We start from the raw sequence: 82,768 nt of genomic DNA on the forward strand, positions 1-82,768 counted from the left end.
TTCCGCCGTCGTCACCGCCACTGATTATGATGGCGACACGGCCACCAAGTCGATCGACATCGGCAAGCAGATCCAGTTCCGCGACGATGCGCCGGTTCTGAAGTCCGTCGGCAGCGTCAGCCTCAGCGAGGACGATCTCGCCAACGGCTCGTCGCCCGACAACGCCCATCTCTCCGTCAAGGGCGACCTCGACATCTCGCTCGGCGCGGATGGCGGCAAGGTCGTCCTGGCGGCCGATGGCGCCAAGTGGGACGATGCGAGCAAGACCCTGACGGCCGATGACAGCTCCTGGAAGGTCACGCTCGGCAACGACGGCAAGTACACCTTCACGCTGATGAGCAACACGGCTCATACGGGCGCCAGCGCCGAAAATCTGAAGATCGCCGTGACCTACACCGCGACCGACGGGGACGGCGACGCCATCACCGGCAAATTCGACGTCACCATCAAGGACGACGTTCCGACCATCAACGGCACGGCCCAGAACGTGAACCTCCTGTCCAACGGTGATTTCACCGGCGGCACCTGGGCGAATACCGCAAGCTGGGGCGCATGGGCGACGGAATCGACCGGCTGGAAGATCGAGGGCACCGCTCCCGGCCAGACCGGCGTACAGCTGGAAAAGATCGTCGGACCCTATTTCGGTCTCGCTTCGTCCAACGGCCATCCGATGGTCGACCTCGGCGCCTCGCCGGGCAACATCGCGATCTCGCAGAACGTTGCCGGCCTGACGGCTGGCGACAAGTACACGATCAGCTTCGAAGTCGGCTCCTATGATCCGAACTCGTCGTCGCTCGAGGTTCGCTGGAACAACGAGGTCTACACCATCCCGGTGACCGGGGCGATGAAGACCGTCACCCTCGATGTGATCGCGGGCAGCGGCAACAACACGCTGACCTTCAAGGAAGTCGGCTTTGCCGACGACAACACCGGCACCTATCTCGCCAATATCAGCCTGACGCACGGCGCGGCCGTTCCCGTCTTCACCGGTACGGCCGTCGAAGACAGCGGCGTGGTAACGTTCAACCTGTCGGAAGGTAAGGACTTCTCCTTCGGCGCCGACACGAAGGGCAGCGTCAGCTTCGACGCGTCGCACGTCACGATCTCGACCCCCTCGGGCACGACGATCACCCTCGACCCGTCCGCCTATAAATACAACAGTGCGACCGGCGTCTTCACGATCACCCCCGGCTACAAGTTCGATGGTCTGAGCGAGGGCGAAGTCGCGACGATCACCGTCCCGTTCAGCGTCACCGATGGTGATGGCGACAGCAAGTCCGCCGTCTACCAGCTGACCGTCACCGGCAAGAACGACGCGCCGGTCGCGGTTGCGGACGCCGTCAGCGTCAACGAGGACGGAGCGGCCGCTGCCTCGACGCGCGCCACCGGCGTTCTCGGCAACGACACCGATGTCGATAGTGGCGATACCGCCAAGCTCGTCGTCAGCGCTGCCGGCGTTGGCGCGAATGGTCTTCTCACGTCGCTTTCCGGCGACGTCGGCCTGTCCCTCCAGGGCAAGTACGGCACGCTGACCATCAACAAGGACGGCACTTACAGCTACTCGCCTGACAATGGCGAGGCGCAAAAACTGGGTGAGGGCGCGCAGGCCAGCGACGTGTTCACCTACACGGCGAAGGACACCAATGGAGCGACATCGAACGCAACGCTGACCTTCAACATCATCGGCCAGAACGATGCGCCGACTGTCAGCGGCGCCGTGACCGCCAACGCGACCGAAGACGGCGCACCGGTGGCGCTGAGTGCCCTGGCGAATGCGGGTGATGTGGATAGCGGCAGCATATTGTCCGTCATACTTCCGGTCGGCGGTCTGCCTGCCGGCGTCACCTACGACAGCACGACGCAGAAGTTCATCCTTGATCCGAGGAATGAAGCGTATCAATCGCTTGCCGCCGGTGAAACCAAGGTGGTGACGGTCAACTACGACGTCTCCGACGGGACGGCCAAGACGGCTGCCTCCGCCGCATGGACGATCACCGGCACGAATGATGTCGCCGTGATTACGGCGGCCTCCGGGGCCGATCTCTCGGTGACCGAAGAGAGCGACAAGTTCGCCGGCGGCAAGCTCGATATCGTCGATGTCGATAACGGCCAGCAAGCGTTCGCGGCGCAGACCGACAGCGCCGGCACCTACGGCAAGTTCTCCATCGGCACCGACGGTACCTGGAGCTACGTCGCCGACAACAGCAAGCTGCAATCGCTTGCCGCCAACGAACACAAGACGGAGGACTTCACTGTTTGGTCCAAGGACGGATCAGCCTCCCACGTCGTGACGATCACGGTTACCGGCACCAATGATCCGGCTGTCATCGGCCCGCTCGGAACCTCCTCGGTGACTGAGGACCAGAATGTCACAACGGGCGGTAACCTTACGGCCACCGGCCAGATCGCCATCAGCGATGCCGATGCGGGACAGGGCGCGTTCAAGACCACGGTGACCGACGTCGGCCAGAATCTTGGCACCCTGACGCTCGGCTCCGATGGCACCTATACCTACTCGGTTTCCAACGCCGCCGTTCAGTACCTGAACAGCGGACAGTCGAAGCTCGAAACCTTCGCGATCCAGTCCGTTGACGGTACGACGCAGCAGGTGACCTTCACGATCAACGGCGCCGACGACAACGTCGCACCGGTGCTCACTTTGTCGAACGACGCCTATGTTCTCGACCAGTTCAATCAGCAGGGCTACAACGGCAACGACGGCACGGCCAGCTGGAAGACCGGCTGGACGGAAACCGGCGAGCCGACGAACCCCAAAGGCGGCGACATCCAGGTCGTTCCAAGTGGCAATGGCAACGCCATGATTCTCACCGACGACGATTGGGGAGTGGACAACGGCGATGCCGCGCAGCGTAGTGTCGATCTCACCGGGGCGACCCAGGCGACGCTGACCTTCGACTATAAGCGCGATGGCCTCGAATATGGCGATAACATCAAGGTCCAGGTTCTTGTCGGCAACAATTGGGTTGATGTGGCCACGGTCGGCAACTCCACCTCCTACCACGGCAGCGTGACGGACTCTGTTTTCCAGAACATGACCGTCGACCTGACCAAATATATCTCGGCCAACACCACGGTCCGCTTCCTCGCGGACGACACGCTGGATCAGCGAGACGCGGTCTACATCGACAACGTCAAGGTCTCCTATTCGACCACGCCCACCTTCACCGAAGGTGGTGCGGAGACCGCGATCACGATGAACGCCTCCATCGCCGATAGCGATGCGAACATGCAGGCTGCCAAGGTCGTCCTGACCAATTGGAAGGCGGGCGACGTCCTGTCGGTCAACGGCAAGAACGGTTCGACCGGCATGATCGGCACCATCGCCTTCAGCATTACCAACGACACCATTGCCTTTACCGGCAATGCATCCCGCGCCGCTTATGAAGCCGCCATCGCAGCCATCCGCTTCGCCAACACGTCGGAAGATCCCGACGTTTCGAACCGCACGTTCGAGATCACGGTCAACGACGGTCTGGCAAACTCCAACACGGTGGTCGCGACAGTTGCCGTCGTGGCCGTCAACGACGCTCCCGTGGCCGGTGCCGACAGCATCATCACCAATGCCGGAACGGGTGGCACCTTCGTCGTTCCAGAATGGGCGCTGCTGGCCAACGACCGGGACGTCGACAGCTCCACGCTTGATGTCACGGCGACCACATCCAACAGCAGCATGACGACGAGTTTGCTTCCAAACCCGGGCTCGGTGACCGTAACGGACGGCGTTCCAAGCGGCGGAAACTTCAACTACACCGTTTCGGACGGAAGCACGACGGGGACCGGCTCCGTGTCGGTCACGCAGCGCACGACAGGAAGCCTCGATGGCACTGGCAACGCCGATATCCTGATCGCGAAATCCTTGCCGTCGACGCCGCAGATCACCACGCTGACCTTCGCCGCTAGCTATGACGCCGGTGACAAGGTATCGGTCACCGTCAACGGAACGACCTACAGCTACACGGTTGCCGCTGGTGGCCAGACGGCGGAGCAGGTCTATGACGCGCTGAAGACGGTCAGTGTCGGTGGCGTAACCTTGGCGAGCAGCCTTGCGGCCGAAGGTGTCACCTGGGCGAAAAACCTGGATGGCGGCAATGCCGTCACGCTCACCAGCGCTCCCGGTGTGAACAACGCCTTCGATATCGCCACGGCCATCGACAACGGTTCCGACGTCGGCAAGCCCTGGACATATCGGGTCGACTTCAGCAGCCCGAAAAACTTTGACAGCAACGATGTCGTCAAGATCACGATCAACGGCACCGAGTATTCGAGCAGTGGCACCAATGATGACTGGTGGAGCTCATCGCGTTTCGATAGTGCGCAAGAGAAGCTGGCCAAGGTCCTCACCGCCGCCGGCTTCAAGGTAAGCCTGGACACTGGCACGGATGCCTTTGACATCACGACGACGGACAGCGCCGAAGTCAGTGGTCGCATCGTCATCAATGGACACGCCGGTTCGGTCGTCTCCAGCACGGTGGTGACACCCGGAACCTTGCCGACCGACCAACCCGCGCCAACGGTTGCGACAACACAGCACGCCTCGGACAATGCCGTGATCATGAACGGCCTCGGCGGCAACGACATCCTGATCGGTTCTAGCGCCGGCGATACGCTTGTCGGTGGTGCGGGCAACGACATCCTCTTCGGCGGTGCCGGAAACGACATCTACAAGTGGGGATCGGAGCTGTTGACCTCGGGCAACGCCGATACGATCAGGGACTACGCGACCAACGAGCGGATCGATGTTTCAAGCCTGCTCGGCAACGTTCAGTCGCTGGCGGGCTACGTCAAGGTCGTCGTCGTCGGCAACGATCTGAGCGTGCGGATCGATCAGAATGGCGGCGGAGACAGCTATGTCGAAGCCTACAAGCTGCTGGGTGCCGCGGCCGGCGGCGTTGCCTCCGTCAACGTCTACTTCGGTGGCGCGGACCACGCGATCGCCCAGGCGGCCTGGACCCAGAACGCCATCGACCCGATCATCCTCGACCTCGATCGCAACGGCGTCGCGCTGACCACCCTCGACAATGGTGTCTCCTTCGACATCAATGCCGATGGCATTCAGGACAAGATCGCCTGGACGGCGGGCACCGATGGTATCCTGGCCTATGATGTCGATGGAAACGGCAAGATCGACAATGGCACCGAGATCTTCTCGCCGAAGTTCGCCGGTGGCAGCTATGCCGATGGCCTGCAGGCGCTGGCGACGCTCGACAGCAACCAGGATGGCAAGATCGATGCCAATGACGAGGCCTTCGCGAAGCTCTCCATCTGGCAGGACCTGAACCACAATGGCATCAGCGATGCCGGCGAGCTTTCGAGCCTCGCCGATCATCAGATCGCCAGCCTGTCGCTCGATGCCCAGGCATTGGACGGCGCGATCAACGGTCAGTCGGTCCTGGCGGAAGGCAGCTACACGCTGACGGACGGTTCCACCGGTCAGTTCCTCGAAGTCGCCTTCGACACGACGCTCGGCGGCAGCAGCACCACCGGCAACGATAGCCATGCCTATTCGCTGGTCGGCGGTGACGGCAACGACACGCTGTCGGGCGCCGGCGGCATGGTGACCATGACGGGTGGCGCGGGCGCCGATACCTTCGTGCTCGATGCCGGCGCGCTGTCGGATGTCAAGATGGCCGACGTCATCACCGACTATAAGGCCGGCGAGGGCGATACGCTCGACGTGTCGAAGCTGCTCGACAGCCTGCTCGGCCACCAGGCGACGGAAGCCGAGGCGCTCGCCAGCGTCCGGACGATGACGTCGGGCGCCGACACCGTGGTCAGCGTCAACGCCAATGGCGGCTGGCAGGATGTGGCGGTGCTCCAGAACACGCAGGAAGCCGTCAAGATCCTGTTCGACGACAAGCAGGACAGCACCACCGCGCCGCATGTCGGCTAAGTGATCAAGGACAGGCGGACCGCTCCGCCGATGACAGGGAAAAAGGCGCGCGAGCGCCTTTTTCGCGTTGTGAGGGACAACGTCGGGCGGACGAGGGGAGCAGGCGCCCGCCACGCGATCCATGGCCGGGAAGCCCCCGCGAGGGTGGCGGCGCGCTGCGCGCGGACGGTCGGCGGACGGCCGATCCAGCCGCGTGGACTGTTTGTCGTCCTGGGGACGGATGTGAGGCGATGCGGGCTGGCGTTCGCACCTTGCCGCGCGGGAGGCGGCGGTATCCAGGGCATTGCGGATCCATCACCTGGCTCTCGAGCGACCGCTCCACCGCCTCCGCCTAAGGTGTCGGGGTGAGCGAACCGCGACGCTCCAGTCCCGCGATCATCAAAACGAAAAGAGGCGCCCGGGGCGCCTCCAAATCCATGTCGTGACTGTCGCTTTGTCCGTGTGGCGCTCAGGCCGCCGGCAGTCTTGAGATCGGCACGTCTTCCGCTTCGCCGCCGCCGCGGTCCATGGCCATTTCATCGGCGAGCTGGCGGATATGGTTGAAGTCGGTCGGGCCGTCGAAGACCGCGCCGCCGAGGCGGATGTCCAGCGAGAGCGGCGCGTCGCCGGCCGTGAAGGCCGCCTGTTCGCAGCGGCGGCGGATACGCATGCCGACATCCTGGGCGTTCTCGATCGTGGCGCCCGGCAGGAACACGCCGAGTTCGTTCGTCGCCAGCCGTGCGACGAGATCGCCCGAGCGCACCGAGGACTGGGTGATCGCGGCCAGCGACTGCATCACCGTGTCGGCCCATTGCGGCCCGTAGCGGCGGCTGATGGCGTCGAGCGTGTCGATGACCACGGCGATCATCACACCGCCCGCGTCGGTGGAGATCCGCTTGCGGCGGTCGATATAGTGTTCGACGGCTGCCGCGAAGGCGGTTCCGTTGAGCGTCTTGGTAACGCTGTCGTGCCGTTGAGAATAGTTGACGGCCTCCTGCAGTTTCTTCAGCTCGTTGTTCTTGAGCTGCAGCATCATCAGCAGCGGAAATGCAACAAAGAGCGAAATTGCGGCGGCTCCGACGAACCCTACCAAAAATGGTCGCTCCGGCATCAGAAGGTTTAAGATAAGTAAAAAACCGACCGAGCAGGCCGCGAAGCAGATCGACACGATCGCGGCGATGCGAAGAGCGGAAAGGTTTGTTGCGGATTGGTAACGCTGGCGGAATTTCATCGCGGGGCAGGTCCCTGTGGAAGTAACGGCAGATAAACACGGACGGGAAAAGTTGGCGTTAAAAAACCCTGTAAAATTCTAGCTTTAGCTAGTGATACTTGGGAATTAACCGTCTCCGCAGGAAAGACCTGTGCCGCAATTGGAATGTGGAAAAATTGGTGTTACTTGTTTGCCGAATGAAAGCGTTCGGTATACGGGTTCACTCGGTGAATTTTAGATGTTGAGGGGCATCCGTCTTGTTTAAAACCAAAAGCATTGTTGCAGCATTGTCCGCCACTGTTGCTCTGAATTTCTCGTTGTTCGTCGACGCCAATGCGATGTCCTTGCAGCAGGCCATCGAAACGACGATGAAAACCAATCCACAGATACTTCAGGCCGCGAGAAACAAAGAAGCGATCGAATTCGAGCTTCGTCAGGCGCGCGGGCTATACTTGCCGTCGGTGGATCTCGAGGCCGGTGTCGGCCGCCGCCGCTTGTCGAATTCCTCGACCGGCACGCTGACGTCGGATAGCGACTACCTGTCTCCCGGCGATGTCGGCGTGACGATCACGCAGACGCTGTTTGATGGCGGCGCGCGCAAGTCGCAGGTCGATCAGCAGGCATCGCGCGTCGATGGCGCCTCCTTTCGGGTCCTCGAACGCTCGGAAGCGCTCGCCCTCGAAGTAACCCAGAGCTATCTGGAATATATGCTGCAGGTTCAGATCGTTGCCGCCGCGAAGGAAAACGTCTCCTTCCACACGGCGATGGTCGGCGACATCAATGAAAGCATCAAGGGCGGGGCGCTCACCGATGCCGATCGTCTTCAGGGCAGCGAACGCCTGCAGGCCGCCAAGGCCCGCCAGCGCGAGGCGCTCGAAGAGCTGGAAGCGACCAAGATCCGCTTCATGAAGGCCGTCGGCCAGCCGATCGTCAATCCGCAGACCCCGCCTTCGGTCGCCAAGTATATCCCGAAGACGCTCGATGACGCGCTCTTCGTCGCCAACAAGAACAGCCCGCGCATCTTCTCCGCCAATGCGGATATCGATGCGGCCGACGCCGGTGTGCGTGGCGCCCGCGCCAACTACCTGCCGAAGGTCAATCTCGAAGGCACGGCCCGCGTCGGCGATGACATCGACGCCAATCTCGGCAACACCAACGATTACCAGGTGCGCGTCGTCGCCCGCTGGAACCTGTATCGCGGCGGCATCGATGTGGCCCGCGAGCAGGAGCAGATCCGCCGTGCCGGCGAGCAGCGCTATGTGCTGTCGCAGGTCCAGCGCGAGGTCAAGGAATCGGTGAGCTCCGCCTGGAACGAGCGCGCCAGCCGCGGCGAACTGTCGGGCATCCTTGCCAAGCAGTCGTCGATCAACAACCAGCTGGTCAGCTCCTACCGCGAGCAGTTCAAGGTCGGTCAGCGCTCGCTGCTCGACGTGCTCGATGCGCAGAACACCCGCTTCAACACCAAGGTCCTGGCCGACACGGCGCGCGTTGCTTCGCTGTTTGCGGAGTACAAGATCCTCGCCGCCTCCGGCAATCTGCTTCAGACCATGAAGCTGCGGCCGGTCGAGCAGGCCAAGCCTTATGCGCGGGAAGAGTTCGCTATCCCCGCGACCGCGCAGAATCCCGGATATGTCGAAGTCGACTCTCGTCAGAAGGCTGGCATGCCGATGGATCTGCTGGCGCCGATCAGGCAGCAGTAACCAGGTGACCATGGAACATGCGGAACGTTGCATCTGAGACGAACGGCAGCATGCCGCTTCAAACATTCAAGGCCGCGTTCAAGTCCGTGGCAGCGTTCTATGGTCGACCAAGCTCCGATACGGTGCTCTTCTCCGGCCTTCCGGATGAGATCACCGAATCGCTCGAGGGCGATGACGTCGAGCAGATGGCCGAGCGCATCGGCCTTCAGGTGATCAAGCATTCGGAGCGTGATTGCCGGCTGGGCAATTTCGATTGCCCTGCCATCGTCGCGTTCGATGGCGGCGTGCTCCCTCTGCTGGAGATGGCCGAGGACGGCTCTTACATCACCGACATCGTTCCCGTCGCGGGCGCGACCGCGCGCCTGACGCGCGAGCAGCTCGTTGCGCTGAAGCCGCGCATGGCCTTCGCCTTCACGCTCTATTATCAGAACGCCTCCGAGGAGGCGCTGGTCGGCAGCGCTGTCGAGATCGAGAAGCGCCACTGGCTGGCGACGACGCTGGCGCCTTACTGGCGCACCTATGTCCGCGTCATGGTGGCCGCGCTGTTCATCAATCTGATCGCGCTCGGCTCGCCGCTCTTCACCATGAACGTCTATGACCGCGTGCTGCCCAACAAGGCGATCCCGACGCTGTGGGTTCTCGCCGCCGGCATCACGCTCGCCTATCTCTTCGATTTTTTGCTGAAAACCGCGCGCTCCTCGCTGATCGATTACGCCGGCCGCAAGGCCGATCTGCGCCTGTCGCAGATGCTCTTCGACAAGGTGCTGAATTCGACGCTGGCCTCGCGCCCGATGTCGACGGGCGAATATGCCAACCGCGTCACGCAGTATGAATTCGTGCGCGAGTTCTTCACCTCGAACACCATCGGCGTCATCATCGACAGCCTGTTCCTGTTCATCTTCCTTGCCGTCATCTACCTGATCGCCGGCTGGCTGGTGGTCATCCCCGCCGTCGCCTTCGTGCTCTCGGTCGCCATCGGTCTTTACGCCCAGGCCGCGATCGGCAAGCGCATGACGACCGCCGCCAACGAGGCGGCGCGCCGCCAGTCGCTGCTGGTCGAAACGATTTCGACCATCGAGACATTGAAGAGCCTTCGCGCCGAAGCCACCATGCTGCGCCGCTGGCAGGAACTCAGCAAGTATTCGAGCCGCACCAGCGAAGAGATCAAGCAGGTCTCCACCAACGCCATCAACATGACGATGTTCGTGCAGCAGATGGTGAGCGTGCTCATCGTCATCGCCGGCACCTACGAGTTCTCCGAGGGCCGTATCGCCATGGGCGCGATCGTCGCCACCGTGATGCTGGCCAGCCGCGCCGGCGCGCCGCTCGGCCAGATCGCCATGACGCTGGCGCGCTTCCGCCAGGCCACCATGTCGCTGCGCATCCTCGACAAGATCATGGAGCAGCCCGACGATCGCCCCTCGACGGTCGGCTTCGTCAATCGCGAGATCACCCGCGGCGCCTTCAGCTTCCAGGATGTCTCGTTCCAGTATCCGGGTTCCGACTATCCCGTCATCAACAAGCTGTCCTTCAACGTCACGCCCGGCGAGCGCATCGGCATCATCGGCCGCATCGGCTCCGGCAAGACCACGCTCGGGCGCCTGCTCGATGGTCTCTTTACGCCCTCGGGCGGCCGTGTCCTGATCGATGGCGTCGATATCCGCCAGTATCACATGGCCGAAGTGCGCGCCAACGTCGCCGTCGCCGGCCAGTCCTCCGACCTGTTCTCGGGAACGGTGAAGGAAAACCTGCTGCTCGGCCGCGCCGACGCCACCGACGAGGAGTTGCTCGAGGTCGCCCGCATGACCGGGGTCGACGAGTTCGTCGGCAATCATCCGCGCGGCTTCGACATGCCGGTCGGCGAGCGCGGCAGCAATCTGTCGAGCGGCCAGAAGCAGGCGCTCACCATCGCCCGTCTGCTGCTCACCCGCCCCAAGGTCGTGTTCCTCGACGAGCCCTCCGGCGCCATGGACCTCGCGACCGAGCGCAATCTGATCCTGCGCCTGTCCAAGGCCTTCGACCGCAAGACGACGCTGCTCATCGCCACGCACCGCTACAGCATGCTGGAACTGGTCGACCGCCTGATCGTCATCGACAAGGGCCGCATCATCGCCGATGGTCCGAAGCAGGCCGTCATTGAAGCCATGCAGCGCAAGCCGGGCACGCCGGCCACCGGACAGGCCCCGGTGGTGCCGGTCGTCGGCGCCCCTGTCGTCGTCGCCCCGGGCCCCGTGCCGGTCACGCCCGTCGCCATGTCCGTAGCACCCGTCACCTCGGTCGCGCCGGCCCCCGCGGGCTCCTCGGCAATGCCGGTGGCGCAGGTCGTCACTGATCCGGCGCCCGTCGCCAATGTGACCCCGCTCAATCACACGGTGAAGGCGTCATGAGCAACCAGTACGACAACCCGCCCTTTCTCGCCCGCGCCATATTGGGCCTCGTGGCTCTGGTCATCGCCAGCTTCGTCGCCTGGGCCGCGATCGCCAAGATCAACGAGGTCGCCCGCGGCGAGGGCAAGGTCATTCCCGTCTCGAAGACGCAGATCATCCAGTCGTCCGAACCCGGCGTCGTCCAGCAGATCGCCGTCGTTCTCGGCCAGGTCGTGCGCAAGGGCCAGCTGATCGTCCAGCTCGACAACACCACCACCACCTCGACACTCGGCGAATCGGTTGCCAAGGCCCGCGCCCTGGGCGCCAAGGTCGCCCGCCTGAAGCTAGAGGAAGAGGGCAAGTATGACGTGCCCTACGCTTGTCCCGAGGATATCCTGGCCGTCGCCAAGGACGTCTGCGCCAACGAAGCCCAGCTCTTCGCCGCCGGTCGCGCCAGCTATGAGAACAAGCTCGGCGTGCTCAAGGAGCGCGTGCGCCAGCGTGAAAACGAGCTCAGCGAGGCGCGCGCCAATATCGACCGTCTGACGCAGAACATCGATGGCGCCCAGCGCCAGTACGATCTCATCAGCCCGCTCGCCAGGAAGAAGCTTATCGCCGAGACCGAGGTGCTGAAGACGGAGCGCGAGCTCACCGATCAGAAGGGCCAGCTCAGGGTCTATCAGGAAAGCATCGATCGTCTTCAGGCGGCCGTGCAGGAAGCCAGCCTGCAGCTCGGCGACCTCGCGCTCGGGCTGCGCCAGCAGGCGCTGACGGACAAGGCCCAGGCGCTGGCCGAGCTGTCGGTCGTCGACGAGACCGTGCGCGGCGCGTCCGATCGCGTCAAGCGCACCGATATCCGCTCCCCTGTCGATGGCATCGTCAACACGCTCGAGGTCAACACCATCGGCGCCTATGTCGATCCCGGCCGCGTCATCGCCGGCATCGTTCCGACCGCCGATACGCTGCTCGTCGAAGCCAAGATCTCGCCGCGCGACGTCGCCTTCATCCGCCGCGGCCAGCCGGCCATCGTCAAGATCACCGCTTACGACTTTTCGGTCTATGGCGGGCTCGAGGGCGTGGTCGAAAACATCTCGGCCGACAGTCTGGTGGAGAAGGAAAAGGGCGAGACCTACTATCTCGTCCAGGTCAAGACCGACAAGTCGGAGCTGACGCGCAACGGCAAGACCTTTCCGATCATTCCGGGCATGGTCTCCTCGGTGGAGATCATGACAGGCAGCAAGACGGTCCTCAGCTATCTGATGAAGCCGATCAACAAGGCGCGCACCGAAGCGCTGACGGAGCGCTGACCATGCTGATCGTCAAGCCCGGCGCCAACGACGCATCCGATCTGGAGCCGACCGACGAGCAGCTGCCCGCCATCGACGCCGAGGAGATCGAGCCGCGTTTCCGGGCGGTGGCGGGTCGTGGCGGCGAGCGTCGCGGCATCCGGCTGGAGCGCATCTATTGGGACGGCCTTGGCCGCATGTCCGCCTCGGGCAAGATGTCGACCGCCGACCTCGTGCATTACACCGCCTCGCAGATGCCGGAATCCGGCAATCTCGCCTCGCTGCTGCGCGTGCTCAGCCTCAAATGGGCGCTATGCCGGCTGGATACGGTCGAGGACATCTCGTCGCTCGCCAATGTCAACGCCATCATCCAGGCCTCGCCGTCGCCGGCGATCCTGTTGACGCATGAGAAGAAGGTGCAGCTCTTCAACGACGCCTTCCTGTCGATGCTGCGCCAGCGCCTGCCGCTCGGCGATCTCGCCCAGCTGACCAAGAGCCTGCGTTTCTCGATCGATACCCAGATCGAGGAAGCCATCGCCACCTTGTCGCGCAACAAGGGCAAGACACTTGCGACAGGCTTCACCATCACCGTCGGCACCCAGAGCATGAAGGGCCAGATCAACCTGGCGCTGGCGCCGACGCACGAGAAGTCGATGCTGATCGGCTATATCTCCCGCTACTGACAAGGGCCCGGCTCGTGCCGGCCGCCGCCTCAGTCCTCGAGCCGGCCCGACGCGTCGCGGTCGCGCTCGTATCGGTGTTTCAACGGAAATTCGGGAAGCCAGGCCTCGCGGCGTATGATCCACAGCTCATAGGTCGGCTGCAACCGGTTGGGCTCGTCGAGCGAGCCGAGATTGATCTCGACCTCGTCGCCGCTCAGCCCGAAAACCGGCGAGCCGCAGCGCGGGCAAAAGCACCGGCCGTTGTAATCACCCGTCTCCCCCTCGACCCGCAGCGCATCCTTGGGGAAGATCGCCGAAGCATGAAACAGCGCCCCATGATGCTTGCGACAATCCAGGCAATGACAGATGCCGACCCGATAAGGCGCGCCGGATGCCGCGAAGCGAACGCGGCCGCATAGGCATCCTCCGGTAATTTCGGTCATCGTGCATCTCCTCCGTCATGAAACGTCGCAGCCAAAACGACGGCGCCGCGCGAAGGTTTCGGGGAGGGCGGCCAGCACCAGCAAAAACCTCGGGGTTATCTTCCTAACCTTCATCCGATCGAGTTTAGGCTGGATCGCAACTCCTGAGAACTCTCAACCCGTCTTGGCTGATTGCGACAAGGCCAAAGAAAAAGCCACCGGCAATGCAGGGCCGGCGGCTTCGCTTCGGTATCGAAGCGGGATGCGAGGGTGGTTGATCCGGCCCTCGCCATTGCCTTCCTGTCAGAAGGCAACACCTTCGCCCGGAGCAATCTTCTCGAGCGGCATGGCCGATGCCATCTGGCTGTTGCCGGCGCGCGAGCCATGCAGATATCCCTTGCCGTTGGCAATGGAATAGAGCGGCTTGTAGTCGGGCAGGCGGGTGTCGGTGAGGACCGTGTCACGCATGTTGTCGAGAACATAGCGGTTGCCACCGGCCGAAACCGAGAGAATGGCGTGGTAGAACTTGCGCCTCTGGTCGTACAGAACGACGATCGCCATGTCCTTCGGATCGACGCCCTCGGCATAGAGCGCCGCCATCTTCAGGATCGCGAAGTCCTCGCAGTCGCCTTCCTGGCGCTTCAGCGTTTCCGAAGGGGTCGCCCAGTAATCCGCTTCGCCGGAGTTTTCGGTGTCGCTAACATAGCGGATCGTGCGGTTGATCGTGGCGTTGACCGTGTTCATCTTGTCGCGCAGCGATGCTTGCGACGTCTTGGCGAGCGCCGCCTTGATCGTGGTGACGGTGTCGGTGCACTTGCCGGCGCCGCAGGAAATAGCCGTGCCGCTGGTCATTTCGTCTATGGATGGCGCCAGTTTCTTCAACGCGGCCAGTCGCTTGAAGGGGATGGCGACGGAGCCGAACACGCCGTTGTTGTCGGGACGCGCGGCGATCGAAGGACGGGTCGTTGGCGTGATGGATGCGGTGGTTTCCGGGCTCCACGCGGGCGCCGCGACCGGTGCCGGGGCCTTCAGCGCGGCAAGATCGATCGAGCCGACGGCCTGCGCGATGCCGCGTCCGGCCAGCGTGAGCAGCCGCGCCACGCCGCCGGCGCTGACAGCGTTCACGGCCTGCCCGGCTATGCTTGCGGAAGTAAAGGTGGAGTAAGAAGCGCTGAATGCCTGCGTATTATAAAGAGCAGATGCGGATGCTCCACTGTAAGAAAAAGAAGAAAATGCCGAAAGAAGTACAATGAAAGCGATTTTGTTTGTTTTTGTTCTTTGGGTCACGGGCTTAGTTTCTCCACTTGTTGAGAGAAAACTACACGCCAGCCATAAATATCGGGTTTGGAAGCGTGGATAAGTTTGAACAAAGTTATCCACTCAAAAAAGCTGAAAATTTTAGCTTTTCCGTCAACCAAGTTTGGGGGAAGGGTTTGCTTTCGCGAAGTGCCTATGCAGATATGAGGCCGCGAAATGGCCGCTGCAGACGGCCTGTGGAGTTTGGGGGAAGCAGTGATCGTGAAGGACAGGGATGAGGCGCGTGGCGCGCATGGTTTACGTGGCGCCTTTCGCGGGGCCCGCAACGGCGCGCGCGCCGCGCGGTCGCTTCTGCTTCTCTCCGTCGTTCTTTCCTGCACGGCGCTGACCGCCTGCCAGTCCGGCGTCGACGGCATTGCCAAGAACGTCAAGACCAACGACATCAAGCCGCCCTCCAGCGAGGTGGAGGAAAGCTTTGGCGAAAACGGCGCCGAGATCACGCTGCTGATGCAGAAGGGGTCGAGCGGGCTGTTCGAAGGGCCGTCGCGCGATATCAGGGATGCCGCCGCCCTTGGCATCGGCGAGCTCGGCGCCAACCAGGCCTTCGTCAAGGTCGTCGATGTGACGAGCCCGGCCGCGGCATCCGCCGCCGTCGCCGCCGCAAAATCCAGAAGCTCGGCGCTTCTCGTCAGCTACCTGCCGCCGGCGACCACCGCCGCCGTGGCCGCCATGCCGTCGGATCAGCGCCCGCCGCTCCTCAATCTCGGCGCGGCCGTGCCCGCCACGTCCGGCAACGTCTACAATCTCGCTTCCGGCGAGATCGACAGCGCGCTGGAAGGCGTGCGCGCCGCCTTTGCCAGCGGCCGCAAGAAGGTCTTCGTCTTCGCCCAGCGCGATCTGCCGCCGGCAAGCGATCAAAGGCTGGCCGACGCCATCCGCGCCTCGGGCGGTACCTTCGTCGGCATCGCCCGCTATGATCTCACCGATGCCGCCGCGGCCGCAGCCGTGCAGACGGCCAAGCCGCAGCTGCAGACCGCCGACACCGTGCTCATCCTCGGCCGCACCGCCATCACCACCACCATCGAGGGGGCGATCAAGGCGGGCGGTCAGACCGGCCTCAATTTCGTCGGCACCAGCGCCTGGCCGCCGCAGACCTATCGCGAGCCGACCGCCAACGGCACGCTGATCGCCATGGTGGAACCGGAAGCGGCGACGCTGATCGCGGACCGCTACCAGCGCCATTACAAGCGCCCGCTCTCCACCGACGCCGCCTATGGCTACGACGCCATCGCGATCGCATCCGGCATCATCCGCAGCAAGGGCGCCACGGGCCTCAATGCCGAGACGCTGACCAGCAAGGTCGGCTTCCGCGGCGTCACCGGACTGTTTCGCCTGTCGCCATCCGGCCAGGTCGAGCGGCGCCTGAGCCTCTATGCCATCGGCGGCGGCAAGATCAACGTGCTCGCCACCGCGCCCGCCTCGTTCTGACGCCGCCCTCGTTCCGATGCCTGCCCCGCGTCCGGTTCAGTCCGCCGACGCGGCGGCGGCGAAGAACGCTTCCGGGCTTTCCACTTCCACCAGTCGCTTGCCGTCGATCAGCCAGAAGCGGTTGCCGACATTGCGGATGAAGTCGCGGTCGTGCGAGACCAGCAGGCAGCTTGCCTGCCGCGCCATCAGCTCGCTCTCCAGCGCTTCCTGGCCCTCGATGTCGAGATGGTTGGTCGGTTCGTCCAGCAGGTAGAAGTTCGGGTTGGTCAGCCGCAGCGCCAGCATCCCCAATCGTGCCTTCTGCCCGCCCGAGAGCCGGCCGATCGGCTTGCCCTGCATCTCGATCGTCATGCCGGCGCCGGCAAGCAGCGCCCGCGCCCTCGCGTCGCCGACATCGAAGCGCCTCAGCATCATCCGCATCGGCGTCTCCTCGTCGATCAGCTCGTTCAGCGCCTGGTCGCCATAGCCGAGCACCAGCGACGGTGTCGCCTTGATGCCCTCGACCGCCCCGTCTGCCTCCATGATCGCGCGGCGCAGCATCGTCACCATCCGGCTCTTGCCCATGCCGTTGGCGCCGAGGAGGACGATGCGGTCCCCCTGGCAGATGAACTGCCTGCCGGTCCTGAAGAGTGGCGTGCCGTCGGGCGTCGTCACGATCGCATCGTCGAGCGTCACCAGCACCTTGGCGTGGGTGTCGCGATTGGCGAGCCGGATCGCGCCGGAGGAGCGTTCCAGGTGCGCGGGCTTGGCCGCATCCTCCAGCTTCTCCGCCCGCTGCTTCAGCTGCTTGGTCTTGACGACGAGCAGGTCGCTGCCGGAGTTGATGCCGATATTGTTGAGCTTGGCGGCCTGTTGGCGCAGCTTCTCCGCCGTCTTCATGTCGCGCTGGTAGCGCCGCGCGTCGGCCGCGTCGCTGTCGTCGAGCGCTGCCCGCGCCTCGGAGTACGGCAGCGAATAGAGCGCCGATTGCTCGGGTCTCAAAAACAGCGTCCGGTTCGTCGTGGCATCGAGAAAGGCGCGGTCATGGCTGGAGATGATGACGGGCATGTCGCGCGGCAGCGCGTCGAGCCACGCTTCCAGCCGGGCGATCTTCCAGAGGTCGAGATGGTTGGTCGGCTCGTCGAGCAGAAGCACGTCCGGCTCGGTGACCGAGACCCGCGCCAGCATCGCCAGCCGCTGCCAGCCGCCGCTGAGCTGGCCGACCGGCCGCTCGCGCATCTCTTCCGGCATGTCGAGACCGGCCAGCACCATATCGACCCGCCAGCTCTCGTTGAGCTGCAGGTCCTCCGGCAGCGCCTTCAGCACCGCCTCGTGCAGCGGCAGCGAAAGCAGGGCAGGCGGCACGTCCTGCTCGACATGGCCGATGGTGAGCCCGCGCGAGCGGGTTATGTCGCCCTCGCTCGGCTCGATTGTGCCTGCAAGGCAGCGCAGCAGTGTGGACTTGCCGCGCCCGTTCGCGGCGACAAGCCCGATGCGGTCGCCCGCGCCGATGGCAAGCGTGAGGTTGGAAAACAGCGGCTTGCCGAGAGTGATGCCGAGATTGCGGATATGGATTGTCGTCATGATCTTGCTCTGGTCTTGCGAGCAGGCACAGGCGCGTCGCGGGCATCAGCCTTCATCGCGCGCGTATGCTCAAGCTCGGGGATCTAGAAACATGCAGGCGAGCAAAATGCTCACACTTGCAGTGCCACGAGGGGCGGACCAGGAAGAGGTGTCGAGAAACGGTCTCTGGTCAGCCCTGCAAACGCATTTGCAGGGCGTTGACGGGGCCACGCTGGCGATTGAATCGGAAATGTATCGTCACGCGCAACCCTCCTTTCTCAAGTATCACAGCGATAGCATCGCGGCGGCGAAAACTCAACCGTGATGCTCGTGCACCGTGATCAGGAAGATCGCGTCGGCCTCGATCGCCTTCAGGATCGCGCCGCCGTCGCTGCGGTAGATTTGTAGCTCGCAGAGCATCCCGTTGGCCGAAAACAGGATGATATCGACAAGCGGCCCATAGGGATCGGCGACCTCCTTGTCGTCGAAATAGCCCGACGCGACGGGGTGCGCCGGCAGTTCGGTGGCCGCTTCAAGCCTGTCGCGCGGGCGAAGTCGCAGCGAGCCGAATGCGTCGATCTCGGCGGCGCGGTAATGGTCGCAGTCCCAGGCTGGCGGCAACTCGCCGCGCGCGGCGTGTCGCGCCAGTCGCTGGATGATCTGCTTTTCCGCGGTGTTCAACTCTCTCCAAATCAACGTCACGCGGTCGCTTCCGAAAAGAGTTGAGGGGTTACGGTCACCGTTTCAGGCTGCCGAGGATGCCGCGCACCAGCGCCCGCCCGACCTGGGTCGCCACGGTGCGTGCCACGCTCTTCATCGCCGCCTCCACCACCGTCTCGCGCTGGTAGCCGCCGGAGCGGGGGCGCGCTTGCGCCTGCTTCTCGTCCTTGTCGTCGTCGCCGAAGCCGGGCAGCGTCCAGCGGCCGGATGCGCTTCCTTCCGTCGGCTGTGTCGGCTGCGCCTGCTTGGCGGCATCGGAATCCGACGCCTTCTGCGCCCGCGCCGCCAGGATCTCGAAGGCGGATTCGCGGTCGATATCCTCGTCGTAGAGGCCGAGCACCGGGCTCTTGTCCATCACCTGCTGGCGCTCCTGATCCGTCAGCGGCCCGACACGGCCGGATGGCGGCCGGATCAGCGTACGCTCGACGATCGATGGCGCGCCCTTGGCCTCCAGCGTCGAAACCAGCGCCTCGCCGGTCCCGAGCGTGGTGATCACGGTGGCGCAGTCGAAGGCGGGGTTGGGACGGAACGTATCGGCCGCCGTCTTCACCGCTTTCTGCTCGCGCGGCGAATAGGCGCGCAGGGCGTGCTGCACCCGGTTGCCGAGCTGCGCCAGCACCGTTTCCGGCACGTCGAGCGGGTTCTGGGTGACGAAATAGACACCGACGCCCTTGGAGCGGATCAGGCGCACCACCTGCTCGACACGCTCGGTCAGCACCTTCGGCGCGTCGTTGAAGAGCAGATGCGCCTCGTCGAAGAAGAACACCAGCTTCGGCTTTTCCGGATCGCCCACTTCGGGCAGCTCCTCGAAGAGTTCCGACAGCAGCCAGAGCAGGAAGGTGGCGTAGAGACGCGGGTTCATCATCAGCTTGTCGGCGGCCAGCACCGATATCTGGCCGTAGCCGCGATCGTTGGTGCGCATGATGTCGGTGATCTTCAGCGCCGGCTCGCCGAAGAACTGCTCGGCGCCCTGCTGCTCGAGCACCAGCAGCGCGCGCTGGATCGAGCCGACCGAGGCCTTGGAGATCAGCCCGTACTGGCTGGAAAGCTCGGTGGCGTTCTCGCCCATGTAGTTGAGAAGGGCGGAGAAATCCTTGAGGTCGAGCAGCGGCAGGCCGCCCTTGTCGGCGATCTTGAAGGCGATGTTGATCACGCCTTCCTGCGGCTCCGACGCATCCATCAGCCGCGCCAACAGCAGCGGCCCCATCTCGGCGATGGTGGTGCGCACCCGGTGGCCCTTTTCGCCGAACAGATCCCAGAAGATGACGGGGAACTGGTCCGCTTCGTAATCGGCGAAGCCGATCTGCTCGGCGCGCTTGGTCATCCAGTCCTGCGGCTGGCCCTTCATGGCAATGCCGGAGAGGTCGCCCTTGATATCGGCGCAGAAGACCGGAACGCCGGCTCTCGCGAAGCCTTCGGCCAGCACCTGCAGCGTCACCGTCTTGCCGGTGCCGGTGGCGCCGGTCACCAGCCCGTGGCGGTTGCCGTATTTGAGCTCCAGATATTCGGGGGTGTTGATGCTGTCATCAGGGTTGCGGCTGGTACCGATGTAGATCTTGCCATCCTCGAGCATGCGAAATGTCTCCCTGCCGGCGACCAAAGCCGATTGCGTCGAAATGCGGTGCGTATAATCCGCATGTTCATTGTAATATGCTTTGACTGTTATAAGCAGGGACCGCAATGCCGACAACTGTCTGCATTAAAAGGAAAACTGGATAAGCGATCATCGCGTCGCGGACGCCTTGAGTTGCCACACAAAGTCGATTAACGTTGACGTTAACGTCAATAAAACCAGGAGGATGACGATGAATGAAATCGTGGATCAGATCGCCGCGCGGGTCGGCATTCCGTCGGAAGTGGCCGAAAAGTCGCTCGGCATGATGCTTGGCTTTCTCCAGCGCGAAGCGGCCGACGGCCCGGTCGCCAAGATGATCGAAGCCATTCCCGGCGCATCCGATCTGGTGGCCCAGTATAACGGCGCCGGAGAAAGCGGCGGCGGCGGCCTTCTCGGCAGCCTCATGGGCGCGCTCGGCGGCGGCGGCATCATGGCGCTCGGCCAGCAGCTGATGTCGGAAGGTCTCGGCATGGGCGAGATCACCGCGCTCGCCAAGGAAACCATCGCGATCGCCGAACAATATGCCGGCAAGGAAGTCGTCGACGAGGTCGTGGCCTCGGTGCCGGGTCTCAGCCAGTTCGTTTGATCGGCTTGGCTTGACGAGTAACGACAACGGGCGGAATTTCCGCCCGTTTTGCGTTAGACCAAGGGCGCTGCGATGGCGGATGAGGCGGCCCCAAGCGCCGACATTCGTGGCCCGGTGACATCACGCCCGAACCCGAACCCACAACTCCTACTGCGTCGCCCCGATCAGCTGCATCCACACGCCCGCCTGATCGCGCGCCGTCTGTCGGTCGGCCTCGTCGAGCGCGTTGCCGCCGCAGAACGTTTCCACCGACGCACGGTCGGCATCGGCGGTCGTTGCGTGTTTGGAACCCACGATCACATGCCGCCACGCGCAGCCGAGAACCCGGTCTTCGACGATCGCCTTGTCGCATCCGGTGCTGAAACACTGCGCCACCGCCTTCTGGCTGTCATAGGCGCCGCCCACCGCGCTCGCATAGGTCGCCACCCAGGCGGCCCGGGTGTTGCGGCAGGCAGCGGGCGTGGCGCTGAGGCTGCACGATGTCGTGGCGAGATAATCCCTGGCTGGCGGGAAGTTGGCGAATGCGGCCAGATTGACGCATCCGCAAGCCAGAAGTGCCGCGGCAAACCACTGCAATATCGCCTCCTTCGTTGCGCGACAACACGGCCGGAGAGATGCATCGCACGATGAATCACCTCGGGCCAAATCAGCTGTGAATGTATGTGTTATCGCCGCTCGCCGAAAGTGGGTTTCGGCCCGGAAAATCGATCCTGGCGCAATCGGGCCGGATGGGGGTCAGTGCTTGCTTTTCGTCTCGCGTGCAAGCTTCAGGATGACGTCGTCAGCCGCGTCGGCGAGAGCCATGGCGATTTCGGCGGCTTTCCACCCTCTCTTTTCCCCGTCACGGATCAGTTCGAAGAGCATTGGCTCGAATTCGGACCGGCAGGTCTCCATTCGCTGGTCTGAATTGGATCGATTCTTGGAAGACTGAATATCCGTCATCATCAATACCCCAGATTAGAGGGTAGATTTAGCAAGGCCGCTGAAGAGCGCAAGTAAATATGTTAATCGCTCATTAACAATTCGCTTTTTTTGCCTGAAATGAGCAAAAAAACAACTAGGAAGGCGAGAAGGGCCCGTCGGGGTGTGACGGGCCCCCGCCTTCTTTGTCGCACTGGAAAAGCAACGCCGTAAGCAGTAAAAGCTTGGATGCGGGCAAGTAACCGGTCAACTTCTACCTTTTTTGTACTTGGCACCGCCTTTCAGCGGCGAAGCGAGCGTTTACCCGTAAGTTATTATGGGTTTATTTCCGCAGTGCGATGAAGGCGCTCCATGAACAAGGATATACTAACATAAGAGTGTATTTTTATTGCCGTGCGCTTTTTTGGTTGTGGAGAATGACGCCCAGCTCGTGCCATTGCCGGCCATCCCGCGCGATCAGCTCGTCGGCGCAGGTCGGTCCCATGCTTCCGGGCAGGTAGGGTTCCGGCTGCTCGTCGCTCTTGCCCCACAGATCGAGGAAGGGCTGCACGGCGGCCCAGCCAGCCTCGATGCCGTCGGCGCGCTGGAACAGCGTCTGGTCGCCGATGAAGAGATCGTAGAGCAGGGACTCGTAGCCGGTCATCTTACCGATATCGAATTTGTCGGCATAGCGGAAGTCGAGCGACACGGGCACGGTATCGACGGAAAGCCCCGGCGACTTGATCGACAGCTCGACGCTTAAGCCTTCATCCGGCTGCACCTGGATGACCAGCCGGTTCGGCGGCAGGCTGCGCTTGATGTCGGTCTCGCGAAACTGCGCGAAGGGCACCTGCCGGAAGGTGACGACGATCTCCGTGTCGCGCGCCTTCATCGCCTTGCCGGTTCGGAGATAAAAGGGCACGCCCGCCCAGCGCCATGTATCGACATAGAGCTTCAGCGCCACGAACGTCTCCGTCCTTGTGTCGGGCGACACGTCCTTGGTCTCGCGGAAGGCGGTGACCGGATTGCCGTTGAGCGGCCCGCCCGTATAGACGCCGCGCACCCCATGCTCGGCTGCCTCGTCGGGCGTGTAGATCCTGAGCGCGCTGAGCGCCTTGCTCTTCTCGCTGCGGATTGCCTCGGCCCCGAACCCGTTCGGCGCCTCCATGGCGATCATCGCCAGCAGCTGGAACAGATGGTTCGGCACCATGTCGCGCAGCGCGCCCGTCGCGTCGTAGAACTTTCCCCGGCTGCCGACATCGACGGTCTCGGCGGCGGTGATCTGTACGTGGTCGATATAATTGTTGTTCCACAGCGCCTCGATCATCATGTTGGCGAAGCGCGTGGTCAGGATGTTCTGCACCGTCTCCTTGCCGAGAAAATGATCGAGCCGGTAGACTTGGCTTTCCGCGACCTTGGAGAGGATGCGCTCATTGAGCGCCTTGGCCGAGGCAAGATCCGTCCCGAACGGCTTTTCGATGGCGATCCGGCGAAACGCGCCGCCGGTCTCCTTCGTCAGCCCGTGTTCGGAAAGCTTCTCCACGATCGTCCCGAAGAATTGCGGCGGCACGGCGAGATAGAAGGCGGCGTTTCCACTCGGCGCCTTCTCGAGCCGCGCCTTGATGTCGAGATAGATCTCGTCCCTGGTGAAATCGCCCGACGTATAGGCGATCCGCTGGCGAAGGCTTTTCCAGCCGTCGCTTTCGGCATGCGCCCCGCCATCGTCGAGCGTCTTCAGGAAATCGTCGAGCCGCGTCACCAGCATCTGATCGTCGCCCGGCTCGATGCCGACGCCAAGAATGCGGAGATCCTCGCCGGTGAGCCCGCTCTGCGTCAGGTTGATGATCGCGGGAACAAGCAGCCGCCGCGTCAGGTCTCCGGTGGCACCGAAGATGACAAGCGTGACTGGCGGGCTGGGAGCTGCGTCCATGATGATCTCCTTGATGTGGGAGGGGGAAGATAGAGCGGGTGGATGGGGTGCCAAGCGGCGGGGCTACGCTGGCGGATCGACGGGCGGCCATTGTCGCGCCGTGTGGAGAAGTGTGAGTATCCAGATTGTTCCGTCGTCGATTTCGTAGACGAGACGATAGTGCGGGTGCGGAATTACTTCGCGGGTGCCCGCCACGGTTCCCTGACGCCCAAGATAGGGAACGCTTGAAAGCCTGCGCGCCGCCTTGCTGAAAAGATTATCGATGCGGAACGCGGCGGATGGGTTATCGGCGGCAATGAATTGGACAATGGATAGACGATCGAGCTCGGCTTGCGGGCTCCAGGCAACCTTCACAGGCCACCATTCTCGATTTTCTTGCGGAGGGCTGCGAATGTCGCCTCGACGGCTTCGTTCGACCGTCCTTTTCCTGCGGCGATCGATTGCCGGGCAACTGCCACCTTGGATTCCAGAAAGCTGGCATATTCCGGCGAGACATGCTGTTGCTCTACGTAATCGCGTACCAGATCAGAGACGATTTCGCCCGCAGCCCGGTTCTCTGCCTTGGCGGCAGCGAGAAATTCGGCATGCAGCTCAGGATCGAGCGTGATTTCGACGACAGCATTCTTGGCCATGGCCAACCTCCATCTCTGCGCCAAAGATATAGCTGAGACGGCGCCCCCACAAGATGAAAGACGCCATCTCCCAACTCTACCCCTTCACCGCCACCACGAATATCCGCGGAAACCGCAGCAACACCCGCCCGTCGGACATCTCAGGATAGGCCTTCTCCACCCGCGCCAGATAATCCGCCAGAAACGCCTCGCGGTGCGCCTCGCCGGCATGGTCGAGATAGGGGCGAAGGCCGGTGCCCTTGACCCATTCGACAATCGCCGCCGCGTCCGCCATCGGGTGGTTGTAGGCGGTGTGCCAGATATCGACGCGCCTGGCCTTGCCGATCAGCCGGGAGTAATAGCTGGAGGGTGCGGGCAGGGGGGCGCGGCGCACGCTCCTGGCCTCGAAGGCGGCCTTCCAGGGGCCGGCATGGGCGGTCTCTTCCATCAGGAGATGCGTCGGCTCCGTGAGGTTGTCGGGCATCTGCACGGCAAGCGCGCCACCGGGCGTCAGCCCATCCATCAACCGTTCGAAGATATCGAGATGATTGGGCAGCCACTGGAAGACGGCGTTGGCGAAGAGAAGATCGACCGGCTGCTTCGGCTGCCAGGTCGAAAGATCGGCCTCGACGAAATCGGTGCCGGGCAGCCGCTTGCGCGCCGCCTGCAGCATGTCGCGGTCGCTGTCGAGGCCGCTGACGCCGGCGGCGCCGTAGCGATCGATGATCAGCTCCGTCGAGTTCCCCGGGCCGCAGCCGAGATCGACGGCGCGTTCGATGCGCTCCATCGGCACCTGCGCCAGAAGATCACGCGCCGGGCGTGTCCGCTCGTCCTCGAATTTCACATACTGGCTTGCCGACCATGCCATGTTGGTTCTCGCTCCTGTTTCAATCCGCGTCTTCGATACGCTTGATCCTGATCTTGTCGATGTTGCGGCCATCGAGCGATACCACCTCGAATGTCAGTTCCTCGAAGCGGATCGTCTCGCCCGTTTGCGGCAGATGCCCGAGCCGCCACAGGATGAAGCCCGCCAGTGTCGAGAAGCGGTCGGTCTCGTCGACCAGATCGACGTCGACAAGCTTGGAGGCATGGCGGATGTCGATCCAGCCGTCGACCGTCAGCGAGCCGTCCTCGCCGCGCTCGATCGAAAGCTTCTCCTCGTCCTCGTCGGGGAACTCGCCGGCGATGGCCTCGAGCAGGTCGGTGGGCGTCACCATGCCCTCGAGAGCGCCGTACTCGTCGAGCACGATGGCGACCGCTTCGCTGGAATGGCGCAGCTGTTCCATCAGCTTCAGCGCGCTGATGCTCTCATGCACCACGAAGGGCTCGCGGATCGAGCGCTCGACATTGATCGAGCCGTCGACGATCAGGTCGCGCAGGAGGTCGCGGGCGCTGGCGACGCCGATGAAATTGTCGAGGCTCCCCCGCGCCACCGGAAAGCGAGAATGGCCGACGTCGACGATGCGTCGCTGCAACTCGTCCTGCGGCGCGTCGAGGTCGAGCCAGTCGATATCGATGCGCGGCGTCATGATCGACTTGGCGGAGCGATCGGCCAGTGTCAGCACGCCGTGGATCATGTCCTTCTCCTCGTTGGAGAACACTTCCTCCTCCGCTGCCTGTTCGGCGATATGGTCGGCGGTCGGGCCGAGCGTCACCTGCGGCCGCTTGCCGCCCAAAAGGCCGAGCACGGCGTCGGCGGTGCGCTCGCGGATGTTGGTGGGCGTGATCAGCCGCTCGCGATTGTGCCGCGCCAGCTGGTTCAGCGATTCGATGATGACCGAGAAGCCGATCGCGGCGTAGAGATAGCCCTTGGGCAGATACACGCCGAAGCCTTCGATGATCAGCGAGAAGCCGATCATCATCAGGAAGCCGAGGCACAGGATCACGACCGTCGGGTGCTTGTTGACGAAGCTCGTCAGCGGCTTCGACAAGAGCAGCATGACGCCGATGGCGATGATGACGGCGATCATCATGACCGGCAGGTGCTGCACCATGCCGACGGCGGTGATCACGCTGTCGAGCGAGAAGATCGCGTCGAGCACGACGATCTGCACGATCACCTGCCAGAAGACCGCATGCACCACCTTCTTCTCGGAGGTCTCGACATGGCCCTCGAGCCGCTCGTGCAGCTCCATCGTGCCCTTGAAGAGCAGGAACAATCCGCCGATGAGCAGGATGATGTCACGGCCGGAGAAACTGAACTCCATAACCGAGAAGAGCGGCGTCGTCAGCGTCACGATCCAGGCGATCGAGGCGAGCAGCGCCAGGCGGATGATGAGGGCGAGCGCCAGGCCGATCAGGCGGGCGCGATCACGCTGGTGCGGCGGCAGCTTGTCGGCGAGAATGGCGATGAAGACGAGGTTGTCGATGCCGAGTACGATCTCGAGCACGATAAGGGTTGCGAGACCCACCCAGGCGGAGGGGTCGGACATCCAGTCGAAAAACATCAATGCTGTAACGCGGCCACGTCGACGGGACCGCTCCTTCTGCGATGAAAATAGGAAAGGCGGACGGCGGCGGCGACAGACCGTCGGCGATCGATTTCCGCGATGGACAAGAAAAGAGCCGCCCTGAACGCGGCTATGTCAGGCTTGGCGCCGACGCTGTAAACGGTGCACCGTCTACAACCATCCCCATCGTCGTTCGCGGATATGTCGCGGGAAGACGGGGCGGAACTGGTACTGGAAGGGTCGCTGTCGGGCATTCTTCAGTTTTGAAGGGTAACGCGCCGAAGTGCAAGAGGGCGATGCCGGAAATCCGTCGCATGGCTGCGATACCGACCGGCATGGGCGGCCCGCAAGAAGTGGCCGCCCGGAAGTCCGGACGGCTCTGAGCGGCGATCAGGCCGCCAGGATGCGCGTGCTGTCGCTGTTGGCGACAACAGTCAGCAAATCGCGGGTGCGTGCTTCCGCGGCTTCGAAGAAGTCCGACATGTCGCTGTCGATGGTCGCCGAAAACCGGGCGACGTCAGGGCCGCGATTGGAGTAGCCGTGCGCCTGGTCGGCGTCGATGCGGACGATATCGCCGGCCGTGGCTTCGAACTCTTCCAGTCCCTGGTCCGTCATCCGACGGATGATCAGACAGCCTTCGATGATGCGCAGGATCTCGGGGCTGGCGTGGCGATGCAGCGGCGTGCGGCCGCCGGCGGGTACGGTTACGTCGAAGACGTTCAGCCATGTTCCCTCGAGCCGCGTATGCCGCTCGAGCTGGCCTTCCGGCACGAAGCCGGCCTGTGCGCCATCGGGCGCATGGGTGTTCACAAATGAGGTGGACATGATGTCTCGCTTTTCTTTTTCTTAGCGGCGAGCGCGATAGACCTTTAGCCGGAGAATGGCAACCCGCTAAAATGCAAGGCTCCGATGCACGGATCGGAACCCACGCAATCACCGGCTTTTCGGCGGCGTGATCACCGCATCGTGTTTGGCCGTTATTTGTTGGCCAGGATGCGCTTGGCGACTTCGTCGAGCGCCGGCGCGTTATCCTTGATGATCGACGCGGCGATTGCTTGGAGCTGCTTTATGTTGTCTTTCCCGGCGTCGTCCAGAGCATCGTTCTGTGCGTTCGTCAGTTGTTGATCGAGCCGGAAATAGCTGAGCGTCGCCGCGTTTTCTCTGGTGACGACGGTGGAGAAGTTGAGCTTCGTTCCGGGCGGGTTGAGCAGTTTGTTGGCCTGGTAGGATGCTGTGCTTGCCTGTCCCTGCATGAGGATCGAGATCAGGGGGGTGTGGTTCGACACCTGCATCCAGCCGACGATACCCCATTCCTTGGCCTCCTGATAGGGAACGCTTCGGTTCTGCTGGCCGGTGCCGAGCGACAGGAAGACGAGCTCATCGTCCTGCCACGCCTGCTTGCGCGCCTCGACATAAGCGGCAAGAATGGGATCGTTGGCGAAGACACCGCCATCAATGAGGGCGACGTGCTGCTGCTGGCGATCTGTCTCACCGATCCGTTCGATCAGCGCCGGCGGAAAATAGGTGGGCGCGGCCGAGGTCGCGCGAGCCGCTTCCCAGAAGCGGAACTTGCTGTTTTCGGCGTCGGCATTCGACATGAAGAGAGCGGCCCGGCTCTCGATGTCGTAGGCCGTGATCACCACTTTCGACAGACCCTGGTCGAGCGTGGCTTTGCCGAGCTTCTCTTGCAGCTTGTTTTCGAGCACGTCGGGCTTATAGCGCGGATCGTTTATCCCGAACGGATTGAACACCGCGGCCCCGGTTGGCTTCTTGAAGATCTCGGCGCCGTCGTCGACGTAAAGCTTGAGAAGATCGGCCGGCGTGCACGCCGCCTTCTTCTTGTCATCCGGATGCGGGCAGGTCAGCCCCGCCGCGATGATGCCGCCGGTCGATGTGCCGACGATCATGTCGAATGCCTTGTGAAGCGGCAGGCCGTCCAGCCGCGCGGCGAGGTTCACCAGGATGGCCGCCGGGATGATCCCGCGAATGCCGCCGCCGTCGATCGAAAGAATAAAACGCTTTGCCATGCTCCCCTCCATGCCGGTTCATCCGGTTGAGGGGAGTATGGTGTTTAAACCAAGGATTGCAACAAACTGAAAAGCACGCGTTGGTTGATGCCGGTTGTGCGCGCCTAGAAGCTGGTGATCACGCTGATCCCTGTTGTCTCCGCCCTGTCGAGCGTCATCAGCGCCGGGATCGCCTCGGCAAGCCCGATCCTGCGCGAAATCAGTTTCTGCGGCGCGATCTTGCCGGCGGCCAGCATCGACAGCATCGCGTCGTAGCGCCAGGCCTGCATGCCGTGGCTGCCGTAGATCTCCAGCTCATGGCCGATCACCTGCGCCATCGGGATCGCGGGTGTCGAATGCTCGCCCAGCATCAGCCCCACCTGCACATGGCGCCCCCGGCGGCGCAGGTTCCTGATCGAATTGAAGCAGGTGACGGGATGGCCGAGCGCGTCGATCGAGACATGCGCGCCACCCTTGGTGATCTCGCGGACCGCCTCGGGCACATCGGCAACCGTTGTCGCGTTGATCGTCGCCACCGCTCCGCATTCCCGGGCAAACGCCAGCTTGTCGTCGGACACGTCGATGCCGATCGCATTCGCTCCCAGCGCGGTGGCGATCATGATCGCCGAAAGCCCGACGCCGCCGCAGCCATGCACGGCGATCCATTCGCCGGGTCCCGTGCGGGCCTGGTCGGCCACGGCGCGAAACGAGGTCGCGAAGCGGCAGCCGAGGCTGGCGGCCGTCGCGTCGTCGACGCTGTCGGGCAGGTGCACGAGATTGGTGTCGGCATAATCGATCGCGACATATTCGGCGAAAGAGCCCCAATGGGTGAAGCCCGGCTGGAACTGGTCCGGGCAGACCTGTTGGTTGCCGGAATGGCACTCGCCGCAGCGGCCGCAGCCGGAAACGAAGGGCACCGTCACCCGGTCGCCCACCTTGTAGCGCAGCACGCCCTTGCCTGTCGCCACCACCTTGCCGGCAAGCTCGTGGCCCGGCACGTGCGGCAGCTTGATGTCGGGATCATGCCCCATCCAGCCATGCCAGTCGCTGCGGCAAAGCCCGGTTGCGCCGACGGCGATCACCACGCCGTCTTCGGTGGGCGTCGGATCGGGCAGGGTGGCGATCTCGGGAGCCTTTTCGAAGGCGTCGTAGAACATGGCTTTCATCGGTCTCGCTCCTGCTGGTCGCGCCCCGGTCCCGGGCGTCGTCTTTGCCATATAATGGCACGCGGTCGCGATCGCCTCCAACCGTTCCACCCATGATTTTCGCTGATGTATCGATCGCTTGCACTGCATCGGTCGCGCATGAATATTGCCGTTGGGCCCGCGGCCACATGTCGTTTCTTGCTTAGCCCTTTGCGTGGCATATTTCGGCTTGACCCGGCCCGCGCGCGGGCTTTTCTCTCCCTGCATCGTCTTCAAGGAGAAACGCATGGCCGTCGATACATCGCCCCGTTCGAGCACCTGGACCTATGTCGAGGGAGAGTGGCTGACCGGCAACCCGCCGCTGATCGGGCCGACCTCGCATGCCATGTGGCTGGCCTCCACAGTCTTCGACGGCGCCCGCTGGTTCGATGGCATCGCGCCGGATCTCGACCTGCATTGCCAGCGCATCAACCGCTCTGCCGTCAACATGGGCCTGAAGCCGACGAAGACATCGGAAGAGATCGAGGCGCTCGCCTGGGAAGGCATCGGCAAGTTCGACGGCAAGACGCCGATCTACATCAAGCCGATGTACTGGGGCGAGCATGGTTCGCCCTTCAGCGTCGTCGCCGTCGATGGCGACAGCACGCGCTTCGCGCTCTGCCTGTTCGAAGCCCCGCTCGGCAACGGCAAGACGAACTCACTCACCGTTTCGCCCTTCCGCCGCCCGTCGCCGGAGACCGCGATGACGGACGCCAAGGCCGGTTCGCTTTATCCCAACAGCGGCCGCGCCATCGCCGAAGCGAAAGGCCGAGGCTTCGACAACGCCCTGATGCGCGACATGAACGGCAACGTCGCCGAAACGGCATCCTCCAACGTGTTTCTCGTCAAGGACGGCATCGTCAAGACGCCTGTCGCCAACCGCACCTTCCTCGCCGGCATCACCCGCGCCCGCGTCATCGGCCTTCTGCGCCAGGCCGGATTCGAGGTTCGCGAGGAGACGCTCTCGGTCGACGATTTCATGGCGGCCGACGAGATCTTCACCTCCGGCAACTATTCCAAGGTCGTCGGTGTCAACCGCCTCGACGGCCGCGAACTGCAGGAAGGCCCGGTGACCCGCAAGGCGCTGGAACTCTACATGAACTGGGCCTTCGGTCGCAGCACGGGCGACAGCTGAGTTTGGATCGAGGCGGAGAATGCGGAGCGCCGCGGCGTCACCGATTCTCCTCTCGCCCAGGAGAGAGGGTACCCGTGGTTCCCCGCGTTCAACGCTCCGCCGCGTCCGCCCTCGGCCGCACCATCCACGAATAAGCCGCCCCGGCGATGAGCAGCACGCAGGTGCCCAGAAACACCGCCCGCATGCCGACATGCCCGCCGATGAAGCCGCCGAGGATCGGGCCGGCGACCTGGCCGACATATTGCGACGACACCGACCATCCGAGAATGCTGCCGGCCGCGCTGTCGGGAACGCTGTGGCGGATGACGGCGGAGATGCAGGGAAGCAGCCCGCCGAGCGCCACGCCCATCAGGAAGCGGAGCACGATCAGCTGCCACGACGAGGTGACGAAGGCCTGCGGGATCAGGAGCAGGCCGGCGATGCCGAGCGCGCCAGCTATCACGGGCCAGTGGCCGATCCTGTCCGCCAGCTTGCCCAGCCGCGAGGCCGAAAGGATGCTGCCGAGGGCAGCCGCCGACATGACGATGCCGGCGACGATGGTCACCCGCGCCGGGTCCTCGACCAGCTGCGCGACATAGACGGTGATGATCGGCTCGATCGACATGTTGGCGAGCATCAGCAGCATGCCGGTGAAGAGCATGGCGATGACGGGTCCCTTGTCTGGTATCGAAGCCCAGCCGCCGCTGTCTTTGGCGGCCTGCTTGCGGGCAGGGGACTTCTCCTCCTTGATGAGGAAGAGGGTGGCGAGAAAGGCGAGGAAGATCATCGCGCCGGCCGCGAGAAACGTGCCGCGAATGCCGATCAGCGCCGGCAGCACGCCGCCGATCAGCGGCCCGACCAGATTGCCCGCCATGATCCCGGATGCGAGCGTGCCCAGCGCCCAGGCCGAGCGGTCCTTCGGCGTCTGCGTCGCCACCAGCACCATCGAGCCGGACGAATAGCCGCCCGCCAGTCCGACGAAGAGCCTCAGCGCCACCAGCTGCCAGACGTTTCCGGCCATGCCCATCAGCGAGATCGCCACCGTCATCCCGAGGCTGGCGCGCACGAGCATCAGCTTGCGCCCGTAGATATCGCCGAGCCGCCCCCAGAGCGGCGCCACGAAGGCAGCGGCGAAGAAGGTGGCGCCATAGGCGATCCCCGACCACTGCACGATCGCCGCGGGGTCGCTGACGCCGAGTTCCTCGACATAGAGCGGCAGGAAGGGGAGAAGTAGCGTCATCGCCACGATCGTCGTGAACGAGCCGACAAGCGAAACGGCCAGATTGCGCTTCCAGTAGATCGAACCTGGCGCGGCCGCGCCGGCATCCTCGGTCTTGTCGCTCATGTCATGGCCTCTTCATCATCGAACCTCCCCATAGGAACGAAAGGCGGCGCTGAAGTCGATCAAGACCGCTCAGGCCCGGGCAAAAGCCGGGGCGGGGAGGTGAGGAGGGACAGGAGGGCGTTCCGTTTCCGGTGGCGAAACATTGATATAGTCCCGCCGTCGATGGGCCATCAAGGACGGATAGGGGGCCATTCGGTTCGCTCGACGTCGGATTCCGCCTCGCGGAGCTGGCCTTTTGCCGGACGGGCGGCAGTTTCCACAAGAGGAGGCTAAACACCATGACCGATGAAAACGACGCCCGGCGGGCCGGAACGGTCCGCGCCCTCTACGCCGCCTATATCGACGGCCGCAAGGATATCGTCGCCGCCATGCTGACGGAGGATTTCACCTTCTCCAGCCCGCGCGACGACCATATCGACCGCGACGCCTATTTCGACAGGTGCTGGCCGACACCGCCGCCCTTCGAACGCATGGAGATCGAGTATCTTGGCCTTGCCGATGACGAGGCGGTGGTGCGCTATCGCGCGATCAGGCATGATGGCGGAGCGTTCCGCAACATCGAGACGCTCCGCTTCAGGGGCGACAGGCTTGCCGCCGTCGAGGTCTATTTCGGCCGCGAGGCCTGAGGCTTCAGGCGCCCGACTAGGCCGCCACGCGCCGCGCCTGTCCGCGCGACACCAGGAAGGCCTGCGCCAGGCTGCCCGCCGCGAACAGCACCACCCAGATCAGGAGCGCCGTTTGCACCGGCGGCGAATCCGGGCCGTTGCCGATCGGGTTGGAGGGTGGCAGCCGCGACAGGGTTTCGTTGATCCCGGGCACCCAGAGCAGGAAATAGGTGAAGGAGAAGCCGAGGTTCCTGAGATACGGGATCAGCCGTCCGAGAAAGCCGAGCTTCGGCAGCACGAGACAGATCGCGGAAACGACGAGCACGATGATGGCAAGCGCATGGCCGGGGTTGAAGCCGCCGGTGGACGAGAGCCCGAAGGCGCTGATGGCGGAAAGCGCCAGCGTCGCCAGATAGACCTTGCCGACCGATGTTTCCGGGCGGATGGAGCGATACTTGGCAAAGCTGTAGAGCCCGGCGATGGCCGGGACGATGCTGATGGCGGTGTGGATCTCGCCGAGAAGCGAAAGCGGATTGGCCATGTCTGTTTCCTTTTGTGAACCGACTAGTCGGTCGGTTTTTGGGGCAAAAAATGCGCATGCACGTCTGATGAAAAAGGCGGTCTAACCGGTCAGCCTCAGGAGTGCGGGTCGGGTGATGCTTGTGTAGAGTTCCGCGTCGCCGCCGGCGACCCGTGCGGCCAGCATGGCGCCGTGCACGGTGGCGACGAGAATGCGGGCGTCGAGCTGGGCGTCCTCGGCGCTCGCCAACTCGCCTTTCCTCAGCCCCTCGTCGATGAAGCCGGCGAGCCTCGCGGTCAACTCGTCGAAATGCGCCTTCACCTGCGCGGCGACCTCCGGTGGCAGGCTCGGCAGCTCGGCGGCCAGAAGGGCCGCGATGCAGAAGGGTGCGCTATTGTCTCGGATACATTGTTCCCAGAAGCCGACATAGCCGGCAAGCCGCCGGTCGGCGCACGGCTCATGCGCCGCCATCGCCCCCATCCCGTCCTCCGTCGCTTGCCGGTAACGGGCGATCACCGCGACAACGAGGTCGGCCTTGCCGGGAAAGTGATGATGGATCGTCGCCTTGCCGACGCCGACCACCGCGGAGATATCCGCATAGCTGAAGGCGTTGTAGCCGCGGCTGACGATCAGCGACTGCGCGCTGTCGAGAATGCGTGTGTATGTATCCGATGCCATGAGCGGATATCTACCGACTAGTTGGTCGGTCGTCAACGGGGTGCACGGAAACGTGAGCGTCGCGACGGGCGGGGTGTCGCGGACCGTGGCGGTTCTCACCTGTCGTTTGACCATGGCGCCTGGGCACGGCTCCCACGGCTGCGATTCCGACGTCGGCTCCATACCAATAAGGTCCATCGACGAAAAATCGGCGGCTCGCCCGCCAAATAGCGGCGGCCGGCCGAAGCCGTGAACATCGGCTTTGTCCGAAAGCGGCCCGGCACCTCATGCACCGGGCCGCCGCGATCATGTCATTCCGCGGGTGGAATGCGCACGATCTCGCCATTGTCCGAACCACCGCCCGTCCTTGCCTGCAGCAGCGACGCTTCGGAAATGTCGATCAGCGGCGAATAGGTGGCGGCCGGCATCCGCATCTCGTCCGCTCTGTCGTCTCTCGTCTCGAGGGTGAACGCGCCGCCGCGTTCGCCGCGCGCGGCTTCCAGCTGGCCGTTCATGATGGCGCGTTCGGCGCGCAGCTGCCGGATTTCCGACTTGGCGATCTCCAGGCTGGTGCGCAGCTGGCTGATTTCGTGACGGTCTGAATCCAGCCGCGTATCCATGTCGCGGCGCAGTGCATCGGCATCCCGGTCGCGGCGGATCCGCAGGCTGTCGCTCTCCCGGAGCTTCATCGTCAGCTCGTTGTTCTCGGTGGCGAGTTCGCGCCGCGCCGTCTCGCTCTCGGTGCCCGTGGCGCGGGCCCGCTGCAGCTCCTCGTCCAGCCGCTCGGCCCGCGAAAGGGCGGTCACCAGCTCCGATTTGACGCGCTTGGTCTCGTTGCGCGCCGCCTGCAGCTCCTCGTCGGTCATCCGGTTGCGGCCATTCGCCGTTACCAGCAGCTTTTCCATCAGCTCGGCCTTGGACCCGATGGCGTCATGGCGCGTGGTCAGATGCGCGATCTCCAGCGCCGAGGAGGATTGCAGCGTCTCGAACTCGACCTCGAGCCGCTTGTGGCGTTCCTCGATCAGCAGCAGCTCCTGCTTCATTCCCGCCGACGCGGTCTGCAGGTTGCGCACCAGCGCCTCCTGTTCCGTCAGGCCGCGCTTCAGGTGGCCGCGCTCCTCGGTCAGCCGCGCCATCTCGCGGCTGTGGATGCCGTTGTCGCGCCGCGAGGTCTCGATCAGAAGCTCATGCGCGGTCGTCTCGCTGTCGAGGCGCGCCTTGGTCGCCGCCAGCTCGCGGCCGCGCTGATCCACATCCTGCTGCGCCCGCTTCAGCAGGGTCGATGCCTCGTCGAACTGGATCGTCCTGTCGGTCAGTTCGCGTTCGGCATCGAGCAGCCGTGTCTCGACGATGGTGAATTCCTCGAGCGCGATCTCGTGCAGCCCCTGCAGCGTGGTCAGTTCCTCGCGCAGCGCCGCACTTTCGGTGCGCAGTTGTCCGTTGTCGGTACGAAACGTCTTGTTCTCGCTGGCGAGCCGTACGTTTTCCTGGTCGGCCTTCTCGCGGGCGCTGCTTTCATAGTCGAGCAGCGAGGCGATGCGCGCGCATTCGGCGCGAAGCGAGCCGGTCTCGTTCAGCGATTGGCTATGCGTGCCGATCAGCGTCGCCACGCGGTCCTGCAGCGCCGTCAGGCTGGACAGCAGGTCGTCGGAACTGCGCTGGTTTTCCTCGATCGCCGAGCCGAAGGCCGACAGATCCTGTATGTCGGGCATCGCATAGCCGGGCCGCTCCACCGTGCCCGGTCTGCTGTCGGCGATCGACGCCTGTTGCTGCCCCGAAGCCGGCACCACCCTGCCGTCTTCCCCGCGACGAAAAAAGTTCATGACCATATCTCGTGTCCCCAAACACCACACCACGGGCGCATCCGAAATATGCCTCTCGACTAATCAAGCGATCTCTATCGAAGATTGCGAATAACTCATAAAAAAGATGCCCTGGGTTGCATCGTGAAAGGGCTATATGTTTTTGTCAAAAGACGGATGATGACAATCAACAGTCTTCTTGCGGCCGGCAATTGTTTGCCCGGGATCATGTGGGATTTGCGCAACAGGCGGCAGGGTATCATTCGTCGGACCGATACCGTCCGCCCGGTCATTGCTCAGACCGGCAACGGCGATCAATCCTCGTAAAGCTTCGATTTCTTCGCCCAGTCGCGCCATGGGTACAGCTCGAAATGCGGCATGTCCCAGCCGTCTCGGATGTCGCCGTTCATGTCCCAGTCGCCACCCCAGCGCAGCTTCAGCGGCTTGCCGTCCAGCCCTTTCAGCTTGAGCTTCTTGGGCATCGCCAGGATCACCTCGGAAAGCCGGATGAAGGCGTCCTTGTTGTTCCAGTCATAAGGGGCGGGAAACAAGTCGAAGGCGATCGCCGGAACGTAATTGTGGGCTGAATCGCCGAAATGCACCTTCGAGAAGCCGCCGTTGAAGGCTCGCTCCTGCGCATCGCGCCCGCGGGTTGAATCGAGCACCTTGAAATCGATCTCGAGGATCGCCGCCTGGGCGATGGCTTGCAGATGCGGATGGCATTTCGAAAGGGCGGCAAGCGATGCGCTGCTGAAATGAAACATGACATCCTCCCATGCCGCGCCAAGATCGGCCGGCCCGGGAAGGCTATCGAAAGAATGGTTGTGCGTACACAAATCACCTGCAACCAATGATTGCAATCGGCGGGGCCGCGCGGGCTGAATACGACGGCGTGCGCCCTCACTCGTCCGGCAATATCCCCATCCGCTCGGTCTCGAGCTCCGTGCCGAGTTCGACCGCCTTGGTCTTCTTGTCGTAGATGCAGAAATAGCTGACGAAGCCGTTGGCGCCTTTCGGCTTGCCCGTCACCAGCGCCATGCCGAAATTCTCGCTGCCGAAGGGATCGACCACGGCATGCGGCAGTTCGACCTGCGCGCGCGCCGCCATCTCGCATTTTCCCTGCACCTCGGCTGCGAAATCCTTCCAGGCATCGCCCGAGGAGGCAGAGGCGGTGCCGGCCGCGACGGTGATGGCCGCGCCGCCGATCAGGTGGAGCACGGGGTTCCCTGTCATGCCCAGCCTTATGCCAAGCCTCATGCCAAGCCCTCGCATGCTTTTCAGTCCTCGCGGCGAAGCGCTAGAGGCGCTGTCTCGAAGCAGTGTCACAAGCACCGTCATCATGATCGATTTGCCCCTTGCGTGCCAAGCCCTTAGCGCGGGCAAATTTTCCGCCGTACCTGTGTTTTTTGACATTTCGCAGGTTGCCTCACCAAGCTTGCGCTCCTATGTTCCCGCACACCTGCCGATTACGCAAACTATTGCCAAAAGGAGACGACCATGGCTTTTGAATTGCCTGAACTTCCCTACGACTACGAAGCGCTGCAGCCCTTCATGTCGAAGGAAACCCTGGAGTTCCACCACGACAAGCACCACAAGGCTTATGTCGACAACGGCAACAAGCTCGCGGCGGAAGCCGGTCTCGCCGACCTCTCGCTCGAAGAAGTCGTCAAGAAGTCCTTCGGCACCAATGCCGGTCTCTTCAACAACGCTGCCCAGCACTACAACCACGTCCATTTCTGGAAGTGGATGAAGAAGGGCGGCGGTGGCAACAAGCTGCCTTCCAAGCTCGAAGCGGCCATCAACTCCGATCTCGGCGGCTATGACAAGTTCAAGGCCGATTTCGTCGCCGCCGGCACCACCCAGTTCGGCTCCGGCTGGGCCTGGGTTTCCGTCAAGAACGGCAAGCTCGAAATCTCCAAGACCCCGAACGGCGAAAACCCGCTCGTCCACGGCGCCACCCCGATCCTCGGCGTCGACGTCTGGGAACACTCCTATTACATCGACTACCGCAACGCCCGTCCGAAGTACCTCGAAGCCTTCGTCGACAGCCTGATCAACTGGGACTACGTCCTGGAACGCTACGAAGCCGCAACCAAGTAAGCGGTTTTCTAGAGAGTGACGAGAACACCCGGTGGAGACGCCGGGTGTTTTTGTTTGTGTCACATCCCTGTCACCCACCCCACCTAATCCGACGCCCATGACCCATCCTCTCCCCCTGTTCCGCTTCGGTATCGTCGCCGATCCGCAATACGCCGCCCGCGAGCCGCATGCCGGCATGGATCGCTATTATGAAAACAGCCCCGCCAAGCTCAAAGCCGCGATCGAGGTCTTCAACGCCGAGGATCTGAGCTTCGTCATCACGCTTGGCGACATCATCGACCGCGATTTCGCAAGCTTCGACGCCATATTGCCCGTCTATGAAGCTCTGAAGCACGACAATCTCTTCCTGCTCGGCAACCACGATTTCGCCGTCGCGCCCGAGCACCTGGAAGACGTCGCGGCTCGCCTCGGCATGCCGGCGCCCTATTACAGCCTCGCCAAGCATGGCTGGCGCTTCATCGTGCTCGATGGCAACGAAGTCAGCACCTTCGCGCCGCCGGTCGGCCATCCCAATCGCGAGATCGCCGCCGAAAAGCTCGCCGAACTCCGGGCCGCCGGCGCCATCAATGCCGAAGCCTGGAACGCCATGATCAGCGACCGCCAGTTCGACTGGCTGAGAGCCGAGATCGCCGACGCCGCTGAACGCGGCGAGCGCGTCATCGTCATGAACCATTATCCGGTTTACCCGCCCAACCAGCACGATTGCTGGGACCGCGAGCGCATCATCGCGCTGCTTGCCGAAAGCCCCAACGTCATGGCCTACTTCAACGGCCACAACCATGTCGGCAATTACGGTGTGGTCGAAGGCTGCCACTTCGTCAATTTCAAGGGCATGGTCGACACCGAGAGCGAAAACACCTTCGCCATCGTCGACCTCTACGGCGACCGTATCGAAATCCGCGGCTTCGGCCGCGAGGAGAGCAGGGTGCTGGCGCTCCGGTCCTGATCTGAGCGCCAAACAATCCTCGCCGTCCCTGAAAAGCGAGGAAAAGTGCAAATTCCTGAAATGATTGCAGTCTCACCCACTTGTTACTTTTTAGCCGAGATTAATTTGCCATCATGCCGGGGTAAGAACGAGGCGCCGGGCTTCGAAAATCTCGGTATTGAAGAGGAGTAGCGATATGAGAATAAAATCAATCGTCGCGGCCGTGCTGGTCGCCGGCATGGGGGTCACGACCGTGTATGCGGCCGACGGTACGCATGACGCACGCGTTGCCATGATGAAGAAGATCGGCGGCGCCACGGGTGCGCTGGCGGGCGTGGCCAAGGGTGAGAAGCCCTACGACGCCGAAGCCGTGAAGGCGGCGCTCGCCACCATTTCCGAAACCGCCAAGGCGTTTCCGGATCAGTTCAAGGCCGGCACGGAAAACGCGTCCGCCGATTCTGAAGCAAGCCCGAAGATCTGGGAGAACATGGACGACTTCAAGGCTCGCGCCGCAAAGCTCGGCTCCGATGCCGACATGCTGCTCGCCCAGCTGCCTGCCGATGCCGCCGGCGTCGGCGCCGGCCTGAAGACGCTCGGCGCAAGTTGCAGCGGCTGTCACCAGAACTATCGGGTCAAGAAGGAATAGTCCCGCTCCTCGTTTGAACAGGCGATCCGCCGTGGCCTTGCCGACGCGGCGGATCGCTTTATGTCCAGAGAGCCGGAAAGGCGATGGGAGAGCGGTGCATGGTTCGTCGGTTCGTCAGGTTTGTCCTCTGTCTTGTCGGCGTCGCCGTGCTGGGTGGCGCCGTCTTCTACCTGGTGACCGCGCCCAACTCGATGCCCGAAAGCAGTTGGGCCAACCTCGGCGCGCCCGATGCCAAGAACGGCGAGATGGTCTTCTGGGCCGGCGGCTGTGTCAGCTGTCACGCCGCGCCGGGTTCCGAAGGCGATGCCAGGCTGACGCTGTCTGGCGGGCTGGCGCTGAAGAGCCCCTTCGGCACCTTCTACCCCCCCAACATTTCGCCGGACGAGCAGGCGGGCATCGGCAACTGGACGCTGGCTGAGTTCGGCAATGCCATGAAGCGCGGCGTGGCGCCCAATGGCGCGCATCTCTATCCGTCATTCCCCTATGCCTCCTACAGCCGCATGAGCGACAAGGACGTCAACGACCTCTACGCCTACATGAAGACCCTGCCGAAGAGCGGCAACGTCGCGCCGCCGCATGATCTGCCCTTTCCGTTCAACGTCCGGCTGGCGCTCGGCGGCTGGAAGTTCCTCTATTTCAACGACAGCCCGCGCGTCGTGCTTGCCAATGCCGACGAGAAGGTCAAGCGCGGCCAGTATCTGGTCGAGGGTCCCGGCCATTGCGGCGAATGTCACACCCCGCGCGATGCGCTGGGCGGCCTGAAGCCGGACATGTGGCTGGCAGGCGCGCCCAATCCGGAGGGCAAGGGCACCATTCCCAACATCACGCCGGGCTCGAAATCCATCGGCGGATGGAGCGAGGGGGATATCGCCAATTACCTGGAAACCGGCTTCACGCCCGATTTCGATTCGGTCGGCGGATCGATGACCGAGGTCCAGCAGAACCTCGCGCATCTACCCAAGGCTGATCTGGAGGCGATTGCCGCCTACCTGAAGGCGGTACCATCGCGCTAGGAAGGTCCCAGGGGTAGAAATACCCCAAAATCGCCGCATTGCAGCATTTATTAGCATATTCGACTGAATGCCCCGCAGCGGCCACGCCGCCGCCGAATGACGATCCTCAAACGTCTTGCGAAAGGCCAGCTGAAATGCACAGCCCATCAGTATCTCCCGCCCATGATGTCGCCAACGCCTCCGCCGACGATCTCGAAGCGGTCGCGCGCAAGGGCGGCAAGCTCAAGCGCATGGCGGTCCGCATCCCCACCTACATGGCCGATATCCGCGAGAACCCGGCCTGGCTGCCGATGTTCCTGCTCGCCCGCACCATTCCCGGCCGTCGCGCCCACTGGCTGACGGCAAGAAAGAGCAACGGCGCGATCGACAACCTGCCGACGATCTTTACAGGCGTGGACGCCGAAACCGCCGTCGATGCGTTGAAGCGCGACGGCATCTTCCCGGACCTGCAGCTGCCGCCGGATATCACCGAAGAGATATCCGCCTTCGGGCACCAGACCCCATGTTTCGGCAATTTCGACCGGAAGATAGAATTCGCGGCATCGGACCACCGCGCCACCGAGGACAGGCTCGGTCGCCCGATCCTTTCCGGTCACCATTTCGAACGGGCGCTGGAGTGCCCGGCGGTGCGCACCGTCCAGCGCGATCCGCTCCTGTCGGAGATCGCCCGCCGCTATCTCGGCGCCCAGGCGCGGCTGATCACGACCCGCACATGGTGGAGCTTCCCGACCAAGGCCAGCGAAGCCGACCGCAGCCTTGCCTCGCTCGACAAGTATCACTTCGATCTCGACGACTGGCGGATGCTGAAGTTCTTCTTCTATCTCGTGGATGTCGACAAGGGCACCGGCCCGCACGTCTTCGTCCGTGGCAGCCACAACAAGCGCCGCTTGAAGCATCAGTTGACATTGCTGGTCGGCCACCCGGCCGACGAGATCATCGATTACTACGGCAAGGACAGCCCGGTGACACTGACAGGCAAGGCCGGCTCGGGCTTCGTGGAAGACCCTTCGGCTTCCACATGGGAACCGTCGCCACCGAAAAGCCGCGCCTGATGATGGAGATCGGCTTCGGCGTCTCCAAACCCTCCCGCCGCCGCTTCCACGGAGAACCGGTGCTGCGCTAGGGAGCGCAGTCGCCGAGCGGTTAGGGGGGCGCAATAAAGCGGTGACTGCCGCCTAAGCCAGCGCCTGCAGGTAGCGCATGCCGGTGACCGGGCGCGGAATGAAGTCCATGTGTTCGTAGAAGCGGTGCGCCTGGATATTGCCCGTCGCGGCGCTGACCGAGAGGTAGCCGCAGCCGGCATTGCGGGCGGTGTCGCGGGCGCGGTTGACGAGATGCTGGCCGACGCCGTGGCCGCGATGGCCGTCGCGCACGAAGAGATGGTGCAGGTCCATGCCGCGCGCGCCTTCCTGGGCGCGGTAGAGCGGCACCAGAATGGCGTAGCCGATCAGCCCCTCGTCGGTCTCGGCGACCAGCGCCGTGATCCAGGGCAGGGGGCCGAACAGGTCGCGCTCGAGCTGCTCCGGCGTCGAGCCGGCGGCGTCGCCGTGGTGCCTGGCCAGCAGCGCGATCATGTCGTTGAGTTCGGGCAGGTCGCGCGGCTTGGCCGTGCGGATATTGATCACGGGCGGGCGGATCAATGAGATTTCGCTGTCTTCGATGTCGGTCATGTCTTGCGTCCCGGTCTGGCGTTTCGTGGTAATCTGCCGTCAGGACGCTTGAGATACAACAAAGCCGCCTGACGGCGGCTTGTTGACAATAAGATCTGTCCAGCCGCCCTTTACAGGTACAGCCAAAAATAAGAGCGGTTGATGTGCGCGTTCTTGATCATGGCGCAATACATCTTCCCAAAATCTCGTCTTGTCAAGCCGTGCGCGTTGCTATTCGTTTCGATCGCGGCGCACGGCGGTCATGCCTCGTTTTTCGTGCGCGCCGCGCTCTCCATTCTGGACCTTGTGTCGCCTGTCGCGCTAGAGCTGATCCCGGCCGAAGACGCATGCGGGCCACATTCCCGCTTTAGCTCTGTCTTCACCGATTCTGGCAGAGGTCCTTTCATGCATCGTTTTTCGATCCGCCGCCGAGCGCTTCTCGGCTCCGCATTGCTCGCCCCGGCGCTGTTCCTGCCGGCTGTCGCCCGCGCCGAGGAGGGCGAGGACGAGATCGACCGCCGCATCGGCGCGCTGGAAAAGCAGATCGGCGGGCGCATCGGCGTTTCCGTCATCGATACCGAGACCAACGTCTCCTTCGGCTATCGCGAGACCGAGACCTTCGCGATGTTCAGCACCTTCAAGGTGCTCGCGGCCGCCATGGTGCTGTCGCGCGTCGACAAGGGCGAGGAAAATCTCGAACGCCGCGTCGTCTACGACAAGGAGCAGCTCATCACCTACTCGCCCGAGACCGAGAAGCATGTCGGCGGCGAGGGCATGAGCGTCGGTGATCTCTGCAAGGCGGCGATCACGCTCAGCGACAACACCGCCGCCAATCTCCTGCTCGAAAGCCTCGGCGGCCCGAAGGAACTGACCAACTGGCTGCGCACGCTGGGCGACGGTTCGACCAGGCTCGACCGCATCGAGCCCGATCTCAACGACGTCGCCAAGGGCGATCCGCGCGACACGACCACGCCAGATGCCATGCTCGACACGCTCGGCAACGTCGCGCTCGGCTCGGTGCTCTCGGAGCCCTCGCAGAAAACCCTGATCGAATGGATGGTCGCCAACACCACGGGCAACGAACGCCTGCGCACCGGCCTGCCCGAGGACTGGAAGATCGGCGACAAGACCGGCACCGGCAAGAACGGCTCGGCCGCCGACATCGCCATCTGCTGGCCCCCACGCCGCGGCCCCATCCTGATCGTCGTCTACATCACCGACGCAACGGTCCCGACCGCCGAGATCAATCCCGTCTTCGGCGAGGTGGGTCGGATCGTGGCGGAGATGGTGTGAGGCGGCGGGCGGCTTGCTGAAGGGATATCCCGAGATTATATTGGAATATATGGAGGGATATCCATGCCGCTTTACATCAAGAACGACGACATCGACAAGCTTGCGGAAAAGCTTGCTGCGTCCCGTAAGCAAAGCAAGACCGAAGTGGTAAGGCAAGCTCTCCTGCGCGAGATCGAACGCGAGGAGGCCGGGGTGTCGCTCGTGGAGCGCGGACTGGCCTATGGCCGGGCACTGAGGGCACGTGCCGGTGCGGATCGAGGTCCGCCTGCCGACAAGGCATTCATCGACAGCCTATACGAGGAGTAGCCGATGTTCGTGGACGCATCGGCGCTCACGGCAATTCTCGTCGAGGAAGGTGACGCCCATGACTTGCTTGTGCGACTGAACAGGCACCCGCATCGCGTGACCTCGCCGATGGCGATATGGGAAACGGTCATCGCCGTTGCGCGCGAACTTAAACTGCCTGTCCATGCTGCTCACGAGGCTGTCGAAGGCTTCGTTACCCTCGCGGCGATCACGGTCGTATCGATACCTGCCGAAACTCGCTTTCTGGCAATTCAGGCATTTGAGCGTTACGGAAAATCGCGCCATCCCGCAGCACTGAATTTTGGCGACTGCTTTGCCTATGCTTGTGCGAAAGGGAACGGGATGCCCTTGCTCTACAAGGGAAATGACTTTGCGTTGACGGACGTGGAATCCGCCTGACTTCCGGAAATGGTAAGATATTTCATAAGGATAGGGCAAGAACATGAATCTTGCTCGCATCGCGTTGAATCGATCTCTCAACCTCAAGCACCACCGCTGACCACCAATCGAAGCGGCCCCATCCTCTCCCTCATTCTCGCCCTTGTGGCGGGAATCCGGCAGGCGCGCGTCCGCGCGGCGAGGGGGACTCTTCGGCTCGATGCTGGGAGCAGGTCATTCACGGCGCAGACGCGCCGTGGCTGGATTCCTGTCACAGGGACAGGAATGAGGGCAGAGTCTGTGACCCGCCGCGCCTTCACACCGCGGCAATATCCTCGGCCGCACTCTTGTCCTTGCTGTCATCGCCGGTCAGCTGGCGTCTGACCTCTTCGGCGACCTGCTTCTCGAACGCCATGCGGTCGTCCGTCGACATCGCCGCCACGTCGCCTTCGGTCAGGCCCATGCTGTCGAGCATCTGCTGGCGGATGCGTTCGGCGAGCGACATGTCGGCGAGGTCGCGGAATTCCTTGATGACGGCGTCGCGGCGGGCTTTGCCCGGCTCTTCCATGCCCGACATCGTTTGGCTCTCGTCGGTTGCCTGCAGCGCCCACATGGTGTTCGATATGGATGGCGGCGTCGTGCTCGGCGCAAGCGATGCGCCGCCCTGGCGGACGACGTCGTCGATCACCAGTGGCTGTTGCTTGTTGCGCTGGCCCGATTGCTGGAACAGGCCGCCGATGCCATAGGCGCTGGAAATGCTGTCGCCGATCTTCATGAAAATTCCTCCTGAGACAATGCACGGGAGAATTGCAGCGAAAGCCTGCGCCAGCCTTTCGCTGTCATAATCGTCGCAGTGCGCGAGCGACCCTCCGATGCCGTCGCGCCGGAACGCAAGATTGCCCGCAGGCTGGCATCTTCATGGTCCTTCTAACCGCTTCACGGCAGCGTGTATCCGATCACGTAATCACCCGGCTTGGTGCCGATCGACCCATGCCCGCCGGCCACCATCACCACATACTGCTTGTTGTCCGACGTCGTGTAGGTCATCGGCGTCGACTGACCGCCGGCCGGCAGGCGGGCCTGCCACAGCTCCTTGCCGTCGGTCACGTCATAGGCGCGCAGGTAGTTGTCGACGGCGGCCCCGAGGAAGGCGACGCCGCCCCTGGTGATAACAGGTCCGCCGATGCCGGGAACGCCGACCTTGAAGGGCAGCGGCAACGGGGTCATGTCGCGAACCGTGCCGTTCTTCAGCTTGTAGGCCGTCTTGCCGGTGACGAGGTCGACGCCGGCGACATAGCCCCAGGGCGGCGCCTGGCAGGGAATGCCGAGCGGGCCGAGGAACGGGCCCATGAACACGCCGTAGGGCGCGCCGTCATTGCGGTTCAGGCCCTGTTCGCTGCCCTTCTCGTCCTGTCCCTTCGGCGGGATGTCGGCGGCGGGAACCAGGCGCGAGGTGAAGGCGAGATAGGTCGGCATGCCGAACATGATCTGCCGTTCCGGATCGACCGCGACCGAGCCCCAGTTGAAGGTGCCGAAATTGCCGGGATAGATGATCGAGCCCTCGAGCGATGGCGGCGTATAGCGCCCCTCGTATTTGTAGCGGTGGAACTGGATGCGGCATGCGAGCTGATCGAACAGCGACACGCCCCACATGTTCTTTTCTTGAAGCGGCGGCGGCGAGAAGGTGAGGTCGGAGATCGGCTGCGTCGGCGCGGCACGGTCCTCGGGGATCGTGCCCTGCGGCGCCGGGATTTCCTTGAACGGAATGATCGCCTCGCCGGTGCGCCGGTCGAGCACGTAAATGTCGCCCTGCTTGGTGGGGGCCACCAGCGCCGGAACGACCGTGCCATCGGCCTTCTTCATGTCGAATAAAACGGGCTGCGCGGGAACGTCCATGTCCCACAGGTCGTGGTGCACGAACTGCTGGACCCATTTCAGCTGGCCGGTCTTCATGTCGAGCGCCACCACCGACGACGAGAATTTCTCGACGTTTGCGCTTCTTCCCATCCCCAGCTGGTCGGGCACCTGGTTGCCGAGCGGCACGTAGATCAGCCCGAGGCCCTCGTCGGCTGACAGAACCGACCAGCTGTTCGGTGAATTCGTCGTGTAGGTCTGGCCCTCGGGCAGTGGCGTCGTCACATCGGGGTTGCCCGAATCCCAGTTCCACACCAGTTCGCCGGTGCGGATGTCGAAGGCGCGAATGACGCCGGATTGTTCCTTGGTGGAGTAGTTGTCGTTGACCGCGCCGCCGATGATCAGCTTGCCGTCGATCGCCACCGGCGGCGAGGTCGAGTAGTAGTATCCCGACGGATTGTACTTCATGCCCTTTTCGAGGCGCAGCGTGCCCTGGTCGGCGAAATCCGTGCAGACCTTGCCGTCGAGCGCGTCGAGCGCGATCAGCCGGGCATCCGAGGTCGGCAGGTAGACGCGGTCGACGCATGGCGCGCCGCCGGTCGCCGCCGTATCGTGATAGTAGGTGACGCCGCGGCATGTCTGGTGCTGCCGGTCTGGGTTCATGCCGGAATTGGCGTCGAACTTCCACTTCTCCTTGCCGGTCTTGGCGTCGAGCGCGATCGCCCAGTTATGCGGCGTGCACAGATAGAGCGTGTCGCCGACCTTGAGCGGCGTGACCTGGTAGGTCGTCTCGCCGACGTCATCCGGTCGCTTCACGTCGCCGGTTTGGTAGCGCCAGACCTCCTTCAGCGCCTTGACGTTGCTGGCATTGACCTGATCCAGCGGCGAATAGCGCTGGCCGAAGGGTGTGCGGCCATACTGGTGCCACTCGCCGTCGGTCACCGTGCCACCGAATGTCGGGGTGCCGGTCATGGCTGTCGGCAGGCTGCCGTTCTGGTCATGCGGGTTCGTCGTCATCGAATAGCCGGCGACCGCGATCGCGGCGAGAACAGGAATGGCGAGCGGCCATGGGCTGGCCGGGTAGGGCGTGCCGGTCGTGCCGGAAAAGCCGAGCGGCCGGCGGATCCACGGCGTCAGCAGCCACAGGCCGAGAAGGATGATCAGGCCGCCGCGCGGCCCGAGCTGCCACCAGTCGAAGCCGACCTCGTAGATCGCCCAGGCGAGCGCGGCGATCACAAGCACCGCATAGACCCAGAGCGCCGCCGCCTTGCGCTTCAAAAGCAGCGCCGCCGTCAGCAGGAACATGATACCGGCGAAGAGATAGAAAAAGTTGCCGCCGAGCAGCACGAGCCAGAGCCCGCCGCCGCCGAGTGCCAGTCCGATCAGAACGAAAAGGAGGGATGTCAAGACGATCGCCATGAGGCCGGTCTCCAACTGAAATGCACCGAGCTCCCGGGGGGGATGGGGAGCGATCAGGAATGCACGCAAACGGCGACAAAATCGTCTTGGCCGAAAGCGTCATCAGCGGAAATAGAGCGAGCTGCTTGCCTTTCAACCGCCACAATCTTGGCGCGCCGGCAAGGGTCTAAAATAGATGGCGGAATACGGATTTACGGGCGATCACTGAAGGCAGACCGCGCCGGACGCCACATAAAAGCCATGAAATCCCGGCGCCTTGATCGCGACAAGACGTCAGGCAAACGCTAGCGTCTCGGTAGTGGAAACCGAGCGATCACGTTCCGCAAAATGTCTGCAGAACCTGCTCCTCGGGCTTCGGCGGCTCCATATAGGCGGCGAATTGCGCGCGCTCCTCATAGGGTTTGGCGAGCACGTCGAGCAGCGCTTCGAACAGCGAGAAATCCGCATCCTCGACAGCGGCAACGATCGCCTGCTCGATGCGGTGATTGCGCGGGATGACGGCGGGGTTGACGCCAAGCATGGCGACGCCGCGTTCGGTGCCGGTGGTCGTCTCGCGCGCAAGTCGCTCCCGCCAGCGCGCAAGCCATTCCGCCGCCGCCGTGCCGTCGCTGAACGTCTTGAGGAACGCGTGTTCGGCGCCGTCGTCGACGGCCAGATGCGACAGGCGCCGGAAGGTCAGCGTGAAATCGGCCTGGCCGGCCTGCATGGTCGAAAGCAGCGACTGGATCAGCGAGAGATCGTCGTCTTCCACATCAGCAAGACCGATCTTTTCGCGCATCCCCCGCATCCAGTGCAGCTGGAAGCGTTCGCCATAATCCTTGATGACCACATTGGCGGTCTCCACCGCCTTCTCCTGATCGGCGTTGATCAGCGGCAGCAGCGTTTCACCGAGCCGCGCCAGGTTCCATTGGCCGATGCCGGGCTGGCTCGCATAGGCGTAGCGGCCGTTCTGGTCGATCGAGGAGAACACCGTGCCGGGATCGTAGGCGTCCATGAAGGCGCAGGGGCCGAAGTCGATGGTTTCGCCCGAAACGGTCATGTTGTCGGTGTTCATCACGCCATGGATGAAGCCGACATGCAGCCACCTGGCGATCAGCGCCGCCTGCCGTTCGGCGATAGCCTCGAACAGCGCGATATAGGGATTGGCGCCGTCCTTCAGCTCCGGATAATGCCGGTCGATGACATAATCGGCGAGTGCCCGCACGCCTTCGGTATCGCCGCGCGCCGCGAAGAACTGGAAGGTGCCGACCCGGATATGGCTCGCCGCCACGCGGGTGAAGACGGCGCCCGGCAGGATCTGTTCGCGATAGACGGGCTGGCCCGTGGAGACGGCGGCCAGCGCCCGCGTCGCCGGCACGCCGAGCGCATGCATGGCTTCGCTGACGATATACTCGCGCAGCACCGGCCCGAGCGCCGCGCGCCCGTCGCCCCGCCGCGAAAACGGTGTGGCCCCGGCACCCTTCAGCTGGATGTCGCGGCGCTTTCCGTGTTTGTCGATCACCTCGCCAAGCAGGATCGCCCGCCCGTCGCCCAGTTGCGGCACGAAGCTGCCGAACTGATGCCCGGCATAGGCCATGGCCAGCGGATCGGCGCCCTCAGGCACGAGATTGCCGGAAAAGATCGCGGCGCCATCGCGCTTCAGAGCCTCGACGTCGAGCCCGAGGTCGTCGGCCAGCGGTTCGTTGAGCTTGATCAGCCACGGTTCGGCGGCCGAGGACGGCGCCTGCCGCGCGAAGAAGTTCCGCGGCAACCGCGCATAGCTGTTGTCGAAGGGAAAGGGGCGGGACGTGGGTGCATCCGAAAGAATGGTCATAGGCATTAGGTAGGGCTCGGCCACTCCCGGCGCAAGCGCCCAAGTGCCTTGCGCGCGCCAGGCGTTATCGATTGCGACCGCCGCCACCGCCACCGCCACCACCACCACCACTACCGCCGCCACCACCGCCACCGCCGCCGCCCTTGCCGCCACCGCCTCCGCCCTTGCCGCCGCCGCCCTTGCCGCCGCCACCGCCACCCTTGCTACCGTCACGGGAAGACGCTTGCGCGCTGGTGCCGGTGTCGTCGGGGAATTCGACCGGCGACGCGGACTTGACGATCGTGTTGGCGCGATAGGGAACGATGTTCGCCGCCTGCAGCTCGCCCTCGGCCTTTTCGCAGTCGTAGCGCGTGCTGCCGCCGTTGCGGATCAGGACCTGGCTGCCCTTGCTTCGCACGAACACCATGTCGTGGCCGACAAGCCGCGAACTCCTCTTGCCCAGCCTCTCGCTTTTCATCTGATAGAAGGTGCCGTTGACGCTGAGCACCGATGTCTCCCAGGAGATGTCGACCGATGGGCTGCCACCGCATTTCTGGTAGGCTTGCGCGCTGCCCGAGATAAGAACGGCGGTTGCCGTGATGAGATATAGACGCATGTGCCCCCGCTCTCGTTTTCGCCGGCGGCCCTGGCGCGTCGGCGCTCCTCGATGCGAGCTTGAGCGCCTTGGCGGCGAAGGCAATTCGGACATAGGAGGTAGGCCGCGCCCCGATTGCTGCGGGCTGGCCGGGGTGGTAGGATAAAATCGTACCTCCAGACGCCAGGACGCGGGAGACGAACATGGAAAAGCTCAGCATCACCTTGCCGGCTGAAATGGTCGATGTGATCAATGCCGAGATCGACGCCGGCGCCTTCGCCTCGACCAGCGAAGTCATCCGCGCCGCCATGCGCGCCTGGATGCGCCAGGAGGAAGAGCACAAGGAACGCATCGCCGCCATCAGGGCGCGGGTGCGGGAATCGCTCGATGATCCCAGGCCGAGCCTGAGCAGCCAGGAGATGCGGGCCGCGATCGACGCACTCTACGAAAAGCACCGGTGAGCGATGAGCGGCTACCGGGTGGAATATCTGCCAGCGGCGTTCACCGGTATCGCGGAAATATTCAGCTATGTATTGGGCAGCAGTCAGAGCCCGCTGACGGCCGAGCGTTATATTGACCGTCTCTATGAGCGCTGCGAACATATAGCCGACGCGCCTTTCGGCGGGGTTTCGCGCGCCGACCTGGGGCTCGACCTCAGGATGGCCGTTTTCGAGCGCAGCATCGTCATACTCTATCGTGTCGAGGCCGACACCATCCTCATCACCAACATCTTCTCCGGCGGTCGCGACTACGAAACGCTGATGCGCGACCATCGCTGATACACCCATACGCTGAGGTCACATCAGCCTTGCCATTTAAGCATAACCCCGCCACATTTGCGGGCGTATATAAAAACTTCATTCACCCTTGGCGCCAAGCCATTTCATGCCGCGGCGATTGCCTCTGCGCTTGAGCCGCGTATTCGCGAGCGATCCCGGACGATGTCGGATCAGATCTACCAGGCGGCCGCCCTTGGCCGCCCCCAGCCCAATTTCCGCGTCGTCGCGATGATCATCGCCAGCGCCATGTTCATGGAACAGCTGGACGCCACGGTTCTGGCCACCGCACTTCCCACCATGGCGCGCGATTTCGGCGTCTCCGCGCCGTCGATGAGCATCGCGCTCACCTCCTATCTGCTCAGCCTCGCCATCTTCATTCCGGCGAGCGGCCTGATTGCCGATCGCTTCGGCTCGCGCACCGTCTTCCGCTCGGCCATCGCCGTTTTCGTCGTCGGCTCGATCTGCTGCGCGCTGTCGCCCAATCTCTGGTCTCTCGTTCTTTCCCGCCTGCTGCAGGGGCTCGGCGGCGCCATGATGATGCCGGTCGGCCGGCTCGTGCTTCTGCGCAGCGTCGCCCGCAAGGACATGGTCAACGCCATGTCGTGGCTATTGGTGCCGGCGCTGATCGGCCCGATCCTCGGCCCTCCTGTTGGCGGCATGATCGTCACCTATCTCGACTGGCGCTGGATCTTCTACATCAACGTGCCGATCGGCATCCTCGGTTTCGTCCTGGTCTCGATCTTCATCGAGAACTTCAAGGGCGAAACGAAGAAGCGCTTCGATACGGTCGGCTTCATCCTGTCGGGCATCGCGCTCGGCTCGCTGCTCTTCGGCTTCGAGAGCTCCAGCCGTCCGGGCGAGGGGATGTTCGCGCTGTTCCTCATCGCGATCGGCCTGCTCTTCGGCATCGCCTATCTCAGGCACGCGCGAAAGCACCCCGCGCCGATCATGGATTTCTCGCTGATGAAGGTGCCGAGCTTCGGCACCTCTGTTATCGCCGGTTCGCTGACCCGCATCACGCAGGGCGCGCAACCCTTCCTTCTGCCGCTCTATTTCCAGCTCGGCTTCGGCCTCTCCGCCGCCAAGGCCGGCCAGCTGGTGACGGCAGCCGCCATCGGCTCCATGGCGATGAAGGCCTTCGCGCCGAGGATCCTGCGCCGCTTCGGATTCCGCAACGCGCTCATTTTCAACGGCTTTACCGCTACCTTCGGCTATGCGCTCTGCGCCTTCTTCCGGCCGGACTGGCCGCTCGGCCTGATCTTCGCCGTGCTCGTCATGTGCGGTTTCTTCATGTCGTTCCAGTTCACCGCCTACAATACCGTCGCCTATGACGCGATCGAGCGCGACCGGATGAGCGCGGCCACCAGCTTCTACACCACCTTCCAGCAGCTGATGCTGTCGCTCGGCATCTGCGTCGGCGCCTTCGTGCTGCATGTGTCGATGACGGTAACCGGCAGCGGCGACACGCCGCAACTGCGCGACTTCTCGGCCGCTTTCCTGTTCGTCACCGCGGTCTCGCTCACCGCCACCTTCTGGAACCTGCGCTTCTCCCGCACCGCCGGCGCCGACATCAGCGGCCACGGCGGCAACAAGGCGGCCCACGCCGAGCACTGAGGGCGGTCAGCCGTCTGCCGGACATCTCCCCCACAAGGGGGGAGATCGTCTCGCGGTTAAGGTCTGCGCCAAACAATCAAGGTTGGAGCGAGCGGCTGCCACCAGCCAATCTCCCCACTTGTGGGGGAGATGCCCGGCAGGGCAGAGGGGGGTACCCCACGGCACTCCGCAAGCGGATTACATCTTCCCCGCCACCTTCACCGCAAACGCATACTCGAACGCAACCTCTTCCAGCCGCTGGAAGCGCCCGGACGCGCCGCCATGGCCGGCGTCCATGTTGGTCTTCAGCAACACCGGCGCGCCGCCGGTCGATTTGTCGCGCAGCTTCGCCACCCATTTGGTCGGCTCCCAATAGGTCACGCGCGGGTCCGTCAGGCCGCTCAGCGCCAGGATCGGCGGGTAGGGCTTGGCTTCCACATTGTCGTAGGGCGAGTAAGCTGCGATCTGGTCGTATTCCTCGCGGCTGTCGATCGGGTTGCCCCATTCCGGCCATTCCGGCGGGGTCAGCGGCAGCGTGTCGTCGAGCATGGTGTTCAACACGTCGACGAAGGGAACGGCGGCGATGACGCCGGCGAATTTTTCCGGCGCCATGTTCGAGATCGCCCCCATCAGCATGCCGCCGGCCGAGCCGCCCTCGGCGATGATGTTTGCGTAGGAAGTGAACTTCTGTTGATTCAGATAGTCGGCCGCCGCGATGAAGTCCTTGAAGGTGTTGGTCTTCTTTTCCATCTTGCCGTCTTCGTACCACGCAAAGCCCCGGTCCTTGCCGCCGCGGATATGGGCGATGGCATAGACGAAGCCGCGGTCGACGAGCGACAGGCAGTTGGTGTTGAAGCTCGCCGGAATGGTCACGCCATAGGCGCCGTAGCCGTAGAGCAGGCAGGGGGCGGAGCCGTCGAGCCGCGTATCCTTGCGATAGAGCAGCGTCACCGGCACCTCGACGCCGTCCCAACCAGGCGCGAACACGCGGCGGGTGACATAGTCGTCGATATTGTGGCCCGAGGGCACTTCCTGCGTCTTCAACAGCGTGCGCTCGCGCGTCACCATGTTGTAGTCGTAGAGCTGCGATGGCGTCGTCATCGAGGAATAGGAGAAGCGGATCACGTCGCTGTCGTATTCGGCGGCACCCTGCAGGCCGAGCGAATAGGCCTCTTCAGCAAAGCCGATCGCGTGCTCCTCGCCGGTCGCCCGGTCGCGGATCATGATCTGCGGCAGGCCGTCCTTGCGCTCCAGCCACAGCAGGTGGCGGGCATAGGCCATGTGGCTGATGATGAGCGTGCCCGGCTTGTGCGGCACCACCTCTCGCCAGTTTTCCTTGCCGGGATTGTCAACCGGCGCTTCCACGATCTTGAAATCCTTGGCTTCGCCGTCGTTGGTGAGGATGTAGAACACATCGCCGCCCTCGGTCAGCGTGTACTCGATGCCCTCTTCGCGGGCCGCCACCAGCTTCGGCTTGGCGGTGAGGTCGCCGGTCGGGATCAAGAGATATTCCGAGGTCTCGTGGTCGTGAATGTCGATGAAGATGAAGTCGTCGAGCAGCGAACCGCCGACGCCCATGAAGAAGCCGGCATCCTCTTCCTCGTAGACCAGCCGATCTTCCGATTGCGGCGTGCCGATGATGTGGTGGAACACCTTGGAGGGGCGGTGGTTCTCGTCCAGCGCCGAATAGAAGAAGCTCTTGCCATCGGGCGCCCAGGCGCCGCCGCCGCCGGTGTTCTCGATCAGATCGGGCAGGTCCTCGCCGGTCTTCAGGTCGCGAACCTTCAGCGTGTAGAACTCCGAGCCCTTGTCGTCATAGCCCCAGATGCCGCGATCGTGGTCGGTGGAATGGTCGATGCCGGCCAGCCGGAAATAGGCCTTGCCTTCCGCTTCCTTGTCGCCGTCGAGCAGCACGGTGCGCTGGCTCTCATCCTTGATGTCGGCGTCGCGCGGAATGCGGAAATAGCGCGGCTGTTCGCCGCCGGTCACGAAGAAGGTGCCGTAGGCGAAAGGCCCGTCCTTCATCGGGATCGAGCTGTCGTCCTCCTTGATACGCCCGCGCATCTCGGCAAACAGCGTCTTCTGCAGTGGCTTGGTGTCCTCCATCGCCGCGTTCATATAGGCGTTTTCCGCCTCCAGATGCTTGCGGATCTCGGGATCGAGGATCGAGGGATCCTTGAACATCGCCTGCCAGTTGTCGGCGCGCAGCCAGGCGTAATCGTCCGTGCGGGTGATGCCGTGACGCGTGTCTGAACGCGGCTTCTTCGGTGCGACGGGCGGGTTCGGCAGATCTTTGAAGACGGACAAGGAAAGCTCCGGGGTCGGATTTCAGGTTGTGAAGAGATAGAGACGCCGGCGCCGCCGATCAAGCGCCAAAAGCCGCCCACGAGAGCACCATGCGAAGGGGCCGCGCGATCCCGGGCGGTCGCTGGCGAACCGCATCCGTGCAAAACCCGGGGAATGCCCGTTTTGCCTTGATGTGACCACAATATTTAAGAAAGTCCCCACTCATCCTGCGGAATTCCGCCATCGCCGGCTGGCCCGAAAACGGCCTTGGCCGCTCCCGCCGCGCGGCGTTCCGCAATGAGCTTGCAAAGGACTTCTCCCGTAATGCCGAAACGTATCGCCCTCGTTCTGACCGCTCTCAGCCTTGCCGCATCCGCCTTCGCGCCCACCGCCTTCGCCGTCGATCCGGCGATCAAGAAGCAGCTCGAAAAGCTCGACCCCGCGACCCGCCTGGAACAGAGCTGCGACACCGAGCTGATGAGCCGAATCAACAAGGACGATACCGGCTACAAGCCCGACAAGGTGATCGCCTACACCTTCAAGGACCCGATTCCAGGCGACGACCGGCTGGAAGCCCCCGGCGCCGTGTTCCGCAGCAAGGGCGACTGGTATCACCTGTCCTACAACTGCATCACCGGCCCGCAGCACATCAATGTGCGCGAACTGAGCTACACGATCGGCGACAAGGTTCCGCGCGACACCTGGACCAAGTATTACCTCTACGATTGAGCCCGTGGCCCCGGCGGCAATGCTCTGGCGCGTCGCCTCTCTTTGCATTATGCAGCGCTCGAATTTTCAACGGCATCGCACTGTTATGAATCGCCTTATCCTCGCTCCCGTGCTTCTTCTTTCCATCCTGGGCGCGTCGCCGTTCGCCGCGCCGGCAACCGCCGCACCCACGTCTCCGGCCGCCCCATTGCCGGAAGTCGCTGCCGTGCCGTATCCGGGCGGGCCCGCCGTTCCGAAGGCGGATGCGCCGAAGCTCGTCGAGCCGCAGCTGCGCGTCGCCCGCTCCGGTATCAAGGGCCGTGCCCGCGTCGCGCTCACCTTCGACGCCTGCATGGGCAAGGCGGACGAGCGCATTCTCTCGGTGCTGGTCTCGCAACGCATTCCGGCGACGATCTTCGTCACCGCCCGCTGGCTGAAGCGCAATCCTCAGGCGTTGCAGGTCATGCTCGCCAATCCCGATCTGTTCGAACTGGAAAATCACGGCCAGAACCATATTCCGGCCGTCGACAAGCCGGTGTCGATCTACGGCATCGCCTCGGCGGGCTCTCCCGAGGCCGTGCGCCTCGAGGTCCAGGGCGGCGTCGACGCCATGCTCGCCTCCGGCATTCCGGCGCCGCGCTGGTTTCGCGGCTCGACAGCCAAGTACGACCGTTCCGCGATCGCCGAGATCCGCGCCATGGGCTACCGCATCGCCGGCTATTCGGTAAACGGCGACGGCGGCTCGCTGCTGCCCGCCGCCGCCGCCGAGAAGCGCATCGCCGCAGCCAGGGACGGCGACGTCGTCATCTCCCACATCAACCAGCCCACCCGCTCCGCCGGCGAGGGCGTCGCCAGGGCCATCCTCGACCTGAAGGCCAGGGGCACGCAGTTCGTGCGGCTGCAGGATGTCGAGGATAGCGGGGATGACGATACGACGGAGTAGGGGGGCTCTCTACTGGCGTTCGCTTTGGCGCGGGAGCACGGATCGCTAGATAAGAACCTGTGTTACCCCTCTGTTCTCCCGGACATCTCCCCCGCCAGGGCGGAGATCGACTCGTGGCTTGCTCTCAGCCAGCCAATGAAAGTGGAGCGAGCGGTCGCCCCCACCCAATCTCCCCCCCTTGTGGGGGAGATGCCCGGCAGGACGGAGGGGGGTATCCCACGGCACAATCTGGCGAGCGGATATCAAACGCCTGGATCAGCGAGCCAGCACCCCACGGCTACACCCAACCACCCAACCCACCTACCGCACCACCATCTCCACATCCACCGCATCCCGACGCCCGCCGATACCCGGCCCATCGCGATCCATCGCGAAATCGTCGAACCACTCGCGATAGGTCCCCGACATCATCGCGCCGATCACCTGCGTCGCGAGATAGGAAAACGTGATCCCGTTGCCGCCGTAGCCATAGGCGCCGTAGACATGCGGCAGCGATGGCACCGGGCCGATCAGCGGCAGGCCGTCCGCGGTCTCGCCGAAGGTGCCGCACCAGGCGGTGGCGACGCGGGTGTCGGCGCGCGGCCAGATCAGCTTCATCTTTTCGCGGATGGTCATGATCTTTTCCGGCGCCTTGGCGTCGCGCCTGGCCGGATCGACCGTGTCGTCGTCCTCGCCGCCAACGACGATGCGGCCGTCATCGGTCGTGCGCATGTAGAGATAGGGGTGGCTGTCCTCCCAGATCAGCGCCTGGTCGCGCCACAGCGTTCCCGGCTCCTGCGGCACGGTCGCCATCGCCCAGCTGGAGGTGGTGCGGTGCAGTTTCGGCATCGCGATGTCGGGCAGGCTGTAGCCGGTCGCCAGCACCGCCGTCTTCGCCTCGATCACGAAGCCGCCGTCCGTCTCCGCCGTCACGCGGCCGCCCTCGCTGTGCACTCTCGTCACGGAGGCGTCGATGAGCCGCGCGCCGTCCCTGCTCGCCAGCCGCAGCAGCGCCCATGTCAGAAGCAGCGGATCGGCCTCCGCCGAGCCGCGCGACAGGATGCCGGCGTCGCGGTCGATCTCGAATTCGGTGAAGAGATCGCAATGTTCGAGATAACGGCTCGGCAGTCCGACGCGCTGCCTGAGTTCCGCCTCGGCGGCGAGATCGCGCGCGCCCTCGTGATTGCGGGTGAGATAGAGCGAGCGGCGCGGCCTGAAGGCGCAGTCGATGCGATGCGCGGCGATCAGCTTGGCGAGGCCGGACACGGCGGCGGCACTACGGCGGTAGATGCCGGCGGCGCGCTCGAAGCCGTGGAACTGCTCGAGTTCCGTCAGCGTCCTGTCGATCTCCCATTGCAGCATCGCGGTGCTGGCGGCCGTGCTTCCGAGCCCCGGGTGCTCGCGGTCGACGATGACGACCGACAGGCCGCGCTCGGCCAGATGCTGGCCCATCAGCGCGCCGGTGACGCCGCCGCCGATGACGAGCGCGTCGACCTGCAAATGATCGGTCAGCGGCGCGAACATGGGTCGCCCCGCGCCATTGCCCCAGGGCGAAAGGCCGCTGGTCAATCGATCCTGGCTCAGGCTTTTCAGCTCGATCTCGGACATGGCGGCCTCACTTCGGCAGTTGCGGCAGCTGCTTTTCTTCGATGAACAGCTCGTCGATGATGGTCATGGCGATCAGCGACAGCGGCAGCGCCAGCATGGCGCCGACGGCGCCCCACATCCAGGTCCAGAACAGGATGGCGAGGAACACCACGAAGGCGTTGATCTCCAGCCGCCGTCCCATCACCGCCGGGAAGATCAGGTTTTCCATGACGAGGTGGACGGTGAAGAAGGCCGCCGCCGGGATGAGCCCGATCAGAAGCCCGTCATGCGTGAGAATGCCCGCCACCGCGATCGCGAAGGTCATCAAGGCGATGCCGAGATAGGGGATGAAGCTCGAGAGAAACGCGAAGAACCCCCACAGAACCGGCGCCGACAGCCCGCCGGCATAGGCGATGATGGTCATGACGACGCCGAGGCAGGCATAGATCACCGAGGCGGTGGCGAAGTAGAAGCCAAGCACCTGCTCGACGCCGCTGATGACGCGGATGGCGGTGAGCCGCTGCGAGCGCTCGCGAAACACCATGATGATCGACTTGCGCAGGCTGACGCGGCCGACGAGGAAGAGCAGCAATGCCGCGAAGAAGATCAGCGCCTGTATCAGGGCGGGGGTGAGGTTGGCGGTGACGAGGCGCAGGATGTTGCCGGTATTCTCAAGCAGCTTGTCGGCCGACATCGGGCCGCTCTGGAAGGTTTCCGGCGTGATATGCAGCCACTTGATGCGCTCGAGATAGGGCATCAGCCGGGCAATCGTCCTCTCGGCGAAGGCCGGCCCCTCGTTGGCGAGCGTCATCAGCGGTCCGGCCAGCGAATTGGCGACCAGGAAGATGACGAGCGTCACGGATGACGACAGGATCACGGCGTTGGTGATGCGGGGAACGCCGAGCTTCGTCAGCTTCTCCGCCAGCATGCCGAGGATCATGCCGATCACGACGGCAAGCGTCAGCGGGATAAGGATGAGCGACATCATGTAGACGGCCGAAAGACCGAGGATGACGAAGATGCCGATGATCGCCCAGGCCATGGTGATGTCCAGGCCATCCTTCTCCACGCGCCGCACCGGCGCTTGCGCCGCGGCTTCTTCCGCCGCCGTCATGTTTTGCGCCCACGAGCTGACGCGACGCTCTCCGATGGCGATCTTGCTCGCCTGTTTGCGAATGCCGTTGGCAATGCCCATGAATGGTCGTTCCCCCGGAAGCCCTTTTGCTTCGCAGCTAGAACGCGGCGAAACTCGTTCCGGTTCCTTCCGTTTCAAAGTGGGAATGCCGAATTCTCGCCGCATCTCCGGCGCATTGTTCAGCACGCAACGGCGGGGAGGCAGGGCCGCTGCGTTTCGTGCCCGATCGGAGCACCGTCGCGGCCCTGCCAGATCCCGTTGGATGACGTTTTCCGATGGTCGCCAGAAAGCAGAACGCCCACCGCAAGGTGGGCGCCGGAAGGGACGTTGGCGGAGAGAAAATCACGCCGACAGCGTCAGCCCGATACCCCAGGGATCGCGCAGGAACACGCCGCCATCGCGCTTCTCGCTCATGATCTCGAGCTCGTCGAGCTTGGCGACGGCATTGTCGAGCGCTTGCCGGTCGTTGAAGCGCAGCGCGTAATCCGAAAGCCCGGTCATCGCCTCGGTGCGCGCACCCGCGCCGCGGCTGTTCCATATGTTGGCGGCGACGTGGTGGTGATAGCCACCGGTGGCGAAGAAGCTGGCGCCCGGATAGCGCGCCATGATCGTCAGGCCGAGAACGTCGCGATAGAATTGATCGGCCTCGGGAATGTTGCCGACCTGCAGGTGGATGTGGCCGATCGCCGTGCCCTCGGCCATGCCGGTCCAGCTATCCTGTGGCGCGCTCTCGTAGAGCGCCTGCAGGTCGAGCCGGTGGGTCGCCATCTCCACCTGGCCGTCCTGGTGGAATTTCCATTGCATCGGCGAGCGGTCCGAATAGATCTCGATGCCGTTGCCCTCTGGGTCGGAGAGATAGATCGCCTCGCTGACCAGATGGTCGGACGCGCCGTCGAGAGCGACATTGTTGTGCGCGGCATGGCGCAGCCAGCGCGCCAGCTCGGTGCGTGACGGCATCAGGAAGGCGGTGTGGAACAGGCCGGCGGCATTGCGCGGCGCGGTGCGCACATCCTTGCCCGTCGTAAGCGTCAAAAGCGGCGTTTCGCCGACGCCGAGCACTTCGCCGCTCGCCGTCTTCTCGATGACATCAAGCCCGAGCATCGACTGGTAGAAGGCCGAAACGGTCGCCAGGTCGGTCACGACGAGATGCGAGTGATCGACATAGGCAGGGCGCGTCAGCGCGTAGGAAGTCTGTTCGGTGGTCATCTGTGGGTCTCCTGCCCGGGTAATGGAGGGCGTACCGGCGCCGGCGGCGTATTGCTGCCTCGGGCGGCGAATTGCTGCCCATGGCAATGCCAGGGAATGTCCGCCGGTTCATGCGCGTGATCTGTCCTCTGGCCACTGTACCTGTGGTCTATATGGCGCATCGCGATTGTTCACAGAAGCCCCGTTTTTGACGATGAAGCGTTCAATATCCATTGACGACCTCCGCGCGCGGACTTGATCGCGATCAAGGCCCGGGCTTGATCCCGATCGAGGCGCCGACTTGATCCCGATCAAAGCGTGAGCTTGATCCTGATCAAAGCGCCATATGTTTTTCGGGAGGATATTGTCACCGTTGTATGCAGTCATAGAGGAGTTGCATCATGTACAGGAAGATCGTCGTCGCCGTCGAAATCGGCGCGCTCGCCAACGGGGAAGCGACCTTCCGCAAGGCCGCCTCGCTGCTCGATAGCAATGGCGAGATTATCCTGCTCAATGTCGTCGAGGACGTGCCGACCTATCTCGGCGTCGATATTCCCGTCGATCTTGTCGAAAACGCCGCCAGGGACGCCGAGGACAAGCTGCAGAGGCTGATCGTCGCCACCGGCATTCCCGCCCGTATCGAGATCAGCCATGGCCGGCCGGCCAGCGGCATCATCGCTTCGGCCGAGGCCAACAAGGCGGACCTCATCATCCTGTCCTCGCACATGCCCGATTTCAGCAACTACTTCATCGGCGCCACCGCTGACCGCGTCGTGCGCCACGCCAAATGCTCGGTGCTGGTCGATCGCCGCAAGGGGTAACGCCGCTTTGCAAAAGGGAGGGGAGGATAGGGGAGGTCGCCGCGACCTCCCGTATCGACCCGGCTTCACGAAGATTTATCCGCCCCACACAGCGCTTGTGTTGCGCGCAACGCGTTTCGATGCCACGATCCCGGTCTAACAAGGGGCGTTTTCCTGATGGGCGAGTTCAACGGCATCCGCTGGGCTTATGACAAATACGAGCTGATCGCCGATGGCATCGTCCACGGGGTAGGGCTTGCGCTCGCGCTGGTGGGCGCCACCGTGCTGATCTTCTACGCCACCGTCTGGTCCTCGCAAGGCGAGCTCGCCGCCGCGTGGATATACAGCATAGGCCTCGTGCTGACCCTCGGCATTTCGTTTTCCTACAATGCCTGGCCGGTCTCGCGCACCAAGTGGTTCCTGCGCCGCCTCGACCATTCCTCGATCTTCATCCTGATCGCCGCCACCTATACGCCCTTTCTCGAGCGCGGTGCCGACAATCCGCTGCTTATGGGCATGCTTGTCGGCATCTGGGCCGTGGCCTTCATGGGCGTGTTCTTGAAATGCGTCTTTCCCGGCCGCTACGACCGGCTGGCGATCCTGCTTTATCTCGCCATGGGCTGGAGCGGCGTCATGGTCGCCGGGCCGGTGGCCGAGCGCATCCCCTATGCCTCGATGCTCCTGATCGTCATCGGCGGCATCATCTATTCGCTCGGGGTAATCTTCCACGTCTGGGAAAAGCTGCGCTTCCAGAACGCCATCTGGCACGGCTTCGTCGTCGTCGCCGCCGCCGTCCACTATACCGCGGTGCTCACCTCTCTCAGCATGAGCCCGGTCTAAGATCGAAAGGTTTCTACCCGGTCTTCGTCAGCACCACCACATAGCGGCAGGTCTCGTCGCTGTCATTGCGGAATTCGCAATCCACCGCCGGCCCGAGCAACAGGCAGTCGCCGCTTTCAAGCGCGTGAACCGTCTCGCCCTCGACGAAAGTCAGCGCCCCCCTGACAACCCAGATGCATTGCCGAAGAAACACGAAGGAGGCGGCCGGGTAGGCGACGCGCGCACCCGATGGCAGCTCGACCGCGACGATATCGAAAGGGCTGCCATCGGGCGAAACGTGGCGCCGCGTATAGCCGGTCTCGGGATCGGTCCACAGCGGCTGGTCGTCATGCCGGCTCAGCCGCTGGCTGCCCGCCTCGGCGCGCGCGATCAGCGATGACACCGTCAGCCCGAAGGCGCCGCAGAGCTTGCCCAAAAGCGAGGCCGTCGGGCTGCTTTCGCCGCGCTCGACCTTGTGGATCATCGCCCGCGACACGCCCGAGTGGTCTGAAAGGTCGCTCAGCGACCATCCCCGCAATTCCCGCTCGGCGCGGACGCGATCACCTAGACAGCGGTCGAAATTGTCTGATATAGTGGACATAGTGAATTTATAGTGGATGAATAATCATGACGCAAGTCACCCTCATACGCGACGCCACCGAGGTCGATCTCCCCGCGATCCGCGATATCTACAACCACGCGGTGGAGCATACGACGGCGATCTGGAACGAGATGGTGGTCGATCTCGACAACCGCCGCGAATGGTTCGCGATGCGCCGCGCCCGCGGCTTCCCGGTTCTGGTCGCCGAGCGGGAAGGGAAGATCGCGGGCTACGCCTCCTATGGCGACTGGCGCGCCTTCGAGGGCTTCCGCCACACGGTCGAGCATTCGGTCTACGTCGAAAAGGACCACCAGGGCGCCGGCATCGGCAAGCAATTGATGACGGCGCTGATCAGGCGCGCCGGCCAAAACGGCATCCACGTCATGATCGCCGGCATCGAGGCCGGCAACCAGGCCTCCATCGCCCTCCACCAAAAACTCGGCTTCCGCAACGGCGGCACCTTCCACGAAGTCGGCATCAAGTTCGGCCGCTGGCTGGACCTGACCTTCATGGAACTGCGGGTCCCCGGCTGAGCCACACCACAAACGCAAAACGCCCGCCACGGTCTCCCGCGGCGGGCGTCATCAATCCGAATCGCCGCTCACTTCTCCGGCGTGAACACCATCGAATGGCCGTTGATGCAGTAGCGCAGGCCTGTCGGCGGCGGGCCGTCGGGGAAGACGTGGCCGAGATGGGCGTCGCAATTGCCGCAGCGGATTTCGGTGCGCACCATGCCATGGCTGCTGTCGCGATATTCCGTCACCGCCTCTGGCGAGACCGGCTCGAAATAGCTCGGCCAGCCGCAGCCGGCGTCGAACTTGGTGTCGGAGCGAAACAGCGGCGCGTCGCAGCAAACGCAGCTGTAGAGCCCCGTTTCGAACGAGTCCCAGTAGGGACCGGTAAAGGCACGCTCGGTGCCCTGCTGGCGGGTGATGCGGTACTGCTCGGGGGTCAGCTGTTCCTTCCACTCGGCATCCGTCTTGTGAACCTTGGCGATCGTCGTATCGGCCATGGAATGCTCCTTTCGCGCCCTTGTGGTCACGCCCTTCTTGTCACGTCCCTGGTTTGGGGAGTGTTTTTGATCTCCTCGGGAATGTGGTGCTGTTCGGCCGAACGATCAAGGGCGGGGCAGGGGCTGTGCACAGCTGGAAGGCCCGGTCGACCGCGCCGGACGCCGCCGCGACCGGCCTTTCGAACAGCCAAAATGCAACCGGAATTCCTACCCCGACGCCAAAATCACATGCGCCTGGATCTTGGCGGCGATCTCGCCGTTCCCGTGCCTGCTTGTCAGCGCCGCCTCCGCCGCCTTGGTCGCTGCCTCGAGCTTGTTGGGGTCCCGCGCCTCGATTTCGCCGCGCAAGGGCGTTCCCTGGCAATAGGCGACGGCCACCTCGCGGGCCGATGGCGCGCGGCTGATCTCGGCGCGCGTGTCGATGTCGATCTCCTTGAAGCCGGCGCGCGCGAGGTCGTCGCGGATCTGGTCGCGGTCGTGATAGCCGTGCGGCGTGCGTTCGGCGAAACGCGGCGGGTCGTCGGGAAACACGCTGGCCAGCGCCTTTGTCACGTCGTCGGCGAACACGTTTTCCTCGATCCGGTCCCAGACGCTGAACAGAAGCCTGCCGTTCGGCCTGAGCACCCGCCGTGCCTCGCGATAGGCCGCCGGTCGATCCGGAAAGAACATCGCCCCGAACTGGCAGCAGGCGAGATCGAAGGTGGCATCCTGGAAGGGCAGCGCCATGGCGTCCGCCTGCCGCCAGACGACGCGGTCCTCCGCCGGCTGCCGCGAGCGGGCGTAGTCGAGCATGGCCTGGTTGAGATCGGTCGCGATATGGGTCGCGCCGGGCGGGAGCAACGGCGCCAGCGCCCGGGTGACGGCGCCGGTGCCGGCGGCGATCTCGAGCACCGCCCTGGGCTTGAAGGCGGCGGCTCGCCGCGCGAGGTCGGCGGCATAGGACGCGAAAATCAGCGGTACCATGTGGCGGTCGTAATTTTCCGGCACGGAGCCGGCGAAGATCCTGTCCGCTTCCAGCATCGCCTCATCCTCCCTTGATGGTGATCGGCATTTGCTATTGCGAGCAGATTATCACGAAACGCCGTTTCCTGCTTGTCGCAAGCGCGGTTGTCGTGACCGTCATCGCATCGCCCGTTCGGATGAGCGCCGGCTCATCATAAGAGACAGCTAATGTCGCCACGCATCCCGGTTATAGTGGATGCGAAGCAAGCATCGGGGGATGCTGAAATGACTGAATCCATTGTTGTCAGCGCCTATTGCGCGATCTCGACCGTGTTCATGCTGATGACCGCGCTCGAAGGCTGGGCCATCAGGGGCGGCTGGACGCTGGCGCGCGGCGCCGGCCTTGCCGCCTGTTCGCTCTGGCCGCTGATGCTGACCGCGTTTTTCCTGCACGCGGTGCTGGCGCCGAGGCTGATGCCGCGTCTCGGCCGCACCCGCTGATCAATCCTCCTTGCGCCGCCATCCGTCCCCGCGCGCGATGCGTCCAAACCCTCATTTGGTCGAACAAAGCTTGAGATGGCGGCGCTCTTCTTCTAAACCTGAGGCATCCGATTTGTTTCGGATTCGCGGATTTCGAGGGGTAGGGGAGGCTGGATGGCCGATGGCACGGCATTGACGGTTGCGGCACTGTGCCTGCCATTTCTCGGCGCCGTCCTCGCCCCGTTTCTCGTCCGTGCATTCGGCCATAATGCCGCCTGGCTGCTGGCGCTTGTGCCGCTTCTGTCCTTTGCCCGCTTCGCAGGCCTGCTGCCCGAGATCGCGGCGGGCACGGTCGTGCGCGGCGGCTATGCCTGGGTGCCGAGCCTCGGTCTCGAATTCGCCTGGATGCTCGACGGCCTGTCCACCACCTTCGCCCTGCTGATCACGGGCATCGGCACGCTGGTCGTGCTCTATGCCGGCGGTTATCTGAAGGGGCACCCCGATCTCGGCCGCTTCTTCTCCTTCATCTTCCTGTTCATGGGCGCGATGCTCGGCCTCGTCGTCTCCGACGATTTCCTGATGCTCTTCGTCTTCTGGGAGCTGACGTCGATCACCTCCTTCCTGCTGATCGGCTTCGATCATCGCCGCGAGGCCTCGCGCCGCGCCGCCCTGCAGGCGCTCGTCATCACCGGTGGCGGCGGATTGCTGTTGCTGGCCGGCCTGTTGATGATCTGGAGCACGACAGGCGCCTCCGATCTGTCGGTGCTGCTGCAATCGGGCGATCTGCTGCGCGCCAACCCCTATTACATGCCGATCCTGCTCCTCGTTCTCGGCGGCGCCTTCACCAAGTCGGCGCAATATCCGTTCCATGCCTGGCTGCCCAATGCCATGGAAGCGCCGACGCCGGTTTCGGCCTATCTGCATTCGGCCACCATGGTCAAAGCCGGCGTCTATCTGCTGATGCGCCTCAACCCCGCCATGGGCGGCACGGCGCCCTGGATGGTCATCCTGCCGCTCTTCGGCGGCGTCACGCTTGTGATCGGCGCGCTGCTCGCCATCCGCCAGACCGACCTGAAGCTGAAGCTCGCCTACACCACGGTCTCCTCGCTCGGCCTGCTGGTGCTGCTCACCGGCCTCGGCGCCGATTACGCCATCGAGGCGGCGGTGCTCTATCTGGTCGCCCACGCGCTGTTCAAGGGGGCGCTGTTCATGGTCTCGGGGATCATCGATCACGAGACCGGCACCCGCGACGTCACCCGCCTCGCGGGGTTGAGAAAGGCGATGCCGCTCACCTTCGTGATCGCGCTCGCCGCCGCCCTCTCGATGGGCGGCCTGCCGCCATTCATGGGCTTCCTCGCCAAGGAGGAGATCTACGCCGCCCTTGCCCATGGGGATCCGCGCTCGATCCTCTTCGCGGTCGTGGTGATCGCGGCCAACGCGCTGATGTTCGCCATTGCCTTCGCCGTCGCTCTCAAGCCATTCCTCGGCGCCCCGGTCGAAACGCCCAGGCATCCGCATGAAGCCCCGCCGCTTCTCTGGCTCGGTCCCGCCGTGCTGGCCCTGCTCGGCCTTCTCGCCGCCCTGTTCTCGGCGACGACGCATGAGTTCATCTCCTCGCCCATGGCCTCGTCCGTCAGGGGAGTGGCCACCACCATCAAGATCTCGCTGGTGCCGGATATCGGGCTTCCGCTTCTCCTGTCGCTCTTCACCATCGCGCTTGGCATCGCCGTCTACTGGCGGCTCGAGCGCGCCCGCGCGCTGATGGCGGCGCTGTTGCAGAAATTGGGGCCGGGGCCGGATCAGGGCTTCGACAACGCCATATCGGGCCTCGTCTCATTCTCCGTGCGCATCACCCGCATCCTGCAGCCCGGCCGGCTGGAGATCTACGTCACCTGCACCTTCCTCGCGGTCGCCGCCATCCTCGTTCTGCCGCTCTGGCTGTTCGGCGAGGGGCCGTCGCTTCCCGCCTGGCCGGCGGGCGTGCAGATCCATGAATGGGGCGTCTTCCTGCTTGCCGTGATCGGGCTCGTCGCTGTCGTCATCGCCCGTGACCGGCTGACGGCGATCGTCTCGCTCGGCATTCAGGGCTTTGCCGTCGCCCTCATCTTCCTGCTCTTCGGCGCGCCCGATCTCGCCTTCACCCAGTTCATGGTCGAGACGCTCTCGGTGGTCATCCTGGCGCTGGTGATGACCAGGCTGCGCCTGTCGCGCACCGATCCGCGTCCTCTTCGCCAGATGCTGTTCGACGGCGCGGTGGCGCTTGCCTGCGGTGCCGGCCTGACGCTGCTGTTGATGAAGGCCACCGAAGCGCCGTTCAGCACCACGCTCAGCGATTTCTTCAACACCTATTCGAAAACCATCGCCCATGGCGCCAATGTCGTGAACGTCATCATCGTCGACTTCCGCGGCACCGACACGCTCGGCGAGATCGCCGTGGTCGCCATGACCGGGCTCGCCATCCTGGCGCTGATCCGTATCCGGGCGGGGGCGGAGCGCAAGCTTGCCGAAAACGATCCCGATGCGCCCGATGACCTCGGAGTGGAACGCCCATGAACACGTTGATATCACGCACCATCGCCCCTGTGCTCACCGCGCTGATGCTGCTCTTCTCCGTCTTCGTGCTGCTGCGCGGCCATAACGAACCCGGCGGCGGCTTCATCGGCGGCCTGATCGCGGCATCCGCGCTGGCGATCTTCGGCATCATCAGGGGCACCGGCGCCGTCCGCCGCGCCATCGTCTTCCACCCGCTGTCGATAGCGGGCGCCGGCCTATTGATGGCCTCGGTGGCCGGCCTAATCTCCATCGTCTTCGCCGTGCCCTTCATGACCGGCCTGTGGGTCTATCCCGAGATAGCGGGCGTCACGGTGCCGCTGTCGACAGTCCTGCTGTTCGACATCGGCGTCTATCTCGTCGTGGTCGGCGCGGTCACGTCGATCGCGCTGTCGCTGGAAGAGCGGGAGGTCGAATGATGGAGCCGCTCTTCGCCGTCCTGGTCGGCCTGTTCTTCACCGCCGCCGTCTATCTGATGCTGTCGAAATTCTCGATCCGCATCATGCTGGGCATCGCGGTTTTGGGCAACGCCGTCAACCTGCTGCTCTTCACATCAGGCCGCTTGACCCGCGAGGTGCCGCCGATCATCCCCGATGGCCTCGACGCGCTGCCTTCGGGGGCGGCCAATCCGCTGCCGCAGGCGCTGATCCTGACGGCGATCGTCATCTCGTTTTCGCTGCTGGCTTTCCTGCTGGTGCTGACCTACCGCGCCTATCAGGACATCGGCACCGACAACACCGACGAGATGCGGGTGGCCGAGCCCGATGATCCGCAAGCGCCGCCGATGGGGTATTGATGATGAGGGGTGTTGTGCGGATAAAAGGCCCTCTCTGCCCTGCCGGGCATCTCCCCCACAAGGGGGGAGAGGACTCGTGGATGGCTCATCGCACCACCTTTAGCATTCTTGCCCTTGGTTCGCGTCGCTGGGCGAGCGGCCGCACCCAGCGGTTCTCCCCCCTTGTGGGGGAGATGCCCGGCAGGGCAGAGAGGGTCTTCTTAGCGCCCACCGAGGCCACCCCCTAAATGGCCACCCCCACGCAAACCATCCCCGATTTCTCCGCGGCCCTCGTCACGTCCCCCGTGCCGATCGCCGACTGGCTCGTCATCGCCCCGGTGGCGCTCTGCATCACGCTCGGCGCCATCCTCCTGATGGCGCGCGGCTCCGTGCGCCTGCAGGCCTCACTCGCCATTCCCGGTCTCGCGCTGCTCGTCGCCCTCGACGCGGCGCTGCTCGCCAAGGTCATGACCGGCGGCCCGCTCACCATGGTGATGGGCCGCTGGCTGCCGCCGTTCGGCATCGCCTTCACCGTCGATACGCTCTCCGCCGTCATGGCGCTGGCGGCGGCGATTGCGGCATTGGCCGCCGGCATCCACGCGCTGTCGGATATCGATGATGGTGGTCGGCGCTATGGCTTCTTCCCGTTTCTCATGATGCTGATGGCCGGCGTCACCGGCGCGTTTCTCACGGGCGACGTCTTCAACCTCTATGTCTGGTTCGAGGTGCTGCTGATCTCGTCCTTCGGCCTGCTGATATTGGGCTCCGAGCGCGGGCAGATCGACGGCGCGATGAAATACGCCGTCCTCAATCTTTTGGGCACCACGCTGTTCCTGATCGCGGTCGGCATTCTCTATGCCATTTTCGGCACGCTCAACATGGCCGATATCGCCACCAAGGCCGGCGAGCGCAGCCAGACCGCGCCGCTGACGACGCTGGCGGCGCTCTTCCTGCTCGCCTTCGCCATGAAGGCGGCCGCCTTTCCGGTCAATTTCTGGCTGCCTGCCTCCTATCACACCCCGCGCATCGTCGTGTCCGCGCTGTTTGCCGGGCTGCTCACCAAGGTTGGCATATACGCGCTGATCCGTGTGCTGGTGATGCTGTTCCCGCTCGAGCGCGAGGAGCTCAGCCTGCTGATCGCCATCACAGGCGCGGCCACCGCCATCTTGGGCGCGCTCGGCGCGCTGGCGCAGGACGATATGAGAAAGCTGCTCGGCTATGTCGTCATATCCGGGATCGGCAACATGCTGATCGGCATCGCGGTGGGAACACCGGGCGCGCTGTCCGGCACGGTCTTCTATGCGTTGAACTCCATGCTGCTGATGACGGCACTCTATCTCGCGGCCGGCCAGATGGCCTTTCTCGGCGGCGGTTTTTCGCTGACGAGGCTGGGCGGCCTCTATCGCCGCAATGGCTTCTTCGCGGCGATCTCGCTCATCCTGTTCTTCGCCGCCTGCGGCCTGCCGCCATTCTCAGGCTTCTGGCCGAAGCTCGTCCTGGTCAAATCCTCGCTCGATGTCGGCGCCTGGTGGCTGGCCGCCGCCGTGCTGATCAGCGGTTTGCTCACCACCATCTGCTTCGGCCGCGTCTTCCTCTTCGCCTATTGGCGCCCCGCCACCGAAAGCGCCGAGACCCATGTCGCCGTTGGCTGGCGGGCGATGCTGCCGCTTCTGCTTCTGACGGTATTTATCGTCGGCTTCGGCCTGCTGCCGGAGCGGCTGCTGGCGCTGACGCAATCGGTCGCCGCCGAGCTCGCCGATCCCTATCCCTACATCCAGTCCGTCTTCCCCGGAGGCGTCGCGCCATGATCGCCCTGCTTCTCAATCTCCTGGCTGCGATCACCTGGGCGGCGCTGAGCGGCAGCGCCTCGGCCCACAATCTCGTCCTCGGTTTCGTGCTCGGCGCGCTGGCCCTTTTCCTCGTGCGCGAGCCTTTCGGCAGCAAGGCCTATCTATGGCGCGTGCTCGCGATCACCGCGCTGGCGCTCCTGTTTCTCAAGGATCTCGCACTGTCGGCCATCAAGGTGGCGACAACGGTGCTCAGCCCTAAGATGAACCTGAAACCGGGCATTTTCGCCTTTCCGCTCACCGTTGATCGCGATTTCGAAATCACGCTGCTCGCCAACATGATCACCCTGACGCCGGGAACGCTGTCGGTCGATGTCTCCGACGACAGGAAGACGCTCTACGTGCATGCGCTCGATTGTGCCGATCCGGAGGCGATAAGCCGCGATATCGCCAATGGCTTCGAGCGCAAGATCATGGAGGCCTTCCGATGACGCCCGGCGCGATCGTCTCCACCGCCGCATCCGTGGCCCTCGTCATCCTTGCCGTCACCTTCCTCGTCGCCTCCTGGCGGGTGATCGTAGGGCCGACCCTGCCGGATCGCATCCTGGCGCTCGACACGCTGTCCGGCACGGCGATCGGCTTTCTCGCCGTCGTCGCGGTCAAGACCGGCTTCGCGCTTTACATCGACATCGCCATTTCGCTCGGCCTCGTCGGTTTCCTCGCCACCGTCGCCTTCGCCCGCTTCGTTCTCTCGCGCGGGCCGCTGTCGGGTGCGCGGGCCGCCGTGGCGACGCAAACCGATGAAACCGGCCGGCCGGCCTCGAAAAAGCCCGATGCGAAGTCGAAGAGCGATGCCAAGCCGAAACACGGCGTCAAGCTGAAGGCCGATGGCAAGCTCAAACCCGCTCCCAAAAGCGGTGGCCGCAAGACGAAGAAGGACAGGACATGATGGATTACGTCGCCGCCATCGTCGTCGCGTTACTATTGCTGTCAGGCGCGCTTTTCGCGCTGGTGGCGGCGATCGGTATTGTCAGGCTGCCCGATCTATACACGCGCATGCACGCGGCGTCGAAGGCCGGAACGGTGGGCTCGGGGCTGTTATTATTTGCGGCCGGCATCGAATCGGGGGAAATCGCGGTATTTGCACGTGCGCTTGCTGGATTCGTGTTTTTTATACTGACGGCGCCGCTCGCCGCCCATCTGCTGGCCAGGGCGGCACACAAGACAGGTTATCGTCTGTTGCCGCCTTCGGTGCGGGACGATCTTCTTGAAAGGTAAGAGTGCCGCATATTCAAGATTTTAAGCAGATTTTTGCAGTTTTAAGCAGATGTGAGGATGATTAATGTTTCCCTTTCGCTCCACTAATTCTTGGGATAGAGGCGCTTTTTGACAGATATATATGAAATATTAATTGGCGTTTTCGCAAAACGGTGATAATTGATGCTCAAGTAGAGTTCTGATATTGAATTAGAATCACATTGCATATTTCCTCGGTCGCTTTGAATTTCAATGTTTAATTGAGGGTCGTGTGCGGGTGTGTGCGTACTAATGCAAGATCAGGCAGTATAAGAACGGGTTTCGGCCTCAGGAATCTAGGGGTGGATTTCAGTTTTTCGAAACATGTAGCCGCAGACTGAGTTTTTTGCTGTTCGCTCTACGATAGCGGTCCCGGGCCAAGGCGGTTCTAGACCTTTTGAGCATGCAAACAGGAGAAACGAAATATGACGGATACTGCAGCCGGTAGCGGGCCAGAATTGCTGGTCGAGCTTACCGCGGATATCGTCGCAGCGTATGTCAGCAACCACGTCGTTCCGGTTGGCGACCTCGCCAATCTTATTTCGGACGTGCATTCGGCGTTGAGCAACACGTCGACGCCGACACCGGCCATGGCTGTCGTTGAAAAGCAGAAGCCTGCCGTCTCTGTGCGCAAGTCCGTCCAGGATGAGCAGATCACTTGCCTTGAGTGCGGCGGTAACTTCAAGTCGCTCAAGCGCCATCTGATGACTCATCATAGCCTCTCGCCCGAGGAATATCGCGAAAAGTGGGATCTGCCGGTCGACTACCCGATGGTAGCGCCAGCCTATGCCGAGGCGCGCTCGCGCCTTGCCAAGGAAATGGGTCTCGGTCAGCGCCGCAAGCGCGGTCGCGGCTGATACTGTTTTAGCATTGCCTGATCACGATCAGCCGGGCGAAAGCCCGGCTTTTTCGTATCCGGGCATATCTCCCGAAAGTGGGCACCGGTTTCGGGAGATATGCGGAAAACAGAGACCAGGATCGCCGAGCGAGGAAAATAATCCCACAAAATTTCAACTGCCGTTAAAATTCGTGAGCGGAATCAGCCGAATTCGATGACGTCGCGCTTTCGTTTATCCCCGTTCCTGTATAGCGTGTATGAATTAATTCCTATTCATAGGAGTATTCATATGCCGATTGGACATTTTTCCCCGCCCGGCGCAGCGAATGCGCCGCCATCCCCGTTTCATGGGGACGAGCAGACCGGTCTTTCCCGGAATTTTTCCCCGCCATCGGCCGCCGAAGCCGTGCGCCGCGTCTGCCGCATCTGCTGCGAGGTCACCACCGAAATGGTGATGATCGCCGGCCATCCCGTGCAGATGCGCCGGGACCGCCGCCGCACGCTCTGCCACATCAGGCAGATCGCCATGTATGTCTGCCATGTCGCGCTGCAGATCCCGCTCCACGAGATCGGCCTCGGCTTCGGCCGCGATCGCACCACGGTCGGCCATGCCTGCCATGTGGTCGAGGATCGCCGCGACGATCCCGCCTATGACGAATTCGTCGCCGCCGTCGAGCGCACCGTCAATTCCATTTTCCGGTCCGGCGAAGGATACGGCCATGAGTAAATCCCCAAAGCCGAAAACGAAGCCGACGCCCTCGCAAAAGCCGATGATGAGACTGCTGAAGCTCTTGATCCGCGGCGAAGCGCGCCGGCATCAGGGCGAGGGGAGCGATACCGACATTCTCTTCGCCGACGGAAGCACCGCCGGCTTTCCTTCAACCCTCATCGCCGAAGCACGCGCCTCCGGCCTCGTCGAGGAACAGGGCGAATTGCTGCGCGCATCCAATCAGGCGCGCGCCTATCTGCGCCGCGCCGCCGCCGAGACGGACGAGGCCTTTCTCACGCAGCACGCGGAGATCGAGACAAGCGCCCGCGAGGTCGATGGCGTCGTCAGGCGGCTGCGGGTCGACAGGGACGAATCGCCGCTCGCGAGCCTCGAACGGCTGAAGGACCGCGACGGCGCCGCCTTCATGCCCGAGGCCGCGATCAAGGCCGGCGAAAGGCTGCACGCCGATTTCACCCGCGCCCAGCTGCAGCCGGGCGTCACCGCCTCCTGGGAGCCGCGCCTGTCGAGCCGCGCCAGCGGCGGACGCGGCGGCATGGCCGATCTCACCGACAGCGCCGTCGCCGCCCGCCTTGCCGTCAACCGCGCGCTGGAGGCGCTGGGGCCGGAGCTCTCGGGCGTGGCGCTGGACGTCTGCTGCTTCATGAAGGGGCTGGAGACCGTCGAGCGCGAACGGCAATGGCCGGTGCGCTCGGCCAAGCTGATGCTGCGCACCGCGCTGCTGGCGCTGTCGCGCCACTACAACCCGCAACCGCCCGCCAGCCGCCCGCGCACGCAGCACTGGGGCGCGCCCGATTACCGGCCGGAGCTCTGGTCCTGATTGTCAAAGCTGAAAGGCAAGCTCGCCCTTACGCCGCCGCCCGCAGCCGTGCTTCCTCGCGGATGCGGTTGACCATCGAGCGCAGCCCGTTGGAGCGCTGCGCCGACAGGTTTTCGACCAGTCCCATCCTGCCGAACACCTCGAAGGCGTCGAGTGCCGCGATCTCCGAAGCGGTCTTGCCGGAATAGGTGGCGAGCACGATGGCCACCAGCCCGCGCACGATATGCGCGTCGGAATCGCCCTCGAAGGTCATCACGGGATTGTCGCCGTCGTCGGATGCATGCGTCACCAGCCACACCTGGCTGGCGCAGCCCATGACCTTGTTCGACGAGGTCTTCTTGTCGTCCGAAAGATCAGGCAGCGCCTTGCCGAGTTCGATCACGTAGCGATAGCGATCTTCCCAGTCGTCCAGGAAGGTGAAATCGTCGATGATCTGATCGAGGGACGTCATGCGAATGGCCTTTCGTTGTCTCCCGCTCATATAGGCGATGGGCCGCTGGATTTGAACCATTAAAAAGAAACGCCGCGAAGGATGGGCATCCTCGCGGCGCAGCAAAATGCTGAAGAATAAACAGGGCAGGCACGTCAGGCACAGGGCGGGGCCATCTGGCCGTCGCCGGTGCAAGCTTGGGATGCGGCGTTGGCCGCGAATTCGTCAGATGGCCGGGCGCGGCGTCGGCAGCGGAATGGCGCCGGTCGTCACGCGGTCGGTCGCCACCTGGGCGGTCGGGCCGTCCTCGCCGTCGTCGACGGGCGGGCGGTAGGGCATCGGCTGGTTCAGCGCCACGGTCGGGTTGTCGCGCAGCTGCTGGCCGGCCACCGCGCTCTGGGCGGCCGATGGCGCCAGGCCGACGGAAGGCGTTGCGGCCGTTGCGTCGGTCTTGCCGCCGCCGAATTTGTCGTCGAGCAGTTCGAAGGCGACGAGGGCGCCGGTGCGGGCGCGCTGGCCGAGTGCCGCCATCGTTTCGGCGCCCTTGGCGCAGACCTCGGGCTTTTCGCCGCACAGGCCGCTCAGATAGTCATAGGCGCCCGTCGCCGCGACGAAGGCGTCGGAGATCTGCAATGTCGATCCGGCTCCGCTGTTCGCCGGGCGCTCGCCGTTGAAGAACGACAGGGCGACGAAGAGAAGCCCGAGCCATACAGATGATTTGATCAGAAACCACATAGTCTTTGCCCATCCTGTTTTCCCGCTCGGTCTTGGCGCCGAATCAGGTCCGTTTTCCGGTGTGCTTTCACCCTAGCTAAAACTTGCGAATGCCGGTTTTCGAAACTCGGTGGCATTTGCGTCGAATTTAGTTCAAATTTTAATCGAAACCGCGTCCGGCGCATTTCCGTCGAATTGTAGCCATTGCCGTTAAGCATGCCACAGTCTGCCTCCTGTAATTGCAGGCTTTCAGAGCAAGGCCTTTGCCACAAGCGTTAACAACTTGCCGAAATATGAGCGAAATCCGTCGCTTACTCGCTGTTAACCGTAAAAAACAAAGGGCCCTTACGATGGTCCAAAATGGGACTTTTCGCGCTTTGCGGCTGTGGAGCGGCCGTTTCCCTTATTCTTTCCTTAAGCGCCCGGGGCCTATTCTTAGGGCTTAGTGAAGAGCCTTTTCAGGGCGGGTATTGCGTGCTTGTATTGAGTGACATCGTGGATCGGGCGACAGCCCTCGTGGACCGGGCGGCGGATCGCTGGCTCTCCCGGACGGGGGGAAGTGCCGCGGTACGCCAGCGCGAGCTGACGATCCTGCGCCGGCTTGCGCTCCTGTCCTCGGCGGCCCTTGTCGTCGCCCCCGCTGCTCTCTCCGTCGTCACCAGCCCGGCCGTCGCCCTTCCGGCCGGCGTCGCGGCCGTCGTCGGCGGCTTTCTGTTTTCGGCCGTCGGCAGCATCGCGCTGTCGCGCCAGAGCATCGTCACCTCGGGTGTCGCCACCCAGTCCGCCGAGGAATTCTTCATGGAAGCCTCGGCCGGCCTCATCCTGTTTCTCGATCCGCAAGGCTCCGTCGTCAATGTCGGAGGTCGCGACAGGCGTGACTATCTCGCCTGGATGCGCGCGCCTGACGGTCGCGGCTTCATGGAGCAGATCCACGTCTCCGATCGCATCCTCTTTCTCCAGGCGCTCGACCGGCTGCGCCAGGGCGAGGAACAGGCGGCCGTCGATCTCAGGCTCGAGCGCCCGTCGGTCTCGGTCGACAACCGCCAGTTCTCTTATCTCAGAACCGACATGACAGCGCGGCGCGACAGCGATGGCGCGCTGATCGGCGTCGTCACCCAGCTGCGCGATGTCTCCACCGAGCATCAGCTTCGCGTCGAGGCCGAAGCACACGCGGCCGACGCCCGCTCGGCCAATGATGCCAAGTCGCGGTTCCTCGCCGCCGTCAGCCACGAGCTGCGCACGCCGCTCAACGCCATTCTCGGCTTCTCCGATATCCTGATCGGCGAGTATTTCGGCAAGCTCGCCAATGATCGCCAGCGCGAATATGTCGGCCTTGTGCGCGATTCCGGCGCGCATCTGCTCTCCGTCGTCAACACCATGCTCGACATGAGCAAGATCGAGGCCGGCCGTTACGAGCTGGTGCCCGAACCCTTCGATATCGCCACCGTCGTCCGCTCCTGCGAGGCCATGCTCGGGCTCCAGGCCAAGACCAAGGGCGTGTCGCTGACCAGCCGCATCCAGCGCGGTCTCGACGAGGTCGTGGCCGATCAGCGGGCAATCCAGCAGATCCTCATCAATCTGGTCGGCAACGCCGTCAAGTTCACCGAAGCCGGCGGCGCCATCTCGCTCGACGCCTCGGTGCGCGACGGCATATTGACGCTCTGCGTCTCTGACACCGGCATCGGCATTCCCGCCGACAAGCTGCAGCTGCTCGGCCAGCCTTTCGTACAGATCCAGAACGACTACACCCGCCGGTTCGAAGGCACGGGCCTCGGCCTGTCGCTGGTCAAGGGCCTGGTGGCGCTGCATGGCGGCGACTTCGCCATCGCCAGCACGCCGGGCTCCGGCACCATCATCACGATCTCGATCGCGGCGGATGGCTCCGGCGTTCCAGCCGACATCTCGGCCAATCACCCGGTCGAATTTCCGCCACGGCTGAAGACGTCGCCCGGCATGACCGACATCTTGGAAGAGGGGCTTTTCGATGGCCGCGAGCAAGCGAAGATCGCCTAAGGGAAAGAGGGGCAGGCAGAAGCCGAGCCTTCTTCTCACTGGGGCTGCCGCCGTTGGCGGTCTGGGGCTGCAGGGCGTGGGCCTGATCGGCGGCGTCGTCGGCCGCAATCCGTCCATCACCGGCGGCACCGTCGCCTTTCTGGTGATCTTCTCCTTCGTGGCCGCCAACGCGCTGTGGTATCAGCCGGGCACCCATCCGCGCCCGCTGCTGCGCACGCGCGACGCCCTGTTTCCGAGCGCGCTCATCGGCCGCCAGCAGGCCGAGGAACACACCGGCCAGGTCACCACCTTCAAGATCGAGCGCGAAGGCGACAACAACGGCGACGTCGCGACCACCAACACCGTGCCGCCGGCGACGGCCGCCGGCCAGCCCGCGAACCAGCTGGTCATGGATATCCAGGCCGAGCTCGTCCGCCGCGGCCTCTATAACGGCGCGCCCGATGGCGTCATCGGTCCGCGCACCAGCGCCGCCATCCTGTTCTTCGAGGAAACCGTCGGCATGCCGCAGCGCGGCGACGCCACGCCCGAGCTGCTGGCCGCGCTCAGAACCGATGCCATCGGCCCCTCGGCCATCCCGGCCGAACGCCCGCGCGAGGATGTCTCCGCCGAGGCGCTTGCCGAAGACCCCGTGGCCGCCGCCATCCGCAGCGCCGAGAGGTCGATGAAGACCGCGCCGACCCCGACGCCCGCGAGCCACGCTTCCGCGAGCCAGACGCCCGTAAGCCAGACGCCTGTGGGCCAGGCGCCCGTAAACCAGACGCCTGTGGGCCAGGTACCGGTGCGCCAGGTTTCCGTCCAGAAGATCTCGGCCCAGAAGATCCCGGCCCAGAAGGTCTCGACCCAGCCGATCCCGGCCCAGCAGGCCTCCGTCGCCCGCGCCGCCGCGACCCCCTCGACCGCGCCGTCGCAAACGCTCAACAGCGTCGACATGGTGCTGAAGATCCAGCAGGGCCTGTCCAACATGGCCTACACCAATGTCGGCGTCGATGGCGTCGTCGGCGAACAGACCCGCGTCGCCATCCGCCGCTTCCAGAAGCACTACAATCTTCCTGAGAACGGCGAGCCCAGCGAAGCGGTGCTGAAGAAGCTGCGGGATATCGGCGCGCTCTGAGCGCACGACAGGCCGCGATCGCGTTGCGGCCGCCCCTCCGCCGGTTTATACCGCCTGCATGAGACTCCGCACCGACATCTTCGTATCCGCGCTTTTGCGCCGCGTCTTCGCCAGGGGCGATTTCGCCGCCGTCGAGAAGAAGGGGGCCGACGAGGCCGGGGCGATCTTCATCCGCCAGCATTTTCGCGATGGCTCCGAGACACTCTACGGCCCGGCGCCGCAAAGCTTCTTCGACGAGGAAGACAGCGGCGAACGGCTGTTCGAGATCAGGCTCGAGCGCAAGGATGCCGACGAGGTGAGGACGATGCTGGAGCGGGAGCGCAGGTTCGATCACGATCTCTGGATCGTCGAGCTCGAGGCCGATGACGTCGCCGATATCGTGCCGCTGGCGCGCGAGCGCGACGACCGGCTCTAATTCGGATCAGCGCGAACGCCCGACGAGGCGCATGGCGCGCGGCGGCGGCTGGTGAACGGCGCGGCTATGCGCGGTCTTCACCGGCGCGGCGGGCGCCTGTTCCGGCAGGTAGGTATAGCTGTCGGCCCGGCGCCATGCCTCGACGCGCTCGCGGCACTCTTCCGGATCAAGCGCATCGAGCACCATCCAGGCGCGGGTCACGCTGTGCTGCGCTTCCGCCAGGTGCGGATAAAGTTTCTCCAGCACGAAGACGGCGTCCGGGAAATCCATGCCGATGCTGGTCAGCGTCGTCGCCATCTGCTGGCCCGACGTGTCGAGCATGATGCGCTCCGAGAGCCATCTGCTGGCCGACAGCGTGTCGGCCAGCGCGGTGGCGAAGGCGACCGCCTCGCGGCCACGGGCAAAGCGCACCAGGAGCGCCGATTGCAGCGTCGACAATGTGCGTATGCCCAGCCGGTCGTTGTCGTCGCGTCCGAGATGACGCGCCAGACCGCGCAGCGTATCGCGAACCTCTTCCTCGCGTCCGCCATCGCTCGCGGGTGTCTCGGCCGGCGACGAAGGGGCAGGGGACGCCGTCGGCTGAACGCTTCGCTCTTCGGCCGCAACGGCTGGCGCTTCGGCGGTGGGTGCCGGCTCGACCGCAACAACGGCGATCGTCTCGACAACCTGGACCTTGGCGTCGGCTTCGACGGTTAGGGTCCGCACCTCGATGGCCAAGGGCTCAGCGGCAATGACGGATACGGTCTCGCTGGCCACGGGGCCAATCTCGGCCACCACGGAGGGGGGCTCGACAGCCTCGGCGACCGGTGCGGTGGACTTGATGGTCGCGGTCTCAGCGACGACCGGTGTCGCTTCCCCGGCGATCGGGGCGGCGAATGGCATCGCGGCGCCGGCCAGCGCTTCGGCGACCTCGGCCTTGTCGATGGCGGGCGTGGGTTCGACCGTGTCCACCTGGCGCTTCCGCGTCGCATGCCTGAGCCCGACCAGCACGTCGATCACCCGTGGCGACAGCGCGTCGCGGCTGACGATGGCACGCATATGCTCGACGCCCTGCATGCGGGCGACCGCGATCAGCGTATCGTCGTCGATGGCGGGCGAGGAGATGAGAAAGGGCGCGGAAATCGAAATCGGCTGGCAGCCGATGAACAGCGCGACGGCCTGCGGAATTGTGGCGCATTGCGAGAGTGCTGCGACGGCCTGGCGCTTGGCGTCATCGGAGGAGGCGACGAAGAGAGGGCTGAACAATTCGGCGAACTGGCGAAGCTCCGATCGGGTCGGCGGCTGCAATCCCTCGAAACTGCTCACTGTCGCCATGAGAACCACGTCCTTCTTCCGGCTCGCGGAGGGGGCCTCTAGGTCTCGAAACCGGTCACGCACAAAACACACCCTGAACACGCTAGAGGGATGCCGCTGGCCTGGACGCGAAGACGCCTCTACCACATACGGGATATGAACAAATCCTACAGGGACACGGTTAACCGTTGCTGAAGATTTGCCGCGAACCGTCCCGAAATGGTGCCATGCGGCATCCTCCGCCGGCAGCGGTTCGAGGCGCTCCGGTGGCGTGTCTCATGCCCGTCATGCGGGCATCATGGATGGATTAAAGCGCCCGGTGTCCGCGCAGCGCCGAGAGCAGCCTGTCGGCGTCGTCATAGCCGGACTGGTAGAGATCGAGCGCCGTGGAGGCGGCGACCTGAGCCTTCGAACTCTTGATATCGATCCGCTTTTCCGCGCACCAGGCATCGAGCGCATGGCGCATGATATCGAGATCCTCAGGCGAAAATGTCGGCCCAATCAACAGAGACATCTGTCTGCCCACCCTGGTTAACCGTCAGACCCAGTCCCCGGACCAAGTCCAGGGGCGACCGCGTTTTGCCCTCGGCCGACAAGGCGACATTAGCGGCATCTCGGCGAACTGCAATTAATATTTTTGTGATGCAAATATGCAACATCGCTCGTGGCGACGCCGGCATTCGGCGCGCCAGCGCTAACTATATGATTCGATGCTAAAATTTGTGGCCGGACAGAACGGCGAATCTTTCCGATTGGTCGTGCAACCAAACGGCGGGCCCCCGCGTTTTAATGGATATCCGGATCGCGAGGAAATCCCGGCCAGAAATTAATATTCTGTTAACCACCATCTGTCTCAATTCGGGAAGCAGGACGCGCCCGACGACCGGGCGACATCGATACGCATCACGGTATTGTTCACGATATGCCGTGAGAAAGGCGCGAATGACCCGATGCCGGTTGGTCCGGCCAAGGGGCGCCGGTCCGCGCAGGCGGGCAGGGTGAGATCTGAGCTTCATCCGTCTCGGGCAGTGCAGGGAGACGACAATGGCAATAGTCATCGCATTGGCTGATCGTCTATCTCGGACGGCAGGCCGCAAGGAGAGATCGTCCGGCGTGGAAGGATTGCCCGCCGAGGCGCAGATACTGCTTTACACGGGCGTGCGCTACGAACGCCTCGCCGACCCCGTCAAGCCGGTGGCCGTCGGCAGCGCCTCGCGCACGAAGCGCAAGTAGCCGCGATCGGCTACCCGGTTCGTCTACCCGCTTTGTCGGTTCTATTGGCAAGCGCGCCCCTAGTTGGAGGGGGCGAACTCCTGGCAGCTGGCTTCCGACAGGAAGCTCTTGGCGGCGTCTTCGAAACTGGCCTGCGGCGCCAGTGTCCTGAGCACCGCATATCCGCCCGACCGCGTGGTTTCGACGAGGATCGTTCGTTGCAGTTCCTGCGGCAGCGACTTGCGCAATTCGGTGAGCTGGATCGGGCTGCCGATCAGGATATCCACCGCGCCGCCGACCGACGTCCGGTCGTTCATGCTGAAAATCTCGTTCGAGGCGTCGTCGAACAGCGCGACCGACCAGAACGGCACGTTGCCCCTGGCGGTGAACCGCACCGGGCTCTCCTCGATATCGAACGAACACACCGCCGTGCGCACGAAGGGATCGTTGTTGGAAAGCCCCGCCGTGTCCGCGCTGGGGCCGAGCAGGTAGAAGGTTTCGAGATCGCCTTCCAGGGCGACGCGCGTTGCCGCGTCCTTGCCGGTGAAATGCGGCAGCGACAGGATGATGACGAGATGAAGCAGCGCCGCCCCGAAGAGCCCGGCCAGAAGCGCGAACAGGACCCTAAGCATTGCCGCACCCTGTCTTTTCGAGCTTCGGCATCGCAAGGTCGATGACGCCTGAACTGCCGGCCGTCGGCGTGTCGAACAGCGTCAGCACCAGTTGAAAGCTGCCGGCGGCGGGAAGCGCCAGCCAGTTGTTCGGCCGGGCGCGGGTCGAGATATCGATGACGAAGCTGCTGTCGGGCTGGCGCAGCACCGTCCACGAGTTGAGCGCCCCCGGAAGCCCCGGCTGCAGCGAAGCCGGATTGCCCGAATTATCCGATGTGAACAGCGTCCAGATCCTGGCCGGCGGCGTCTGCCCCGTGATCCTGTAGCTGCATCCCGCCTCCAGCCGGTTGCCGGCGTCATCCACCTTCGCGGTGAACATCAGCCCCTCGGCCGAGCCATAAAGCAGCCGCCCGGCGCGTGCCCGGTGCGATTTGGCGTAAGGATCGGCATTCTCGGTCTGCAACTCCGGAAAGGCCTCCCAGGCGCCGAGCTTGATGGCGCCGAAACCGGAGGTCGCATTCAGCGCGTAAAGCGAAATCAGAATCCCGCCGCCGAAGGCGATTATCAGCGTCATCGCGATAAAGAGAGGAAATCGAAACACCGGTCGCCCTTGATAGCCAAATCAGTTGAAAGGGTTACCACTGATTCTGGCCGGGCGGAATGGCGGAGGGGGAAAAGGGGGTGGTTTGACAGCGTAACGCATGGCGTTATATAACGTATCGCGTCATGATGGGTCGCCGATGATCACCAGCTTCGCGAATGCCGAAACCGAAAAGATATGGAACGGCGTCCGCAGCCGCAAGCTGCCCTCGGACATCCAGGCCGTCGCGCTCCGAAAGCTGCGCCTGCTTAACCAGGCGCGGTCCGTGGACGATCTGCGTAATCCACCCGGCAATCGGCTGGAAGCCCTGAAGGGAAACCGCCGGGGTCAGCATTCGATCCGTATCAACGACCAGTGGCGTGTGTGTTTCATTTGGCATGAAGGATGGGCAAGCGATGTCGAAATCGTCGACTACCACGACTGAAACCGAGCTTCTCTCCAACCCGCATCCCGGAGAAATCCTGCTGGAAGAGTTCCTTAGGCCGCTGGAATTGAGCCAGAACGCACTGGCGCGCGCGATTCAGGTTCCGCCGCGACGCATCAACGAGATCGTTCTCGGTAAACGCGGGGTGACCGCCGACACCGATTTGCGTCTGGCGCGCTATTTCGGCCTGTCGGAAGGCTTTTTCCTCGGCCTGCAGGCCGATCACGACCTGATGCAGCGGCGCCGCGAAATCGGAGAAGACCTTCAGGCCATCGCGCCAAGGGCAGCCTGACCTGCCTGTGCGCTCGCCACCCTCCGCGGCTCAAGCGCCGGCGGCAACACCACCCTCGACGTCATGCTCGGCCTTGTGCCACTACTGTCCGGTTTAAATCTCTGGACAGGTTGCATGACATTGATTCTATTCGGCTTCAGACGTTTCGCGGCGTTCTGGACACGCATTGGAG

Annotated in this window: 81 protein-coding genes and 2 pseudogenes; 43 read left to right on the forward strand and 40 right to left on the reverse strand. The window is 63.7% G+C overall.

Annotated features, from left to right (window positions below; translation table 11 throughout):
• Positions 1 to 5,911 (forward strand): VCBS domain-containing protein (locus GGQ67_RS25515; RefSeq protein WP_183901076.1); only part of this gene is annotated, 5,911 nt, incomplete at its 5' end.
• A 448-nt stretch (positions 5,912 to 6,359) separates the two neighbouring features.
• Here the strand turns inward: GGQ67_RS25515 and GGQ67_RS15695 are convergent.
• Complete coding sequence (locus tag GGQ67_RS15695; protein ID WP_246400200.1) at positions 6,360 to 6,983, reverse strand: GGDEF domain-containing protein; 624 nt, start codon at positions 6,981 to 6,983, stop codon at positions 6,360 to 6,362.
• A gap of 455 nt (positions 6,984 to 7,438) precedes the next feature.
• On the opposite strand from GGQ67_RS15695, the gene GGQ67_RS15700 reads away from it, so the two are divergent.
• Genes GGQ67_RS15700 through GGQ67_RS15715 form a run of 4 tightly spaced genes read left to right on the forward strand, consistent with a single transcriptional unit; the run spans position 7,439 to position 13,135 of the window.
• Complete coding sequence (locus tag GGQ67_RS15700) at positions 7,439 to 8,800, forward strand: TolC family outer membrane protein (protein ID WP_183901154.1); 1,362 nt, start codon at positions 7,439 to 7,441, stop codon at positions 8,798 to 8,800.
• A 17-nt stretch (positions 8,801 to 8,817) separates the two neighbouring features.
• Positions 8,818 to 11,187, forward strand: a complete 2,370-nt coding sequence (locus GGQ67_RS15705) for a type I secretion system permease/ATPase (RefSeq protein ID WP_246400201.1) — start codon at positions 8,818 to 8,820, stop codon at positions 11,185 to 11,187.
• Positions 11,184 to 12,473, forward strand: coding sequence for an HlyD family type I secretion periplasmic adaptor subunit (locus GGQ67_RS15710; RefSeq protein ID WP_183901079.1), 1,290 nt, complete (start codon positions 11,184 to 11,186; stop codon positions 12,471 to 12,473). The genes GGQ67_RS15705 and GGQ67_RS15710 overlap by 4 nt, the downstream gene beginning before the upstream one ends.
• A gap of 2 nt (positions 12,474 to 12,475) precedes the next feature.
• Positions 12,476 to 13,135 carry a ribbon-helix-helix domain-containing protein gene (locus tag GGQ67_RS15715; protein ID WP_183901080.1) on the forward strand — a complete coding sequence of 220 codons (660 nt, stop codon included), beginning with the start codon at positions 12,476 to 12,478 and terminating at the stop codon, positions 13,133 to 13,135.
• A 29-nt stretch (positions 13,136 to 13,164) separates the two neighbouring features.
• Here GGQ67_RS15715 and GGQ67_RS15720 read toward each other — a convergent pair whose 3' ends face one another.
• Both GGQ67_RS15720 and GGQ67_RS15725 read right to left on the reverse strand, forming a co-directional pair.
• Positions 13,165 to 13,557, reverse strand: coding sequence for a GFA family protein (locus GGQ67_RS15720; RefSeq protein ID WP_183901081.1), 393 nt, complete (start codon positions 13,555 to 13,557; stop codon positions 13,165 to 13,167).
• Between the two features lie 282 nt (positions 13,558 to 13,839).
• Positions 13,840 to 14,661, reverse strand: coding sequence for a transglutaminase-like cysteine peptidase (locus GGQ67_RS15725; protein ID WP_343056520.1), 822 nt, complete (start codon positions 14,659 to 14,661; stop codon positions 13,840 to 13,842).
• A 348-nt stretch (positions 14,662 to 15,009) separates the two neighbouring features.
• Between GGQ67_RS15725 and GGQ67_RS15730 the strand changes: the two genes are divergently transcribed.
• Entirely contained in the window at positions 15,010 to 16,281 is a 1,272-nt protein-coding gene (locus GGQ67_RS15730; protein ID WP_210279662.1) for an ABC transporter substrate-binding protein, read from the forward strand.
• Between the two features lie 36 nt (positions 16,282 to 16,317).
• Here GGQ67_RS15730 and GGQ67_RS15735 read toward each other — a convergent pair whose 3' ends face one another.
• A complete protein-coding gene (locus GGQ67_RS15735; RefSeq protein WP_183901083.1) occupies positions 16,318 to 17,844 on the reverse strand; it encodes an ABC-F family ATP-binding cassette domain-containing protein in 1,527 nt (508 codons plus the stop codon).
• 106 nt (positions 17,845 to 17,950) lie between these two features.
• Here GGQ67_RS15735 and GGQ67_RS15740 point away from each other — a divergent pair, with 106 nt between their 5' ends.
• Positions 17,951 to 18,148, forward strand: a complete 198-nt coding sequence (locus GGQ67_RS15740) for a hypothetical protein (RefSeq protein ID WP_210279663.1) — start codon at positions 17,951 to 17,953, stop codon at positions 18,146 to 18,148.
• On the opposite strand, the gene GGQ67_RS15745 is transcribed toward GGQ67_RS15740, so the two are convergent.
• Positions 18,139 to 18,525, reverse strand: coding sequence for a DUF6984 family protein (locus tag GGQ67_RS15745; protein WP_183901084.1), 387 nt, complete (start codon positions 18,523 to 18,525; stop codon positions 18,139 to 18,141). The two genes, GGQ67_RS15740 and GGQ67_RS15745, sit on opposite strands and share 10 nt — an antisense overlap.
• Before the next feature lie 34 nt (positions 18,526 to 18,559).
• Positions 18,560 to 20,116: a helicase HerA-like C-terminal domain-containing protein gene (locus GGQ67_RS15750; RefSeq protein ID WP_183901085.1), complete on the reverse strand. Its 1,557-nt coding sequence runs from the start codon at positions 20,114 to 20,116 to the stop codon at positions 18,560 to 18,562.
• Between the two features lie 232 nt (positions 20,117 to 20,348).
• Here GGQ67_RS15750 and GGQ67_RS15755 point away from each other — a divergent pair, with 232 nt between their 5' ends.
• Positions 20,349 to 20,744 (forward strand): hypothetical protein, encoded by a 396-nt coding sequence (locus tag GGQ67_RS15755; protein WP_183901086.1) that lies wholly within the window; start codon positions 20,349 to 20,351, stop codon positions 20,742 to 20,744.
• 147 nt (positions 20,745 to 20,891) lie between these two features.
• Here the strand turns inward: GGQ67_RS15755 and GGQ67_RS15760 are convergent, their stop codons facing one another.
• The 10 genes from GGQ67_RS15760 to GGQ67_RS15800 form a co-directional block, all read right to left on the reverse strand.
• Positions 20,892 to 21,320, reverse strand: a complete 429-nt coding sequence (locus tag GGQ67_RS15760) for a hypothetical protein (protein WP_183901087.1) — start codon at positions 21,318 to 21,320, stop codon at positions 20,892 to 20,894.
• A 159-nt stretch (positions 21,321 to 21,479) separates the two neighbouring features.
• Positions 21,480 to 21,608, reverse strand: a complete 129-nt coding sequence (locus GGQ67_RS25520; protein WP_018896989.1) for a hypothetical protein — start codon at positions 21,606 to 21,608, stop codon at positions 21,480 to 21,482.
• A 442-nt stretch (positions 21,609 to 22,050) separates the two neighbouring features.
• The gene (zwf, locus tag GGQ67_RS15765; protein WP_183901088.1) at positions 22,051 to 23,574 is read right to left on the reverse strand and encodes a glucose-6-phosphate dehydrogenase; all 1,524 of its coding nucleotides are present in this window, start codon (positions 23,572 to 23,574) and stop codon (positions 22,051 to 22,053) included.
• A 63-nt stretch (positions 23,575 to 23,637) separates the two neighbouring features.
• Complete coding sequence (locus GGQ67_RS15770; RefSeq protein WP_183901089.1) at positions 23,638 to 23,928, reverse strand: type II toxin-antitoxin system mRNA interferase toxin, RelE/StbE family; 291 nt, start codon at positions 23,926 to 23,928, stop codon at positions 23,638 to 23,640.
• A complete protein-coding gene (locus tag GGQ67_RS15775; RefSeq protein WP_183901090.1) occupies positions 23,925 to 24,206 on the reverse strand; it encodes an antitoxin of toxin-antitoxin stability system in 282 nt (93 codons plus the stop codon). Before GGQ67_RS15775 ends, GGQ67_RS15770 begins: the two co-directional genes overlap by 4 nt.
• A 76-nt stretch (positions 24,207 to 24,282) precedes the next feature.
• On the reverse strand, positions 24,283 to 25,053 hold the full coding sequence (tam, locus tag GGQ67_RS15780) for a trans-aconitate 2-methyltransferase (RefSeq protein ID WP_183901091.1): 771 nt from the start codon (positions 25,051 to 25,053) through the stop codon (positions 24,283 to 24,285).
• Positions 25,054 to 25,072: 19 nt separating this feature from the next.
• Positions 25,073 to 26,632 carry a TerC family protein gene (locus GGQ67_RS15785; protein WP_183901092.1) on the reverse strand — a complete coding sequence of 520 codons (1,560 nt, stop codon included), beginning with the start codon at positions 26,630 to 26,632 and terminating at the stop codon, positions 25,073 to 25,075.
• A gap of 393 nt (positions 26,633 to 27,025) precedes the next feature.
• Positions 27,026 to 27,460 (reverse strand): cupin domain-containing protein, encoded by a 435-nt coding sequence (locus GGQ67_RS15790; RefSeq protein WP_183901093.1) that lies wholly within the window; start codon positions 27,458 to 27,460, stop codon positions 27,026 to 27,028.
• Between the two features lie 152 nt (positions 27,461 to 27,612).
• Positions 27,613 to 28,662, reverse strand: coding sequence for a patatin-like phospholipase family protein (locus GGQ67_RS15795; RefSeq protein ID WP_183901094.1), 1,050 nt, complete (start codon positions 28,660 to 28,662; stop codon positions 27,613 to 27,615).
• Positions 28,663 to 28,766: 104 nt separating this feature from the next.
• Positions 28,767 to 29,807 carry a zinc-dependent alcohol dehydrogenase family protein gene (locus tag GGQ67_RS15800; protein WP_183901095.1) on the reverse strand — a complete coding sequence of 347 codons (1,041 nt, stop codon included), beginning with the start codon at positions 29,805 to 29,807 and terminating at the stop codon, positions 28,767 to 28,769.
• 265 nt (positions 29,808 to 30,072) lie between these two features.
• On the opposite strand from GGQ67_RS15800, the gene GGQ67_RS15805 reads away from it, so the two are divergent.
• The gene (locus GGQ67_RS15805) at positions 30,073 to 30,960 is read left to right on the forward strand and encodes a branched-chain amino acid aminotransferase (RefSeq protein ID WP_183901096.1); all 888 of its coding nucleotides are present in this window, start codon (positions 30,073 to 30,075) and stop codon (positions 30,958 to 30,960) included.
• 88 nt (positions 30,961 to 31,048) lie between these two features.
• On the opposite strand, the gene GGQ67_RS15810 is transcribed toward GGQ67_RS15805, so the two are convergent.
• Positions 31,049 to 32,284 carry an MFS transporter gene (locus GGQ67_RS15810; RefSeq protein WP_183901097.1) on the reverse strand — a complete coding sequence of 412 codons (1,236 nt, stop codon included), beginning with the start codon at positions 32,282 to 32,284 and terminating at the stop codon, positions 31,049 to 31,051.
• 278 nt (positions 32,285 to 32,562) lie between these two features.
• Between GGQ67_RS15810 and GGQ67_RS15815 the strand changes: the two genes are divergently transcribed.
• The gene (locus GGQ67_RS15815; protein WP_183901098.1) at positions 32,563 to 32,910 is read left to right on the forward strand and encodes a nuclear transport factor 2 family protein; all 348 of its coding nucleotides are present in this window, start codon (positions 32,563 to 32,565) and stop codon (positions 32,908 to 32,910) included.
• 16 nt (positions 32,911 to 32,926) lie between these two features.
• Here the strand turns inward: GGQ67_RS15815 and GGQ67_RS15820 are convergent, their stop codons facing one another.
• The 5 genes from GGQ67_RS15820 to GGQ67_RS15840 all read right to left on the reverse strand — a co-directional run bounded on the left by GGQ67_RS15820 (position 32,927) and on the right by GGQ67_RS15840 (position 37,101).
• Positions 32,927 to 33,430 carry a hypothetical protein gene (locus tag GGQ67_RS15820; protein ID WP_183901099.1) on the reverse strand — a complete coding sequence of 168 codons (504 nt, stop codon included), beginning with the start codon at positions 33,428 to 33,430 and terminating at the stop codon, positions 32,927 to 32,929.
• A gap of 81 nt (positions 33,431 to 33,511) precedes the next feature.
• Positions 33,512 to 34,087, reverse strand: coding sequence for a TetR/AcrR family transcriptional regulator (locus GGQ67_RS15825; RefSeq protein WP_183901100.1), 576 nt, complete (start codon positions 34,085 to 34,087; stop codon positions 33,512 to 33,514).
• A 290-nt stretch (positions 34,088 to 34,377) separates the two neighbouring features.
• Positions 34,378 to 35,889: a hypothetical protein gene (locus GGQ67_RS15830; RefSeq protein ID WP_343056521.1), complete on the reverse strand. Its 1,512-nt coding sequence runs from the start codon at positions 35,887 to 35,889 to the stop codon at positions 34,378 to 34,380.
• A gap of 293 nt (positions 35,890 to 36,182) precedes the next feature.
• Positions 36,183 to 36,632: a M15 family metallopeptidase domain-containing protein gene (locus GGQ67_RS15835; RefSeq protein WP_183901102.1), complete on the reverse strand. Its 450-nt coding sequence runs from the start codon at positions 36,630 to 36,632 to the stop codon at positions 36,183 to 36,185.
• Between the two features lie 136 nt (positions 36,633 to 36,768).
• Positions 36,769 to 37,101, reverse strand: a complete 333-nt coding sequence (locus GGQ67_RS15840; RefSeq protein WP_183901103.1) for a hypothetical protein — start codon at positions 37,099 to 37,101, stop codon at positions 36,769 to 36,771.
• 264 nt (positions 37,102 to 37,365) lie between these two features.
• On the opposite strand from GGQ67_RS15840, the gene GGQ67_RS15845 reads away from it, so the two are divergent.
• The 5 genes and pseudogenes from GGQ67_RS15845 (at position 37,366) to GGQ67_RS15865 (ending at position 41,675) form a co-directional block, all read left to right on the forward strand.
• Positions 37,366 to 37,968, forward strand: coding sequence for a superoxide dismutase (locus GGQ67_RS15845; RefSeq protein ID WP_037180608.1), 603 nt, complete (start codon positions 37,366 to 37,368; stop codon positions 37,966 to 37,968).
• Positions 37,969 to 38,065: 97 nt separating this feature from the next.
• On the forward strand, positions 38,066 to 38,914 hold the full coding sequence (locus tag GGQ67_RS15850) for a metallophosphoesterase (RefSeq protein ID WP_183901104.1): 849 nt from the start codon (positions 38,066 to 38,068) through the stop codon (positions 38,912 to 38,914).
• A gap of 175 nt (positions 38,915 to 39,089) precedes the next feature.
• Positions 39,090 to 39,539 carry a c-type cytochrome gene (locus tag GGQ67_RS15855; protein ID WP_183901105.1) on the forward strand — a complete coding sequence of 150 codons (450 nt, stop codon included), beginning with the start codon at positions 39,090 to 39,092 and terminating at the stop codon, positions 39,537 to 39,539.
• A gap of 98 nt (positions 39,540 to 39,637) precedes the next feature.
• Positions 39,638 to 40,552 carry a c-type cytochrome gene (locus GGQ67_RS15860; protein WP_183901106.1) on the forward strand — a complete coding sequence of 305 codons (915 nt, stop codon included), beginning with the start codon at positions 39,638 to 39,640 and terminating at the stop codon, positions 40,550 to 40,552.
• Positions 40,553 to 40,686: 134 nt separating this feature from the next.
• Positions 40,687 to 41,675 (forward strand): annotated as a pseudogene (locus GGQ67_RS15865) (phytanoyl-CoA dioxygenase family protein).
• A gap of 52 nt (positions 41,676 to 41,727) precedes the next feature.
• Here GGQ67_RS15865 and GGQ67_RS15870 read toward each other — a convergent pair.
• The gene (locus tag GGQ67_RS15870; protein WP_183901107.1) at positions 41,728 to 42,222 is read right to left on the reverse strand and encodes a GNAT family N-acetyltransferase; all 495 of its coding nucleotides are present in this window, start codon (positions 42,220 to 42,222) and stop codon (positions 41,728 to 41,730) included.
• 384 nt (positions 42,223 to 42,606) lie between these two features.
• Between GGQ67_RS15870 and bla the strand changes: the two genes are divergently transcribed.
• The 3 genes from bla (at position 42,607) to GGQ67_RS15885 (ending at position 44,199) form a co-directional block, all read left to right on the forward strand.
• Positions 42,607 to 43,494 carry a class A beta-lactamase gene (gene bla / locus GGQ67_RS15875; protein WP_183901108.1) on the forward strand — a complete coding sequence of 296 codons (888 nt, stop codon included), beginning with the start codon at positions 42,607 to 42,609 and terminating at the stop codon, positions 43,492 to 43,494.
• Positions 43,495 to 43,557: 63 nt separating this feature from the next.
• Positions 43,558 to 43,800, forward strand: coding sequence for a type II toxin-antitoxin system VapB family antitoxin (locus tag GGQ67_RS15880; RefSeq protein ID WP_183901109.1), 243 nt, complete (start codon positions 43,558 to 43,560; stop codon positions 43,798 to 43,800).
• Between the two features lie 3 nt (positions 43,801 to 43,803).
• Positions 43,804 to 44,199 carry a type II toxin-antitoxin system VapC family toxin gene (locus tag GGQ67_RS15885; RefSeq protein WP_183901110.1) on the forward strand — a complete coding sequence of 132 codons (396 nt, stop codon included), beginning with the start codon at positions 43,804 to 43,806 and terminating at the stop codon, positions 44,197 to 44,199.
• Positions 44,200 to 44,494: 295 nt separating this feature from the next.
• Here GGQ67_RS15885 and GGQ67_RS15890 read toward each other — a convergent pair whose 3' ends face one another.
• The 4 genes from GGQ67_RS15890 to GGQ67_RS15905 form a co-directional block, all read right to left on the reverse strand.
• A complete protein-coding gene (locus GGQ67_RS15890; RefSeq protein WP_183901111.1) occupies positions 44,495 to 44,953 on the reverse strand; it encodes a hypothetical protein in 459 nt (152 codons plus the stop codon).
• 161 nt (positions 44,954 to 45,114) lie between these two features.
• Complete coding sequence (locus GGQ67_RS15895; protein ID WP_183901112.1) at positions 45,115 to 47,451, reverse strand: glucose/quinate/shikimate family membrane-bound PQQ-dependent dehydrogenase; 2,337 nt, start codon at positions 47,449 to 47,451, stop codon at positions 45,115 to 45,117.
• A gap of 313 nt (positions 47,452 to 47,764) precedes the next feature.
• Positions 47,765 to 49,264 carry a protein adenylyltransferase SelO gene (locus GGQ67_RS15900; RefSeq protein WP_183901156.1) on the reverse strand — a complete coding sequence of 500 codons (1,500 nt, stop codon included), beginning with the start codon at positions 49,262 to 49,264 and terminating at the stop codon, positions 47,765 to 47,767.
• 64 nt (positions 49,265 to 49,328) lie between these two features.
• Positions 49,329 to 49,859 (reverse strand): hypothetical protein, encoded by a 531-nt coding sequence (locus GGQ67_RS15905; RefSeq protein ID WP_183901113.1) that lies wholly within the window; start codon positions 49,857 to 49,859, stop codon positions 49,329 to 49,331.
• Positions 49,860 to 50,041: 182 nt separating this feature from the next.
• On the opposite strand from GGQ67_RS15905, the gene GGQ67_RS15910 reads away from it, so the two are divergent.
• The 3 genes from GGQ67_RS15910 (at position 50,042) to GGQ67_RS15920 (ending at position 52,231) form a co-directional block, all read left to right on the forward strand.
• Positions 50,042 to 50,299: a ribbon-helix-helix domain-containing protein gene (locus GGQ67_RS15910; protein ID WP_183901114.1), complete on the forward strand. Its 258-nt coding sequence runs from the start codon at positions 50,042 to 50,044 to the stop codon at positions 50,297 to 50,299.
• Between the two features lie 3 nt (positions 50,300 to 50,302).
• Positions 50,303 to 50,617 carry a type II toxin-antitoxin system RelE/ParE family toxin gene (locus GGQ67_RS15915; RefSeq protein WP_183901115.1) on the forward strand — a complete coding sequence of 105 codons (315 nt, stop codon included), beginning with the start codon at positions 50,303 to 50,305 and terminating at the stop codon, positions 50,615 to 50,617.
• A gap of 162 nt (positions 50,618 to 50,779) precedes the next feature.
• Positions 50,780 to 52,231 carry a DHA2 family efflux MFS transporter permease subunit gene (locus GGQ67_RS15920; RefSeq protein WP_183901116.1) on the forward strand — a complete coding sequence of 484 codons (1,452 nt, stop codon included), beginning with the start codon at positions 50,780 to 50,782 and terminating at the stop codon, positions 52,229 to 52,231.
• Positions 52,232 to 52,408: 177 nt separating this feature from the next.
• On the opposite strand, the gene GGQ67_RS15925 is transcribed toward GGQ67_RS15920, so the two are convergent.
• Positions 52,409 to 54,517, reverse strand: a complete 2,109-nt coding sequence (locus GGQ67_RS15925) for a S9 family peptidase (protein WP_183901117.1) — start codon at positions 54,515 to 54,517, stop codon at positions 52,409 to 52,411.
• 303 nt (positions 54,518 to 54,820) lie between these two features.
• Here GGQ67_RS15925 and GGQ67_RS15930 point away from each other — a divergent pair, with 303 nt between their 5' ends.
• Positions 54,821 to 55,225: a DUF930 domain-containing protein gene (locus GGQ67_RS15930; RefSeq protein ID WP_183901118.1), complete on the forward strand. Its 405-nt coding sequence runs from the start codon at positions 54,821 to 54,823 to the stop codon at positions 55,223 to 55,225.
• Positions 55,226 to 55,310: 85 nt separating this feature from the next.
• Positions 55,311 to 56,147: a polysaccharide deacetylase family protein gene (locus GGQ67_RS15935; protein ID WP_183901119.1), complete on the forward strand. Its 837-nt coding sequence runs from the start codon at positions 55,311 to 55,313 to the stop codon at positions 56,145 to 56,147.
• 300 nt (positions 56,148 to 56,447) lie between these two features.
• Here the strand turns inward: GGQ67_RS15935 and GGQ67_RS15940 are convergent, their stop codons facing one another.
• The 3 genes from GGQ67_RS15940 to GGQ67_RS15950 all read right to left on the reverse strand — a co-directional run bounded on the left by GGQ67_RS15940 (position 56,448) and on the right by GGQ67_RS15950 (position 60,054).
• Positions 56,448 to 57,734 (reverse strand): NAD(P)/FAD-dependent oxidoreductase, encoded by a 1,287-nt coding sequence (locus GGQ67_RS15940; protein WP_183901120.1) that lies wholly within the window; start codon positions 57,732 to 57,734, stop codon positions 56,448 to 56,450.
• A 7-nt stretch (positions 57,735 to 57,741) separates the two neighbouring features.
• Positions 57,742 to 58,908: an AI-2E family transporter gene (locus GGQ67_RS15945; RefSeq protein WP_183901121.1), complete on the reverse strand. Its 1,167-nt coding sequence runs from the start codon at positions 58,906 to 58,908 to the stop codon at positions 57,742 to 57,744.
• Between the two features lie 282 nt (positions 58,909 to 59,190).
• Complete coding sequence (locus GGQ67_RS15950) at positions 59,191 to 60,054, reverse strand: VOC family protein (protein WP_183901122.1); 864 nt, start codon at positions 60,052 to 60,054, stop codon at positions 59,191 to 59,193.
• A 380-nt stretch (positions 60,055 to 60,434) separates the two neighbouring features.
• Between GGQ67_RS15950 and GGQ67_RS15955 the strand changes: the two genes are divergently transcribed.
• Together GGQ67_RS15955 and trhA are read left to right on the forward strand one after the other, a co-directional pair.
• Complete coding sequence (locus GGQ67_RS15955; protein ID WP_183901123.1) at positions 60,435 to 60,854, forward strand: universal stress protein; 420 nt, start codon at positions 60,435 to 60,437, stop codon at positions 60,852 to 60,854.
• 156 nt (positions 60,855 to 61,010) lie between these two features.
• Positions 61,011 to 61,673, forward strand: coding sequence for a PAQR family membrane homeostasis protein TrhA (trhA, locus tag GGQ67_RS15960; protein ID WP_183901124.1), 663 nt, complete (start codon positions 61,011 to 61,013; stop codon positions 61,671 to 61,673).
• Between the two features lie 13 nt (positions 61,674 to 61,686).
• Here trhA and GGQ67_RS15965 read toward each other — a convergent pair whose 3' ends face one another.
• Positions 61,687 to 62,253, reverse strand: coding sequence for a helix-turn-helix domain-containing protein (locus GGQ67_RS15965; RefSeq protein WP_183901125.1), 567 nt, complete (start codon positions 62,251 to 62,253; stop codon positions 61,687 to 61,689).
• A 26-nt stretch (positions 62,254 to 62,279) separates the two neighbouring features.
• Here GGQ67_RS15965 and GGQ67_RS15970 point away from each other — a divergent pair, with 26 nt between their 5' ends.
• A complete protein-coding gene (locus GGQ67_RS15970) occupies positions 62,280 to 62,786 on the forward strand; it encodes a GNAT family N-acetyltransferase (RefSeq protein WP_183901126.1) in 507 nt (168 codons plus the stop codon).
• 68 nt (positions 62,787 to 62,854) lie between these two features.
• Here GGQ67_RS15970 and msrB read toward each other — a convergent pair whose 3' ends face one another.
• Both msrB and GGQ67_RS15980 read right to left on the reverse strand, forming a co-directional pair.
• Entirely contained in the window at positions 62,855 to 63,265 is a 411-nt protein-coding gene (gene msrB, locus GGQ67_RS15975) for a peptide-methionine (R)-S-oxide reductase MsrB (protein ID WP_183901127.1), read from the reverse strand.
• 207 nt (positions 63,266 to 63,472) lie between these two features.
• Positions 63,473 to 64,285: a class I SAM-dependent methyltransferase gene (locus tag GGQ67_RS15980; protein ID WP_183901128.1), complete on the reverse strand. Its 813-nt coding sequence runs from the start codon at positions 64,283 to 64,285 to the stop codon at positions 63,473 to 63,475.
• A gap of 207 nt (positions 64,286 to 64,492) precedes the next feature.
• Between GGQ67_RS15980 and GGQ67_RS15985 the strand changes: the two genes are divergently transcribed.
• The 11 genes and pseudogenes from GGQ67_RS15985 (at position 64,493) to GGQ67_RS16035 (ending at position 73,480) form a co-directional block, all read left to right on the forward strand.
• The gene (locus GGQ67_RS15985; RefSeq protein WP_183901129.1) at positions 64,493 to 64,708 is read left to right on the forward strand and encodes a hypothetical protein; all 216 of its coding nucleotides are present in this window, start codon (positions 64,493 to 64,495) and stop codon (positions 64,706 to 64,708) included.
• Between the two features lie 153 nt (positions 64,709 to 64,861).
• Positions 64,862 to 67,240, forward strand: coding sequence for a putative monovalent cation/H+ antiporter subunit A (locus tag GGQ67_RS15990; protein WP_183901130.1), 2,379 nt, complete (start codon positions 64,862 to 64,864; stop codon positions 67,238 to 67,240).
• A complete protein-coding gene (locus GGQ67_RS15995) occupies positions 67,237 to 67,656 on the forward strand; it encodes a Na(+)/H(+) antiporter subunit B (protein ID WP_183901131.1) in 420 nt (139 codons plus the stop codon). Before GGQ67_RS15990 ends, GGQ67_RS15995 begins: the two co-directional genes overlap by 4 nt.
• Positions 67,656 to 68,033, forward strand: a complete 378-nt coding sequence (locus tag GGQ67_RS16000; protein WP_183901157.1) for a Na+/H+ antiporter subunit C — start codon at positions 67,656 to 67,658, stop codon at positions 68,031 to 68,033. The genes GGQ67_RS15995 and GGQ67_RS16000 overlap by 1 nt, the downstream gene beginning before the upstream one ends.
• Before the next feature lie 227 nt (positions 68,034 to 68,260).
• Positions 68,261 to 69,820 carry a Na+/H+ antiporter subunit D gene (locus GGQ67_RS16005; RefSeq protein WP_183901132.1) on the forward strand — a complete coding sequence of 520 codons (1,560 nt, stop codon included), beginning with the start codon at positions 68,261 to 68,263 and terminating at the stop codon, positions 69,818 to 69,820.
• Positions 69,817 to 70,290 (forward strand): Na+/H+ antiporter subunit E, encoded by a 474-nt coding sequence (locus GGQ67_RS16010; protein WP_183901133.1) that lies wholly within the window; start codon positions 69,817 to 69,819, stop codon positions 70,288 to 70,290. The genes GGQ67_RS16005 and GGQ67_RS16010 overlap by 4 nt, the downstream gene beginning before the upstream one ends.
• Positions 70,287 to 70,628 (forward strand): annotated as a pseudogene (locus GGQ67_RS16015) (cation:proton antiporter); the annotation flags it as partial. The gene GGQ67_RS16010 and the pseudogene GGQ67_RS16015, both read left to right, overlap by 4 nt.
• 116 nt (positions 70,629 to 70,744) lie before the next feature.
• On the forward strand, positions 70,745 to 71,077 hold the full coding sequence (mnhG, locus tag GGQ67_RS16020) for a monovalent cation/H(+) antiporter subunit G (RefSeq protein ID WP_183901135.1): 333 nt from the start codon (positions 70,745 to 70,747) through the stop codon (positions 71,075 to 71,077).
• A gap of 443 nt (positions 71,078 to 71,520) precedes the next feature.
• Positions 71,521 to 71,952, forward strand: a complete 432-nt coding sequence (locus GGQ67_RS16025; protein ID WP_018901192.1) for a Ros/MucR family transcriptional regulator — start codon at positions 71,521 to 71,523, stop codon at positions 71,950 to 71,952.
• A 270-nt stretch (positions 71,953 to 72,222) separates the two neighbouring features.
• Entirely contained in the window at positions 72,223 to 72,660 is a 438-nt protein-coding gene (locus GGQ67_RS16030; RefSeq protein ID WP_183901136.1) for a helix-turn-helix domain-containing protein, read from the forward strand.
• A complete protein-coding gene (locus GGQ67_RS16035; RefSeq protein WP_183901137.1) occupies positions 72,653 to 73,480 on the forward strand; it encodes a DUF6456 domain-containing protein in 828 nt (275 codons plus the stop codon). The genes GGQ67_RS16030 and GGQ67_RS16035 overlap by 8 nt, the downstream gene beginning before the upstream one ends.
• Positions 73,481 to 73,508: 28 nt before the next feature.
• Here GGQ67_RS16035 and GGQ67_RS16040 read toward each other — a convergent pair whose 3' ends face one another.
• Complete coding sequence (locus tag GGQ67_RS16040; RefSeq protein WP_183901138.1) at positions 73,509 to 73,931, reverse strand: SufE family protein; 423 nt, start codon at positions 73,929 to 73,931, stop codon at positions 73,509 to 73,511.
• Between the two features lie 204 nt (positions 73,932 to 74,135).
• Positions 74,136 to 74,645: a DUF5330 domain-containing protein gene (locus GGQ67_RS16045; RefSeq protein ID WP_183901139.1), complete on the reverse strand. Its 510-nt coding sequence runs from the start codon at positions 74,643 to 74,645 to the stop codon at positions 74,136 to 74,138.
• Positions 74,646 to 75,098: 453 nt separating this feature from the next.
• On the opposite strand from GGQ67_RS16045, the gene GGQ67_RS16050 reads away from it, so the two are divergent.
• Genes GGQ67_RS16050 through GGQ67_RS16060 form a run of 3 tightly spaced genes read left to right on the forward strand, consistent with a single transcriptional unit; the run spans position 75,099 to position 78,163 of the window.
• Positions 75,099 to 76,637: an ATP-binding protein gene (locus GGQ67_RS16050; RefSeq protein ID WP_183901140.1), complete on the forward strand. Its 1,539-nt coding sequence runs from the start codon at positions 75,099 to 75,101 to the stop codon at positions 76,635 to 76,637.
• Complete coding sequence (locus tag GGQ67_RS16055; RefSeq protein WP_183901141.1) at positions 76,609 to 77,748, forward strand: peptidoglycan-binding domain-containing protein; 1,140 nt, start codon at positions 76,609 to 76,611, stop codon at positions 77,746 to 77,748. Before GGQ67_RS16050 ends, GGQ67_RS16055 begins: the two co-directional genes overlap by 29 nt.
• A gap of 58 nt (positions 77,749 to 77,806) precedes the next feature.
• The gene (locus tag GGQ67_RS16060) at positions 77,807 to 78,163 is read left to right on the forward strand and encodes a DUF1491 family protein (RefSeq protein WP_183901142.1); all 357 of its coding nucleotides are present in this window, start codon (positions 77,807 to 77,809) and stop codon (positions 78,161 to 78,163) included.
• A gap of 6 nt (positions 78,164 to 78,169) precedes the next feature.
• On the opposite strand, the gene GGQ67_RS16065 is transcribed toward GGQ67_RS16060, so the two are convergent.
• Both GGQ67_RS16065 and GGQ67_RS16070 read right to left on the reverse strand, forming a co-directional pair.
• Entirely contained in the window at positions 78,170 to 79,477 is a 1,308-nt protein-coding gene (locus tag GGQ67_RS16065; RefSeq protein ID WP_183901143.1) for a DUF2336 domain-containing protein, read from the reverse strand.
• Between the two features lie 286 nt (positions 79,478 to 79,763).
• Complete coding sequence (locus GGQ67_RS16070; RefSeq protein ID WP_183901144.1) at positions 79,764 to 79,970, reverse strand: hypothetical protein; 207 nt, start codon at positions 79,968 to 79,970, stop codon at positions 79,764 to 79,766.
• Positions 79,971 to 80,500: 530 nt separating this feature from the next.
• Here GGQ67_RS16070 and GGQ67_RS16075 point away from each other — a divergent pair.
• Positions 80,501 to 80,689 carry a hypothetical protein gene (locus GGQ67_RS16075; RefSeq protein ID WP_183901145.1) on the forward strand — a complete coding sequence of 63 codons (189 nt, stop codon included), beginning with the start codon at positions 80,501 to 80,503 and terminating at the stop codon, positions 80,687 to 80,689.
• 59 nt (positions 80,690 to 80,748) lie between these two features.
• On the opposite strand, the gene GGQ67_RS16080 is transcribed toward GGQ67_RS16075, so the two are convergent.
• The gene (locus GGQ67_RS16080; protein WP_183901146.1) at positions 80,749 to 81,300 is read right to left on the reverse strand and encodes a DUF1254 domain-containing protein; all 552 of its coding nucleotides are present in this window, start codon (positions 81,298 to 81,300) and stop codon (positions 80,749 to 80,751) included.
• Positions 81,293 to 81,880, reverse strand: a complete 588-nt coding sequence (locus GGQ67_RS16085; protein ID WP_183901147.1) for a DUF1214 domain-containing protein — start codon at positions 81,878 to 81,880, stop codon at positions 81,293 to 81,295. Before GGQ67_RS16085 ends, GGQ67_RS16080 begins: the two co-directional genes overlap by 8 nt.
• A 139-nt stretch (positions 81,881 to 82,019) precedes the next feature.
• On the opposite strand from GGQ67_RS16085, the gene GGQ67_RS16090 reads away from it, so the two are divergent.
• A complete protein-coding gene (locus GGQ67_RS16090; protein WP_183901148.1) occupies positions 82,020 to 82,304 on the forward strand; it encodes a type II toxin-antitoxin system RelE/ParE family toxin in 285 nt (94 codons plus the stop codon).
• Positions 82,276 to 82,596 (forward strand): HigA family addiction module antitoxin, encoded by a 321-nt coding sequence (locus GGQ67_RS16095; protein ID WP_183901149.1) that lies wholly within the window; start codon positions 82,276 to 82,278, stop codon positions 82,594 to 82,596. The genes GGQ67_RS16090 and GGQ67_RS16095 overlap by 29 nt, the downstream gene beginning before the upstream one ends.
• The last annotated feature ends 172 nt before the right edge of the window (positions 82,597 to 82,768 follow it).

The organism is Rhizobium metallidurans (assembly GCF_014196505.1).
GTDB classification, from domain to species: Bacteria; Pseudomonadota; Alphaproteobacteria; order Rhizobiales; family Rhizobiaceae; genus Rhizobium; species Rhizobium metallidurans.

Bases quoted from the DNA above. Each gene is read 5' to 3' on its own strand.
- GGQ67_RS15910 (WP_183901114.1), top strand. From the start codon at position 50,042: ATGGAAAAGCTCAGCATCACCTTGCCGGCTGAAATGGTCGATGTGATC.
- GGQ67_RS15945 (WP_183901121.1), bottom strand. From the start codon at position 58,908: ATGGGCATTGCCAACGGCATTCGCAAACAGGCGAGCAAGATCGCCATC.
- GGQ67_RS15900 (WP_183901156.1), bottom strand. From the start codon at position 49,264: ATGACCATTCTTTCGGATGCACCCACGTCCCGCCCCTTTCCCTTCGAC.
- GGQ67_RS15815 (WP_183901098.1), top strand. From the start codon at position 32,563: ATGACCGATGAAAACGACGCCCGGCGGGCCGGAACGGTCCGCGCCCTC.
- GGQ67_RS16095 (WP_183901149.1), top strand. From the start codon at position 82,276: ATGTCGAAATCGTCGACTACCACGACTGAAACCGAGCTTCTCTCCAAC.
- GGQ67_RS15800 (WP_183901095.1), bottom strand. From the start codon at position 29,807: ATGAAAGCCATGTTCTACGACGCCTTCGAAAAGGCTCCCGAGATCGCC.
- GGQ67_RS15705 (WP_246400201.1), top strand. From the start codon at position 8,818: ATGCGGAACGTTGCATCTGAGACGAACGGCAGCATGCCGCTTCAAACA.
- bla (WP_183901108.1), top strand. From the start codon at position 42,607: ATGCATCGTTTTTCGATCCGCCGCCGAGCGCTTCTCGGCTCCGCATTG.
- GGQ67_RS16010 (WP_183901133.1), top strand. From the start codon at position 69,817: ATGATCGCCCTGCTTCTCAATCTCCTGGCTGCGATCACCTGGGCGGCG.
- tam (WP_183901091.1), bottom strand. From the start codon at position 25,053: ATGGCATGGTCGGCAAGCCAGTATGTGAAATTCGAGGACGAGCGGACA.
- GGQ67_RS15985 (WP_183901129.1), top strand. From the start codon at position 64,493: ATGACTGAATCCATTGTTGTCAGCGCCTATTGCGCGATCTCGACCGTG.
- GGQ67_RS16055 (WP_183901141.1), top strand. From the start codon at position 76,609: ATGGCCGCGAGCAAGCGAAGATCGCCTAAGGGAAAGAGGGGCAGGCAG.
- GGQ67_RS15710 (WP_183901079.1), top strand. From the start codon at position 11,184: ATGAGCAACCAGTACGACAACCCGCCCTTTCTCGCCCGCGCCATATTG.
- GGQ67_RS15905 (WP_183901113.1), bottom strand. From the start codon at position 49,859: ATGCGTCTATATCTCATCACGGCAACCGCCGTTCTTATCTCGGGCAGC.
- GGQ67_RS15700 (WP_183901154.1), top strand. From the start codon at position 7,439: ATGTCCTTGCAGCAGGCCATCGAAACGACGATGAAAACCAATCCACAG.
- GGQ67_RS15740 (WP_210279663.1), top strand. From the start codon at position 17,951: ATGCTCACACTTGCAGTGCCACGAGGGGCGGACCAGGAAGAGGTGTCG.
- GGQ67_RS15940 (WP_183901120.1), bottom strand. From the start codon at position 57,734: ATGTCCGAGATCGAGCTGAAAAGCCTGAGCCAGGATCGATTGACCAGC.
- GGQ67_RS15790 (WP_183901093.1), bottom strand. From the start codon at position 27,460: ATGTCCACCTCATTTGTGAACACCCATGCGCCCGATGGCGCACAGGCC.
- GGQ67_RS15835 (WP_183901102.1), bottom strand. From the start codon at position 36,632: ATGTTTCATTTCAGCAGCGCATCGCTTGCCGCCCTTTCGAAATGCCAT.
- GGQ67_RS15735 (WP_183901083.1), bottom strand. From the start codon at position 17,844: ATGACGACAATCCATATCCGCAATCTCGGCATCACTCTCGGCAAGCCG.
- zwf (WP_183901088.1), bottom strand. From the start codon at position 23,574: ATGGACGCAGCTCCCAGCCCGCCAGTCACGCTTGTCATCTTCGGTGCC.
- GGQ67_RS15785 (WP_183901092.1), bottom strand. From the start codon at position 26,632: ATGTTTTTCGACTGGATGTCCGACCCCTCCGCCTGGGTGGGTCTCGCA.
- GGQ67_RS16080 (WP_183901146.1), bottom strand. From the start codon at position 81,300: ATGCTTAGGGTCCTGTTCGCGCTTCTGGCCGGGCTCTTCGGGGCGGCG.
- trhA (WP_183901124.1), top strand. From the start codon at position 61,011: ATGGGCGAGTTCAACGGCATCCGCTGGGCTTATGACAAATACGAGCTG.
- GGQ67_RS16005 (WP_183901132.1), top strand. From the start codon at position 68,261: ATGGCCACCCCCACGCAAACCATCCCCGATTTCTCCGCGGCCCTCGTC.
- GGQ67_RS15870 (WP_183901107.1), bottom strand. From the start codon at position 42,222: ATGACCGACATCGAAGACAGCGAAATCTCATTGATCCGCCCGCCCGTG.
- GGQ67_RS16025 (WP_018901192.1), top strand. From the start codon at position 71,521: ATGACGGATACTGCAGCCGGTAGCGGGCCAGAATTGCTGGTCGAGCTT.
- GGQ67_RS15845 (WP_037180608.1), top strand. From the start codon at position 37,366: ATGGCTTTTGAATTGCCTGAACTTCCCTACGACTACGAAGCGCTGCAG.
- GGQ67_RS15955 (WP_183901123.1), top strand. From the start codon at position 60,435: ATGTACAGGAAGATCGTCGTCGCCGTCGAAATCGGCGCGCTCGCCAAC.
- GGQ67_RS16090 (WP_183901148.1), top strand. From the start codon at position 82,020: ATGATCACCAGCTTCGCGAATGCCGAAACCGAAAAGATATGGAACGGC.
- GGQ67_RS15950 (WP_183901122.1), bottom strand. From the start codon at position 60,054: ATGACCACCGAACAGACTTCCTACGCGCTGACGCGCCCTGCCTATGTC.
- GGQ67_RS15855 (WP_183901105.1), top strand. From the start codon at position 39,090: ATGAGAATAAAATCAATCGTCGCGGCCGTGCTGGTCGCCGGCATGGGG.
- GGQ67_RS15930 (WP_183901118.1), top strand. From the start codon at position 54,821: ATGCCGAAACGTATCGCCCTCGTTCTGACCGCTCTCAGCCTTGCCGCA.
- GGQ67_RS15885 (WP_183901110.1), top strand. From the start codon at position 43,804: ATGTTCGTGGACGCATCGGCGCTCACGGCAATTCTCGTCGAGGAAGGT.
- msrB (WP_183901127.1), bottom strand. From the start codon at position 63,265: ATGGCCGATACGACGATCGCCAAGGTTCACAAGACGGATGCCGAGTGG.
- GGQ67_RS15730 (WP_210279662.1), top strand. From the start codon at position 15,010: ATGGCCGCTGCAGACGGCCTGTGGAGTTTGGGGGAAGCAGTGATCGTG.
- GGQ67_RS15890 (WP_183901111.1), bottom strand. From the start codon at position 44,953: ATGAAGATCGGCGACAGCATTTCCAGCGCCTATGGCATCGGCGGCCTG.
- GGQ67_RS16075 (WP_183901145.1), top strand. From the start codon at position 80,501: ATGGCAATAGTCATCGCATTGGCTGATCGTCTATCTCGGACGGCAGGC.
- GGQ67_RS15810 (WP_183901097.1), bottom strand. From the start codon at position 32,284: ATGAGCGACAAGACCGAGGATGCCGGCGCGGCCGCGCCAGGTTCGATC.
- GGQ67_RS15860 (WP_183901106.1), top strand. From the start codon at position 39,638: ATGGTTCGTCGGTTCGTCAGGTTTGTCCTCTGTCTTGTCGGCGTCGCC.
- GGQ67_RS16060 (WP_183901142.1), top strand. From the start codon at position 77,807: ATGAGACTCCGCACCGACATCTTCGTATCCGCGCTTTTGCGCCGCGTC.
- GGQ67_RS16030 (WP_183901136.1), top strand. From the start codon at position 72,223: ATGCCGATTGGACATTTTTCCCCGCCCGGCGCAGCGAATGCGCCGCCA.
- GGQ67_RS15980 (WP_183901128.1), bottom strand. From the start codon at position 64,285: ATGCTGGAAGCGGACAGGATCTTCGCCGGCTCCGTGCCGGAAAATTAC.
- GGQ67_RS15820 (WP_183901099.1), bottom strand. From the start codon at position 33,430: ATGGCCAATCCGCTTTCGCTTCTCGGCGAGATCCACACCGCCATCAGC.
- GGQ67_RS16000 (WP_183901157.1), top strand. From the start codon at position 67,656: ATGGAGCCGCTCTTCGCCGTCCTGGTCGGCCTGTTCTTCACCGCCGCC.
- GGQ67_RS15990 (WP_183901130.1), top strand. From the start codon at position 64,862: ATGGCCGATGGCACGGCATTGACGGTTGCGGCACTGTGCCTGCCATTT.
- GGQ67_RS16070 (WP_183901144.1), bottom strand. From the start codon at position 79,970: ATGTCTCTGTTGATTGGGCCGACATTTTCGCCTGAGGATCTCGATATC.
- GGQ67_RS15970 (WP_183901126.1), top strand. From the start codon at position 62,280: ATGACGCAAGTCACCCTCATACGCGACGCCACCGAGGTCGATCTCCCC.
- GGQ67_RS15795 (WP_183901094.1), bottom strand. From the start codon at position 28,662: ATGGCAAAGCGTTTTATTCTTTCGATCGACGGCGGCGGCATTCGCGGG.
- GGQ67_RS15965 (WP_183901125.1), bottom strand. From the start codon at position 62,253: ATGTCCACTATATCAGACAATTTCGACCGCTGTCTAGGTGATCGCGTC.
- GGQ67_RS15720 (WP_183901081.1), bottom strand. From the start codon at position 13,557: ATGACCGAAATTACCGGAGGATGCCTATGCGGCCGCGTTCGCTTCGCG.
- GGQ67_RS15850 (WP_183901104.1), top strand. From the start codon at position 38,066: ATGACCCATCCTCTCCCCCTGTTCCGCTTCGGTATCGTCGCCGATCCG.
- GGQ67_RS15805 (WP_183901096.1), top strand. From the start codon at position 30,073: ATGGCCGTCGATACATCGCCCCGTTCGAGCACCTGGACCTATGTCGAG.
- GGQ67_RS15920 (WP_183901116.1), top strand. From the start codon at position 50,780: ATGTCGGATCAGATCTACCAGGCGGCCGCCCTTGGCCGCCCCCAGCCC.
- GGQ67_RS16040 (WP_183901138.1), bottom strand. From the start codon at position 73,931: ATGACGTCCCTCGATCAGATCATCGACGATTTCACCTTCCTGGACGAC.
- GGQ67_RS15750 (WP_183901085.1), bottom strand. From the start codon at position 20,116: ATGCTCGAGGATGGCAAGATCTACATCGGTACCAGCCGCAACCCTGAT.
- GGQ67_RS15995 (WP_183901131.1), top strand. From the start codon at position 67,237: ATGAACACGTTGATATCACGCACCATCGCCCCTGTGCTCACCGCGCTG.
- GGQ67_RS15880 (WP_183901109.1), top strand. From the start codon at position 43,558: ATGCCGCTTTACATCAAGAACGACGACATCGACAAGCTTGCGGAAAAG.
- GGQ67_RS16065 (WP_183901143.1), bottom strand. From the start codon at position 79,477: ATGGCGACAGTGAGCAGTTTCGAGGGATTGCAGCCGCCGACCCGATCG.
- GGQ67_RS15825 (WP_183901100.1), bottom strand. From the start codon at position 34,087: ATGGCATCGGATACATACACACGCATTCTCGACAGCGCGCAGTCGCTG.
- GGQ67_RS16035 (WP_183901137.1), top strand. From the start codon at position 72,653: ATGAGTAAATCCCCAAAGCCGAAAACGAAGCCGACGCCCTCGCAAAAG.
- mnhG (WP_183901135.1), top strand. From the start codon at position 70,745: ATGATGGATTACGTCGCCGCCATCGTCGTCGCGTTACTATTGCTGTCA.
- GGQ67_RS25520 (WP_018896989.1), bottom strand. From the start codon at position 21,608: ATGCTCTTCGAACTGATCCGTGACGGGGAAAAGAGAGGGTGGAAAGCC.
- GGQ67_RS15895 (WP_183901112.1), bottom strand. From the start codon at position 47,451: ATGGCGATCGTCTTGACATCCCTCCTTTTCGTTCTGATCGGACTGGCA.
- GGQ67_RS15775 (WP_183901090.1), bottom strand. From the start codon at position 24,206: ATGGCCAAGAATGCTGTCGTCGAAATCACGCTCGATCCTGAGCTGCAT.
- GGQ67_RS15830 (WP_343056521.1), bottom strand. From the start codon at position 35,889: ATGAACTTTTTTCGTCGCGGGGAAGACGGCAGGGTGGTGCCGGCTTCG.
- GGQ67_RS15840 (WP_183901103.1), bottom strand. From the start codon at position 37,101: ATGACAGGGAACCCCGTGCTCCACCTGATCGGCGGCGCGGCCATCACC.
- GGQ67_RS15755 (WP_183901086.1), top strand. From the start codon at position 20,349: ATGAATGAAATCGTGGATCAGATCGCCGCGCGGGTCGGCATTCCGTCG.
- GGQ67_RS15915 (WP_183901115.1), top strand. From the start codon at position 50,303: ATGAGCGGCTACCGGGTGGAATATCTGCCAGCGGCGTTCACCGGTATC.
- GGQ67_RS15715 (WP_183901080.1), top strand. From the start codon at position 12,476: ATGCTGATCGTCAAGCCCGGCGCCAACGACGCATCCGATCTGGAGCCG.
- GGQ67_RS15935 (WP_183901119.1), top strand. From the start codon at position 55,311: ATGAATCGCCTTATCCTCGCTCCCGTGCTTCTTCTTTCCATCCTGGGC.
- GGQ67_RS16045 (WP_183901139.1), bottom strand. From the start codon at position 74,645: ATGTGGTTTCTGATCAAATCATCTGTATGGCTCGGGCTTCTCTTCGTC.